General features: G+C 35.4%; 103 protein-coding genes, 4 tRNA genes and 3 riboswitches. Of the genes, 29 read left to right on the top strand and 78 right to left on the bottom strand.

Annotation, left to right across the window (positions count from 1 at the left end; genetic code table 11):
- Window positions 1-319: 319 nt before the first annotated feature.
- The 39 genes from GXX20_01455 to GXX20_01265 form a co-directional block, all read right to left on the bottom strand.
- Window positions 320-760: an ATP-binding protein gene (locus tag GXX20_01455; protein ID HHW30332.1), complete on the bottom strand. Its 441-nt coding sequence runs from the start codon at window positions 758-760 to the stop codon at window positions 320-322.
- 289 nt (window positions 761-1,049) lie between these two features.
- On the bottom strand, window positions 1,050-1,820 hold the full coding sequence (locus GXX20_01450) for a SigB/SigF/SigG family RNA polymerase sigma factor (protein HHW30331.1): 771 nt from the start codon (window positions 1,818-1,820) through the stop codon (window positions 1,050-1,052).
- 2 nt (window positions 1,821-1,822) lie between these two features.
- On the bottom strand, window positions 1,823-2,245 hold the full coding sequence (locus GXX20_01445) for an anti-sigma regulatory factor (GenBank protein ID HHW30330.1): 423 nt from the start codon (window positions 2,243-2,245) through the stop codon (window positions 1,823-1,825).
- A gap of 5 nt (window positions 2,246-2,250) precedes the next feature.
- Window positions 2,251-2,568, bottom strand: coding sequence for an STAS domain-containing protein (locus GXX20_01440; GenBank protein HHW30329.1), 318 nt, complete (start codon window positions 2,566-2,568; stop codon window positions 2,251-2,253).
- A 56-nt stretch (window positions 2,569-2,624) separates the two neighbouring features.
- Window positions 2,625-3,488: a DnaJ domain-containing protein gene (locus tag GXX20_01435; protein HHW30328.1), complete on the bottom strand. Its 864-nt coding sequence runs from the start codon at window positions 3,486-3,488 to the stop codon at window positions 2,625-2,627.
- Window positions 3,489-3,593: 105 nt separating this feature from the next.
- Entirely contained in the window at window positions 3,594-5,090 is a 1,497-nt protein-coding gene (lysS, locus tag GXX20_01430; GenBank protein ID HHW30327.1) for a lysine--tRNA ligase, read from the bottom strand.
- A 232-nt stretch (window positions 5,091-5,322) separates the two neighbouring features.
- A complete protein-coding gene (gene greA / locus GXX20_01425) occupies window positions 5,323-5,799 on the bottom strand; it encodes a transcription elongation factor GreA (GenBank protein ID HHW30326.1) in 477 nt (158 codons plus the stop codon).
- A gap of 294 nt (window positions 5,800-6,093) precedes the next feature.
- Window positions 6,094-7,110, bottom strand: coding sequence for a hypothetical protein (locus GXX20_01420; protein HHW30325.1), 1,017 nt, complete (start codon window positions 7,108-7,110; stop codon window positions 6,094-6,096).
- 279 nt (window positions 7,111-7,389) lie between these two features.
- A complete protein-coding gene (gene guaB / locus GXX20_01415) occupies window positions 7,390-8,847 on the bottom strand; it encodes an IMP dehydrogenase (GenBank protein ID HHW30324.1) in 1,458 nt (485 codons plus the stop codon).
- Window positions 8,848-9,020: 173 nt separating this feature from the next.
- Window positions 9,021-9,377 carry a stage V sporulation protein AE gene (gene spoVAE, locus GXX20_01410; GenBank protein ID HHW30323.1) on the bottom strand — a complete coding sequence of 119 codons (357 nt, stop codon included), beginning with the start codon at window positions 9,375-9,377 and terminating at the stop codon, window positions 9,021-9,023.
- 40 nt (window positions 9,378-9,417) lie between these two features.
- Window positions 9,418-10,437 (bottom strand): stage V sporulation protein AD, encoded by a 1,020-nt coding sequence (spoVAD, locus tag GXX20_01405; protein HHW30322.1) that lies wholly within the window; start codon window positions 10,435-10,437, stop codon window positions 9,418-9,420.
- Window positions 10,438-10,534: 97 nt separating this feature from the next.
- Window positions 10,535-10,981 carry a stage V sporulation protein AC gene (spoVAC, locus tag GXX20_01400; protein HHW30321.1) on the bottom strand — a complete coding sequence of 149 codons (447 nt, stop codon included), beginning with the start codon at window positions 10,979-10,981 and terminating at the stop codon, window positions 10,535-10,537.
- A 391-nt stretch (window positions 10,982-11,372) separates the two neighbouring features.
- Window positions 11,373-12,149 (bottom strand): RNA polymerase sporulation sigma factor SigF, encoded by a 777-nt coding sequence (gene sigF, locus GXX20_01395; protein HHW30320.1) that lies wholly within the window; start codon window positions 12,147-12,149, stop codon window positions 11,373-11,375.
- A 16-nt stretch (window positions 12,150-12,165) separates the two neighbouring features.
- Window positions 12,166-12,618, bottom strand: coding sequence for an anti-sigma F factor (locus GXX20_01390; GenBank protein HHW30319.1), 453 nt, complete (start codon window positions 12,616-12,618; stop codon window positions 12,166-12,168).
- A 30-nt stretch (window positions 12,619-12,648) separates the two neighbouring features.
- Window positions 12,649-12,993 carry an anti-sigma F factor antagonist gene (gene spoIIAA / locus GXX20_01385; GenBank protein ID HHW30318.1) on the bottom strand — a complete coding sequence of 115 codons (345 nt, stop codon included), beginning with the start codon at window positions 12,991-12,993 and terminating at the stop codon, window positions 12,649-12,651.
- A gap of 161 nt (window positions 12,994-13,154) precedes the next feature.
- Window positions 13,155-14,039 carry a DNA-binding protein WhiA gene (gene whiA, locus GXX20_01380; GenBank protein HHW30317.1) on the bottom strand — a complete coding sequence of 295 codons (885 nt, stop codon included), beginning with the start codon at window positions 14,037-14,039 and terminating at the stop codon, window positions 13,155-13,157.
- Window positions 14,040-14,044: 5 nt separating this feature from the next.
- The gene (locus GXX20_01375; GenBank protein HHW30316.1) at window positions 14,045-16,003 is read right to left on the bottom strand and encodes a glycogen debranching protein; all 1,959 of its coding nucleotides are present in this window, start codon (window positions 16,001-16,003) and stop codon (window positions 14,045-14,047) included.
- Window positions 16,004-16,009: 6 nt separating this feature from the next.
- Window positions 16,010-16,882: an RNase adapter RapZ gene (gene rapZ / locus GXX20_01370; GenBank protein ID HHW30315.1), complete on the bottom strand. Its 873-nt coding sequence runs from the start codon at window positions 16,880-16,882 to the stop codon at window positions 16,010-16,012.
- Between the two features lie 11 nt (window positions 16,883-16,893).
- The gene (murB, locus tag GXX20_01365) at window positions 16,894-17,808 is read right to left on the bottom strand and encodes a UDP-N-acetylmuramate dehydrogenase (protein ID HHW30314.1); all 915 of its coding nucleotides are present in this window, start codon (window positions 17,806-17,808) and stop codon (window positions 16,894-16,896) included.
- A gap of 39 nt (window positions 17,809-17,847) precedes the next feature.
- Window positions 17,848-18,570 carry a phosphatase gene (locus GXX20_01360; GenBank protein HHW30313.1) on the bottom strand — a complete coding sequence of 241 codons (723 nt, stop codon included), beginning with the start codon at window positions 18,568-18,570 and terminating at the stop codon, window positions 17,848-17,850.
- Window positions 18,571-18,581: 11 nt separating this feature from the next.
- Window positions 18,582-19,511 carry an HPr(Ser) kinase/phosphatase gene (gene hprK / locus GXX20_01355; protein ID HHW30312.1) on the bottom strand — a complete coding sequence of 310 codons (930 nt, stop codon included), beginning with the start codon at window positions 19,509-19,511 and terminating at the stop codon, window positions 18,582-18,584.
- Between the two features lie 84 nt (window positions 19,512-19,595).
- Window positions 19,596-20,996, bottom strand: a complete 1,401-nt coding sequence (gene gltA / locus GXX20_01350; GenBank protein HHW30311.1) for an NADPH-dependent glutamate synthase — start codon at window positions 20,994-20,996, stop codon at window positions 19,596-19,598.
- A complete protein-coding gene (locus GXX20_01345) occupies window positions 20,989-21,843 on the bottom strand; it encodes a sulfide/dihydroorotate dehydrogenase-like FAD/NAD-binding protein (protein HHW30310.1) in 855 nt (284 codons plus the stop codon). The genes gltA and GXX20_01345 overlap by 8 nt, the downstream gene beginning before the upstream one ends.
- Before the next feature lie 144 nt (window positions 21,844-21,987).
- Window positions 21,988-23,049, bottom strand: coding sequence for a delta-lactam-biosynthetic de-N-acetylase (gene pdaA, locus GXX20_01340; protein ID HHW30309.1), 1,062 nt, complete (start codon window positions 23,047-23,049; stop codon window positions 21,988-21,990).
- 156 nt (window positions 23,050-23,205) lie between these two features.
- Window positions 23,206-24,111, bottom strand: coding sequence for a peptidase M50 (locus tag GXX20_01335; GenBank protein ID HHW30308.1), 906 nt, complete (start codon window positions 24,109-24,111; stop codon window positions 23,206-23,208).
- Complete coding sequence (locus tag GXX20_01330) at window positions 24,084-24,896, bottom strand: M23 family metallopeptidase (protein ID HHW30307.1); 813 nt, start codon at window positions 24,894-24,896, stop codon at window positions 24,084-24,086. Before GXX20_01330 ends, GXX20_01335 begins: the two co-directional genes overlap by 28 nt.
- Before the next feature lie 175 nt (window positions 24,897-25,071).
- Window positions 25,072-25,470, bottom strand: coding sequence for a methylglyoxal synthase (locus tag GXX20_01325; GenBank protein ID HHW30306.1), 399 nt, complete (start codon window positions 25,468-25,470; stop codon window positions 25,072-25,074).
- 35 nt (window positions 25,471-25,505) lie between these two features.
- Window positions 25,506-25,793: a cell division topological specificity factor MinE gene (minE, locus tag GXX20_01320; protein HHW30305.1), complete on the bottom strand. Its 288-nt coding sequence runs from the start codon at window positions 25,791-25,793 to the stop codon at window positions 25,506-25,508.
- Window positions 25,794-25,806: 13 nt separating this feature from the next.
- Window positions 25,807-26,607: a septum site-determining protein MinD gene (gene minD, locus GXX20_01315; protein ID HHW30304.1), complete on the bottom strand. Its 801-nt coding sequence runs from the start codon at window positions 26,605-26,607 to the stop codon at window positions 25,807-25,809.
- 78 nt (window positions 26,608-26,685) lie between these two features.
- Window positions 26,686-27,372, bottom strand: a complete 687-nt coding sequence (minC, locus tag GXX20_01310) for a septum site-determining protein MinC (protein ID HHW30303.1) — start codon at window positions 27,370-27,372, stop codon at window positions 26,686-26,688.
- A gap of 74 nt (window positions 27,373-27,446) precedes the next feature.
- The gene (mrdA, locus tag GXX20_01305) at window positions 27,447-29,567 is read right to left on the bottom strand and encodes a penicillin-binding protein 2 (GenBank protein ID HHW30302.1); all 2,121 of its coding nucleotides are present in this window, start codon (window positions 29,565-29,567) and stop codon (window positions 27,447-27,449) included.
- Window positions 29,568-29,581: 14 nt separating this feature from the next.
- Window positions 29,582-30,118, bottom strand: a complete 537-nt coding sequence (mreD, locus tag GXX20_01300; GenBank protein ID HHW30301.1) for a rod shape-determining protein MreD — start codon at window positions 30,116-30,118, stop codon at window positions 29,582-29,584.
- Complete coding sequence (mreC, locus tag GXX20_01295) at window positions 30,108-30,974, bottom strand: rod shape-determining protein MreC (GenBank protein HHW30300.1); 867 nt, start codon at window positions 30,972-30,974, stop codon at window positions 30,108-30,110. The genes mreD and mreC overlap by 11 nt, the downstream gene beginning before the upstream one ends.
- Window positions 30,975-30,992: 18 nt before the next feature.
- Window positions 30,993-32,015: a rod shape-determining protein gene (locus GXX20_01290; GenBank protein ID HHW30299.1), complete on the bottom strand. Its 1,023-nt coding sequence runs from the start codon at window positions 32,013-32,015 to the stop codon at window positions 30,993-30,995.
- 148 nt (window positions 32,016-32,163) lie between these two features.
- The gene (radC, locus tag GXX20_01285; protein ID HHW30298.1) at window positions 32,164-32,871 is read right to left on the bottom strand and encodes a DNA repair protein RadC; all 708 of its coding nucleotides are present in this window, start codon (window positions 32,869-32,871) and stop codon (window positions 32,164-32,166) included.
- Entirely contained in the window at window positions 32,872-33,444 is a 573-nt protein-coding gene (locus tag GXX20_01280; GenBank protein ID HHW30297.1) for a septum formation inhibitor Maf, read from the bottom strand. It lies immediately after the preceding gene.
- Between the two features lie 128 nt (window positions 33,445-33,572).
- A complete protein-coding gene (locus GXX20_01275; GenBank protein HHW30296.1) occupies window positions 33,573-34,307 on the bottom strand; it encodes a DUF1638 domain-containing protein in 735 nt (244 codons plus the stop codon).
- Window positions 34,297-35,625, bottom strand: a complete 1,329-nt coding sequence (locus tag GXX20_01270) for an MFS transporter (GenBank protein HHW30295.1) — start codon at window positions 35,623-35,625, stop codon at window positions 34,297-34,299. Before GXX20_01270 ends, GXX20_01275 begins: the two co-directional genes overlap by 11 nt.
- A 32-nt stretch (window positions 35,626-35,657) precedes the next feature.
- Window positions 35,658-36,056 carry an Asp23/Gls24 family envelope stress response protein gene (locus tag GXX20_01265; GenBank protein HHW30294.1) on the bottom strand — a complete coding sequence of 133 codons (399 nt, stop codon included), beginning with the start codon at window positions 36,054-36,056 and terminating at the stop codon, window positions 35,658-35,660.
- Between the two features lie 180 nt (window positions 36,057-36,236).
- Here GXX20_01265 and GXX20_01260 point away from each other — a divergent pair, with 180 nt between their 5' ends.
- A complete protein-coding gene (locus GXX20_01260) occupies window positions 36,237-36,824 on the top strand; it encodes a metallophosphoesterase (GenBank protein ID HHW30293.1) in 588 nt (195 codons plus the stop codon).
- Between the two features lie 19 nt (window positions 36,825-36,843).
- Here the strand turns inward: GXX20_01260 and GXX20_01255 are convergent, their stop codons facing one another.
- Complete coding sequence (locus GXX20_01255; protein HHW30292.1) at window positions 36,844-38,802, bottom strand: BMP family ABC transporter substrate-binding protein; 1,959 nt, start codon at window positions 38,800-38,802, stop codon at window positions 36,844-36,846.
- A gap of 197 nt (window positions 38,803-38,999) precedes the next feature.
- On the opposite strand from GXX20_01255, the gene GXX20_01250 reads away from it, so the two are divergent.
- Window positions 39,000-39,965, top strand: coding sequence for a Na/Pi cotransporter family protein (locus GXX20_01250; GenBank protein HHW30291.1), 966 nt, complete (start codon window positions 39,000-39,002; stop codon window positions 39,963-39,965).
- Here the strand turns inward: GXX20_01250 and GXX20_01245 are convergent.
- Window positions 39,922-40,977, bottom strand: a complete 1,056-nt coding sequence (locus GXX20_01245) for an LCP family protein (GenBank protein ID HHW30290.1) — start codon at window positions 40,975-40,977, stop codon at window positions 39,922-39,924. The two genes, GXX20_01250 and GXX20_01245, sit on opposite strands and share 44 nt — an antisense overlap.
- A gap of 336 nt (window positions 40,978-41,313) precedes the next feature.
- Between GXX20_01245 and GXX20_01240 the strand changes: the two genes are divergently transcribed.
- Genes GXX20_01240 through GXX20_01230 form a run of 3 tightly spaced genes read left to right on the top strand, consistent with a single transcriptional unit; the run spans window position 41,314 to window position 42,774 of the window.
- Window positions 41,314-42,012, top strand: coding sequence for a glycosyltransferase family 2 protein (locus GXX20_01240; GenBank protein ID HHW30289.1), 699 nt, complete (start codon window positions 41,314-41,316; stop codon window positions 42,010-42,012).
- A 20-nt stretch (window positions 42,013-42,032) separates the two neighbouring features.
- Entirely contained in the window at window positions 42,033-42,404 is a 372-nt protein-coding gene (locus tag GXX20_01235) for a DUF2304 domain-containing protein (GenBank protein HHW30288.1), read from the top strand.
- The gene (locus tag GXX20_01230) at window positions 42,382-42,774 is read left to right on the top strand and encodes a GtrA family protein (protein HHW30287.1); all 393 of its coding nucleotides are present in this window, start codon (window positions 42,382-42,384) and stop codon (window positions 42,772-42,774) included. The genes GXX20_01235 and GXX20_01230 overlap by 23 nt, the downstream gene beginning before the upstream one ends.
- Window position 42,775: 1 nt before the next feature.
- Here the strand turns inward: GXX20_01230 and GXX20_01225 are convergent, their stop codons facing one another.
- On the bottom strand, window positions 42,776-45,394 hold the full coding sequence (locus GXX20_01225; GenBank protein HHW30286.1) for a calcium-translocating P-type ATPase, PMCA-type: 2,619 nt from the start codon (window positions 45,392-45,394) through the stop codon (window positions 42,776-42,778).
- Between the two features lie 299 nt (window positions 45,395-45,693).
- A tRNA-Tyr gene (locus GXX20_01220) sits at window positions 45,694-45,778 on the bottom strand.
- 306 nt (window positions 45,779-46,084) lie between these two features.
- Here GXX20_01220 and larA point away from each other — a divergent pair.
- The 3 genes from larA to GXX20_01205 all read left to right on the top strand — a co-directional run bounded on the left by larA (window position 46,085) and on the right by GXX20_01205 (window position 47,856).
- On the top strand, window positions 46,085-47,356 hold the full coding sequence (larA, locus tag GXX20_01215) for a nickel-dependent lactate racemase (protein ID HHW30285.1): 1,272 nt from the start codon (window positions 46,085-46,087) through the stop codon (window positions 47,354-47,356).
- Between the two features lie 231 nt (window positions 47,357-47,587).
- Window positions 47,588-47,662: transfer RNA gene (locus GXX20_01210), tRNA-Glu, on the top strand.
- Between the two features lie 118 nt (window positions 47,663-47,780).
- Window positions 47,781-47,856 (top strand) — tRNA-Thr (locus tag GXX20_01205).
- Window positions 47,857-47,958: 102 nt separating this feature from the next.
- Here the strand turns inward: GXX20_01205 and GXX20_01200 are convergent.
- Window positions 47,959-48,591 (bottom strand): cyclase family protein, encoded by a 633-nt coding sequence (locus GXX20_01200; protein ID HHW30284.1) that lies wholly within the window; start codon window positions 48,589-48,591, stop codon window positions 47,959-47,961.
- A 178-nt stretch (window positions 48,592-48,769) separates the two neighbouring features.
- Window positions 48,770-48,939: riboswitch (cobalamin riboswitch) on the top strand.
- Between the two features lie 189 nt (window positions 48,940-49,128).
- Here GXX20_01200 and GXX20_01195 point away from each other — a divergent pair.
- Window positions 49,129-50,157 carry an ABC transporter substrate-binding protein gene (locus GXX20_01195; protein ID HHW30283.1) on the top strand — a complete coding sequence of 343 codons (1,029 nt, stop codon included), beginning with the start codon at window positions 49,129-49,131 and terminating at the stop codon, window positions 50,155-50,157.
- A 54-nt stretch (window positions 50,158-50,211) separates the two neighbouring features.
- The gene (locus GXX20_01190; protein ID HHW30282.1) at window positions 50,212-51,267 is read left to right on the top strand and encodes an iron chelate uptake ABC transporter family permease subunit; all 1,056 of its coding nucleotides are present in this window, start codon (window positions 50,212-50,214) and stop codon (window positions 51,265-51,267) included.
- Here GXX20_01190 and GXX20_01185 read toward each other — a convergent pair.
- The gene (locus GXX20_01185) at window positions 51,264-51,668 is read right to left on the bottom strand and encodes a C_GCAxxG_C_C family protein (GenBank protein HHW30281.1); all 405 of its coding nucleotides are present in this window, start codon (window positions 51,666-51,668) and stop codon (window positions 51,264-51,266) included. The two genes, GXX20_01190 and GXX20_01185, sit on opposite strands and share 4 nt — an antisense overlap.
- 22 nt (window positions 51,669-51,690) lie before the next feature.
- Window positions 51,691-53,430, bottom strand: a complete 1,740-nt coding sequence (locus tag GXX20_01180) for a DUF4153 domain-containing protein (GenBank protein HHW30280.1) — start codon at window positions 53,428-53,430, stop codon at window positions 51,691-51,693.
- Between the two features lie 403 nt (window positions 53,431-53,833).
- Here GXX20_01180 and GXX20_01175 point away from each other — a divergent pair, with 403 nt between their 5' ends.
- From GXX20_01175 to GXX20_01165, 3 genes are all read left to right on the top strand, one after another.
- A complete protein-coding gene (locus GXX20_01175) occupies window positions 53,834-54,100 on the top strand; it encodes a metal-sensing transcriptional repressor (protein HHW30279.1) in 267 nt (88 codons plus the stop codon).
- A 75-nt stretch (window positions 54,101-54,175) separates the two neighbouring features.
- The gene (locus GXX20_01170; protein HHW30278.1) at window positions 54,176-56,623 is read left to right on the top strand and encodes a copper-translocating P-type ATPase; all 2,448 of its coding nucleotides are present in this window, start codon (window positions 54,176-54,178) and stop codon (window positions 56,621-56,623) included.
- A 106-nt stretch (window positions 56,624-56,729) separates the two neighbouring features.
- Window positions 56,730-56,945 (top strand): heavy-metal-associated domain-containing protein, encoded by a 216-nt coding sequence (locus GXX20_01165; protein ID HHW30277.1) that lies wholly within the window; start codon window positions 56,730-56,732, stop codon window positions 56,943-56,945.
- A 318-nt stretch (window positions 56,946-57,263) separates the two neighbouring features.
- On the opposite strand, the gene GXX20_01160 is transcribed toward GXX20_01165, so the two are convergent.
- Both GXX20_01160 and GXX20_01155 read right to left on the bottom strand, forming a co-directional pair.
- Window positions 57,264-58,244, bottom strand: a complete 981-nt coding sequence (locus GXX20_01160; GenBank protein HHW30276.1) for a hypothetical protein — start codon at window positions 58,242-58,244, stop codon at window positions 57,264-57,266.
- A gap of 125 nt (window positions 58,245-58,369) precedes the next feature.
- Entirely contained in the window at window positions 58,370-59,452 is a 1,083-nt protein-coding gene (locus GXX20_01155) for a DUF362 domain-containing protein (protein HHW30275.1), read from the bottom strand.
- Window positions 59,453-59,792: 340 nt separating this feature from the next.
- On the opposite strand from GXX20_01155, the gene GXX20_01150 reads away from it, so the two are divergent.
- From GXX20_01150 to GXX20_01120, 7 genes are all read left to right on the top strand, one after another.
- Complete coding sequence (locus GXX20_01150; GenBank protein ID HHW30274.1) at window positions 59,793-60,038, top strand: iron-only hydrogenase system regulator; 246 nt, start codon at window positions 59,793-59,795, stop codon at window positions 60,036-60,038.
- A 66-nt stretch (window positions 60,039-60,104) separates the two neighbouring features.
- Complete coding sequence (locus GXX20_01145; protein HHW30273.1) at window positions 60,105-61,172, top strand: ABC transporter substrate-binding protein; 1,068 nt, start codon at window positions 60,105-60,107, stop codon at window positions 61,170-61,172.
- Window positions 61,099-61,914 (top strand): ABC transporter permease subunit, encoded by an 816-nt coding sequence (locus GXX20_01140; protein ID HHW30272.1) that lies wholly within the window; start codon window positions 61,099-61,101, stop codon window positions 61,912-61,914. The genes GXX20_01145 and GXX20_01140 overlap by 74 nt, the downstream gene beginning before the upstream one ends.
- The gene (locus GXX20_01135; GenBank protein ID HHW30271.1) at window positions 61,915-62,502 is read left to right on the top strand and encodes an ATP-binding cassette domain-containing protein; all 588 of its coding nucleotides are present in this window, start codon (window positions 61,915-61,917) and stop codon (window positions 62,500-62,502) included.
- Window positions 62,503-62,661: 159 nt separating this feature from the next.
- The gene (locus GXX20_01130; GenBank protein ID HHW30270.1) at window positions 62,662-62,982 is read left to right on the top strand and encodes a hypothetical protein; all 321 of its coding nucleotides are present in this window, start codon (window positions 62,662-62,664) and stop codon (window positions 62,980-62,982) included.
- A 228-nt stretch (window positions 62,983-63,210) separates the two neighbouring features.
- A complete protein-coding gene (locus GXX20_01125) occupies window positions 63,211-64,374 on the top strand; it encodes a glycosyltransferase family 2 protein (protein ID HHW30269.1) in 1,164 nt (387 codons plus the stop codon).
- Between the two features lie 26 nt (window positions 64,375-64,400).
- A complete protein-coding gene (locus GXX20_01120) occupies window positions 64,401-65,105 on the top strand; it encodes a glycerol acyltransferase (GenBank protein ID HHW30268.1) in 705 nt (234 codons plus the stop codon).
- Here GXX20_01120 and GXX20_01115 read toward each other — a convergent pair.
- The 7 genes from GXX20_01115 to GXX20_01085 all read right to left on the bottom strand — a co-directional run bounded on the left by GXX20_01115 (window position 65,095) and on the right by GXX20_01085 (window position 73,833).
- The gene (locus GXX20_01115; GenBank protein ID HHW30267.1) at window positions 65,095-66,366 is read right to left on the bottom strand and encodes a LysM peptidoglycan-binding domain-containing protein; all 1,272 of its coding nucleotides are present in this window, start codon (window positions 66,364-66,366) and stop codon (window positions 65,095-65,097) included. The two genes, GXX20_01120 and GXX20_01115, sit on opposite strands and share 11 nt — an antisense overlap.
- A 182-nt stretch (window positions 66,367-66,548) precedes the next feature.
- A complete protein-coding gene (locus GXX20_01110) occupies window positions 66,549-67,883 on the bottom strand; it encodes a DUF3298 and DUF4163 domain-containing protein (GenBank protein HHW30266.1) in 1,335 nt (444 codons plus the stop codon).
- Window positions 67,884-68,033: 150 nt separating this feature from the next.
- The gene (locus GXX20_01105; protein ID HHW30265.1) at window positions 68,034-68,933 is read right to left on the bottom strand and encodes a tetratricopeptide repeat protein; all 900 of its coding nucleotides are present in this window, start codon (window positions 68,931-68,933) and stop codon (window positions 68,034-68,036) included.
- Window positions 68,934-69,600: 667 nt separating this feature from the next.
- Window positions 69,601-70,695, bottom strand: a complete 1,095-nt coding sequence (locus tag GXX20_01100; protein HHW30264.1) for a threonine-phosphate decarboxylase — start codon at window positions 70,693-70,695, stop codon at window positions 69,601-69,603.
- Window positions 70,696-71,700 (bottom strand): cobalamin biosynthesis protein CobD, encoded by a 1,005-nt coding sequence (gene cobD, locus GXX20_01095; protein ID HHW30263.1) that lies wholly within the window; start codon window positions 71,698-71,700, stop codon window positions 70,696-70,698.
- A gap of 87 nt (window positions 71,701-71,787) precedes the next feature.
- Window positions 71,788-73,308, bottom strand: coding sequence for a cobyric acid synthase (locus GXX20_01090; GenBank protein ID HHW30262.1), 1,521 nt, complete (start codon window positions 73,306-73,308; stop codon window positions 71,788-71,790).
- A gap of 174 nt (window positions 73,309-73,482) precedes the next feature.
- Entirely contained in the window at window positions 73,483-73,833 is a 351-nt protein-coding gene (locus GXX20_01085) for a hypothetical protein (protein ID HHW30261.1), read from the bottom strand.
- 143 nt (window positions 73,834-73,976) lie between these two features.
- Window positions 73,977-74,174: riboswitch (cobalamin riboswitch) on the bottom strand.
- Window positions 74,175-74,725: 551 nt separating this feature from the next.
- Here GXX20_01085 and GXX20_01080 point away from each other — a divergent pair.
- Together GXX20_01080 and GXX20_01075 are read left to right on the top strand one after the other, a co-directional pair.
- Window positions 74,726-76,477 carry an ABC transporter ATP-binding protein gene (locus GXX20_01080; protein HHW30260.1) on the top strand — a complete coding sequence of 584 codons (1,752 nt, stop codon included), beginning with the start codon at window positions 74,726-74,728 and terminating at the stop codon, window positions 76,475-76,477.
- Between the two features lie 48 nt (window positions 76,478-76,525).
- Window positions 76,526-76,636, top strand: a complete 111-nt coding sequence (locus GXX20_01075; protein HHW30259.1) for a hypothetical protein — start codon at window positions 76,526-76,528, stop codon at window positions 76,634-76,636.
- On the opposite strand, the gene GXX20_01070 is transcribed toward GXX20_01075, so the two are convergent.
- The gene (locus GXX20_01070) at window positions 76,628-77,077 is read right to left on the bottom strand and encodes a hypothetical protein (protein ID HHW30258.1); all 450 of its coding nucleotides are present in this window, start codon (window positions 77,075-77,077) and stop codon (window positions 76,628-76,630) included. The two genes, GXX20_01075 and GXX20_01070, sit on opposite strands and share 9 nt — an antisense overlap.
- 93 nt (window positions 77,078-77,170) lie before the next feature.
- Window positions 77,171-77,560: a hypothetical protein gene (locus GXX20_01065; protein ID HHW30257.1), complete on the bottom strand. Its 390-nt coding sequence runs from the start codon at window positions 77,558-77,560 to the stop codon at window positions 77,171-77,173.
- Window positions 77,561-77,906: 346 nt separating this feature from the next.
- On the opposite strand from GXX20_01065, the gene GXX20_01060 reads away from it, so the two are divergent.
- A complete protein-coding gene (locus GXX20_01060) occupies window positions 77,907-79,952 on the top strand; it encodes a thioredoxin domain-containing protein (GenBank protein HHW30256.1) in 2,046 nt (681 codons plus the stop codon).
- A gap of 142 nt (window positions 79,953-80,094) precedes the next feature.
- Here the strand turns inward: GXX20_01060 and GXX20_01055 are convergent, their stop codons facing one another.
- The 10 genes from GXX20_01055 to GXX20_01010 all read right to left on the bottom strand — a co-directional run bounded on the left by GXX20_01055 (window position 80,095) and on the right by GXX20_01010 (window position 89,706).
- Window positions 80,095-80,910, bottom strand: a complete 816-nt coding sequence (locus tag GXX20_01055; protein HHW30255.1) for an ABC transporter ATP-binding protein — start codon at window positions 80,908-80,910, stop codon at window positions 80,095-80,097.
- Window positions 80,894-81,934, bottom strand: coding sequence for an ABC transporter substrate-binding protein (locus GXX20_01050; GenBank protein HHW30254.1), 1,041 nt, complete (start codon window positions 81,932-81,934; stop codon window positions 80,894-80,896). The genes GXX20_01055 and GXX20_01050 overlap by 17 nt, the downstream gene beginning before the upstream one ends.
- Window positions 81,931-82,722, bottom strand: coding sequence for an ABC transporter permease (locus GXX20_01045; GenBank protein HHW30253.1), 792 nt, complete (start codon window positions 82,720-82,722; stop codon window positions 81,931-81,933). Before GXX20_01045 ends, GXX20_01050 begins: the two co-directional genes overlap by 4 nt.
- Window positions 82,694-82,984 (bottom strand): thiamine-binding protein, encoded by a 291-nt coding sequence (locus GXX20_01040; protein HHW30252.1) that lies wholly within the window; start codon window positions 82,982-82,984, stop codon window positions 82,694-82,696. The genes GXX20_01045 and GXX20_01040 overlap by 29 nt, the downstream gene beginning before the upstream one ends.
- A 144-nt stretch (window positions 82,985-83,128) precedes the next feature.
- Window positions 83,129-83,238: riboswitch (TPP riboswitch) on the bottom strand.
- 61 nt (window positions 83,239-83,299) lie between these two features.
- Entirely contained in the window at window positions 83,300-83,716 is a 417-nt protein-coding gene (locus tag GXX20_01035; GenBank protein HHW30251.1) for a YjbQ family protein, read from the bottom strand.
- Window positions 83,717-83,737: 21 nt separating this feature from the next.
- Entirely contained in the window at window positions 83,738-85,027 is a 1,290-nt protein-coding gene (locus tag GXX20_01030) for an Rne/Rng family ribonuclease (protein ID HHW30250.1), read from the bottom strand.
- A 28-nt stretch (window positions 85,028-85,055) separates the two neighbouring features.
- Window positions 85,056-85,817 (bottom strand): DUF2344 domain-containing protein, encoded by a 762-nt coding sequence (locus tag GXX20_01025; protein HHW30249.1) that lies wholly within the window; start codon window positions 85,815-85,817, stop codon window positions 85,056-85,058.
- Complete coding sequence (locus GXX20_01020) at window positions 85,810-87,651, bottom strand: TIGR03960 family B12-binding radical SAM protein (GenBank protein HHW30248.1); 1,842 nt, start codon at window positions 87,649-87,651, stop codon at window positions 85,810-85,812. Before GXX20_01020 ends, GXX20_01025 begins: the two co-directional genes overlap by 8 nt.
- 133 nt (window positions 87,652-87,784) lie before the next feature.
- A complete protein-coding gene (gene pdxA / locus GXX20_01015) occupies window positions 87,785-88,783 on the bottom strand; it encodes a 4-hydroxythreonine-4-phosphate dehydrogenase PdxA (protein HHW30247.1) in 999 nt (332 codons plus the stop codon).
- Window positions 88,784-88,815: 32 nt separating this feature from the next.
- Entirely contained in the window at window positions 88,816-89,706 is an 891-nt protein-coding gene (locus GXX20_01010; protein ID HHW30246.1) for a hypothetical protein, read from the bottom strand.
- Between the two features lie 462 nt (window positions 89,707-90,168).
- Between GXX20_01010 and GXX20_01005 the strand changes: the two genes are divergently transcribed.
- The 4 genes from GXX20_01005 to GXX20_00990 all read left to right on the top strand — a co-directional run bounded on the left by GXX20_01005 (window position 90,169) and on the right by GXX20_00990 (window position 94,301).
- Complete coding sequence (locus GXX20_01005) at window positions 90,169-91,164, top strand: asparaginase (protein HHW30245.1); 996 nt, start codon at window positions 90,169-90,171, stop codon at window positions 91,162-91,164.
- Between the two features lie 50 nt (window positions 91,165-91,214).
- Complete coding sequence (locus GXX20_01000) at window positions 91,215-92,252, top strand: TRAP transporter substrate-binding protein (protein HHW30244.1); 1,038 nt, start codon at window positions 91,215-91,217, stop codon at window positions 92,250-92,252.
- A gap of 277 nt (window positions 92,253-92,529) precedes the next feature.
- Complete coding sequence (locus tag GXX20_00995; protein HHW30243.1) at window positions 92,530-93,036, top strand: TRAP transporter small permease; 507 nt, start codon at window positions 92,530-92,532, stop codon at window positions 93,034-93,036.
- 2 nt (window positions 93,037-93,038) lie between these two features.
- Entirely contained in the window at window positions 93,039-94,301 is a 1,263-nt protein-coding gene (locus tag GXX20_00990) for a TRAP transporter large permease (protein HHW30242.1), read from the top strand.
- A 132-nt stretch (window positions 94,302-94,433) separates the two neighbouring features.
- Here the strand turns inward: GXX20_00990 and GXX20_00985 are convergent, their stop codons facing one another.
- Both GXX20_00985 and GXX20_00980 read right to left on the bottom strand, forming a co-directional pair.
- Window positions 94,434-95,189: a FadR family transcriptional regulator gene (locus GXX20_00985; GenBank protein ID HHW30241.1), complete on the bottom strand. Its 756-nt coding sequence runs from the start codon at window positions 95,187-95,189 to the stop codon at window positions 94,434-94,436.
- 326 nt (window positions 95,190-95,515) lie between these two features.
- Window positions 95,516-95,593, bottom strand: a tRNA-Pro gene (locus GXX20_00980).
- Between the two features lie 308 nt (window positions 95,594-95,901).
- Between GXX20_00980 and GXX20_00975 the strand changes: the two genes are divergently transcribed.
- Window positions 95,902-96,294 carry a hypothetical protein gene (locus GXX20_00975; protein HHW30240.1) on the top strand — a complete coding sequence of 131 codons (393 nt, stop codon included), beginning with the start codon at window positions 95,902-95,904 and terminating at the stop codon, window positions 96,292-96,294.
- Window positions 96,295-96,428: 134 nt separating this feature from the next.
- Here GXX20_00975 and GXX20_00970 read toward each other — a convergent pair whose 3' ends face one another.
- The 6 genes from GXX20_00970 to mtaB form a co-directional block, all read right to left on the bottom strand.
- Window positions 96,429-97,604 (bottom strand): DUF3048 domain-containing protein, encoded by a 1,176-nt coding sequence (locus GXX20_00970; GenBank protein ID HHW30239.1) that lies wholly within the window; start codon window positions 97,602-97,604, stop codon window positions 96,429-96,431.
- A gap of 184 nt (window positions 97,605-97,788) precedes the next feature.
- Window positions 97,789-98,118 carry a DUF1292 domain-containing protein gene (locus tag GXX20_00965; protein HHW30238.1) on the bottom strand — a complete coding sequence of 110 codons (330 nt, stop codon included), beginning with the start codon at window positions 98,116-98,118 and terminating at the stop codon, window positions 97,789-97,791.
- Between the two features lie 234 nt (window positions 98,119-98,352).
- Window positions 98,353-98,778, bottom strand: a complete 426-nt coding sequence (ruvX, locus tag GXX20_00960; protein HHW30237.1) for a Holliday junction resolvase RuvX — start codon at window positions 98,776-98,778, stop codon at window positions 98,353-98,355.
- A 27-nt stretch (window positions 98,779-98,805) separates the two neighbouring features.
- Entirely contained in the window at window positions 98,806-99,753 is a 948-nt protein-coding gene (locus GXX20_00955) for a 4Fe-4S binding protein (GenBank protein HHW30236.1), read from the bottom strand.
- A gap of 27 nt (window positions 99,754-99,780) precedes the next feature.
- A complete protein-coding gene (locus tag GXX20_00950; protein ID HHW30235.1) occupies window positions 99,781-100,038 on the bottom strand; it encodes an IreB family regulatory phosphoprotein in 258 nt (85 codons plus the stop codon).
- A gap of 129 nt (window positions 100,039-100,167) precedes the next feature.
- Window positions 100,168-101,472, bottom strand: a complete 1,305-nt coding sequence (mtaB, locus tag GXX20_00945) for a tRNA (N(6)-L-threonylcarbamoyladenosine(37)-C(2))-methylthiotransferase MtaB (GenBank protein ID HHW30234.1) — start codon at window positions 101,470-101,472, stop codon at window positions 100,168-100,170.
- A 315-nt stretch (window positions 101,473-101,787) separates the two neighbouring features.
- On the opposite strand from mtaB, the gene GXX20_00940 reads away from it, so the two are divergent.
- On the top strand, window positions 101,788-102,021 hold the full coding sequence (locus GXX20_00940) for an HPr family phosphocarrier protein (GenBank protein ID HHW30233.1): 234 nt from the start codon (window positions 101,788-101,790) through the stop codon (window positions 102,019-102,021).
- An 11-nt stretch (window positions 102,022-102,032) separates the two neighbouring features.
- Here the strand turns inward: GXX20_00940 and GXX20_00935 are convergent, their stop codons facing one another.
- The 3 genes from GXX20_00935 to secG form a co-directional block, all read right to left on the bottom strand.
- Window positions 102,033-102,476 carry a DUF523 domain-containing protein gene (locus tag GXX20_00935; GenBank protein HHW30232.1) on the bottom strand — a complete coding sequence of 148 codons (444 nt, stop codon included), beginning with the start codon at window positions 102,474-102,476 and terminating at the stop codon, window positions 102,033-102,035.
- Window positions 102,476-104,785, bottom strand: coding sequence for a ribonuclease R (gene rnr / locus GXX20_00930; GenBank protein HHW30231.1), 2,310 nt, complete (start codon window positions 104,783-104,785; stop codon window positions 102,476-102,478). The genes GXX20_00935 and rnr overlap by 1 nt, the downstream gene beginning before the upstream one ends.
- Before the next feature lie 175 nt (window positions 104,786-104,960).
- Window positions 104,961-105,209 (bottom strand): preprotein translocase subunit SecG, encoded by a 249-nt coding sequence (gene secG / locus GXX20_00925; GenBank protein ID HHW30230.1) that lies wholly within the window; start codon window positions 105,207-105,209, stop codon window positions 104,961-104,963.
- Window positions 105,210-105,454 lie beyond the last annotated feature (245 nt).

Genomic DNA, 105,454 nt, shown 5'->3' with positions numbered 1-105,454 from the left:
TCTATGACAACTCATTTGACGAGTTCCTTCTTCATTACACTGTTCAATTTTCAAAGTCCATCCGCTGCTCCAACAAGCAGCTTTATTATACTACCACGCCGCTTCTTTTTTGTCAACTACATTTTTTCTTTTTCTTGTTGTCACTGATAATGTATCAGCAACGCAGCTTTTTTAATATACCATCAATCATATTGTTAGGGCAACTAATCATAACCATTAATAATCATAATAGTGCTAATTTATTCGCCCTATTCTTCAAAAATCTATTATAATTTATTCTTTATTAGCTTTTTCTACATCTTTGTTGCCAATAAAAAACCTAATCTCCTGTTATCTTCTTCCTTACATATACTGCATTGCCTTTCTCATTATATCTTAAACTGTTACAAAGTTCCCTGACTATTAGGATACCTCTCCCGCATTCCGGAAATTCACATATTTCATTAACATTATAAATCTCACCGGAATCAGCCTTATAACAGTTAAAGTCATAACCCTCCCCTTCATCTTCTACAGAGATTGTAACGTACCCTTTAGCAGAGAACTCTGCACATATCTTTACAGACTTACTTGAATCATATGAATTTCCATGTTTAATTGCGTTAATAATCAGCTCATTTAAAATAACTTTCAACTCAAATAATGTGGATTCATCAATACAACTGCAATTCTGTATATACTGCAAGGTTTCCTTAACTGCAAATTTTACGGCTGATATTTCGCTAGGTATAATTGCCTTATAAACTTTATAGGTATCCAACTTTCTATCTTCTCCCAACATTCTGCCTTGTACTAACAAATTGATTAATTTATACCCTTAAGACACTGTCTTATTTATACCCTTCTGCTACTTGCTGTAAACATTGCCAATAAACAAAATTAACATTTATTTTATCGTGTTTTACGGAAAATATGTGTTGAAATATTACGTAAGAATAATTACATAAAGTATTATTAACATAATAATTATATATTATATCTACATAAATTATATTATTTATTTTACATCATTATGTATATTTTATTCCATTTATATTTATCTTGGACTATTAATACTTATCAAGAATATTTCTGAACTTATCAATGGTTTTCTTTTCCAGTCTTGATACATACATTTGTGAAACACCAAGCATTTCTGCAATTTCTCTTTGGGTTTTATTATTGAAGTATCTTTCTTTTATAAAAAGTTTTTCTGTTTCATTAAACTTGTAGAGGCTTTTCTCAAGAAAATCCCTATTTTCAATCCTCTCAAATGATATTTCTTCAGACCCGATTGTCTCATGTAATTGTATGTCCTCGTCTTCAAACGCGTTCTTATCGAAGGAATTCATATTATATACATTCCAAGATTCCATTATTTCCAGAACAGTTTCCTCACTAATATTCAAATAAGAGGCTATTTCCTGCACCCGGGGAGACCTTTGCAATTCATGGGATAAATGCTCTCTGGCATGGTTAACCTTCTGATATGTTTCATATACCCTCCTCGGAATTCTAATAGTGGAACCTTTGTCACGAAAATATCTCTTTATTTCACCGATAATTGTAGGCATGGCAAAACTTACGAATTTAACACCCTTATCAGGATCAAACCTTTCAACAGCTTTAATCAAAGCTACACAAGCAACTTGATAAATATCCTCGTAGTCCACTCCTCTGTTGAGAAACTTTTTTGATATAACATCAGCAAGATAGAGATATTTATTTACTATTTTATTCCTTATCTCAACATCAGAATTTTCTCTATATCTGTTAAATAATTGTTTTTCATCAGCAGCAATTGTGCTTACTGTTTTATCATTAAGTATTATATCCCCCATATTCAAAATTTCTCCTTGAAGGTTTTTGACATGGATAGTATATAATTGTTGTTGGGACAAAGCTCTACCTTGTCCATGAGAGCTCTTATAATAGATATGCTTAATCCGTCGTCACTCTCATCAAAAATACATTTTATTGATTTGTCCTCACAATCAAATACTATTCTTAGTTCTTCCTCTGAAATGCGGAAAATAATTTTATAATGTTTAGCCGTCACGCTTCCCTTTTCTACTATTTTGCTACATACTTCAGAAACGGTAACCTTTATATCTTCAATACTATCAATATCAAAACCGACCCTGCTGGCAATACCTGAGGCAGTAAGTCTTGATACACTTACAAAATCTGCTTTAAAAGGCATGACCAGTTCAATTACATCACCATATTCCGAGTCACCATGTAACTCCCTGAGCAAGTGGCTCATTTTTCTCACTCCTTAATTATAAAAAGCTTGTCAAGACCAGTAATAACAAATAATTTTTTAATGCTATCTTTTATATTGGTAATGTATACCTCTTTATTATTTTGTTTTACTTTTTTTAATGCGCCTACAAGAATTCCTAATCCCGTGCTATCGATATAACTCAGATCTTTAAAATCAATCACCAGGTCCAGTTTCGTAGAATCAACAATATTGTTTAATTCTTCTTTAAAAGACTTGGATGTATAAATATCAACTTCCCCAGATAAGTATACATTTGTTGAATGTTCAAGCATTTCCTTGCGGATTTTAAGCCCATCTGACATTTTCGTCCCTCCTTTACACATTTTTTCAATATATCTTCAATATATCATTCATTATGTTAATTTAGTAATAATTTTAGAAATTTAACCGATAGGTCGTAGCGTTTGGTACGGGTATAAATAGCGGCAATCTTCTCATCTCCTGTAATTACATTATCAGAAAACAACCGGCTTCCACTGACATCTATTCCATATAAATGTTCTCCTGCCGTTCCTTCGTCCTCTCCTACCTCTACTTTTAATATATAATCCTTGTTTCTTTCTAGATCTATATTCAATTCATCAACTATTTCATCAAGGCTGATAAATGCTCCTTGTTTAGCATATTTTTCAAAATTAGTTTTATCGAGAATAAAAACATCAACATCACCGGCACCAAATAGTACGACCGCCTTCATTTGCATAGCGTAATTCAATTGAGGGTCATTATCCTCAGAAAGTATTGCCCCATCTATCAAAATTTCTTTAACATCTGTCCATTCATTTAATATCATTTCTTTTAAAGGTAAAGTATCTGTATAGCTGTAATCACCTACAAATGCAATACAAAAATCAGGATCTACTCTTGTTATACATCCTTTTACCGTATAACCGACAAATACTATAACTATAATGCTTATAAGTATATGAAATTTATAGTAGTGAAAAAAGTTGGACAATTTCTTCTGATTTATACCCAATTTTCTAAGAATAGGACTTGATTCATTAATCTCTTCTTCTTCAGATTTCTCTGTTGATCCTCCCATTAAAACATTATAAGCCCAGTTTAATTCCTCAATTTTGGTCTCAATATCTGCTTCAGGGTTTTCAGATTTTTCTATTTTATATCTTTTAGATAATATAAAGTACTTTCTTTCGATTTCACTTTCGCTATCTCCCTTTTTTACTCCGAGAATCTCATAAGGATCTTTTTTATGTTCCATTATTATGCACCCCTCTTAAAAAAGCCGAATGGAAAGCAAAACCGTCAATGGTGTAAAGAAGGTTTTGCTTTCCTATTTAATTGCAATATATTTTTATATATTACATTAAATATCTTTTGGTTTCATAGTAGGGAACAGCAGTACATCTCTAATTGAATAGGAATCTGTAAGTAACATTACCAATCTGTCAACTCCTATTCCTAACCCGCCTGTTGGCGGCATACCATATTCTAAAGCAGTTATAAAATCTTCATCCATCATATTAGCCGTTTCATCCCCGGACTCTCTTTTCTTAACCTGATCAATAAATCTTTCTTTTTGATCAATAGGGTCATTTAACTCAGAATATGCATTACCCATCTCCCTGCCCATTATAAATAATTCAAACCTCTCTGTCAGGTCAGGCCTTCCGGGTTTTCTCTTTGTAAGTGGGGAAATCTCTACCGGGTAGTCATATATAAATATTGGCTGAATAAGCTTATCTTCTACTAATTCTTCAAACATAAGACTCAGTACTTCCCCTTTAGTCATTTCATCTTTGACAGGAAGCTCTTTTTGTTTTGCAAAATTTCTGGCTTCCTGGTCATCAGATATATTATCAAAATCAACCCCAGTATACTTTTTAACAGCTTCAATCATGGTCATTCTTTCCCATGGCGGAGTCAAATCCAGTTCCTGGCCCTGATAACTTATTTTCATCGTGCCCAGAACTTCTTTAGCAACAGTTGAAATCAAGCCCTCAGCCAGTTCCATCATTCCTTTATAGTCTGTATAAGCCTGATACATCTCTATCATAGTAAATTCAGGATTATGCTTTATAGAAATACCTTCATTTCTAAACATTCTTCCCATTTCATATACCTTATCCAGTCCACCTACTATTAAACGTTTTAAGTATAACTCTGGAGCTATTCTAAGATAAAGGTCAATGTCAAGAGTATTATGATGTGTTATAAAAGGTCTTGCAGCTGCTCCTCCAGGTATGGTATTTAAAATAGGTGTATCTACTTCAAGGAAACCTCTTTCATCCAAATATTTTCTAATGCTCTTTATAATTTGGCTTCTTTTTATAAATGTATCCCTGACCTCAGGATTGACTATAAGATCAAGATATCTTTGGCGATATCTCAGGTCAATATCTTTAAGTCCATGCCATTTTTCAGGAAGAGGTTGAAGAGATTTAGAAAGCAGGGCCATTTCAGTTACTTTGATAGAGATTTCTCCCTTATGAGTTCTAAATACTTCTCCTTTTACCCCAACAATATCTCCTATATCATATTTTTTAAACTCCTCATAATTCTCGCTTCCTATCTGGTCTACCCTTACATATAACTGTATTCTGCCTTCCCTGTCCTGGATATCACAAAAGCTTGCCTTGCCCATTCCTCTTTTTGACATTATTCTTCCGGCAACGGCTACATTTTTTCCCTCTAATTCATCAAATCTACTAATTATTTGATTAGTGTAGTGAGTGAAATCGAATTTTACTTCATCAAATGGATTTTTATTCTTATCCTGAAGTTCTTTCAGTTTAAATCTTCTGACTTTTAAAATTTCATTTAGATCTTCCATTTCTTGTCTTAAATCTGTATTGTCTGACATTACAACTCCTCCACAGTATATATTTTATTTGTAAATGTAAATAGTTTTTCTTTTATTCAAGGCAACAGTGAAAAATCCTTTTGAGGAAAAACTTAACTCCTGTTATAAAATAACAGCTTACATTACATGTAAACTGTTACTTATTATCATTATATATTAAATTAGTTCTTATTTACAACATAAAACAACTATTACTTATTATCTGACATATAATAAAAACATATTATAAAAATTATTTCGATATCTGTAGAATTTCAAATCTAATTAATCCATCCGGAACATCGATTTCAACAATGTTTCCTTTTTGTTTGCCCATAAGCGCTTTACCAACAGGAGATTCATTTGATATTTTGGATTTCACGGGATCTGCCTCTGTTGAACCAACAATAAAATATTCATATACTTCATCAGAATCTAAATCCCGGATCTTTACCTTAGATCCTACACAAACTTTTTCTGTGTTAATATCATCTTCATCTATTACTATCGCATTCTTCAGCATGGTTTCTAACTGAAGAATCCTGCTTTCAACCTGAGCTTGATCATTCTTGGCTTCATCATATTCAGAGTTCTCTGATATATCACCGAATGAGAGAGCTTGTTTAATTCTTTCAGCTATTTCACGCCGCTTTGTACCTTTCAAAAATTCTAATTCTTCTTCCAATTTTTTTAAGCCCTCATAGGTCAATACAACTTCCTTGTTGAACATACGAAGCCACTCCTTTACAAAAAATATTTGATTGATAATATATGCATTTAAGTATTTATTATTCCATACACATTTGTGATAACTACTGTTTATTTGCGGTAATTACGCGATAATTACTATGTTGTTAATATGAATATATACATATACGTAATATCGTAATATATAAAAATTCATTACTGGTATGGTATAACGGTAACACACCGACTACTAATTTCATTAATTATAGAATACATGTATCCTATTGTCAAGAATTCATATATTTAATAAGTCATATAAACAGACATATATATTTTGTCAATTAAGGTCAACTAAACCATGTCTTCCTATTAACCCCTCTATTTTAAACCCCATTCTTATAAATTCTCTTGCCATGTTATCATATAATTCATTATCGTCCTGAAATGACAAACCGGCTTCATATTTTTGCAGCTTATAATATATTAAAGCTTCAGCTATATGAGAACTTTCATATAGTAAATTCATATTTTTGATATCCTCAGTTTTTCTTTTTATGTTTTCAGTTAAATTTATTTTAATACCATTTATTATAATATTTTTGGAATTACTTTTATTAATATCTTGGCTACCGTAATTTATTATCCATGCATTCTGATTAATTTTGGAATCCAGGTTTTTTCTTTCCATGCTTCCGAGGTTTATTACTATATCCTTGTTTTTTATACCTCTGTTTATATCACTGGTTATACTAATAGCAAGACCACTTTCTGCATATAATTTGTCTATCTCATCTTCAATTTCATTGCTAAATCCCGTAACCAAAGTCAGGTATCTAATATAAGGAGATAAAATCCTTGTAAAGGTAATAAGTTCTCCGGCATTATTTCCATGAACAATGGAAATGTCAGCCTCATTTATCATCATCTCTTTTCTCCTGCATATCTCTTCAATAATTAGTACCAATAGAGATTTAAACAAAATTTTTCCTGAGAAAGCCTGGAATAAATAATTCCCTTCATCTATAAATTTTTCTGCTGAGCCAATGGGAATAATACACTTATCTATTTTATTTGTACTGCAAATTCCACTAATTTTATTTTTAATTGTTTCTGCTTTTTTTTCAAGATCTTTTATTTCAAAGGGTAATAGTACTGATAAAATATTTATATTTTCATCATCAAACAAATCTACTATTTTTATTTCCCTGCTGTTTTTAGTTTTATTGACAATCCTGAATATTTTCTGCATTAATATTCTAAGAAACCATGGTTTAAAATTTCTTGCTTTACTATTATCTGTTTTGTCATTATCTGCTTCTTCTTCCTTAAATACTATAAAAGCAATTCTATCCATAGCAATACTTCCTTATTCTCCATAAACTTCCATTTTTATGCCCTTATATACTTAATCATCATATACTTAATCATACTTAATTAATATGATCAGCTAGATTTTTATTTGTTTCCGGCATATTAATACTATTTTGTTAGTGCTCAGAATATTCCACAAAAATAAAAAGCAGTAACGGTTTTCAGAAACACAGGAGAGCAAGGGGACGGTTCTTCTTCTTCAGTTAAACCTGAAGCAGAAGAACCGTCCCCTTGCTTCTGCAGGTATATTGAAATCAATAGCTTAAGTATCCAGGCTATAATTTGGTGCTTCTTTAGTTATATGTATGCTATGAGGATGACTTTCTCTCAATCCTGCTGGAGTTATTCTGATAAACTTTGAATTTTCAATTAATTCTTTTATAGTTCTTGTTCCGCAATATCCCATACTATGCTTTAGCCCTTCTACCAACTGGAAAACAGTATCCGAAAGGAAACCTTTATACGGTACTCTTCCTTCCACTCCCTCCGGCACAAGTTTATTTACATCTTCCTGGAAATACCTGTCCTTACTTCCTTTTTTCATCGCTCCTAATGAGCCCATTCCTCTGTATACTTTAAACTTTCTACCCTGATATATTTCAGATTCTCCAGGGCTCTCTTCTGTACCGGCAAAAAGGTTTCCCAGCATTACAACATTTGCGCCGGCAGCAATAGCCTTTGCTATATCACCTGAATATTTTATTCCTCCATCTGCAATAATAGGTATTTCATATTTTTTGGCTACTTGATAGCAATCGTTTATTGCAGTAATTTGAGGAACACCTACTCCTGTTACCACTCTTGTGGTACATATTGAACCTGGTCCAATACCAACCTTGACTGCATCTGCACCTGCCTTTATCAAGGCTTCGGCGCCTTCAGCTGTTGCCACATTTCCAGCAATTAATTGCAGATCTGGATAAGCCTTTTTGATCTCTTTAACTGCATTGATTATATTTTTTTGATGTCCATGAGCTGAATCAATAACGATTACGTCAACCTTAGCTTTAATCAAAGCTTCCACCCTGTCCATCATATCTTTTGAAACACCTACTGCAGCCCCGGCTAATAGCCTTCCGTTGGCATCTTTCGCTGAATTTGGATATTGTATTGCTTTTTCAATATCTTTGATAGTTATTAAACCTTTTAGATTACCCTCTTTATCTACTATCGGAAGTTTTTCTATCTTATGTTTCCTCAATATTTCCTGTGCCTGGTCCAATGTAGTTCCTTCCGGTGCAGTTATCAAATTGCCCTTGGTCATTACTTCATCGATCTTTTTACTATAGTCCGTTTCAAAGCGTAAATCTCTGTTGGTTAGTATTCCAACCAGCTTTCCATTTTCAGTTATGGGCACTCCGGAGATTCTGTACTTGGCCATTAGTTCTACAGCATCATATATATGATGTTTGGGCGAAAGATAAAAAGGATCTACAATTACTCCATGTTCAGATCTTTTTACCTTATCTACTTCTGTAGCCTGATCCTCTATTGACATATTTTTATGTATTATCCCTATTCCACCCTCTCTCGCTATTGCAATAGCAAGGCGGGATTCTGTAACTGTATCCATTGCAGCACTCATAATAGGTATATTTAATACAATTGTTTTTGTAAGATTTGTTGTAAGATCTATATCTTTCGGCAGCACATCTGATGCCTGAGGAACAAGCAAGACGTCATCAAACGTAAGCCCAATTTTGGCAAACTTATTTTCCACAAATACTCCTCCCACAAGTCTAAAATATTAGCATTAATTATACTAAAAGGCATATTAAAAAGCAATGTTTTTTACTTTGGAGCAAGGGGACGGTTCTTCTGCTTCCGTCAAATCGGAAGCAGAAGAACCGTCCCCTTGCTCCAAAAACTGTCCCCTTGCTTCCCTTTCTATGTTTATCTTTTTGCCTTTGGTTTGAAAGCAACTGACGCCAGATATCCAAAAAAAATTGCGGCAGCCACGCCTGCGGCAGTAGCTCTTAATCCTCCAGTAAAAGCTCCTAATAATCCATATTTATCTACTTCTTGAAAAGCCCCTTTTGCAAGGCTGTATCCGAAACCGGTCAAGGGTATTGTTGCTCCAGCCCCTCCAATATCTACAATTTTCTGATAAATTCCCATTGCCGTTAATATCACACCGATGCTTACAAATGCCACTAGGATTCTGGCCGGAGTTAACTTGGTTTTATCTATAAGAACCTGTCCTATAGCGCAGATGATTCCACCCACTAAAAAAGCATTAACATATGTCATTAGTGTTTCCTGCATAATAACATCCTCTCTAAAAAATCAATTATTCAAATTCTCTTTCAATACTCACCGCATGTGCAATGCCAGGTATTGATTCTCCTTGTTGAACACTTGTGGTACTATGAAGAGCTCCAGTTGCTACAAAAAGTATTTTGTTCAGGTTTCCTTCCTTTAATTCATGCATAATGTAACTTGCCAAAACAGTAGCAGAACATCCGCAGCCACTTCCACCCGCATGAACATCCTGTTTTTTCAGGTCGAATATCATCAAGCCACAATCCCTATGACGTTCGCCAATATCAAAACCTTTCTCTTTTAGCAAATCCTTACAAATATTACTTCCTACTAAACCAAGATCTCCTGTTATTATTAAGTCATATCTATCCACATCGAATCCTGTATCCTTAAAATGTGTTTGAATTGTATCTATTGCTGCAGGTGCCATAGCTGCTCCCATATTATTAGCATCCTTTATTCCCATGTCTACCATTCTGCCGATAGTGGCATAAGTAATATAAGGCCCTGATCCCATATTTGAAAGCAATAGTCCACCGCTGCCTGTAACAGTCCACTGGGATGTGGGAGGCCTTTGGGTACCTAATTCTAGAGGAAACCTAAATTGTTTTTCAGCAGAGCAAAAATGGCTTGACGTAATACATATAACATTATCCGCAAAACCTCCGTCAACTGCCATAGCTCCCAAAATCAGTGATTCCGCCATGGTAGAACAAGCGCCATATAAGCCGAAAAAGGGGACTTCAGAGTCTCTCAAGCCATAATTCGCTGCAATACATTGATTCAATAAATCTCCGGAAAAAATATAGTTAATTTCCTGCGGTTGTTTATCAGATTTACTAAGCAGCTTTAAATAAGTCTCCCTGATTATTTTACTTTCAGCCTTTTCCCAGCTCTTCTCTCCCCACATTTCGTCATCTATTATGCTGTCAAAAAAACTCCTCAATGGACCCTGCCCTTCTTTAGGTCCCACTATAGATGCCGATGCTACAATGCTTACAGGTGACTGAAATTTTATAGTTTGTTTCCCGTTATTTTTATTTGCCATATCGCACTCCCTTATTTCTGTTAAACACTCATAATTAGTATTGCTTTATTTGTATTGCTTTTACAATATAGATACTTTTTTTAAAAAGCAAAGTTTCTTACGTATGCAACAAATAATATATAATTCCTGCAACTATTGAAGCAGATATACCATATACAAGAACCGGACCCGCAACTATAAACATTTTTGCACCTAATCCCATAACATATCCTTCTGTCTTAAATTCCATGGCAGGTGAAACTATAGAATTTGCAAATCCAGTTATAGGAACAGTAGACCCGGCTCCTCCAAACTTTCCTATCTCATCATAAACATTTAATGCAGTAAGTAAAATTGCTATAAATATCATGGTCATGGAAGTAAGACTGGCTGTTTCTGCCTGGCCAAACCCTCTGGATTTATATACATTAGTAAAAAACTGCCCTATTGAACATATCACCCCTCCAACCAAAAAAGCCCTGGTGATATTTCTCAAAGTATTGGATTTGGGAGACATCTTTTCAGAATATTTTCTATATTCATCTTTTGTCATAATATTTTGCATATTATCCTCCTCAAAAGTTTCTTTGCTTAATCTATACTTGATATTAATTTACGCTTCGCTAAATATATACTAAAAGAATTTACTATACAAAGACCCCTCTTGAAGGTATCTTGTCCAAATTCTGCTTTGATATAATAACCCACACTATATACGCTAAAATTATGATAGCTATAAAAGCTATGACAATACTTTGTTTTCTGGAAATGCTGATCAAATTACGCACCTCTCTTTCTAATACAAATACAAACCATAAATACCATCAAAATAGATATATTCTGGCAATGTGCATATGATAAGCACTCCAATAAGTATTAGATGGTTTGAAAATAAATTTATAAGTTATTTTTTATTATTTATTATTAGAAAATGAAAAGAAAATATTCAGGACAGGCTAATTTGAATTGATTTTATTCTTTATTTCTTGAAGAATCTTCTTTTCGATCCTTGAAACTTGCACCTGAGAAATTTGAAGCATTTTCGCTATCTGAACCTGTGTCTTCTCTTTAAAATATCTTAGAAATATTATCTGCCTTTCTCTTGAATTCAGGGATTCAAGTATTTGCCTGATAGCAATTTTATCAATCAGCTCGGTTTCACTGGAACTGTCATCATTATTAAGCCTGTCAATGAGCATTAATGGGGAATTGTCTCCATCTCCGATGGTGTTATATAATGATTCGGGAGTATAACTTGCTTCTAAAGCCATTACAATATCTTCAGGAGGGATATTCATTCTTTCTGACATTTCACCAATTGTGGGTTCCCTTCCTAATTCTTTGCTCATTAATTCTTTTGTAATTCTTGCTTTATTTGATATTTCTTTTAAAGAACGGCTGACTTTTATCATTCCGTCATCCCGGATGAATCTTTTAATTTCACCTATAATCATAGGCACTGCATATGTAGAAAACTTTACTTCAAAGGAATAATCAAACTTTTTAATTGCTTTTATAAGGCCTATGCATCCGATCTGAAACAGATCTTCTGCTTCATATCCCCTGTTATTAAATCTTCTGACAATACTCCAGACCAATCCCATATTGTTTTCAACAAGGATGGCCTGAGCCTCCTTATCTCCGGCTTTTGCTCTTTTTATTAATTCAATTGTTTCCTTATCTTTATTTATGGCTTTGTTCGTATCCTTTTCAGCTTCTGAATATTCACTCATATTTCTACGAACCTCTCTAAGTATTGTTTTTATTACCCTTGTCTTTTGTACCAAAGGATTTATACATAGTTACAGTTGTTCCTTTTCCAGGCTGGGATATTACTTCTACTTCATCCATAAAACTCTCCATAACTGTAAATCCCATTCCTGATCTTTCTAGTTCAGGTTTAGAAGTATATAAAGGTTGTCTTGCAAGTTCTATATTTTCAATTCCTTTTCCTTCATCAATCACTGATATTATAACACTATCTGGATATAATTTACAAATCATCTTTATTATTCCTGTTGTATTTTCATATCCATGTATTATAGCATTAGTAACTGCTTCAGAAACAGCTGTTTTTATATCAGAAAGCTCTTCAATGGTAGGGTCAAGCTGGGACACAAATGCCGCAGCAACAACCCTGGCAAAAGATTCATTACTTGACTTGCTTATGAATTCCAGTTTCATTTCATTTATTGGCTGCATCATTATTCTCTCCCTCTGGATAATAAATAGTTACTCTATGTTAAATTCTTCTAAAGCCTCTTCATTGGTGTTATAAGCCTTCATAATTTTTAGGATACCTGACATTTCTAGAATACGCCTTATTTGTTTGTTTGGATTTACTATAGCTGCCCTGCCCTTTAGCTGAATAAGGTTTTTGTATCTTCCCATCAACACACCAATACCTGAACTGTCCATAAAATCCAGTTTGGAAAAATCAAATATGATATCCCTGGTAGTTGATTTAACTATCTCAGAATCAATTTTCTGTCTAAAATATTCTGCAGTATGATGGTCCAGTTCACCATATACTTTAACTATCAATACAGCACCTTTACGGGTAAATTTAACTGTCAAGATTACCCTCTCCCTTACCAACTAATGTTAATGCATAATAAAAAAATAAATATATTATATATAGTTCTTCAACAAGAAAAATTTCCCTTCATAGAATTATGTAAGGTTTTGTAGAATATAATTAATTTATCAACATAATCTGACAAAAAGGAAAATAATACTTAGAGATACTTGCCGTTTCTCAAATCTTCTGCAATTTTATCTAGTTTGCGTAGTCTGTGATTGACTCCCGATTTTCCAATAGGGGGAGTTAACATTTCACCAAGTTCTTTAAGGCTGGCCTCACTGTATTCTAATCTTAATTCTGCAATTTCCTTCAGACTAGCAGGAATATTATCCAGTCCAACGGTATCTTTAATATAATTTATATTTTCAATCTGCCTTAATGAGGCATTTATAGTCTTATCTAAATTAGCTGTTTCACAATTCACTATCCGGTTAATACTGTTTCTCATATCTTTCATTATTCTTATATTTTCCATTTTCAGCAGAGCATTGTGAGCACCAATAATATTAAGAAAATCAACTATGTTTTCACCTTCTTTTAAATATGTGACATAGTTGGATTTCCTTTTTATTATCTTCGGGCTTAAACTAAATTTTTCCATAATTTCTTTCACTTCAATGGCAAATTTCTGATTCTTGCAGGTTATTTCCAGGTGATATGTTTTTTCAGGATCACTTACCGATCCTCCGCCCAGAAAAGCTCCTCTAAGAAATGCTCTCATACAGCAATTATTTTGAGACCAATCTTCAACACTTTTCCCTACTATCATAACCAATATATAGGAAATTTTCTTATTTAATTTTTTATTCCGTCTTATTGTGATCTCAGGATGAATGCCAAAAAGCATCTTCACAATTGAATATACCCTGCGGGCAAAAGCTGCATTTTCTGTTACTATTCTAATCTTAAAATTATCATTGCCATATGACTTAACTTCACCGCTAATTTTAACAACTGCAGCCAATTCAGCAGCATAACAGCAGTTTTCCTGGCTTTCAATTCTACACAATTCATTTTTTATTGAAGATGAGAAAGACAATTTTTTTACCTCCCTTCATAGTATACCCTCAATATTTCGGCTACACTCCATGCCTGGGCAATGCATCCTTTTGGCCTATGGGGATGGTCTCCGTCAAAAATTTCTGAAATATTTCCTGCGCATCCATCTCTAAGATGTTCTTCAAAAGGTTTTAATAAATAATGGACAAGTTCCATATAAGTTTCATTTTTTCCATACACTTTCCTGAAAGCACTTATGAGATGGCCAAGAGGCCATGTCCATACTGTTCCCTGATGATAGGCACTATCCCTATTATACTGATCTCCGGTATATATACCCTTATAATTAGAAGACTTGACAGATAAACTTCTAAGACCATATGGAGTATAAAGTTCCCTTAATACTTTGTCTATGATTTTTGCAGCTAGGTCTCCTTGAATTACAGGGTAAGAAAGGCTCACGGCAAATATCTGGTTTGGCCTTATATCGGTGTTTTTGTAATTGCCTGACACATAATCATAAAGGCATTGATCTTCTTCATTCCAGAAAGTCTTAATAAATGAATCTTTTACTTTTTCTGCAAGCTGTCCATAGTATCCTTCAGTAGTTTTTTCAAACTTGTTCTGGAGAAAATCCAATATCCTTAACCCATTGTACCATAAGGCATTTACTTCGACAGTTTTTCCACATCTTGGGGTAATAACCACATCTCCTACCTTAGCATCCATCCAGGTCAGCTGTGTATTCTTGTCACCGGCAGTTATAAGCCCGTCATCGTCCATTTTTATATTATAAAGTGTACCTTTAATATAATGTTCTACTATACTTTTTGCGCTATTGTACAAATATTCTGATACAAATTCATAATCTTCAGTGTAAGACAGATATTTATTTATTGCCTCCAAATACCACAGAGATGCATCCACCGTGTTGTACAAAGGCTCATGGTCTTCATCGGGAAACATATTTGGAATTAGTCCGTCCTTTTCATATTTTGAAAATGTATATAGGATTTCTTTGGCATCATTTATCCTGCCGGTTGGAAGTGTCAAGCCAGGCAATGCAATCATGGCATCTCTTCCCCAGTCAGTGAACCAGGGGTATCCGGCTATTATTGTCTTAGCGTTGGTAGACTTCCTGTATACTATAAATTTATCTGCAGCTTCTGCAAGTTTTAAAGCAAACTCATCTTTATAGCGGCAAATGTTATGTAATCTGCCTATCCTTTTTTCTTCATTACATATAATATCCTGCATATACAGATATGCAGGTTTTATCTCTGTTGTAGCAACTATGGATATTTCTCTTGTTTCCCGGGGTTCTATATCCAGTTCAAAGAATCCCGGGACATAATGGTCTTCAGTACAAGGAAGTCCCCTTTCTTTTTCAATAGGATATTCCATATTAATAAACCAGTTATCCTTTGTATCAATAAACTTACCTGCATTGCAATATATTTGAATATTTATATCATAATTATCAGGCTTTATTAGTACGAAATCACTTTCTGCAAGTGTACTAAAGCTCATATGTGATTTATTGGAATTATGGTGATAATTCCTGAAGTTAACCAAGGGTGCCAACTTTATTTTTATTCTGCTTGATCCATTAACTATACGATATAAGACTCCAGTGGTGTTTTCCCCATAGACCATACAAATAATTTTTTCAATAAATACATCTTCAACATTATAAAAAAAATGAGGAATATTATTAACCTCAACTCTTTGCAGATACTTGTATCCATCCATGATAAAGTCCGGAGTTTTAAATGAATATAAATTATATTTATTATTACCTATCTCAACGCTTTCATCAATTTTCGATAAAATAAGATGTCTTTGTACAGGAGGATTTAATGAGGCAACCAGTAAACCATGATATCTCCTGGTGTTGGCACAGATAATTGTTGAAGATGCAAATCCGCCAATTCCATTAGTAAGCAGCCACTCTTTTTCTATTCCTCTTTCAAAGGTTGTCCAATCAGCCAAGCCATACTTCATTCTTTATTAAAGTGCTCCTTTACTGCTTTTATTAATATCCCTGTGATCAGTAATAACAGTGTACTCTTTTTTAGAGAGAATTGCCTGAAGAGTATCCGCAATTACAACTGATCTGTGTCTTCCTCCGGTACAACCAATTCCAATAACAAGCTGGGATTTTCCTTCTTTTATATAATTCGGTATGAGAAAGTCAAGCATGTCCGATAATTTGTTTAAAAATTCAGTTGTTTCATTAAACTTGAATACATAGTCCTTTACTGCTTCATTTTTCCCTGTTAAGTTTTTCATTGAACTAATATAATAAGGATTTGGTATAAAACGGACATCAAAAACAAGGTCACACTCTATGGGTATACCGTATTTGAAGCCAAAGGAAATAATGTTTATTATCATTCCCTTAAAAACTTTTCCTTCTACAATAATACCGGTAATTTCTTCCTTTAACTGCCTTGGAGTAAGATTTGAAGTATCTATAATATGGTCCGCCTTCTTTTTTATTGGTTCCAGGAGTTTGCGTTCATCATTGATACCCTTAATAAGCCTTCCTTCTGTAGCCAGCGGGTGCATACGCCGGCTCTCTTTATATCTTTTTACCAATACCTTATCAGAGGCTTCCATAAATATAATACTATATGACAGTCCTGCAGCTTTTAATTCATCCAATGCCGGAAACAGGTCATTTAACAATTCACCTCCACGCACATCAATCACCAGGGCGATTTTGTCCATTTTCCCCCTGCTCTGATAGCAGATTTCGGCAAATTTTGGAATAAGTGAAGGTGGAAGATTATCAACGCAGAAGAAACCTAAGTCTTCCAAATATTTCGCGACCAGACTCTTTCCGGCTCCAGAAATCCCAGTAATCACAATAAATTTCACATTCACGTTCCTCACTCTTCTCCAACAATTTTTACTTCAGTTTGAAGTGTAACTCCAAATTTTTCTTTTACCTTTTCCTGAATATACTCTATTAAATTAATTATATCGGCAGAAGAAGCATTATCAGCATTCACTATAAACCCGCAATGTTTACAGGAAACCTCAGCCCCTCCAATCCTATATCCTCTTAAGCCACAATCCTGGATCAATTTCCCTGCAAAGAAACCCTCCGGCCTTTTGAAAATGCTGCCTGCACTTGGCAATTCCAGAGGTTGCTTTTCTCTTCTTTGATTCTTGAATGATTCCATTAATGTTTTTATTTCATCTTTATTCCCTTTTTTTAATAAAATTTCAGACTTTAGGACAATACCTCCGTCCTGTTGTATAAAACTTGTTCTCTTGCCAAATTTATGCTGTTTGCCTTCTATGATATTAATATTGTTCTGGTTGTCAAGGTAGTGGGTCCTGATAACTATATCTGACATTTCACCACCATAAGCACCTGCATTCATGGTAACTGCTCCACCAAGGGTACCTGGTATACCTTCTGCAAATTCCATTCCTGTGAGTTCATTTTCCAGAGCTATTCTGGCTAATTTAGAAACAAAAATACCGGCCTCAGCTTCAATTATGTTATCTTTAACAGTGTATTGGCTAAATTTTTCAGAAAGCTTTACTACCACTCCTCTTATTCCTTTATCCCTTACAATAAGATTTGTCCCATTTCCCATAACAAATATAGGCAAATTCTCTGCGCTGCAAAATTCGATAACTTCACGTAAACTCTCAATACTGCAAGGGGTAAGTAAAAAATCTGCCGGACCTCCACATTTCATGGAAGTATGATTTTTTAAAGGTTCATCCTGCATAACATTTTCATTTCCAACAATATCAGATAAAGCTTTAAAAATTCTGTTTTTATCCAGATAACCAGCTCCCTTTCAGTAAATCTAAATCATCAGATCTTATTTACCAATTCTTTTCTTTCTCTCTAAGAGGTAATTTTCAATTTTATCTGTTGAAGTATTTAAAACAAGTTCTTCAGGCATCTCTGCTTTCTCCAGAATTTTATAAACCTTGTCAAAAATACCTACTTCAAAACTAATATGTGCATCACTTCCACAAACAACACGTACACCATATTCCTTGCATTTTAATGCGAATTTTATACAGTTCTCTTCGCTGCCTCTTCTGGTAATGAAAGATTGGTTGTTTATCTCTAATAGTTTATTATATTCTTTTGCAGCTTTTACAACCTTTTCTATATCAACCTGAAATTTTGGATTTCCAGGATGAGCTACCGCGTCAATCAAGGGATTTTTCAGTACATTTATCAATGCCCTGGTATTCTCATCCATTGAAAAAGGTTCAATTACCACATCATGGAGACTGGCTAAAACAAACTCCATTTTTCTTAGCACGCGATCCGGAATGTCCACATCTCCGTCACTATTAATAATATTTGCTTCTACTCCCTTTATTATCCTTATTCCATATATATATTCAGGTATAACCTTCATATTTGAAAAATGAAAAATTCCTGATGCTCCAGGTAAACTAGGTCCATGATCTGTTATGGCTATCATTTCCATACCATTTTGTTTTGCTCCCGCTGCCATCTCCTGTATTGTGCTGTACGCATGGCCGCTTGATATTGTGTGTGTATGAATGTCGGCTACCAGTCTCAAAATATATCCTCCTAATCTTTGTGCTTGTTCATGTCTCTCATTATTCTTTCATTTAATACCTTTGCAGCATTATAACCCATCTTTTTCTGCCGGTTATTCATGGCAGCTACTTCAACAATAATGGCCAGATTTCTGCCCGGCCTTACAGGTATTATTAATGAAGGGATTTTAATTCCCAGTATCTCAGTATATTCATCATCAATGCCAAGCCTGTCATAATTTTTCTCTCTGTCCCAGTGCTCTAAATGAATTACCAGATTAATTGTTTCCAACATATTCACAGAACCTACTCCGTAAAGGTTCTTTACATCAAGTATACCCACTCCTCTGATCTCAATGAAGTGTCTTATTCTGTCAGGAGCTGCTCCTAAAAGAGTTTTATCAGATACTTTCCTTATTTCCACTACATCATCAGCAATAAGCCTATGACCTCTCTTAACTAATTCAAGAGCAGTTTCGCTTTTACCAACTCCACTTTCTCCAAGAATAAGTATTCCTTCACCATATACTTCCACCAATACACCATGTTTGGTTATTCTTGGGGCAAGGTGAAGATTCAGATACCTAATCAGACCGCTTAAGAACCTTGAGGTAATGTCTGATGTGCCTAGGACAGGTATATCGTATTTTTTTGATATTTCCTCCATCTCCGGAGGGGCTTTCAACCCACGGGCAATTACAACACAGGGAAACCCATGGTTAAAATAGTCATCTAATATCTTGTACCTTTTTTCAGAAGATAATTCATTAAGGTAAGCAATCTCAGCCATCCCCATTATCTGCACTCTGGAAGAATCAAAGTGTTCAAAATAACCAACAAATTCAAGACCTGGCCTGTTAACGTCAGCGGTGGTTACCGAAATTTCGTCAATACGCTTGTTATTCATTAGATTGATAAGCTGAAATTCCCCTATAATATCTTTCAATGGTACTGAAAACACATGATTCACCACCGTTATCAATAAATATATACCTTTGCCAGTAATTATTTTCTATTATCTACAATTATTTACTATAATCCATAGTTACTTACTTTTTAGATATTCATCTATTGCTTTAGCCGCCTTTTTACCAGCCCCCATTGCAAGTATTACCGTTGCCGCTCCTGTTACGGCATCTCCTCCGGCAAATACCCCTGCTTTACTGGTAGCGCCTGTCTCTTCATCTGCAATTATTCCTCCCCATTTATGGGTATCAAGATCAGGTGTAGTTGATTTTATCAAAGGATTGGGAGTTTGTCCGATTGCTATTATAACTGTATCTACCTCAATTATTTTTTCTGAGCCTGGTTTTGGCATAGGACGTCTTCTTCCTGAGCTATCAGGCTCTCCAAGTTCCATTTCTATACATTCAATACCTTCTACAAAACCGTCCTTATTACCCAATATCCTTGTGGGGTTGGTTAAAAGCTTAAACTCAATGCCTTCCTCCTTTGCATGGTGGACTTCTTCAAGTCTTGCCGGCATTTCAGCTTCAGAACGCCTGTATACAATATACACATTTTCTGCTCCAAGCCTTTTTGCACTTCTTGCCGCATCCATGGCTACATTTCCTCCGCCTATAACCGCAACATTCTTTCCGATTTTTACAGGAGTATCATATTCAGGGAACTTATAGGCTTTCATAAGATTAACCCTGGTCAAAAACTCATTGGCTGAATAAACTCCATTTAGATTTTCACCTGGAATATTCATAAATGAAGGGAGTCCTGCTCCTGTACCGATAAAAATTGCTTCATAGCCTTCCTGCATTAATTCATCCAGAGAAAATATTTTTCCTATTACCATATTTGTTTTTATTTCAACCCCAAGATTCTTGACATAATCAATTTCCTTCTGGACAAGTTCTTTAGGCAGCCTGAACTCGGGGATGCCATACATTAAGACTCCTCCGGGAGTATGGAAGGCTTCAAATATAGTAACATCATAACCTAATTTTGCCAGGTCTGCAGCACAAGTAAGCCCAGCAGGACCTGATCCTATAACTGCTACCTTTTTCCCGTTCTTTTCTATATTATCCATTTCAGCTTCATTATTTTTCATATTTTCCATATGCCAGTCTGCGGCAAATCTCTCAAGTCTGCCTATTCCAACAGGCTCTCCTTTTTTTCCTCTGACACACAGAAGCTCACACTGTGTTTCCTGGGGGCAAACTCTTCCACATATGGCAGGTAAGTTATTTGTTTCTTTTATTTTTTGGTAGGCTTGTTCAAAATCACCTTCCGCTATAAACTTAATAAATTCGGGAATCTTTACATTTACAGGGCATCCTGATATACATGGTTTATGCTTGCATTGCAAGCATCTTTGAGCTTCCTCTCTTGCCATATCTTCTGTATATCCCAAAGCCACTTCTGAAAAATTCTTGTTTCTGATTTCAGGTTTCTGTTCTGGCATATTTACTTTTTTCAGCGACATATTAGGCATTAACATCAGCCTCCTTTATCCTGCATCTGTGCATTTCCAGCGACTTAATCTCTTCATTTTTATACATAGCTTGTCTTCTTATGGCTTCATCAAAATCTACCTCATGGCCATCAAAATCGGGGCCATCAACACATGCAAACTTTGTTTTCCCGCCTACAGTAACACGGCATCCTCCACACATTCCGGTACCATCGATCATAACAGGATTCATGCTTACAATTGTCTTAATACCGTAATGTTTTGTAAGGTTGCTTACTGCCTTCATCATTACCAGGGGCCCTATTGCTATTACAAGTTCATATTTGTTTCCTTCTTCAAGAAGTCTTTTTAATACATCGGTAACAAATCCCTTATTACCGTTTGAACCATCATCAGTGGTAACAAATAATCTATTGCTTATTTCCTTCAATTTATCTTCAAGTATTATAAGGTCCTTGTTTCTGAATCCAATTATTACATCAACTTCCGCATTATTATTATATAGTTTCTTGGCCTGGGGATATGCAATGGCAGTACCTAGTCCGCCTCCAATAACAGCTACCTTTTTATTCCTATATTCCTCAACATGAGAGGGTACACCTAAAGGACCGACAAAATCCAAAATACTGTCCCCTTCATTCAATGAACCAAGGAGCTCTGTTGTTTTTCCTACCTCCTGAAAAATTATTGTTACAGTCCCTTTATCCCTATCAAAATCAGCTATGGTTAATGGAATTCTTTCCCCTTTTTCATTCACTCTTATTATGACAAATTGTCCCGGTTCTGCTTTTCTTGCCACAAATGGAGCTTCAATTTCCATAAGCTTTACTGAAGGATTTAAGACCTCTTTTTTTAGAATCTTGTACATTTTCAACACCTCTTGATGTTATTTAGTGGATTATCAATTAATGGAATATTGGCTAAATGAAGTAAATATCATGTTTATTGAGTTAATTTTATATTTAATAACTCATTAAGTCAACCTTTCCCAAATGTTTACCTGCAAAATCCTCTACAGGTCAAAAGGCCTTATTTCATAGCCCTGTGCTCTTATATCCTTAATCAGTCTGTCAAGAACCTCTGCATTATCCTTGGAAACTGCATGTAAAAGAAGCACAGCCCCGTTGTGCAAATTGCTCATAATCTTATTGTAAGCATATTCCTGACCTTTTTGATCATTCACATCATAATCCTTATAGGCAAAGCTCCAGAATACAGTTTTGTAACCTAGCTGTTTTGCAGCTGCAAGGACTCTTTCACTGTACTCTCCCATAGGAGGCCTCATATATTCAAATCTTTCTCCATATAATTCAAAGAATCTTTCTTCAAGACCGGCCAGTTCTTTTTCCAATCTTGAATTATCAACTCCAGGAAGACTAGGATGGTTAACCGTATGATTTCCAACCTTATGACCCTCTTGCAACATTCTTTTAATCAGGTCAGGATTTTTTTCAATATATGAACCTGTCACGAAGAAAATTGACTTCACATCATTTTCTTTTAAGACATCCAAAATTTTTGAAGTATACCCATTTTCATACCCCTCGTCAAAAGTCAGATAAATATGCTTCTGGGTAGTATCTCCAGTAAAAATCCCATCATACTTATCAATTAATTTTCTGGCTACCTCAGGAATACCAGGAGTCACATGTTCGGTATTCTGGTTTATCCACCAGGAATATTTAGTGTTATCCAATTTATCCAATTCTTCAAAATTAAGTATTTCAGATAATTCAGGCTTTTGCTCAACAGGCTGGTTTTCATTATCTTGATCCTGCTGAGATTCATTACTGCTACCAGTATTTGAATTACCGGAATCTTGATGAACATTTTCACTTTTCCCGTATTCTTCCGCTTGCTCTACTTCCTCCTTTTCAATATCATTCTCTTCATCCTCTTGGCCGGCGTAATTTTTTTCCGAATCATATTCATCATCAGGTCTTGTTTCTTTATATGTTTCTTTCTCTTTTTGGAGTCCTGCTCCTTTAATAAGCGGCAACAATGATCCGACAAAAAGAGTAGTAACATACACCAGCACTAGAACTACACTGATTATTGCTATAATCAACTTCATCTTCTGCATGTATTTTCATCCCTTGTATAGTATAAAGTATAAGACAAAATTCACTTATTTCACATTATACTACAATTATCATCAATATATATAGCAAATAAATAAACTTTTTTGTCAACCTGATGAAAAAATTTTCCTAATCAAAATACCTAATACCTACTTAAATGATTCCAGAGCCAATAAATCTCCAAATGTTATATCAGGATTATATTTCAGCATACCATCAATAACTTCCTGCTCTGTTAATATTTTCAGCAACCGCATATTATCATCGAGTATATAAACAAAATGAAACCTGTCATAATCCATTTTCTTCATAGCTTCAATAAGACGTGTAGATCTGACTGCTACCAGTCCCCTTGCAGGATATATACCCTTATTGAGGAATCGTCTTCTTCTAAAAATGATATTTTTTACATTCATTAATGCTGCCTCCGATTTATCAGATATAATTAATAAAAATATATAAATACCAGCGATTAACAAGCTTATATTTTTAGGGTTAAGGATTATTTGCACAATTCCCGCAAAGATAATTAATAATGATATAACAAATGTTTTTTTTCTTATTAAATTCTCAGCAAAAAATACACCCGTTTTGCCGGCAATTAATTCACGCAAGATTCTTCCTCCGTCAAGTGGTATAACCGGAATCATATTAAATACTGCAAGACTTACATTCATCAGCAATAAAAATTTTATATCTTCAACATCGAGCCTGAACATTTGTGCAGACAAAAATAGCCCTAAAAACAAAAGGATATTGACAAAAGGTCCGGATAACAACATTAATATTTTTTCTCTGCTGCTTAATACCCCTTCGTCAATATACGCATTAATGCCAAGAGGCAGTATTTTTATGCCATATACCCTTTTCCCCATAAGTATTGCTGATACTATATGGCCTCCTTCATGTAGCATAATGCTAAAATAGCTTAAAGCATATTCCTCGAAATATTCTAAAAATGAGGCTAATATTAATGTAACAAAAATCAGCAAGTTAATTTCCAGAAAACGCTGTTTATTTTTTGATTCTATTCTAATGGAAAGTCTATGAAACACAAAGGATCTAATGGCTCTCCATCCTTCCATATCTCAAAATGTAAATGAGAACCAATATCCAGCCCTCTATCACCAACCTTCGCTATAACCTGCCCCTGCTTTACTTCCTGTCCTTCATTTACCATAAATTCTGAACAATGAGCATAAATGGTATAAAGTCCATTCCCATGATCGATTTTGATATAATCTCCATATTCCTTTTTAGACCTGGCTTCCACCACAAAACCATCTAAGGCGGCTTTAATATTGCTACCCTGTCCTGCATCAATGTCTACTCCATAGTGGTGCTTCAGTTGCCTTGTAAAAGGGTCTATTCTTTCACCATAGGAGGAACTCAGTATACCTTCGAGAGGAGCGGCAAAGCTATACTGTTTCTTGATATCACTAATTATAGTCTCAATATCCTTTTCAACAATTTCTGAAACCTCATTATCAGCACTGTACTGTTCCTGATAGCCGCTTCCTAAAACTGCTTCTTTAATTGCATCATCTTCCAGCTTTTCAGGGTCTTCATTAAGTTTTTTAAAGAAGTTGCCTACTGAGTCAAATACCTTTTGAAATTCAATGTCTGCTGATAGTATATTGTTTATTTTTGATGTAATAAAATTTGTCACAGGTGTATCAATGCTTTTTATTATGACAACCAGTAGAAGTATAAGTGCTGACAAGGCTACCTGCTTGGCTATTTTTTCCGCAGTGGAATAAGCTGCCTTTGTTGCTCTCCTTTTTCTCCTGTAATAAGTACTATGACGGGGGTATTTATATCTGGCAACAATATCATCCATAAACTCACATCCTTAATATTTTCTTTTGTCAGTTTACTAGATTATATTTAATTAATATTGGATTTATTACAGAAAGGACAAAATTATTGAAAATAGATTAGAAAAGAATAGAAATATAAATATGAAAAAAAGAATAGAAAAATAAGAATAAACAGAAAAGAGAAAACATAGATATTTATTTTTCTATGATTTCTCTCCATGCAAGATCTCCTCTTTCAACTCCCTTTATCAGCAACTCTGCAGTTGCGATATTAGTTGCATAAGGTATGCTATGTATATCACATAAACGAATAAGTGAACCTTCTCTTGTGTCATTATCGTGGATAGCAAGTGCGTCTCTGAACCATATTACAAGGTCCATTTCATTATATGCTACTCTGGCTGCTATCTGCTGTTCGCCGTCTATAGTCCCTGCAGCAACCAAATTAATATGAAGACCTGTTGCCTCCATAATAGCCTGGCCTACATTTCCTGTCGCAAAAAGGTTATGGTTTTGAAGTATTGTTTTGTAAGCTATACAAAAATTCACCAATAATTCCTTTTTTCTTTCATGAGCAAGTAAAGCTATATTCATTAGTCAAACCTCTTCCGCAATCCCTACGGAATTTATTACTTACCGCTTCCTTTAACATTTTTTATAGGGATATTTGCTATTAAAGCCGGCACAACACTACATCCATCATCGCTTTTAGTCCTGGTAATCTGAATATCAAGAGCGCTTTCATCTATATCTATGTAATTGGTAATAACTTTTATAATCTCACTTTTTACCATTTCTAAAAACTGAGGAGACACGTTAGCTCTATCATGTACTAATACAAGCTTTAATCTTTCTTTCGCAACATCCTTGGATGAAGTTTTAACCTTGGTAAGTGATTTCAACAAATCAAGCAGCATAAAATCTCCTCCTTTATGTAGTCTTTATGCCGAATAGTTTCTTCAGCTTAACAAAAAAATTATCCCCATTTTCAAATACACTTATAGGTATTTCCTCACCATTAATTCTTCTTGCAATATTCCTGAAAGCTTGTCCAGCTAAAGATCTCTCGTCTGTAACAGCAGGTTCTCCTCTGTTTGTAGATATAACTATTTTCTCATCATCGGGTACTACTCCTATCAAATCAACAGCTAAAATATCTACTATATCATCAATAGACATCATATCTCCCCGTTTAACCATATCTGGCCTTACTCTATTGACAAGGAGCCTGGGATTTCTTAATTCATGGGCTTCGAGAAGTCCTATAATCCTATCTGCATCTCTTACAGCCGACACTTCAGGTGTAGTAACAACTATGGCTCTTTGTGCACCTGCTATGGCATTTTTAAAGCCTTGCTCAATACCTGCAGGACAATCTACAAGAATATAATCAAATTCATTCTTTAGCTCTTCACAAAGTCTTATCATTTGCCTAGGGTTTATTGCATTCTTATCCCTAGTCTGTGCTGCAGGAAGGAGGAAAAGTCCATCAAAACGCTTATCTTTAATAAGTGCCTGTTTAACTCTGCAAGTACCTTCTATTACATCAACCAAATCATATACTATCCTATTTTCCAAGCCCATTACAACATCCAGATTTCTAAGGCCTATATCTGTATCCACCAATACTACTTTTTTGTTCAGCAAAGACAGGGCGGTGCCGATATTAGCCGTTGTCGTTGTCTTTCCAACTCCGCCTTTTCCTGATGTTATTACGATTACTTCCCCCACTAAAATACCCCCCATTTACCAAGGTCTTTGTAAAAAGAATAACTTTATTTTTTTACTTTGTCAAACAGAATATATATGCTATGGCTTTATACCAGGTAAAAAAGTGTCTATATAAATCAGATTATCTTTTATATAAGCGATCTCAGGTACATACGAAGTAATATTATGGCTTTCGTCCGGTGGCCGCGTGATAACATCGGCAATTCTCAAAAGTGATGGCTGAAGGTTTAATGATACAACGATTGCATCCTTGTTGCCGTCAGCACCTGCATGTACACTTCCACGCAAAGAGCCCATAACCACCACATTACCTGTAGCCACCACTTCACCACCTGGATTAACATCTCCGATTATTACCACGTTTCCTTCAAAAGCTATCAGCTGACCTGAACGCACAGTACCTCTATGAAACTTTGTAATACCTTCATCTATTCCTTTAAAATAAATAGTCCTTATGCTTGAACCCAACTGAAATGTTTCATTGGTATTTTCCTGCAAGTCGGTATTTTGTTCCGGATCTTCTTCAAAGCTGTTTATTTCTGCACATGTTTTTTCTAACATAAGATTATAGATAATTTTTTCCTCTTCAGGTGATAGCTTCTTTCCCCGGTATCTAACATTTATTGAAGCCCCCTTAAAAAATTTACCTGCTGAGTCAAGTTTTCTCTCCAGTTGTTCCAAAACAGACGTAAATTCATCTTCTTCCTTCATTATCAGCAGTAATCCGTTAACAGTTGCCTTAAAAGTAATATTACTTTCACCCATCAGAATTACCCCCGGTATAAAAGTTTGTTTCTTAACATTATAAATAAATACTTATACTAAAATAATTAATATTCTTACCTTATAAATAATGCTTTGCCTGGTTTTATACTATCATCATTTTTATTTGTGTCATTCAATCCAAAATAAGCCTCTATTATATCCCTCGCAATAGGAGCGGTATATGAACCCCATACACCTTTTTCAACAACGACGGCTACGGCTATTTCAGGATCATCTGCAGGAGCATAGCATACAAACAGGGCGTTTGAAGACTGCTTACTCTCATAACCTGTTTCTGCTGTACCAGTTTTACCGGCCACTTCAAAAGGAAAGTCTTTAAAAGCTTCCTTTGCAGTACCATCTATAGATTGAGTAACAGCTATCATACCTTCTTTGATGGCTTTAATGGTTGATTCACTAATAGGAATCTGCTCGTACTCGGGAACAGTTTCCTTTACTATATTACCTTCATGATCCAGGATTTTCTTTATTACATAGGGCTTATACAGTTTGCCTCCATTGGCTACAGCGCTTATATACCTTGCTAACTGAATGGGAGTGAATTCGTTATAAAGCTGGCCTATGGCAGCTTGTGCAGTATCAGCTTTCCACCATTCCTCCTTAAAGGCGTCCTTCTTATATTCCCTGGATGCAAGAGTTCCTTTGTTTTCATCAAGCAAATCAATTCCTGTCTTTCGTCCAAGACCAAAGTAGTCAGCCCATTTTACTATTCCGTCTATTCCTACTCTATAGCCCAATTCGTGGAAATATATATTACAGGATGTTTCCAGCGCCCTCTTAACATTTAATGCCCCATGGGCACCTAATCCCGACCTGTACTCCAGGCAAACAAAATCCATACCTCCAATTGTGGTTCTTCCTCGATCATAAATTATGGTATCCGGAGTAATAACCCCTTCTTCCAGTCCTGCGATAGCAGTTATGGGTTTAAATGTAGATCCGGGAGCATATTTACCCTGTATAGCCCTGTTTAACATAGGATTATTATTATCGTTAAAAAGCCTTATAATTTCTTCCTGAGCTTTCTTGTTGCTGGCACCCTCAAGAAAAACTGCAGGGTCGTAGCCAGGATAACTTGCCATTACAAGCACTTCTCCTGTATGCACGTCTATAGCAACAGCAGCGCCTGCATTTGCATCTCCGAAGTTTTTATTATCATAGGAGCTCTTTGCTCTGTTTCTTATTTCTTCTATGTTTCTTTTAAGAGATTCCATAGCAATTTTCTGCAAATTCATATCTATGGTAAGAACAATATCTTTTCCGGGTATAGCTGGTTCTCCGCTCAACTCTTCTGTCAGCCTTCCGGACATATCAACTTCTACTCTTTTGATTCCATCTTTACCTCTGAGATATTTTTCTGCATAAGCTTCTATACCTGTCTGTCCAATAATATCATTTGGTCCGTATCCATCAGCTTTATATTTTTCTAATTGTTCAGCATTTATAGAACCTACATACCCTATGACATGTGCTGCATCAGCTGCATTAAGATACTTTCTCAATGGCTCTGTTCCTGTTATTATACCTTTAAACTCGTGGTGTCTTTCCTCCACTTCAGCAATAGTGTTTATACTTACATCCTTTGCAAGTGATACAGGATTTCCAATTGTATAAAACCAGTTATTTACCAGAATTTCATATCTTATCGTCATAATCTTGTATGCTTCATCATCTGAATACTTGGGATCTATTATAAATACTTTTTCTCTAAGATAATTAAAAAATTCTTCCGGTGAAGAAATAAAATCTTCACCCTTAATTCCAAATACTCTTTCCTGCCAGTTTTTAATAGTTTCTAATGAATGAGAATTAAAAGTTACCGGATTAAATGTTAAATATTTCCTCAAGGTTTTATTATAATTATCATTATTTTTTTCAAAAATATCAACAAGTCTAAGTACCATATCATTCAATTCGGCGGTATTCAGACCAGCTTTGACAATTTGAATGGTAAATCCCTGACGGTTCACTGCCACTGGGATGCCATTTCTATCCATAATATTACCCCTGGAAGCCAAAATAGTCCTCTCCTTAAGGACTTTACGCTGTGAAGCCTTATCATACTCTTCTCCATGAATAATCTGTATTTTTACTAACTGAAACACAATAGCAATCCCAAAAGCTAAAAAAAACAACGCAACTATTACAAATCTGTCCTTGAAAAACTTTTTCACTATGACCCTCTCTATTAAAACTTCCTTGAATTCTTGATAGCAATTTCTATCTTGTTATCAATTTTCATAGTTAATATATATATCGGAATAGACATTAAGCTGTTATATAAAGTCTCAGTTAAAGTCACATTCATAAGGGGGTTAAGGAGTTCAAAGCTAAAATCTCCGGAAGAAAGTGCCAGGGGCAGTAAAGTATTAAACAAATAAATAAGTAATTCATACACTATCGTGGAAGTAAATGTAAAAAACGTAACAACTAAATAATTGTCACGATAAAGCCGCTTATTCAACATCCCTATTACAACCCCAAAATAAAGCCCAATTAAAGCATAGAACCCTAAAACTTTTCCGAATAAAATGTCCTGTACAAGTCCGGCAAAAAAACCAACTATTCCCCCTTCAATATTCCCCCTGAGCAAAGCTATGGAAATAATAAAAATCAGCAGTAAGTTTGGCTTTACATTATTTATTTTGATATAGTCTACTAATGTAGACTGAATTGATGCAATAATTAAAATACAAACCACATAAACTGGTATTCTAATTTTCATTATCAGTATTACCAGCCTCGTTAACATTCTTATTTATCAGTACAAAAACTTCATCAAGTTTTTTAAAGTCTACTTCCGGCTTTACTATGGCATACCTGCTTAATTCACTGGCAGACTTTTTTACTTCTATGACGCTTCCGATCAGTATCCCTTTTGGGTATATCCCTCCAAGGCCTGAAGTTTCTACGATGTCACCTACCGCAACATCTGCATCTAAAGGTATATAATCCATACGGCAATACCCTTTATCCTTTAAAGTCACATCACCTCTGATAATAACGTGTCCTCCTCCCGGCTTGGCAAGCTTTGCACTTACTACACTGTCCTCGTCAATTATTGATATAACTTTAGAGGAAGTGAAATCAGCACTCATTATTCTTCCTACCAGGCTCTTTCCACTAGTAATTACCGGCATGTCCTCAGTGACATTATCCCTTTTGCCTACATCAATCTTAAAAATATTAAACCAGTTTCCAGGATCCTTTGCTATAATATTTGCACCGATAATATCATAATCATTAAATTGGTCTTTCAGTTTTAAGGCTTCCCTCAATTCATTGACCTTTTCTCTGTATCCTGTAAGCTCTCTATTTTCCAGCTGAAGCTCTGCCACCAATATTTTTAGTTCCTCATTCTCTTTTCTGATTTCTTTCACATCATTAAAAAAGGTAATACCTTCTTCAATTTTCTTCCCCAAAAAAGAAAATGCATTTTGTATAGGCGTAAGAGGAACACTAATAATATTGTTAAGCCAGTTCATACTTTGGATATTATTGTATGAAACAATTATTAAAGCTATCAATATAATGGTTATTATTGTCAGAATGAATATCTTTTTCTTAAAAAAATGTGGCAAAGGATGGGACTCCCTTCTTTACTTCAGCTTTTTAGGAGAAATCAGCACCCTCTTTAATGTTTCAATTTCTTCAAGGACTCTTCCTGTTCCCATTACAACACAATCTAAAGGTTGATCTGCTATGGTTACAGGCATTCCTGTCTCTTCCCTGATCAATCTATCAAGACCGCTTAACAAAGCCCCTCCACCGGTAAGCATTATTCCTTTATCCATAATATCTGCCGCAAGCTCGGGTGGAGTTTTCTCCAATGTAAATTTAATTGCATCCACAATTGCATTGATAGGCTCTTTTAATGCTTCAATTATTTCTGAAGTAGAAATGGTTATATATTTTGGCAACCCTGTTATCAAATCTCTTCCTCTTACTTCTTTTGTCAGATCTTTTGGCCTTGGGTATGCAGCCCCGATAGCAATTTTAATGTTTTCAGCAGTTCTTTCTCCTATCATCAAATTATATTCTTTTTTTACATAATGTACAATAGATTCATCGAATTCGTCACCGGCAATCCTCAGAGATCTACTTGTAACAATACCACCCAGGGATATTACAGCTACCTCGCTTGTTCCTCCTCCTATATCCACCACCATGCTTCCGGATGGCTCCTCTACAGGCAGGCCGGCTCCAATGGCAGCAGCCATCGGTTCTTCAATAAGGTAAGCTTCTTTAGAGCCTGAGGAAATTGCTGCCTCTACCACGGCCCTTTTCTCCACTTCAGTAACACCTGAAGGTACACAAATTATAACCCGAGGTTTTGAAAATAAACCCTTATTTATTGCTGAAGTTATAAAATGGCGCAACATCACCTGAGTAACATTAAAATCAGCTATAACCCCGTCTTTCATCGGCCTGATTGCAACAATGTCTCCCGGAGTTCTTCCAATCATGTTCTTGGCTTCATCGCCTACCGCAAGAATCTTTCCTGTGTTTTTGTGTATAGCAACAACCGAAGGTTCTCTTATAACCACACCTTTTCCTTTAACATGCACCAAAGTGTTTGCAGTACCTAAGTCAATTCCAATATCTTTTGAAAAAAAACTCATTACTTTATCCTCCTATTATTAAGGGAAAACATCATTTGTAGAGTAGAAAACACTCTCTATTCATAAACTTTACTACACTTCAAATGCTACTTCAATAAATAATTTTTAAAAAATTAAATATATCAAAAGGAATTTTTTCCCTAACCGATTATATTTTCCCTCTTTCTTTTAAACTTACATATTCTCCGTTTCCAATAATAATATGATCCAAAACGTTTATTCCTAAAATATTGCCCGCACTTACAAGTCTGTTGGTAGTTTCAATATCTTCTATACTTGGCTCAGGATCCCCGCTGGGATGATTGTGTACAAGAATAACTGCTGAGCAGGCAGCTTTCACTGCTTCATTAAAAACTTCCCTTGGATGTACTATGGTTGCATTTAAACTGCCTACAGAAATATTAACATGTCTGATCACATGGTTCTTTGTGTTTAAGAGTATAACCTTAAAAATCTCTTTTTTTAAATATCTCATCTCTTCCATTAAAAGCATTTTTACGTCTTCAGGTGACTTTATAACGGTTTTTTCAGCAAAACTATTAGTGGAAGATATTCTTTTTGAAAACTCAATCAAAGCCTTTATCTGCAAAGCTTTTACTCTGCCAATACCCTTGATTTTCATTAGTTGCTCCGGACTAAGATTATATAAAAACTTTAAATCATTTTTCCCTTCACCTTGCATTAGTATTCTTTGTGCAAGATCAACAGATGTTTCATTTTTACTTCCGGTTCTTATGATTATTGCCAAAAGTTCGGCATTTGATAATACTTCTGCGCCAAACTTTTCCAGTTTCTCATAAGGTCTTTCACTCGCAGGAAGATCCTTGATTCTTAGTCTGCCTTTTACATCAACCATTTACAACACCCTTATACCCATATTTCCTAACATTGTATTAAGTTTAGCCAAGGGCAGGCCAACTACGTTAAAATAGCAGCCATCGATTTTTTCCACCAGAAGGGCACCCAGGCTTTGAATGCCGTAACCTCCGGCTTTATCGAATGGTTCACCGGTTCTTATGTATGACATTATAGTATCATCTGAAAGGGGCTTCATTTTTACCCTGGTTATTTCATATGAAGTAATAGAATTAAAATTTCGGGTATCTATGAGAGTTATGCCGGTAATAACATCATGCCAGGAATTCTGCAATGCTTTAAGCATGGAAAAGGCTTCCTGTTCATTTGCAGGCTTTCCCATTACCGAATCCTTTACCACAATGGTATCAGCACTAATTATTATTGATTCTCCGGTAACTCTTCTTGCTACATTCATAGCTTTCCTCTTGGATAATTCCATAACAATCTCTTTTGGATCTGAATCCTGATTAATACTTTCGTCTAACTCAGGAGGAATTATCTTAAATTTTAAGCCAATCTGTTTCAAAAGTTCGACTCTTCGAGGAGAAGATGAAGCCAATATAAATTCCATCGTAACCACCCCAAATGCTAAACTCATACAATATTTACCATTATATACTATTATTGGGTATATTTCAACTGATTTTGACAATATTATAGTTATTATAACTCTCTTAATTAAAAGTTATAATTACATTATTATTCAACACAGATTATTTCTTTATGATCATATACGGCAGCAATACTTCTCCCAGGAGGGACCAGCAAGAATTCTTCTTCATCCCACTGGCCATTGATAAGCTTCTTTATTAATCTTGTATCCCCTTCTAATACCTGAACATTTCTACCTTCTTGGGAAGCTTTCTCTTTAAGTTTTTCCAGATATCCCAGACTTTCAAACTCAGGAATTCTTATATATATAAGATCATCTTTTTGGTAATTTTCAGGATGAAGGATATCCCAAATATATCGGGCATTATCTTCCCCATACTGTTCTACCAGTTCTTGATAACTTCTGTCTAATCCCAGAAATTTGCCGGTATCTGTTTCTCTCAGATATTCCGTTGAACGTTCCGCATAACCTGCCGAACTCCAGGAAGCACTCAATCTATCTTTAAAATGTTCAAGAAATCTGTCTTTTGAACCAAGAAATATAGTACAACAGTCATGTGCCCTGGGAATAACAAGCGGTACAGAACCTGCTTTCAGGCGCAGTGCAGCATTTCCACATAGACCATAACCTAGCAGTACAGCATCATAGCCATCTTCTTCACGTATACTGTCGATTTTCTCCTGAATTATATCCCTTAAACTGTCTGGATTTTCGTGAGCGCCAAGTTTGGTAAATTCAGGATCAATTGTATTAGATGTTGTAGCTATTTCCATACAAACTATTCTCATAAATACTTCACAGCAAATTAATTTATATTTCATAAGCGCCCCTTCTGATATCTTTCATCACTCTTAATTTTCCCGGACCACTAAAGGAGAAAAATATAATAGACAAACTAATTGCAAAAGATATGAAATAATTTATCTGGAAACTATTAAATTTCAGCGAAAAAATACTTATTTCAGGTAAAGTCTTAATAAAAAAGTTTCCTATAACCGGTGCCACAAGAGTGCTTATACCATATACTGCTCCAAACCAGGCTTCGTACAAGGTTCTGTTGTCTTCCGGCATTATGTCATACCGGTAAGTAAAAATTGCAATATTAAACCCTCCGTTTCCTATGCCGGACAATATGGCACCTAAGAATATCAACATTGCTGATTCTTTTCTTAAAAAAGCATATACAGCAAACTCAAATATTAGGATATAGGATGATATTTTAAGCACAAATTTCACATCATGCTTGCTTTCAATCTTTCTCCAGTATCTGATGGATATAATCATAAAAACATATACTGAAACATCAAATGCAGAAAGTATGCTGTAGTCAAGATCAAGGTATCTTATAAAATAAACAGTACTGAAAGAACCTGAAATATTCAGGAAACAGTAAAATAAAAAAACAAAAATAAGGAACCCCCGATAAATATGTGACTTCAGTGGTTCAAGGAATATCTCACTGTTTATTTTGGTTTCTTTTTTCACAATATTGGGAGCTTCCTTAATATTAGCCAGAGCAATTAAATCACCTAAAGAAAATATAAGACTGGAGATAAAAACAAACAGAAAACCTTCATAGGATTTATTAAATAAATCCAGTACCTTTCCCATAACCAGTGTAACAATAGTAAAAGAAATTCTTAACCAGAACATTCTCTGGTAGACAAAATTACTCCTGGATTCTTTAGGGACAGAGTTCATAAGCCACACAGAGAAGCCCACTGAATAAATAGCCCAGGTTATATTCCCTATTATTACACAACTAGATACTAATATTAAATTAATTTTATTATTGTTTATAAATAAAGGAAAAAAAACAACCGAACCAAGTAAAAATCTTGAAATACCATGCAGGCACAATAATAGCTTTTTTCTCTTTTCCAAACGCTCATATATTAAAAAAGAGAAAAATGCTACTATAGATGCCCATATTGCTGAATTTTTAACCACTCCTACAAGAAAATCTGAACCTCCCAACAGGATTATATAACCTGAAAGAAAGATTCCTGCAGTCAGGACAGCCGCAGCATTTATAAAAACACCGTCTATTATGAACAGCAATCTTGTTCTGTCGTTCTCCCAGCTGTTTTTTAAGGAAGCAAGAATACTTCTGTAGGTACCCGTATATAACCCTCCCATACAAATATCATCAAATAAATATATGTACCTTATTATTCATTTTCAGTATTGCTTGCCTCCAGCTTTTTTGAATCCTTATCCATGCTTATACCAACTACGTTGACATCAACTTCCGCTACTCTCATGCCTGTCATATCTTCAATAGTTGATCTTACAACATTCTGGACCTCTCTTGCGACAACATGTATCTTACATCCGTATTCAACAATCAATGCTATCTCTATAATTACCTCTTTGTCGTTGCTTTCAACCTTTACGCCCTTCCCAAGGTTTTTTCTGCCCAGTATACCTGCAATTCCGTCCACTAATCCTCCACTAAGTGAAGTAACTCCTTTAACACTGGTTGCAGATACTCCTGCTATGGTTGATAAAACTTCATCTGCTATAATAATTTTGTCCTCATGTATTTCATTTTTAACTATATCGGTCATAAGATTATCGCCTCCCTTTATCATTTTTTTCATAGTAATACTTTATTATAATTACCCCATTTTTTCAAGCGCAAACTGTTAACAGTTAATAGTCATCTTGTTTAAATAATTACTATAAAGTATAATAAGGTTTATACCTGTAAAATAATAAGAATATGTTTTGTCTAATAAAGGAGAATAATGAGAATTTTATTGGTAGCTGATAAGGAAGTATCTTATATATGGGATTATTTTGATAAAGAACGGTTTAATGGAGTGGATCTTATAATATCCTGCGGTGATCTGAAGGCCGAATATCTTTCTTTTCTAGTAACAATGATCAACGCACCTTTGTTCTATGTTCATGGAAATCACGATTCAAGTTACTTAACAAATCCTCCTGGAGGATGTACCTGCATTGACGGAAAATTTGTGATTTTTAATGGTCTGAGAATCATCGGGTTAGGAGGAACCCAATGCTATAATCGTGGCCCTTTTCAGTACACGGAAAAAGCAATGAAAAAAAGAGTTACAAAACTGAAGTATAAAATTATGCGCAATAAAGGTTTTGACATCCTGGTAACACATGCTCCTGCTTTTAGTATAAATGACGGAGACGACATATGCCATCAAGGGTTTAAAGTATTCAAAGATTTAATAATAAAGTACTCTCCCAAATATTTTTTTCACGGGCATCAGCATCTCAACTATGGCCGCCATAACAGGATAGTCCGGTATAATAATACAACCATTGTCAATAGCTATGGCTATTACTTATTAGATATTTAGTTTTCAACTACTTTGATATTTATTCTTCCACTATCGGAACGTAAGTTTCAAGATCAATATTTCTTTTTCCAATCTTTGGCATGGTAGTTTCCACAACATCCACAAACCAGTTCATTGAAAGAATATCATCGTGGCTAGCAATTTCATCATGTTTTATTCTCAACTTGCCATTCTGGTCATAAATAGGCCCGGTAAAGGGATGAAAAGAATTATTCTCTATCATTTTCTTGAAAATCAGCAGTAATTTTTGGGTTTCCCTGGGTACATGCCTTTTGGAATAAAAAACATCCACAATACCTGAATCCATGCCCCACCAGTAATTAATAAGCCGTGAACCGGCTCCAAAAGCATCTGCGGTACTTTTCCATGTGTCATTTAATATTCCAGAAATTATTCTTTCATAAAACACACCCCAGTTCCACAAGTGTGTAGCAAGGTTCCTGGTTATGAGACTGTTTTCATCTTCTCCTTTGCAGATTGCCGAAAATACACCATATTCTTTTTTCCCAAGGGCATTATGATGGCTTATTATGTCCGCGCCCTTATTGACCAGTCTGCAGCTGGCCTCCCTGGATTTTTCAGGAGAATCCCATTCATTGGTCCATTCTACTATAACTTTCACTCTGGGATTTACCATTCTTGCTCCGAGAGCAAAAGCATTAATGCCGCTGATTACCTCACAGATGGGGTGAGTCCCCACATATCCGATTATATCTTTCCGCGTGACCGCACCGGCAACCAATCCTGTCAGAAATCTAGGTTCATATATCCTTCCAAAGTAGGTTTGGACATGCTTATATGATTTTGTCTGGGTACAATTAAAAAATCTGATATCTGGATATTCAAGGGCAGCTTTCAATGTGGCATTTATAAACGTAGGGCTGGTTGCGAATATAATGTCATTTCCTTCTTCGGCAAGCATTTTTATAGAATTGTAAGCCGATAATCCTTCCGGCACATTTTCGATATATGAAGTTGAAATAGAATCTTTCATGATATTTTCTACATGACGCCTTCCCCATTCATGAGAATTAGTCCAGTTGGAATCCTCTATGGTTTTTGCATAGGCAAAAGCAATTCTTAAGACCTTTTTGGGCTTTATCAATGTAGCTATGGCAGAAAAAATGGAAGGTTCATGTTCCTCCGGAGGAGTTGTAAGCACGTTGATTTCTTCAAAACCGGCCATATGCTCAAGTTCAATCAATAAATTTCTAAGTGTTTGTTTAAGTTCCTGCTCTGTTATATTAACAGGCAATCCATATAGTTTTACGTATTCTAAAAAAGCATCTCCTGTGGTAATTGGCAGTCTTCCGCCACCTACCTCATGATAAGCTTTCCTGAATGGAAGATAGACCGAATTTGTAAAATACCTGTACTTGTTTCCTGAAATAATTATTTTATCTTTCGGGTCAAATTCTTCAATATATTTGAGAAGGCTGGCAAAGCTTCCTTTTTTTGAGAACCAGATAGTGTTAATACCTGTTTTTTTATAGAAATCCATAAACTCATAGTAGATTACTATATCAGTATTATTTTCATCCCTCTTTGGGACCAAGCGTGTTATCTTTGCCGGGAAAGAGTGAACACCAAAATATTTCAAAATGCTGACTCTTTTGTTCCCTTCAACAACATAAAACCAGTTCAGATATTCATAAACTATTATAGGGTCTCTTAGCCCTTCTTTTTCGTGAATAGCGCACAAGTTCATCCATTTCTGGGCAAACTCAGTATTATCATTCATTAAAGGCATAAAGTTGGGAGCAAAGGAAACACTTCTGGTATAAGTATAGGTACCAATGACTTTTCTGAGAGGTATATCCACTATTCCAAGATCTACTTCCGAAACTATATCAGTATTTTTCAGCAGGCCTTCCAAAAAAGGCAGATAACCTGATTTACCTCTGGATATGCTGGCATTATATGCTTTTGCAGCCATCCTTTTTGCGTTCAGGTAATGTCTCAGATGGTTTTCCCCCATTTATCACACCCAACCTTTCCCAGTGTCAGCATTTCTAAATATTAATAATGTATATATTATAGCCTAGATAAAATTCCCAGGCAACAAAGGGAAATCAGATATTTTAACGTTCTTTTAATATAAATTGGTTCTATTCTGACAAGCCTCGCAATTATTATTTATGTAGATGCAATTATCCAACTAATTGCGAGGTGTAGATGAAAACCCTGTTTATTATATTATATAATTTTTTTGCAGGAACAATTTGCCTGATATTCGGATTGAATCAAATAACTTGCGGCCTAGAAAGAGCTAATACCGGCTTATTGAAAAAAATACTGGAGAAATATACCGGAAACATCATTACTTCCTTCATTGCCGGTACAATAATCACGGCCTTGGTTCAAAGCAGCGCTGCAGTCACCGTTATTACAGTAAGTCTTGTAAATGCAGGCTTAATGAGCCTCTATCAGGCAATGGGAATAATTTACGGCGCTAATATCGGAACCACAATAACTGCACAACTTATGTCCATTAATCTAACAAAGTATGCACTGCCTGTATTAATTACAGGATTGGTTATCAGAGCTATATCAAGGAAAAAGAATATAAGAAATATCGGCATAACTATCACCGGTCTTGGCTTGCTTTTTCTTGGAATAAACATACTGCATTCAGGCGTGCCTATATTGAAAAAAAATCCTGTAATTTTTAACATTTTCAGTAAATATGGATGTAATCCGTATATAGGTTTAATAGTCGGTATGATTGCTACTATGCTTGTTCAAAGTAGCAGTGCTACTGTAGGTTTAACCATAGTGCTATTCAATGGAGGCATAATAGGACTCGAAGGAGCTATTGGGCTTACCCTGGGAGATAATATTGGTACCTGCATAAGCGCACAAATTGCGAGTATAGGCACCAGTCTTCCTGCCAGGCAGACTGCATGGGCTCACACAATTTATAATATAATCGGTTCTATCATTGCACTTATTTTTATTTCACCTTTCACCAGGCTAGTTGAGTACATTACCAATTTTATCGGTCAGGACAGTACTCACCTGGTAGCCAATGCCCATACAATATTTAATATTTTAAGTGCACTTTTGTTTTTCCCTTTTACCAGATATTTTGTATATTTTATTGAATGGATTGTACATGTTCCAGATAAAAATTCTCATTAATAAGTTGTTGAGTTTTTTCTTTATCATATATAAAGTACCATAACTTGTTTTGGAACACAGAATCACCAGGAAGGGTGTAGGAGCTTATTTTTTCATAGTCAAAGTTTTTAATACCCTTAAGATAATATCTAACATCGGATAGTTCAATATTAGTTTTCATATATTCTTTTAAGATTGTAAAGATTTCATCAGCTTTGGATATATATTTGAACTTAAGTTTTTGTTTTATAAGAGCTTTTACAAATTCCTGCTGTACTTTTATTCTTCCTATATCCCCATCTTCATATCCTGAAGTTCCATTATTTCCCTTTCTGAACCTGACCAGACCCTCAGCCTGTTTTCCATTCAACAATTGTCTTCCTTTGTTTAAGTGAATATGGAGATTCTGGACCGGGTCATCATAGTGCATATTAATTGGAACATCAAACTCCACACCCCCTAAAGTATCTATTATCTTTCTAAAACCCTTAAAGTTTAATTTTATATAATAGTCTGCAGATAATCCTGTAATCTTCCTTATCGTCGCGCTAATTAAAGGAACTCCTCCAAAAGCATATAAAGCATTAATCTTTTCAGCTTTTCCTTTTATATATACTTTGGTATCTCTGGGAATGGACAAAATATTTAATTTTCCCTCATTCATATTATAGTTCAGGAATAGTATTACATCTGTTCTGGTTTCTTCTTCATCTAAACCTAAAATTAGCAAATTAACAATTTTACTTTCTGAGTATCTGGCAAATTCTTCATTCTCAGACTCTAAACTATCTTCATCCGATACCTTTTCGGTCTCTGTCTCTTTTTGATTACCTGATTCTCCTTGATTGGGCAAATTAAGGCCAGGATCTCCATAGCGTTTATTTTCCTGATGCCGGATTAAGCTATAGTTTCCATTATCTGAAAGAAGATTAGCCTTGTTATTTCCAATAGTGCTTAGTATGCTAAGCCCATCTGCAAATAATAACGCTGATATAATAATACAAGTAACAAATATTAGCATCCGAAATTTCATATTTTATCATTGCTGTCCTTTACCTGCATTTAAAATACATACTGAAATCATTATTTAGTATGTGTCCTATATGTTTTTTGATTCCTGGAAACAAATTTCATAATTTACATAATTGATTTCGGGTATATGAACATTGGCAATCCACTCTGAATTTTTATGAACTTTTTATGTGTCTGATGAAAACTTTCGGTTTATACAACGATAATATTTCACAGACTAATATTATATAAATAAATGTGGAAAAATATGATATAATGTCCCTGAAATATCCTAAATTTGGATATGATACATACTTTCATCAAAATAAATTTATGAGAAATGCAGGAGGTACAGTGTTTGAACATACTGGTAATTGTGCCGGCATATAATGAAGAGCGATCCATTACTGAGGTTATTAAAAGTGTGAAAAAAAACATACCTCAATCAACAGTGCTTGTAATAAACGACGGTTCAAAAGATAATACCCTTAATGCTGCCATCCATGCCGGTGCTAAAGTAATAGACCTTCCCTTTAACCTTGGTATAGGCGGCGCAATGCAAACAGGATTCTTATATGCCCTGCGAAACAATTATGATATTGCTGTTCAGGTGGACGCTGACGGACAGCATGACCCGGGATATATAACAAAACTTATAGAACCTGTGGCAAATGGCCTTGCAGATATGTGCATCGGCTCCAGATATATATGCAAGACCTCCTACAAGTCATCAGTTCTGAGAAGAGTGGGTATGATATTTTTTTCAAATTTAATTTATCTGCTTACCGGCAACAAAATAAAAGACCCTACATCAGGATACAGGGCGGTAAACAGAAAAGTCATATGCTATTTTTCAAAAAACTATCCTATTGACTATCCTGAAGTAGATGTCCTGGTAAAACTTTTCAGGAAAAAATACAAAATAATGGAGATCCCTGTTGAAATGAAAGTAAGAAACACAGGCAAGTCATCTATCACTCCTATAAGGTCGGTTTATTACATGATTAAAGTCAGCCTGTCCCTTCTGATAGGAGCAGTAAGATCAGCTGAAAAGTAAAGTAAGGAGGAGTACCTTGAATGTTAATAAATGTCTACTCATTATCAATTTTTTTCAGTATTGCGTTTCTAATTATAGTTGTCGAATTGGTAAGAAAAAACAAGTTGCAGGAACGGTATTCTTTATTATGGATTTTCATGAGTATTATCGTGCTGGTTTTGTCAATATCCCCTGTTTTTATTGAAATACTTGCCAAATGGCTTGATATAAAAAATCCACCGTCCCTCCTATTCCTTTTTGGTTTGATTTACTTACTAATATACAACCTACATATAACCACAGTTATTTCAAAACAATCGGAAAAAATTACAAGACTGGCTCAGCACTTGGCTTTACTGGAAGAAAAATTTAATAATACTGATGGTGAGTATGAAAAACTTAATGAAAAGTGAACCAATAAACCAGCTAGTCAGATATTTAATAACCGGTCTTGCATCTTTTTCCATGGAATATATTCTTTTCATAGTGCTATATAAAGTTATTGGTTTATGGTATATTATCTCCCATATATCAGTTTACTTTATAGTATTCTGGTTTAATTTCCTGGTAAACAGGTTCTGGTCTTTTAAATCAAAAAATGATATACGGGTACAGCTTTTTAGGTATGGCTTACTGTTCGTATTCAACCTTTTTGCCGCTACTGCGATTATGTTTATACTTTCAGAAGTATTAAATATATCTCCACTTATTTCAAAAGTATTAGTAATGGGAATGATAGTATTATGGAATTTTATTTTATATAGAAAAATAATTTTTCGATAATTTATCTATTTTTATGCCTTGTTCTTCCAGCAAGCTTGAATAGCTCCATAATAAGCAGTGGAACAAGCGACAACCCTAAGCCAACAAGATATAAGACATATGGTAAAGCTACAAGCTCAAATGCTAAAGAAAGTGGGGTAAACAGTACTAAAGCTATAAGTACAGTTGAAATCAGGGCTGCTTTATTTAGATTTCGGTTGCTGAAAAAGCCAATTTTAAATAATGAATGTTCTGAACGCATATTAAATGCCTGAACAACCTGTGAAAAAGAAAGAATTAGAAATGCCATGGTTTGACCCCCTGAAAGATTTCCAGCTGCATTCATTCCAATACGGAAACCTATCAGCGTGATTATGGCAAACATAAATCCCTGTAGTACAACACGGAACCCAAGGCCACCAGCAAATATGCCTTCGTTTTTTGGCTTGGGTTTCTGGTCCATAATGTCATCTTCCACATCTTCCATACCTAGTGCAATAGCAGGCATGCTATCAGTAACAAGATTAACCCATAACAGTTGTATTGAAATAAGAGGAGTTTTCTTCCAAAGAACCATAGCCAGAAATACAGTCAATAATTCACCAATATTAGTTCCTAGTAAAAAACCTATTACTTTCTTTATGTTTGCATATATTCCCCGTCCTTCTCTTACCGCATCTACTATGGTTGCGAAATTATCGTCGGTCAGAGTCATGTCTGCCGCACCCTTTGCCACATCGGTCCCGGTAATGCCCATGGCACATCCTATATCAGCAGCTTTAAGAGCAGGTGCATCGTTGACCCCGTCACCGGTCATGGAAACAACCTCACCCTTTTTCTGCCATGCACGGACAATCCTTATTTTGTTTTCCGGTGAAACACGGGCATATACAGATATATTCCTAATTCGCCTTTCAAGTTCTTCATCTGTCATGGCATCAAGTTCCACACCGGTTATTGCTTCATCCCCTTTAAGCAGAATACCCAAATCCTTTGCAATTGCCGATGCAGTAATAACATGGTCACCCGTTATCATAACAGGCTTAATCCCTGCCCTGCGGCACACTTTGACGGCTTCCCTTGCCTCCGGACGGGGTGGGTCGATCATACCTACAAGGCCGGCAAATATAAGATCATTTTCTATAACTTCAGGATTTAAATTATCGGGTACATTCTCTATCTCCTTATAACCAATTGCCAAAACTCTAAGAGCATTTCTGCTCATTTCTTCATTTACCTTTTCAGCAGTTTTAATATCACCGCCAATACATTTAGATGACAGTACATCGAAGGCTCCTTTTACTATTACAATATTTTTCCCATCAATTTTATTAATGGTTGTCATTAGTTTACGGTCGGAATCAAAAGGTATTTCTCCTATACGGGGATAATGTTTAATCAGGTCATCTTTTTTCATTCCATTTTTATAGGCTGCCATTATTATTGAAGTTTCCGTAGGATCACCTATATGCTGTTCCTTACCATTCTCAATAATAACCGAACCATCACAGCATAAAGTTCCATACATAAGAAGTTTCTTAACACCAGGCGTATTATTCTCATTTATATCTTCAGGGCCCTCAGATCCGTCCACATAAGCTTTTACTAATGTCATGCGGTTCTGTGTTAAAGTTCCTGTTTTATCAGAGCAAATTACAGTAGCGCTTCCTAATGTTTCAACTGCCGGAAGCCGGCGTATAATTGCATTTTTCTTTACCATACGCTGTACGCCAATTGACAATACAATGGTAACAATGGCTGGAAGACCTTCAGGTATGGCAGAGACAGCTAAAGATACAGATGTCATAAATATTTCAATAACAGGTATACCTCCTGCCAGGCCAACAGCAAATACTATGGCACAAGCTGCGAGTGCCACCATGCCAAGGTATTTCCCAAGGGCTGCTAGTTTTTTCTGGAGAGGGGTCTGATCATCCTCTTCACTTTCAAGAAGATTTGCGATCTTGCCCATTTCAGTATTCATACCTGTTGCAGTTACAACAGCAACTGCCGTTCCGTATGTAATACTGCAACCTGAGAAAACCATGTTTGTCCTGTCTCCTATTGGAACATTTTCTTCAATTATAGCACTGGCATCTTTTTCCGACGGAACCGATTCCCCGGTAAGCGCTGATTCTTCGGATTTCAGATTTACTGAATGGATAAGTCGGGCATCGGCAGGTACAAAATCTCCTGCTTCAAGACGTATTATATCCCCTGGGACCAGTTCTGCAGCATCAATTATTTGTTCTTTGCCTTCCCTTATAACTCTTGCATGAGGAGCCGACAGATTTTTAAGTGCCTCCAATGCTTTTTCAGCCTTGCTTTCCTGGAGCACTCCCATAATTGCATTTAACACTACAATTAATAAGATAAGGACAGGTTCTAAAAATTCACTTGGATTTCCTTCTACAATTGCAATGACAAAAGATACAACAGCAGCAATTAATAATATGATAATCATCACATCATTAAACTGTTCAAAGAAACGCTGTAAATTAGTCTTTTTCTTTCTTTCCCGGAGTTTGTTTTCCCCGTATTTTTCTTTTTTCTCAATAACTTGTTGATTACTTAAACCATTTTTTATATCTGTGCCAAGCTCTTTTACTAAATTATCCAAATTCGTGCTATGCGTTATCAGAACTGTTCCTCCTGTTAAAATTGTCTTTCATGTAAATTATATTAATTATATTATAATGCAATGATAGGGAATTTATATAACTCTAGAAGATTTTTTAACCAGGCATCAAGAAATCTCTCGCTTCTATAAGCGGGAGCTGAATTGATGCAAATTATAATAACAACCTTGTTCAGTGGGGGATTGCAAGACCCCTACTGAATCCCCGGGCGAAGCAAGTTTGCTACGATGAATTTGAATGAATTTTCAAAAACTGAAAAGTATTAAAGACCCTTTAGTATCAAGGGTCTTTATATAAGGTTTGGTGGAGGGGGGTGGATTTGAACCACCGAAGTCGATGACAACAGATTTACAGTCTGCCCCCTTTGGCCACTCGGGAACCCCTCCATATTCGTTTTCCAAATCGCAATACCTATATTACAATGAAACCATCCCTTTTGTCAACTATTATTTTTAAATCTCTTAATACTTTTTCTTTCCAAATTAAACTTCAAGACAAGGAAAATACCTTCTAATCCTCTTCTATACCTGAATAAAAATAAATAATAATCCTAAAAGTAACATAAAGAATTCCACTTTATAATAAAAATAATATTTGTTATAATCGTAAGTAATATTATAATTCTGACTTGAATATTGAAAAAATAAAAATACGGGAAATAGTACTAATCTATTTGATAAGGAGAACTGAATATGATCACCCTGAAAATTCCTTATTCCAAAAGTTATATAGAAACCAGCATAGATGAAAGATTCCTGAAAGGCATACTTGAATCTGACCTTCATAAACAATCACCAGACTGCTCCCAAGAAGAAATTGTTGAAAAAGCACTTGAAAATCCTATTAATTCTCCCAAGCTGGAAGAAATGGCCGGAAAAGCTAATAAAATACTCATAATAACCAGTGACCATACCCGTCCTGTTCCTAGTGCTATAACTCTTCCAATCTTATTGAAACACATAAGAAAAGGTAATCCTCAAGCTGAAATTAAAATTCTCATAGCAACAGGCTGTCACAGGGCTTCAACTTATGAAGAGATGGTGCAGAAATACGGGAAAGATCTGGTTGAAACAGAGGATTTTATTAACCATGACAGCAGAGATGACGACAATATGGTGTTCAAAGGAATTCTTCCTTCAGGAGGAGAACTCTGGCTGAATTCCCTTATAGATTGGTGCGATCTGCTAATATCTGAAGGTTTTATTGAACCTCACTTTTTTGCAGGGTTTTCAGGGGGAAGGAAAAGCATACTTCCGGGTATTGCCTCTGAAAAAACAGTATGGGCAAATCATTGCTCCAAATTCATCTCTGATCCCAAAGCCAGAGCCGGAATAATTGACAATAATCCAATCCATAAAGATATGATTTATGCTGCTGAAACAGCAGGACTGGCATTTATCCTGAATGTTGTAATAAACGATAAAAAGGAAATAATCGCAGCTTTCGCAGGTCATCCGGAAGATGCCCATAAAAAAGGCTGCCAATTTGTAACAAATCATGCAAAAATACCTCCTCTCGATGCGGACATCGTTATAACTTCCAACGGTGGATATCCTCTTGATCAAAATATATATCAGGCTGTAAAAGGCATGACTGCTGCAGAAGCCCATGTAAAACCCGGCGGTGTAATAATTATGGTTTCGGCTTGTGAAGATGGCCATGGAGGAGAATCCTTCTATAAATGGCTTGCAGAATCCTCCGGTCCTCATGAAGTATACGAGAAAATAATGAATATTTCTCAAGCAGAAACCATCCCCGATCAGTGGGAGGCTCAGGTCCTGGCAAGAGTGCTTATGAAAGCTACAGTAATTATGGTCACCGATAAGTGCGATCCAAAACTCATAACAGACATGCATATGCTCCACGCTTACACCCTGGAGCAAGCTTTGCAAAAAGCCAGACAGATTGCCGGTGAAAATGCTTCAATATTGGTAATACCTGACGGGGTTAGTGTTATACCTTGATATATTAGTTAAGTTATACCTTTTTAAGGATCTTGGCTATAAAAACACTTTATAGGTATAATAAACCCAAACACAGTATTGCTATATATATAGCAAAATCATTGGGAAAAGTTTGGAGTTCAAGTATATTATTCATTAATGCTAATAAAATGCTAATAAATAACTTTAAAATTATACTTGACTTTTATCATAACTGCAGTTAAAATAATCTCTGTCGGTTTGGAGAAATGTGGCCCATTGGTCAAGCGGTTAAGACATCGCCCTTTCACGGCGGTAACAGGGGTTCGAGTCCCCTATGGGTCACCAAATTTCCATAAATTTATAATAGTACAATTTAAATAAATTTTAATTAAACAGTTGACAATTTATTATATACCGTGCTATTATAATGAAGCAGTTGAGAAACAAGACACATTAATTAAATGCTGGTGTAGCTCAGCAGGTAGAGCAGCTGACTTGTAATCAGCAGGTCGGGGGTTCAAATCCGTCCACCAGCTCCAGGCAAAAACCCGTTAGTTCCAATAGCTAACGGGTTTTTGTATTATCTCTCGGATTTTTTATTTCTAATAGATAAAGTAAGTATTTATTGGTAAAGATATATTTTAGTAGTGCGCCAATACTGCTCTTACCGGAGATGCTTCCCCGCCAACTATTTTTAACGGCATACAGCAATACAGGTATTGCCCTGGTTCCACATCTTTCAGTATCAAACCTTCAATAATAGCTATATTGTTTGAAAGAAATATTTTATGCACCGGAAAATCTTTTGTTTCATATTTCTCAATTGATAAATAATCTATTCCAACTGTCCTTATTTTTTTATCCACTAAAAATTTTGCAGCATTTTCATCCATGTATACATAATCGGTACGAAAAGGTTCATCTTCTGGAATGTTACTATTGCTGGTTTTGAAAAAAACCGCATCTCCTTCACTTATAAATAAACCTCTGACATCATCTTCAGTAATGCAGCTCACAGATAATAATTCAAAAATCTTTACAGTTCCAATAAAATGAGAAAGATCCATTGAACTTACATCTCTATCCCCTTCAAAAAAATGAAGAGGTGCATCAATATGCGTACCTGTATGAAGCGACATGGTAATATTGGATGTATTACATATATCACCTTTCCTTACTGAGAGACCTCTCACCAGGTTAACTTTTGTATCTCCAGGCCATAGGATTGTATCCTGATTTATGCTCCTGCTTATATCAATAATATTCCTGTACATTATAAATCTCCTCAAATACAGTATAAGAAATTTACGAAACCACATTTTTAATTCTACTATGTTGAAATGCAATTGGGAAGTATAAGTATGTATATCGCAAAGAAAAAGTTTCCTCGCAGGAAATTTAATTATTGAAAAATAAAATGTACTATGATAGACTTAGTGCTAAACAGAAAGCAGAAAGAATATGAATACAGGTTCAGGGAAACAGGTGAAATTCCTGTGCGGTCCCGCCGCTGTAATAGAGGAGTCCTTTCAAAAAGCCACTGTCCTGGTTAATCAGGATGGGAAGGGTGAAAGGATAATGATACTAAAGCCAGAAGACCTACCTGTATTTAGCACCAAGAACTCTACGAGTGATAGGGGAGGTGTATGTTATGCTTTATAAAATAATTTATATTGCTAATAACACCTCTTGATAGGTTTTCAAGAGGTGTTTATTTTAGGTCTATATTACTATAATATTATTTTATTTGAAAATATTATAAATTTTACATTTATTTGGTTAACAAACTTGTTTGGTAAAGGAGAATTCTAATGAAAAGGATCATCGCATTATTGGTTCTTATTTTAATGATTTTTGCCTCATTTACAGGATGTATAAGTAAAAAAAATAATTCAGATTCTGATAAAACTAATATATATACTCAAAAAGAGGATGTTTCTTCTCAGGATAATAACTCTTCTGGGAAAAACATCGAAAAAGATATATATCCTTTGACTGTTAAAGATGCAAAAGGTTTTGAGATGGTTATAGAAAAAAAGCCCGAAAGAATAATATCACTTACATTGTGTACCGATGAACTGCTGGTATCACTTGTTGATAAAAGCAGGATAGCAGGAATAACCTATCTTTCGGAAGACCCTGGGCTATCAAATATTGTTGACTTTGCAAAAGATTTTCCTAATAAAGTAAGTACAAAACTGGAATCTTTATTGGCTTTGGAACCTGATTTCATCTTCGTTGCAGACTGGACAGATGAAAAACTTGTCAGTCAGTTAAGAGAAGCAAATATATTGGTATATGCTTATATTACACCTAACAGCATTGATGAACAAAAAAATATGATAGAAGAAATTGCTACTATAGTAGGCGAAATAGAAAAAGGAAAAGAACTTATCAAATGGATGGATGATAAACTTAATTCTGTGAATGAAAAACTTAAAAATCTTAAAGAGGAAGATAAGCTGGTAGCTTTATCACTAGATTCCTTTTTTGATACTTACGGAAATAATACTCCTTTTCATGATGTAGCCACCAGGGCGGGACTGATAAATGGAGCAGCTAAATCTGGAGAAACAGGCTGGTATCAGATGACAAAAGAAAAGGTCATTGAAATTAATCCTGATATTATATTTCTTCCCTCCTGGTCTTATGAAGGCTTTGATGCAGATAAATTTGCAGAAGATTTTATTAATGATAAAAGTCTGCAGGGAACAAATGCAATTAAAAACGGCAAAGTGTATAAGATGAATGAAGCTTTGGTTACATCAGTATCACAAAACATGGTATTAGGAGTGGAATATTTAGCAAAACTAGCTTACCCTGAATTATTTGAGCAATGATATTATGAATAAGCTGTTAATTTCAAAATAATTCTGAAAGGACTGAAATCTGGTATGAAATTGAAAAAATCAAGAGCCGGTCTCCCTCATATCAAGACACCTTTTATAATGTATGGTTTAATAGTTGTCCTGTTGTTTTCGCTAATACTAGCCTCTGCTCTCGGAGAAGTAAACATACCTTTTATACAGACCATCAGAATTATTTTGAAAAACTGGGGTTTATTGGGTGAAATTGAGTTCCCCTCAAATTGGGAAGCTATTATCTTTCATGTGCGCCTGCCAAGAGTTATAACAGCTGCAATTGTAGGAGCCGGGCTTGCAGCTTCAGGAACCGTAATGCAGGGTATGTTCAGAAATCCAATGGCTGATCCTGGTATACTAGGTGTTTCCAGTGGAGCAAGCCTTGGCGCGGTAATTGCTATAGCCCTGGGGTTTGCTTCAAAAAGCATCTTCCTGTTACAACTTTTTGCATCCTTCGGGGCACTTTTGGCTTCTTTTTGCATATATTTGTTGGCTTCAAAAAAAGGGAAAACTCCTCTGGTAAATTTAATACTCTCTGGTTTGGCAGTAAGTATGTTCTTGAACTCTGTTAATACAATTATTCTGACCTATATTCATGGTAACCAGGTAAAACAGTTTTTGTTCTGGACAGCCGGAAGTTTAAATGCCACTATGTGGGAAGATGTAAGAATTTCAGCCGGTCCGGTTATTATAGGTATAATAGTGTTATTTTATTTTTCCAGAGATATGAATGTTCTTTTAATGGGTGAAGATGAAGCACAATCTGTAGGGATGAATACATCAAGAACACGTAAAATTCTTCTTCTGGTTTCATCCATAATTACTGCTACAGCGGTATGTGTAAGCGGAACCATAAGTTTTGTAGGCCTTTTGGTTCCGCATATTACCAGACTTGTAGTAGGACCCGATCACAGAAAACTTTTTCCCTGCAGTATTCTTGGAGGTTCTATATTTCTTGTTATATGCGACCTTATTGGAAGAACAGTTGTATCCAGGGAAATTGGAGTAGGTGTGGTTACATCACTGCTGGGTGCCCCTTATTTTCTATTCTTGTTAAATAAAGCAAGAAAAGAAGGAGACATATTCTAATTTTTTTCTTCTTCTATTAACCTGTCTAGTATTTCAGCAGCCTTTACGATTATGACTTTACAGCCGTATTTTTCCGACCTGTAGTTTTTCTTAAGAGGGGCACAGTCAATTGAACTCATTTCTTTATTGAACTCCGCGAATAACTTTCTTGTAAGTCTCTTTATCCTGTCACTCTCATGAGCGCGGTCTGACACAAACATTTTCCCTAAAACCATTATTGCAGCAGTAAGAGCTCCGCATTTATCCTCAATTCCCATTCCCCCTCCAAAACCGGAAGCAAGCTTGAGAGATTCCTTGTCCAATCCCAAACTGTAAACTATATTAGCTCCCTGCAATATTTTCTCTGCGCAGTTTAAATCTTCTTTTTTTCCGAAATCCTGAATTATTAAATCTTTAAGCATGTTCAGACTCCCTTCAAAAATTTCATTTTTCTTTAACAAGTATATAAAAGTCTGCCCCCTGGACTCTGGTACCCTTTCCTGGCTGAATCTCTGTCCCTCCAATGTAACTGAATATAAATTTAATTTTTACATGCTGATTTTCGTCAGTATAAATCATATCTTCCTCATCTACAGCACCACTTTCAGGATATTTTTTGCGAAGCTCGTCCAGAAAGCGGGACAGCTCAATTGTATATATCATTTCATCATCCCTGAATATCTTTAATACTGCAGTTTCATAATTATACTGGACTTTCAGTCTGTCTAACTCTGTCTGCTCTTTTACCATCCTAAAGTCGAAGAAATAATCAAACCCAGAAATATCTATTGCTCCGGTTAATTTATCTGAACTGTATGAAATATATTTCCCAATTTCAGGTATTTCAGGTTTCTGATATGGAAATCCAAATACTTTTTCCATATCGCTCAGCTTAAAATTTTTATCTAAATATTTTACATCACTTAAACTGTGATTTTGCTCAAAATACCTGAGTATCTCACTGATCTCACTCTTATCATACTCAGAAATATTACTTTTCGCAATTATTTTACCATCCTTTAGCATTTCATTTCTAACCATTATCTCTGTCAGCCTGTTGTTCTGACTATATTTTGAAACGGCAAAACTGCTTAACGGTCCGAATACCGATAATATTGATACTATTGAGAGAGATGTTAATATAATAATATTCCTTCTTTTTCTTTTAAAGCTGATAAAAAGCATCATTGCTGAAACCCATATCCCCAGTACAATTACATAATATCTGTTTTCTGTTATTCCGTATGCATTTATTCTAATACCCATTGAAATAAACATCATGACCAGTACTGGCAATATAAGTTTGGGAAACCAGGCAATAAAAATATTTACCCATTTGTTGTCTTTAATTTTTGAAATAAGAAATATCAGGGCAACACATAGTGCAGAATACCAGATAACCAAGTGTGAAACCAGACCTACAGGCCACTTCCATGTTATTATTATCTTGGCAAAATAAATATATAAAATAACAAGATATACTACCACCAGCGGTATCACAATGTATAAAAGAAGTATTCTTAAATAATTGGGATAGGGATAGTCTTCAATATTTTCATTATATTCAGGTATTCCTGCTAGAAAAAAAGTAGAAGAAAATATACCTACAGTCAAAAGCCAGGTATAATAGTATATACTGCTTCTTACAGTAATCCCTAAAAGTTTGTCTATTGTAAACAAAATGGCGGCAAGGCCAAGAAATAAAACTGCAGAATAAATACAGGTAATGAAAAATCTTGTGAATATTTTAATTACATATAATTCAATAGAATCCCTTTTATTGAGAAACGGTATAAAAAGAAAGCAAATATAAAGAGAAAAGCTTAGTCCAATATATCTCGACATACTTGCATTATTTATTACATTTAGCAGGTACGAGTAATAAAATCCAAGAAAACCCGATGCAATAATGCAAATAAGCATTTTTGCAATAATCGAAATCCTGGTGTACTTCTCAAATAATAACTTAATTGAAAGTGAAATTGGTATTCCAAGAGCCATAACAAGAGCAATTCTATTTAGTATTTCAACTGCAGGATGATTATAACCTAAATTCAATCTGGCTTCAGATGATGATATTAATACAATTGCTATAGAAAGTGAAAGAAGTAGTGTTACAGGAAATCTCTTAATACTTTTGTAAAAGCCTGCGAAGCTTTTCATGACAGGCATCATAATTATCATATGTATTCCTCCCCATGTAAGATAATAATATAACACATTTATGTTTTTGTCATGCTTATAATATAGTTTGTCCTTCAAATAACAAATTAAGTTTCACATAATGATAATTTAATTCTTCAGACTTAATAAATTAGGCGATTGAAATTCCATAAAATTACACTCTAATTATATGATAACATTTATAGAAATAAATACTTTTTGTGCTTATTTCCGATTATTTAATATCTTATAAAATATCAAGTTTTATTAATTTTTCAGCATAACCACACATGTTTGTTAAGTACAGCGGAAAAAAAGTTTATTAGAAATCACCCTTTATACTTGATATACTTGACAAATTATACTATTAGATGTATTATTTTAATACCCCCACTGGAGGGGGGGATATATAGGAGGTGTATATGTGAATACAGAAAAGAAAAAAGCACTTCAGGCATTAAAAACCTCAAAAGGTCAGATTGAAGCGATAATTAAAATGATTGAAGAAGGACGATATTGTGTTGATGTGTCCAATCAAATTATGGCTGCACAGTCACTGCTGAAAAAGGCTAATTTGCTCATTTTGAAGCAGCATATGAACCATTGTGTTAAGGAAGCTTTTTTAAGTGGCAACGGAAATGAAAAGGTGGATGAAATAATAGATATACTGTCAAAAATAATGAACAAATGATTTATGGAAATATTTGAGGGTAACATATTATAGACAGTTCTAATTCATGTATTATAAATATGAGGAGTAATTATTATGACCAATAAAACATTAAAAATAGAAGGAATGACCTGTGCCGCCTGCGCGAAAGCAGTAGAAAGGGCAGCTAAAAAACTTGATGGCGTTGCAGAGGCCAGTGTAAATCTTGCTACTGAAAAATTAAGTGTAAAATATGATGAATCAAAGGTTTCTGTTGAAGATATTCAAAATGCTATATCCAAAGCAGGGTATAACGCTAAAACCGAAATCATAACTAAGACTTTAAAAATAGAAGGAATGACCTGTGCCGCTTGCGCGAAATCAGTAGAAAGGGCAGCTAAAAAACTTGATGGTGTTACAGAGGCCAGTGTAAATCTTGCTACTGAAAAACTAAATATAAATTATGAGCCAACAATGGTAAGAATTTCAGATATAAAACGTGCAATAGAGAAAGCCGGTTATAAAGCCCTGGAGGAAGAAACTGCAAAAGATTTGGATAAGGAGAAAAAAGAAAGAGAAATAAAATTGTTGTTTAATAGATTTATTATATCCGCCATATTCACCATACCACTTCTTTATATAGCCATGGGACATATGATAGGGCTTCCCCTCCCCCATCTTATTGATCCAATGGCAAATCCTACAGCTTTCGCATTATTACAGCTACTATTGACTCTACCTGTTATAATTACAGGCAACAAATACTATACTGTTGGTTTCAGGACACTGCTTAAAGGAAGCCCTAATATGGATTCACTTATAGCAATAGGAACCTCCGCAGCATTTGTTTATAGTGTTTTTGCTACAATTAAGGTTCTGAATGGAAACAGTGAATACTCTTTGAGTATGTATTATGAGTCCGCAGCTGTAATTATTACTTTAATAACTCTGGGTAAATATCTTGAAGCTGTTTCTAAAGGAAAAACCTCTGAAGCTATTAAGAAACTTATGGGCCTTACTCCTAAAACTGCAATTATATTAAGAGATGAAATTGAAGTAGAAATCAGTATCGATGAGGTAGAACCGGGAGATATAATAGTTGTCAGACCTGGCGAGAGAATGCCCGTTGACGGAATAGTGGTGGAAGGTACTACATCAGTAGATGAATCAATGCTAACAGGTGAAAGCATACCGGTTGAAAAAAAACCGGGGGATAATATAACCGGTGCAAGCATAAATAAAAACGGTACTATTAAGTATAGAGCAACCAAAGTCGGCAAGGATACCGTCTTAGCGCAAATTATTAAGCTGGTGGAAGAAGCTCAGGGGTCTAAAGCTCCCATTGCAAAGCTGGCCGATGTGATTTCAGGCTACTTTGTTCCGATAGTAATTGTACTTGCAGTCTTATCCGGCCTATTATGGTACTTCGTGGGTAATGAATCGGCAGTATTCTCATTAACAATATTTATTTCGGTTTTAGTAATTGCCTGCCCTTGTGCCCTTGGTCTTGCAACACCAACGGCAATTATGGTTGGTACAGGCAAAGGTGCAGAATACGGTGTATTAATAAAAAGCGGAACTGCTCTGGAAGCCGCTCATAAGGTACAAACAGTAGTGTTGGATAAAACAGGTACTATTACCGTAGGCAAACCTGAAGTTACAGACATAATTATTTCCAATAATATGATATCCCAGGATGATTTATTACTTCTTGCAGCCTCTGCAGAAAAAGGCTCTGAACATCCTCTGGGAGAAGCCATCGTAAAAAGTGCTGAAGAAAAAGGGCTGGAATTGGTAAAACTTGACTTCTTTAATGCAATTCCAGGCCATGGGATAGAAGCCAAAATAAATGGCAAAAGTCTACTGTTGGGAAATAAAAAACTTATGACTCAAAACAATATATTTACAGAGGACTATGAGGAAACATCAGACAGGCTGGCAAGAGAAGGGAAAACTCCTATGTATATTGCCATAGACAAAAAACTTGCAGGTATAATTGCCGTTGCCGATACAGTTAAAGAAAGCAGCAAAAAAGCGATAGAAAGGCTTCACAAAATGGGAATAGAAGTGGTTATGATTACTGGAGATAACCGTAGAACCGCAGAAGCAATTGCCAAGCAAGTAGGAATAGACAGGGTTCTTTCTGAAGTATTACCTCAGGATAAGGCAAATGAGGTAAAAAAATTACAGGCTGAAGGTAAAAAGGTGGCAATGGTCGGTGACGGCATAAATGATGCTCCTGCCTTGGCTCAGGCAGATATTGGCATAGCAATAGGATCAGGTACCGATGTAGCCATTGAATCAGCAGATATTGTTCTTATGAAAAGTGATTTGATGGATGTTTCTACGGCTATACAATTAAGCAAAAGTACAATTAAAAATATCAAAGAGAATCTGTTTTGGGCCTTTGGCTATAATACTCTGGGAATACCAATTGCCATGGGTGTACTCCATATTTTTGGCGGACCTCTTTTGAATCCTATGATTGCAGCTGCCGCAATGAGCTTAAGTTCTGTATCGGTTGTTACAAATGCGTTAAGATTAAAGAGGTTCAAACCAATATAAAAACCGGCTTATATAAAGTATTTTGGAAGTAAATGTAAGATAATTGATTAGAAATAATTAAATAAATAAAAATAATGAGAAAATATAACTGAAAGGTTGTGTATTTATGAGAAAAAAGATATTGATTGAAGGTATGAGCTGCAGCCATTGTGTTAAACATGTTGAAGAAGCTTTAAGAGAAATTGGCGGAGTTACTTCAGTGAAAGTCGATCTTAAAAGCAAAAATGCCATTGTTGATCTTGCCCATGAAATTGAAGATGAAAAATTCAGGACAGTGATAGATGATGCAGGATATGAAGTAACCGGAATAGAAATTTTATAGACTACAAACCGTAAGGTGCATATATTAGATATGCACCTTTTTTTGTTTTTTGACACCAAAAGTGCAAGGCGCTATAATCGACAATTCAGCCTTTGAAAGTTGAAAAAATTAAATGCAAAAGCAGACTTGCTTCGAATGGAAATTCAGTGGGGGTCTTACAATCCCCCACTGAACAAGGTTGTTATTATAATTTGCATCAATTCAGCTCCCGATTATAGAAGCGAAAGACTTCATGATGCCTGGTTAATTTATTTCGAGTTATATAAATTTGAGTTCCGAGTTCAAATAATTCTTCAATAACAAATATTTATTAATAATTTACTCAAGTGCAAATTCTATTTCCGTTGTTAATTGATCTTCCTCTATCTTTTCGTCGCCTTCTTCAAATATAACCATAACTGTTATTTTTGCCTTATATTTCCCCGGAGCAACTTTCTCCCCTTCCTTATTGGTCATATCCCATTCATCCTGCCATTGTAATGATTCACCAGGATTAATGTCTTTAAAAAGGAGAGCCATAGTGAAAAATTTATCATCTGAATATCTGTATACTTCTTCCCTATTTTCATCAGTTATACTTATTTCAAATTGCTGGCCAGAACCAAATTTAATCTGCTTTGATTCTGTATAATGATTTATCAGTTCAAAATCAAATACAACTTTATCATCTTTTATTTCATAATTTCCCCTGGTTTCAAATTTACCTTCGGAAATATTTTGCTTTTCAGAATCTATTTCATTTTTTATGGCTCTATCAGTATTACTAATTAAGGCAGCCAGCTCTCCATAAGTAACATTAGCTTTGGGATCAAAAATTCCTGAACCTTTGCCAATAGCAATTTTTTTCATATATGCCAGAGTTACACTGTGGTTGTATCTTGAATCAATTTCATGGGTATCTGAGTAAATAAGCATTTGTATAACAGCAATATCATTTAAATCTATACCTGTCTTTTCAGCCCATATTTTTACTAACTCATGAACAACCGCTTCCCTGGATAATGAATCTGGTGCACTGTCATAGTCTTCATCCAAGACAAGTTTAACAAGATAATCAAAATCCTCAAGTTCAATAGCAGCTTCAAGATCTTTGTCCTCAAAAACCGATCCGGCATTATATTCTTTTGATAATTGGTCTATGTATTTTTCAGACCAATGATTTAATTTGTAACTGATGGGTATTAATTTGTCTTCTTCTGATAAAGGCTGCATATTTTCCGCCTTTGCCAGAACAGGAATCGTCAGAACTGTACATAAAGCTCCTGCGATAATAGCATTTCTTAATTGATGTTTTTTCATAAAGTGATACCTCCGTTTACTTGTTGCACTTTTTGTTTGTATCTTATTAGTCGAAAATAAAAACAATTTGTTCCTCATTTCTGTTATATTAAATATAAATTTTGTGTAACAAAATCACAGTGCAATCATTGAATCACTTTTAATATATCACCGGCACTGGGAGGACATCCTTTCACATAAATATCTCCGCCTTTTGCACAATTCCCTATTCCTATTCCCTTAAAAGTTTTTCCTTTATAACCCTGTCCGATATATAGTTTATCTTTTAACAGGCTTAATCCGCCTTGTTCATCCAGCCTTGCCAAAGCATGAATAAGGCTTCCATAGCATGCTGAACAGGCACTGTCTTCATTAATATATTTAGCCAGCTTTTGGATCTTCCGGGCAGAAGAAATCCTTTCAGTAACAGAATCTTTATTTATTTCAATAATTTCGGCTTTCGCAAGATCAGCACTCCCTACGCCCAAAGCCTCAGCTAATTTTATATATGGAATATCATCAATATTAATACCAATGAGATCGGCTGCATAGGAATCAACCAAAACCGGGTCCTTTGCTACAATAATACGGTTCATTTGAACAGGATTTCCACCCTCTTCAAAGCTTAAATCCCCCATAATACCATCAACAATAATCAGATCCTGCTTCAGAATTTTATTCAAACAGGCAATTGGCTTATGCAGCCCCATTGAATGAAATCTCCTTTTTTCACTGTCAGGTATACATCCTTTTAAATTTTTAAGTGCACATGTCAAATATGTCTGGCAGTGTCCTTTTAAAACAGGAACATTGATCAGGTAATCCAGTTCCATGGCTTTATCACATATATTTATACATATACCATCTATTTTATATTGCCTGTAACTATCTCGCTGCAGGTCAATTAATGGGACATTATAGTGCTTTGACAAATCTACATACCCACACTCTTTAAAAGCCCGGCTTGTTCTATCTCCTACCCATGAGCCTTCAAGAATAGTCAAATTATAAAATCCTTTACAATTCAGATATTCTATAATTCCTGCCACAATTTCAGGTGAAGTTGTTGCTCCTGAAGTAGATGGTTTGGATACTACTAAATTAGGTTTAATTCCAATAAGTGAATTTTTGCTTTTTATATTATCCTCGATATTTAAGTAATTTAAAATTTCCAGTACCATCTTCTTAGGAGTATTGCCATAAATAACAGCAAGTGCATTCTTATTCATTTTCCCCTCCATAAATGTGCTTTAATGAATCAGCTTTGATAAATTCTATCATAGCATAATTAGCTAAAAAATGTATTTTATATAAGAAAAAAGAAGTAATTTCCCAATATATTAATTGTTTAAAATTTGACAAACTTCTTTGGGTTTAATATAATGAATATGCAGTTAAAACTTAATACTATTCGTTCTGACTTTTTGGGTACGTCCCGAATAGAAAGGCGAGTGAACAGTTTGTTAATATTTGTTACTAAATACAATAGATGTTACATATGTTCCCACGCCTTAAGGCGTGGGTTTTTTTTAGAAGTTTTAAATATTGCCGAAAGGAGGTAATTATTTTTTGGATAACAGGATTTCGATTATCAGCATAATAGTAGAAGATACTTCAGTTTCAAATGAAATAAATGAACTTCTTCATCAATTTGGTGATTATATTATTGGGCGAATGGGTATTCCTTATAGAAACAGAGGTATATCAATAATATGCGTTGTTCTTGAGGCTCCCAATGATGTAACCAGCTCCCTTTCAGGAAAGTTGGGGATGATAAAAGGAGTAAGTGTAAAAACTGTTACTTCAAAGAAGTAAATTAATATGGAAACAGATAAATCAAAAAATATATTAATAAATTTATTTATAAAAGGAAGGATTGTTATGAAAAGAAGAATTAGTTTAATTTTAATATTTGTATTAGTATTTGTTATACTGGCAGGTTGCCAGGGAAACTCAAACAACAATGGAGAGTCAACCGGAAATAATTCAACAGCAGAATCAACTGTAGATACAACAGAAGAATCAACGGCTGAAAAGTCAGAGGATACAAATGTAGATAAATTAGAAATCCGCATTGCAGGTCTCAAAGGCCCAACCTCAATAGGTATGGTTCAGTTAATGGAAGCAGCTGAACAAAAAAATACTTCCAACAATTATACATTTTCCATCTTCGGTTCAGCAGATGAAGTAACTCCCAAGTTGATACAGGGAGACCTGGATATTGCTGCAGTTCCTTCAAACCTGGCCTCAGTATTATATAACAACACCCAGGGAGCTATTCAACTCCTGGCTGTAAATACTTTAGGTGTGCTTTACATTGTTGAAACCGGAAATACAATTACATCTTTCAATGATTTAAAAGGTAAAACCATCTATTGCACCGGCAAAGGTTCATCTCCCGAGTACGGACTGCGCTATTTGTTAAATGAAAACGGAATTGATCCGGATAAGGACATTACACTGGAATGGAAATCTGAACCTACAGAAGTTGTATCTTTGCTTTCACAAGCAGGCGGTGGTATAGCAATGTTGCCACAGCCGTATGTTACCGTTGCTCAATCTAAACTGGAAAATTTACGTATTGCCATTGACATGAATAAAGAATGGGAAAATCTTGATAATGATAGTCTTATGATTACTGGTGTGCTTGTTGTAAGAAGCGAATTTGCTAAGAATTATCCCCAGCAGGTTGAAGTATTCCTGAATGAATATAAACAATCCACCGAATATGTAAACAATAATGTGTCAGAAGCAGCTAAACTTGTTGAGAAATTTAATATAGTAAACGCTGCGGTAGCTGAAAAAGCCATTCCTTACTGTAATATTACTTATATAGATGGATCCGAAATGAAAACTGCAATGGAGGGGTATTTAAATGTCCTTTTTGAACAGAACCCTAAATCAATCGGAGGAAAGATGCCCGGAGAAGACTTCTATTATTCAAAATAACAAGAAACTTGAAAAACTGGCGGCTGTAATAGCCGCCCTTGCTATTTGGCAGATATGTGCATCTGCTATTGGAAACTCACTGCTTCTGGCAGCTCCTCTGGTTGTGGCTCAAAATCTGCTGCAATTATGTATAAGCCTGGAGTTCTGGAGCACTATTTTATTTACGTTAGCCAGGATTGTTACAGGATTTTTAATGGCGCTGGCTGTGGGTATTATTTTTGCTGTTGCCGCAGGCCGCTTTCGCATTGTTGAAATTTTATTACAACCATATATAATTGCTATTAAATCAACCCCTGTAGCCTCATTTATTGTACTGTTCCTTATTTGGATTAGTTCAAAAAGTCTGTCTGTTTTTATTTCTTTTCTCATGGTCTTGCCCATTGTTTATACCAACGTCTTACAAGGTATTAAAAGTACAGACGGAAAGCTTCTTGAGATGGCAGACCTGTTCAGGGTAAAATGGTGGAGAAGACTGCATTATATTTATGTTCCGCAGCTTAGGCCATATTTAATTTCTGCATGCAGCCTGTCTATCGGAATGTCGTGGAAAGCAGGCGTAGCTGCTGAGTTAATCGGAATACCGGAAGGCTCCATAGGAGAAAAACTATATGAGGCTAAAATCTACTTAAGCTCAAGTGACCTCTTTGCCTGGACAGTTGCAATTATAGTTATCAGTATTCTCTTTGAAAAGCTATTTATTTATTTACTGAAAGCCTTTTTTAGATTGTGGGTGAAATCTTAAATGGATATTTCTATCAACAATATTTCTAAGAGTTTTGGCGATAAATTAGTTTTGCAGAATTTTTCAACAATAATATATGAACACCAATATAATTTTATTATGGGTCCCTCTGGATGCGGAAAAACCACGCTGCTAAATATACTAATGGGATTTCTTTGTCCGGACAGCGGCACCATCACAGGTGTTCCGGATAAAAAAAGCGCAGTATTTCAGGAAGACCGGCTTTGTGATTCCTTTAATGCAGTTTCAAATGTACGTATGGTATGCACAAGTGACATTGACACACAAACCATTAAGGAACATTTAGCAAGTGTAGGAATAAAAGAAAACAGCATTCATCTGCCGGTATGCGAATTAAGTGGTGGAATGCGGCGCAGGGTTGCAATAGTACGTTCTATTCTTGCTGAAAGCGAAGTAATCTTTATGGATGAACCTTTTAAAGGACTGGACACTAATACAAAGCAGGTGGTGATACAGTATGTTAAAGAAAATACTCAAGGTAAAACAGTTATATTGGTTACACATGATCCTGATGAAGTAAAAGAATTTGACGGTAATTTGGTCTCCATGGATATTATTGAAAAATAATTAACTCTACCATTTTTACCTTAATACCTTATGTTCCCTCCTTAGTATTCTAAAAATCACAAATAATATATTTTTTATTCATTGGAATAATAAAAATATGAACCTGACAACTTCGCAATAATATTTGACAACTTCAATATTAAAAGAGGAGGGATTTTCATGCCAAATGGAGGAGATTCGCAAAACTATTATTTTGGCCTTTCTGGATTTCTTTTTGGTGCAGTTGACAGTAGTGATATATTTGATGGTTCAAAGATTTCTCATGATTCCTATAAAGTATATGTAAATAATGATTATGTTGGCGACAAGATTTTGTTTGGGCAAAATGAAAAGATAGAAGACCTGGAAAAATATCTGAAAAATCAGGGATTTGAAAATTTTTCCACCGAGCTTATAGGAAATCAATATTTTATTAAACCAGCTGAAGATGAATATTACGATATGAAGAATACACTGAATGTTTATCTTCACACGAAATAAGCATTAATACAAAATTTTTGCGGCATATGCGGCAATATGATGCATATGCCGCTTCTTTTTACATAATTTTCTTCATTTTGAACTTTTTATTATATATCATAAATATGATAAAATAAAATTAAGTATAATATAATATCCATATATAGGACAAGAAGGATTATGCACAATATATCATGATTACTCAAAAATCATGATGTATAATTAAATTATAGAAAGGCTGAAATTCAATTGGTTGATTATCCTGAACCAAACAACAGAATAAATCTGCCAAGTATAAACAGCGCAGTTGTTATACCAGCCTTAAATCCTGGCCATAACTTGATCAACTTGGTAAATGAACTTCTAAATTATGGCATACCTCAAATTATTGTCGTAAATGATGGTAGTGAATCTACATATAATAGTGTATTTCAGGCCTTAGAACAGATAAAAAACTGCACTGTCCTTACTCATAAGGTGAATTGTGGCAAGGGAAGAGCTTTAAAAACAGCCTTCTTGTATTTTATAGATCATTACCCAAATTTAGATGGCGTAGTTACTGCTGATGCTGACGGACAACATGCAGCAGAAGATATATGCAATATTGCCGAAAAATTATCTATTTACAAGAATTCTATTATTTTAGGCGTAAGAAATTTTCAGGAAGATAATGTCCCAGAACGAAGTTATATTGGTAATACAGTAACCAGCAGAGTTTTCTGGTTCCTTTATGGCTATTACTTAAGCGATACCCAAACAGGTCTAAGAGGAATACCGACCAGTGAACTTAGCTGGATTACAGAACTTAAAGGTGAACGTTACGATTATGAAATAAACATGCTCATTTACTCAAGATTCCGCAATATCCCCTTGCATTTGGTACCAATTAAAACACTTTATATTGATAACAATTCCGGTTCTCACTATAAAGCAATAAGAGATTCATTCCGAATCTTTCGCTGCCTTGTTTACGGGATCTTAAAACAAATGCTGGCAGCCATATTTTGTGGTATCCTTGACCTGTTTGTATTTTTTGTGTTATATAGTACAGTTTTTGCTGGTTTTCAGGCCCTTGCAAGAATTTTTGCATGTGCAGCTATTGCCAGGTTACTGTCTGCTGCCTGTAAATATATTATAAGTAGAAGTACCTTTATTGCTGGCATAGGCAAATTGAAATATACTTTATTTCGCTACTATATTTTATTGTTAGTAATGACAGTGTTTTCTTGCGGATTGATTTACCTGGCCAGCTTGTTCAGCCATATTAATATTGTTATAATAAAATTAATAGTTGATTTTATCTTAGGATTCATAAGCTATCATATTCATTTGCGCTGGATTTCAAATAAAAAGTACAGCTCAGGCCCGCTTGCTTCTAAGAGCGAGAATAATGGATTTAATTCATCTGTATAAAATTGCCAGAAGGAAAATGAAAACAAATGAATGAAATAATAAGAAAAAACATTTTTAACTTTTGCCGTTTTTTACTCCGATGTTTTACCCGCCATTACAGGGTTTGTTATACAACAAAAGATATAGATGAACCTGCAGTTTATCTTATTCACCATCAAAACCTGAAAGGACCGCTTATAAGCATGGCTTGGTTTGACAGGACTGTCCGTCCATGGGTTTTAAGCGTATTTTGTAACCATTCTGCATGTTTTAGGCATTATTATGAATATACCTTTACGAAACGATTTGGTATTCCCAAAATTATAGCTGCGATTATTATTTATCCTTTATCATTTTGTGTAGCAGCCTTAATGAGAGTTGCACAAGCCATCCCTGTATACCGCGGTTCAAAGGATATTTTAAAAACTTTTAAACAAAGCATATATGCCTTGACCAGTGGTCAAAATATTTTGATATCCCCCGATATTGATTATACAGACAAAAGCACAAATATTGGAGAATTGTACAAAGGTTTCTTAAACCTCGAAAAATTATATTTTGAGAAAACAGGCAAGCATCTCGCCTTTGTCCCTTTGCACATAAAAAAAAGAGAAAGATATATCCTGGTAGGGAAACCTGTTTATTTTATTGCACAAGATAATTTTAAAAAGGAAAAAGAAAAGGCCTATGCCCGGCTGAAACAAGAATTTTTAACTCTGGAAAACATCAGTTATGGCAGTTTCAAATTATAGGTGCTAGCAGCATTATTTCTTCATTTTCTCTATAAATAGTATCAAACTGGGTAATTGATATAGGATTTCTTCCTAAGCCTACTTCAATTGTATATCCCGGTCTCCTGAATTCTTCAATAAACCAATCTTTATATCCTGCATATGCAGCCTCTAAAGGTGTGAATGCAAGTTCATATCCGCTGGCTCTGGCAAAAACCTGGCCGATTTCCTGGGCACGAGGAACAAATATATTCTTATAGAGCCAGTAAATAACCCTTCCTTGAGTATGGTAAGCAATTACCAATTTAAAATTATGCTGTCTTGTAAAATTAACCATAGTCTGTGTTTCTGGTTCTGAAAGTGGTGAAGGACCTCCATACCTGGTCGGGCCGGGGCCCGTTATGCCTAAAGAAAATTCTTGTGCTTTAGCCTCTTCCCAGCTTGCAGGGTAATTCCGGTTTAAATCCACACCTCTTATATTAGCTTGCCACACCTGTGAGAAAGGAAGGCCTGTTCTGTTCCATGCAAGAAGTTGTTGATAGTATGGATTATCCGGTTTTAATCCTTCAAGTACTAAACTCACTCCATCAGGATTTACCATAGGTATTATATAAATACTGCTTCTGTTCCATATATCCCGTATATTATATCCTCTAATGCTTGAATTGGTTGAATATGCCCGGCAAAAGTTCTCTATGAACTTCATTAAAAGTGGTGTGGTAATCCATTCAAGTCCATGGTGAGCCCCGTTATAATGCACTTCTGTTGCTCCGGTGCCAAGTCTTATATAATACAGGTTTCTGCCAAGGACACTTTGACCTGCTACACCCACTTCAATAAACGGATATCTTGCCTTAAGCCCTTGTATATCTCTTTCCATAATACTATAAGTATAGTCTATGTCTGTAAAAACTACGTCTATTCCATAAGGCACAATAATTCTTTGCCCCACTCTCAGGGATAAGGGATCAATACCTGGATTAGCTGTCAGTATAGCGTTCACGGTAGTATAATATCTTAGCGCTATAGTGTATAAAGTATCACCCGGGCGGATTATGTAAGTATCATAACCAATTAAAAATCTCTCAAATATTCCCCATGTTGCAGGTCCTACTATTCCATCGGGAACAAGTCCATTATCTCTTTGGAATTCTAATACAGCCTGGCGGGTCCGTGAACCAAATATACCATCAACCGGTCCCGGATTATACCCTATTCTGGCCAATAGGCTTTGTATTAGCTTTACATTCGGCCCTGTTGAACCAAAAGTCAAAGTTTCCATTATTTCACCATACAAATTTTATTCTTCCTATATATAATATTATGTAAGAATAAAATGTTTCCTTTATTACTAAGTTATTATCATATATAATAAGAAAACAAGGAGTATGGTGCTAGCCAACCTCCTTGATTTTAACCTCCTTAAATTATATCTGGCTAAAAATTTAATGTCTGGCAAATAATTTAACTAAACATTTTTTCTAATAACCATAAGCCGTTTTCCTTTAGCATTTTTACTTTTATTATCTTGTCTTTCTTTCCTGCAGGTGAATCATCAACTGTATAGATGGTAATAGTTGCACTGTTTTTGCTTATATCACTTACTTCGTAGCGGTATTCATTCCAATTAACATAATACCCCACACCTGCATCCTGGTTTATATCCCCATGCAGCTTACCATCTTTGTCAGTATACCGTACGCTACTTAACAGCGTATCAGCTTCACTTTTCACATATATGCCTCTTATATAATTTTCAAGATCAGAGAAAGTTCTAAACCTGACATCTTTTACAGGAAACAGGGACTGTCCTTCAGGAATATTTTCAGGTATTTCCAATGGAAGCATGGAGAGACCGTATATATTGCAGAAGACATCTATATTGTCTTCAATTAACCTTCCTGCCTTAATAATAATATCTCTTTCATCCTCTGTCAATTTAACAGGTAAAATTTTAATGGCAAGATCTCCTGCCTTTTCGTATGGGAGTTTAAATGATGGTATACCTGCAGCGTATGGACCAATAGCATAAGTTTGATAATAGAATATTATTCCATCAGAATCCAGGAAAAAATCATTTTCAGAATAGTATTCTTTTACACCTTTCTCATAGTCCTCAAAATAGTACATTTCTGCCTCTTTGTCATTTTTTATTTGATTAAGTACAACATCATAAACCTTTTCAAGACTTTTTTCTTTGCTCAATCCAAAAATATCTGTCAAAGCAAGCTTTTTACCGGTTTTTACATCAAAAGTCTCAGAAGCCCAGTAGTTGGTGGGATGTGCTCCTCCGGTATTATCATAGCCTATATGCAAAACTGACATCAGGTTGTTTCCATTGTAAGAAACACTAGCCTCCCTCACATAAGCAAAGGGGAAAAAATCCAATCCGGCTTCCTGCATGTTCTTCTTCCCTTCCAAAGCAACCTCTTTTCCCTCTGCTACAACAGTATTGATAAAATTGTTAACATATGTTTCATAATAATCATTAATGGCTGCAATACCCTTGCCGTTTTCCGGATTATCGATATAAGGAAAAGAGAGTCTAAAATACACCAGATCAGTACCATCATCTTTAATAACATTTCTGTATACTTTGTAAGATATTTTTAATGGTTGTGGTTCTGTATCAACTGTTGAAGTGTTACCAGAAGGGGTGGTATTACCGGAGTTTGAATTGCCAGAGACTGTTGGATTAGTTTCCAGATTAGATTGTTTTGACCTTCCGCAACCAGAAAATAAGTTAATAAAAAGCGATATTACAATAAACAACACCAATATTCGTACAGACCCTTTCATTTTATCCCCCTATTCTACATATTCTTAATTTAATTAGATTGTAATATTTCCGCTAGACAATTTCAATAAAATTGAAATTACTCCATATTATTACATGTAAAGGATGTTATCCCTATGTATTGTTTTATACAAACTCTTTCTAATATTGTTCTATGTACTTTTATTATCAATATTTCCCCACCGGCTTCTATAACCTTCAAGTTGTCTTACCGGGTCCAGCTCTTTATCTTTTTTCATGTATTCAACCAGTTCCGGGTCAAGATCTGTAGCTGTAATCAAGTCTTCAAGGGCTTTATTTACATGATTTAGCTGAGCATAAATGCATGCCCTGTTATAATATAAATAGGCCTCCCTGTTATTGAAATTAATTCCACGGCTAATAACATCAATGGCCTTTTGAAAATCACCATTTTCTTTATACAACTCACCCAGATTTAGATAACTATATGGATAATAGGGATTCTTTTGTATAGACTGGTGGTAATATTCCTCAGCCTTTTTGTAATAACCTAGCTTTCCAAAAGCTACTCCCATGTTAAACAAAGCTTTAAAATGTCCCGGATTAATTTGCAAGGATTTCCTGAACATTTCAATTGCAAGATTGTCATTACCTGTTTCTTCATATATTGCGCCTAAGTTATTATAAGCCCAAAAGTCATCAGGCACAAGCTCAATCACCTTTCTATAATATTCTATGGCTTTTTCTTTATCTCCTGTCTCATCGTAAATATTTGCAAGGAAAAAATAAGCCCGGTCATAATATGGATTAACATTTATAGCTTTTTCGTAATACTCAATTGCTTTGTCATATTTTTTTAAGTTATCATACAATACAGCTATTCCATATAATGCTCCTGCCACATTAGGATTGATAGACAGTATCTCCCGGTATTTTTTTTCGGCAGAATCATAGTCTCCTAAGCGGTCATAGACAAGACCCATATTCATTAGCAGGTCAATATCAGGAGTCCCTTTAAAGGTTAAATAGGCTTTGTTATATAATTTGATAGCTGCCCTTGGCCATCTTTCCTTTAACAAATTGCCTATCATTTCATATAATTTAGTCATATATCTAATACCTTCCGTTATTTTTCTTAAACCTTTTGCCTCAAATATTAAAAAAATAAAGTATTAATTGTTGTTTGGTATTTGGGTTATATTAATAATCACTTTATCCTTCAATATAAATTATATACAAGTTTTATAAAGATACGAAAAAACACTATAATATAATCATTTACAAATATGAAAAAATGGTCTATGTCTTTTTATAGTGTATATAATTGCTTTCTTTTTAATTGGCTATTCCAACTGCCACTGTTAAAAATACTTCAACTCAACCGGTATTGTGAATATCATGGAAAAGGCTGTAAGTTTTAATCCACAGGTTTACGTGGGAGGTTATCATCTTTTTAATCCACTAACTAAGAAAACAGTTGATAAATGCTTATTAGATGAAATAGTAGAAAATTTGAAAAAGTATCCACAGGTACAATTTTATACTTGTCATTATCCTTGAAAAAAAGCATATAACTATTTGGCTTCAAAACTACCGAATATGCATAATCTGTCTTGTGGTAATACAATTTAGTAATGACCTAAACAACCATTAACAGATTCCCACATGCGACACTTTAAAAAATTGCCCGCTGACATCGATGCATCTATTTAACAAACAAAAGGAAGCCTACACTATTAAACTGAATATATGTCCCTTTTAGCTTCTAGATGCATATTCCAGAGCCTCCTTCAGCAGTGACTGGAATTTGACATTACTTTTTCTGTCTTTTATCGCAATCCTAAAGAATTTGTCATTCAAGAATTTGAAGTTGCTTGCATCTCTTATCAATACTCCTTTTTTGCCCATATATTCTTTAAGTGTCCTCACATCCAGTGAAGGCAAAGTTATTTTTATCAGAATAAAATTTGTTTGCGGTTCAAAGACCTTTATGCCATGGATACTGCTTAGTTCTTTGTAAAACCATTCTTTTTCCTCTGCTAGCCATAGGGCAGTCTTCTCAAGATACTGGCTGCAATTACTTAAAACCCTGGCTGCGCTGCATGCCAGCGAATTTATAGACCATGGCATTTTCCTTTTCCACATTGCATTTATAATATCAGTACTCCCAAGGCCATATCCCAGTCTGAGTCCGGGTATTGCAAAAAGTTTTGTAAAGGCTCGAATTATAAAAAGGTTGTTGAATTTACCCAGAGTATCCGTCATGGAATTTCCATTTCCCCCTACTGTGAGTTCAATAAAAGCCTCGTCAATTATTAAATAAATTCCCCTGGCTGAGGTAAACTGTAATATTCTATAGAGCTCTTTCCTCGATAGCAATGTTGATGTAGGATTATTGGGATTACAAAGCAGTAGGGCATCATATCCGGATTTGACTTCGTCTAGAAGTTCATCGATATTCAATTTAAAATTGCTTTTTTCTTTAAGTTCAAAAAAAACCGTTTCGGTACCTGAGACTTGCGCAGCCTGAATATACTCATTAAAAGAAGGAGCAGGAATCATAATTTTTTTTAGTTTCAGCACCTCAAACAATAGATAAATTATTTCCGAAGCACCATTACCAGGTATTATGCATTCCTCATCCACCTTCAAATATCCTGATATCTCTTTTTTCAGCTCTGTATATTCAGGATCGGGATAATTAATCAGATTATCAATGCCTGTTATCAATAATTCTTTAAGCCCTTCAGGCAAGCCTAAAGGATTAATGTTGGCACTGTAGTCCATAATGTCCTCCATCCTTATACCAAAGGTTTGTGAAGCCCTGTATATATTTCCTCCATGTATGTGCATTTAAATCCTCCCAGCCAATATAATTATTGTTATCAAACCTTCAAAAAGCACTGTCAAAAAAGTTGCTGCATACATAAGTCTGATAGTATCCCGTATATCTTTCCTTTCCAGATCTTTTACAGCATCCCCGATAGTGGGTTTCTCCACAGTCTGACCGAAATAAATGTTGGTACCGCCAATTTTAATACCAAGAGCACCTGCTACAGCAGCCTCCGGATACGCGCAATTAGGGCTCTTATGGTTATGCCTGTCCCGCAGCATTATTCTAAAACTTCCTTTCATATTTTTGCCGCATAACAGGGCAGCAAGGGGAATTATAAATCCTGCCAGTCTTGCAGGAATATAGTTGGCTACATCATCGGTTTTTGCCGAAGTTCTTCCCATATTGATATATTTGTCATTCATATATCCTACCATTGAATCCAATGTACTTATAGCTTTAAAAGCATAAACAAGAGGAGCGCTTATACCGAAAAATGATCCTATAAAGGTATAGATTAGCGGAGAAAGAATACCATCCACAGTATTTTCTGCCGTTGTTTCCACTACTCCACGGATTATTTCCTTTTCACTCAAGCCTTCTGTCTGTCTGCCTACCAGCATGGCAAGTTGCTTTCTGCTCTCTACGATATCGTCTTCCATCAGCTTTTTATATACCTTCATTGCCTCTTCTGCCATGCACTTTGCCGCAAGAGAAGAATATATGAAATAGATGTTCAAAATATGAAATAATACAGGACTAATCAGCAATGCAATTTTTAATATCAGATGCACCAGCAGGAAGGTTACCGATACTACAAACACCATAAGAAAAGTCCCTGCAATCCTTTCATGTTTTCCTCTGGTCTGCATGTCACCAGGTCTAAGTTTATCAATTATCTTTCTGAGAAATTTCTCCGTTTTCTTAATAGCCCATCCGATAATTCTCACGGGATGAGGAAGCCAGTAAGGATCTCCTAAAATCAGATCAAGAGTAAATGCTATAAATACATCAAACAGCAACATTGCAAGCAAGCTTTTCCCCCTCAGATTAAACATGTCTTCCAGGCGCAGAAATATGAATATATGTCCAATATCCTCATTCAGGAATAGTCAAAAGCCATTTACTATGTCATATATTTTCTTCATATCCAGGTTATCTCTAAGCAGTTGAGAAAGCTTATTGTACTGTTCTTCTTTATATTCCTTAAAACTTAGAGTAATAATATTTTCTCTATTAAGCCCTTTTCTTTTCCTCAGGTTGTTTATAATCCCTGAGGTAAATTCCATATTATCAAATATCCCATGGATATAGGTACCCAGCACATCTCCGTTTCTTACACCATCTATTTTGACATTGTGATGTCCCAGAACAGAACTGACGGTTAAGTATGGGATGCAGCCTTCCAGGTATTCAGTGGTTCCCATATGTATTTCATAGCCTTCTACCGTTATACCGTCAAGCCCTTCCAATATTCCATCATTACCTGTTATTGTTGCCTTTACCTGTGTTGTAACTTTCTTCTGCTGAAATACCGTTTTTATATTTAAAAGGCCTATACCTGCTATCTTTTCCTGATTCGATTCTACATGATAAGGATCTGCTATCTCCATTCCCAGCATTTGATACCCACCGCATATACCATAAATAACTGTACCGGACCGATAAAGTTTGTTAATCTCTGTTTCTAGGCCTGATTTCCTAATAAACAAAAGATCTTCAATAGTGTTTTTCGTGCCTGGAAGAATAATCATATCAGGCTTTTTAAGGTTTGTCACCATGTCCACATATCTGAGCCTGACTCCATTTATATTTTCCAGTGCGTTAAAATCAGTGAAATTTGATATATGTGGCAGCTTAATGACAGCTATGTCTATTTCTCTGACTTCAGAATCTTCCTTTTGATTAAATCTCTCAGCCAGACTGTCTTCATCTTCTATATTAATTTTTGTATACGGAATGTCACCCAATACGGGAACCTTGATTATATCTTCCAGCATTTTTAAGCCCGGTTCCAATATCTTGATGTCCCCTCTGAATTTATTAATAATGGCACCCTTGACCCTGGCCCTTTCTGCTTCTGTCAATAGCATCATGGTCCCGGCCAGTGAGGCAAAAACCCCTCCCTTGTCAATATCACCTACAAGAATCACAGGAGCATCGGCAATCTCTGCCATACCCATGTTTACAATATCCTTGTCTCTAAGGTTTATTTCAGCAGGGCTTCCGGCTCCCTCTATGACTATAATGTCATTTTTTTCAGCAAGGCCGTTATATATGTTTTGAACCATATTTGCAAGTTGCGGCTTGAACTCATGATACTCCACAGCTGACATATTACCATAGACACTTCCGTTGATTATCACCTGTGTCTTCTTATCGGTAGTAGGCTTCAACAGAATCGGATTCATTTCAACCGAAGGCTCAACACCAGCTGCTTCAGCCTGTACTACCTGAGCCCTGCCCATTTCTTTCCCTTCTTTTGTGATATATGAGTTTAAAGCCATATTCTGAGATTTGAACGGCGCCACTTTATATCCATCCTGCCGGAATATCCTGCACAAACCGGTTGCAATCAGGCTTTTACCGACAGATGATGCCGTCCCCTGTATCATGATACATTTTGCTTTCATAGGCAAAACCACCTCTTATCCCTTGTTTCCATACTGTTGCTGTGCTGTTTTTTCTGCTTTTCCTGATACTGAAACAGGCAGGAATATTCTCCTTCATTTCTATTGTTGAATAATGAAATTCATGTCCCCTGATTTTCTCGCCTTTTGCTGCTAGAACATTATCATCAACAATGTCTATTTCACATATCCGAACCTTTGCAATGTCTTAGTCATTATACTTACACCAGGTATTATACCGACCATGTTAAATTTCTCTCCGGCACTGTTTATTATGGCTTCCGACATGTACATAAGCCCGCCGCATTCAGCATACGCCGGCAAACCGCTTTCAAGCTTGCTTTTGATATTCACCCTGATATCTGTATTTTCCTCAAGCTGTTTAGCAAAAACTTCAGGATAACCACCACCCAGATAAAGTCCGTTGATTTCATCCGGAAGCTGGCTGTCACTAAGAGGGCTGAAGTATACTAATTCTGCTCCCAGCATTTCCAGCAAATCAAGATTTATATCTTTGTTAAATTCCATAAACCCTTTTATAAGTGGCACTATGCTTAACGACATGCCTTATAAAATTAAAACCTCTCAACTTAGAATCGTTAAGAGGTTATATTTATCCGGAAATACACAATATATACATATATACAACACCCCCTATCGCTCGTAGAGTTCATTGGTGATAAAGAACAGGCAGGTCTTCTGGCTTAAGTATCATCATCCTTACTGCCTTCCCAGTTTCCCAGTGGCATTTATGTAAGAACTCCTCAATTACAGCGGCGGGACCGCGTGGGATTCTAACCCACTTCCCTTTTCACCGGCTATAACTTGTATATATAATTATAGCCGACACCTGTTCCAGCAATATTAAGTTCTATAAACAGACTAATTTATTTTTGGATTGTTGTCAATTTAGTTTTGTATTTTTTATATGATTTTTTTACATTCAGAATCTTGTAATCCGCGAAAAACAGACATCTGTTATCATTGGATATGGCCATACTGGTATTGTAAATATCATGGAAAAACAATTGATAAACGTTTATTAGATAAAATAGCAGAAAACTTGAAGAAGTATCCACAGGTACAATTTTATACTTGTCATTATACTGGAAAAAAGCATATGCCTATTTGGCTTCATAACTACCGAATATGCATTATCTGTTTTGTGGTAATACAATATAATAAAGCTATCTTTTCAAGCTTTTTGGTGTCAAGTTTGACCAAGCAACCGCTCAGGTGCATGACAAGTCCTTTGTGTTCCAGGTATATCGAAGTTTTCCTGTATAATCCGACGGACTTTTCATCGAAATTAGATATTATCCCAGGCTGATGTTTCTTTTGTTCAGTTGAATCATTGTTTGTGCTATAATACTGTCATAATGCAAACGATGGATATGTGGAAAGAACAGGTTGTGTTTATATGGAGAAATTAAAGAGGTTTCTTTTGTACTACCGCCCTTATAAAGGCATGTTTTTCATGGATATGTTCTGTGCGCTTATTTTGTCGGGTATTGACCTTTTATTTCCATCGCTTGTCAAGTATCTGATGGATGAAGTGTATAGCAAACACTTTACCGACTTGCTGGAAATAATGTTCTTGTCTTCAGCAGGGCTTTTGATACTTTATATTATACGTTATTTCTGCCAGTATTATATTACATCATGGGGCCATATAATGGGAGCACGTATGGAAGCAGATATGCGCAGGGATCTTTTTAATCACCTCCAGAAACTGTCATTTTCATTCTATGACAACGCAAATACAGGCAAACTTATGTCACGTATAACAAATGACTTATTTGACATTACAGAATTAGCACATCATGGTCCGGAGGACGTTTTCATTTCGTTTGTCAAAATTATGGGTGCGGTCATTATTATGCTCACTATGGATGTAAAGCTCACTCTGATCCTTTTGGCCCTAACGGTCTTTATTGTTGTATTCACAGGTTACTACAACCTTAAGATGCGCGCTGTATTCAGGGAAAACAGGCAAAAGATTGCCATTGTAAATGCCAAGGCCCAGGACAGCCTGGCAGGGATACGGGTTGTTAAGTCTTTTGCAAATGAAGATATCGAGTTCTGCAAGTTTAATGAGGGAAACAGGCAATTCCTTGAGACGAAGGAAAGCAGCTATACCATCATGGGCAAGTTTCATTCAGGCAACCAGTTCCTCCAGGGAATACTGTATTTATCCGTTCTCGTATTTGGAGGCATATTTTTAGTCCAGGGCAAAATTTCCGTATCCGATTTGGTTGCATACATCCTGTTTATTAATGTTTTTCTGAATCCGATAGAACGGCTTGTCAATTTCACTGAAACCTTCCAGCGGGGCATGTCTGGTTTTGACAGGTTACTGGAAATACTGGATACCAAGCCTGAAATAGTTGATAGTGAAGATGCGGAAGAATTAACGGATGTTAAGGGAGAGATTGTTTTTAATAATGTATCTTTCAGTTACAATGACAAAACTGTTGTGCTGGAAAACATAAACCTCACTATAAAAAAAGGGCAGACCGTTGCCTTAGTTGGCCCTTCGGGGGTGGGTAAAACAACGTTCTGCAACCTTATCCCAAGGTTCTATGAAGTTAATGAAGGTTCCATAACTATAGACGGAAAGGATATTCGCAAACTTACCCTCAGCTCCTTAAGGAAAAACATAGGAATGGTTCAGCAGGACGTTTACATGTTCTCAGGTACAATAGCGGAAAATATCCTTTACGGCAGGCCGGACGCTTCAATGAAAGAAGTGATTGAAGCTGCAAAGCTTGCAAATGCTCATGATTTTATTTTGGAATTGGAAAACGGTTATGATACCTTTGTGGGAGAACGGGGGGTAAAACTATCGGGAGGCCAGAAACAGCGGATATCAATTGCCAGGGCTTTTCTAAAAAATCCTCCCATATTGATACTGGATGAAGCGACTTCTGCACTGGACAATGAAAGTGAAAGACTTGTACAGGAATCCTTAAACAAACTTGCGCATGGGAGGACCACACTGATTATAGCCCACAGGCTTACAACAATCAAAAATGCCGACAATATAGTGGTGCTTTCCGCCAGAGGCATTGAGGAGCAGGGAACTCATGCCGAATTAATGGAAAAAGGCGGTATGTATGCATCACTGTATAAGGAGGGGTTTTCATATGAGGGAATTGATAAGGCAAAATAAGTGAATAGCATGCAATATTAAACTTTTAATTACAGAAAGGGGTTAACCATGAAGGATTTAATTAATAAACGGGATTCATTCAATAAAATAGGATTTATAGGTACCGGAGTTATGGGCTCAAGTATGGCCCTCAACTTAATGAAGGGTATGTTACGGTAGACCATTAGTTATTGTATGTGATATTGACAACAACATATTTCTTCCCAATTTAACATTTCTATCCTCATTGTTTTCTAATCCCCATAGAATATCACTTAAGCCCTTTTTTATACAAACTATTTTTATCATTAGTTCTTTATTCTCTAAAACATCAGCACCATATCCCCTGAAAAATGCATCCTTCCCATTGGGGCAGTCAGGAAAATATCTTTCAAAAAGTATTGCAAAATTATCTACATCAATACCCCAAAGCATATTTTCAAAATCTATCATACCTGTAAAATTTTCATCTTCGTCAACTAACCAGTTACCTGGAGTAGAGTCCCAACTTATTGGAACAGGAATACTATCTTTGAATACCTCAACATTTTCTAGTGCCCATTCAGCTAATCTAATCTCATCAGCATTATAGTAATTTAAATCTAACCCTTTATTGTACATCTCTATTATTGAGTTTTTAACATAGTAGACTGGGTCAATATGATAATAAATCTCTATAGGATTTCCATTTTTATCTGGTCTTCCAAACCAATCTCATTTAAATCTTGAATGAAGTAATCTTGTTAGTTCACCAGCCTTAAAGTATGCTTTTTCCATTTGAACAATACTCAAATTAGCTTCTCTCATGATAATGCCTGGTAACGTAGAAATTAAAATGCCTTGCCAGTTCTCTTCCTCAAAAACTTCAATCAACTCTGGAGCATATGGAGCTAAAGCTAGAATCCAGTTTTGGTAAGCATAGACTTCAGGATGCCATCTGCTTTTCCTTGAGAAAGTTTTTACAAAATAAAATTTCTGCTTGGATTTGATTTTCCATACTCCTGTCCTATTGCTTCTTGGTCTGTAATTGTTAATTATTTCATACTCTCCTAATAGCTTAGATAGTTTGTAATGCAACTTCTCTGGAGTCACTTGATTACTCATTCCCATCATCTCCCTTAAAATAGTTCAAAAAGCATATAAACCCGTTGAATGCTACTGGTAATCAATATACTCCACCAGTATTCTACCACTCTTTTGTAACATTTACTAAGTAAATGAAAAAAGTGTGTCTCTTATAATGTTTTCCTTTATTTGCCTGTTACTATCCTTAAATAATCACATATCTTGAACATGTTTGGTACTGGTAAGTAGTCCGGTGTTTTCACAACTTTTCAAGCTGAATATATAATCCCTTTCTTTCAAATAATAGTTTGGTGGTAAATATAAATAATATTTTACTTTAAAAATCCAACAAACTATAAAATTATGAAAGGAAGGTGATGCCCACATGTCAACTAACAAATATGTTAATAGACTAATCCACGAAAAATCTCCCTACCTTCTGCAGCATGCCCATAACCCTGTGGATTGGTATCCCTGGGGTGAAGAGGCCTTCGCTAAAGCTAAAGCAGAAGATAAACCTATCTTCCTTTCCATCGGCTATTCCACCTGCCATTGGTGTCATGTTATGGAGAGGGAGTCTTTTGAGAACGAAGAAGTAGCACAGCTGCTGAATCGGCATTTTATATCCATAAAAGTAGACCGGGAGGAACGTCCCGACATTGACAGCATATATATGACTGTATGCCAGGTTCTTACCGGAAGCGGAGGCTGGCCCTTGACTGTCTTTATGACTCCTGATAAAAAACCTTTCTTTGCAGGGACGTACTTCCCTAAAGATGACAGGTATGGTATGTATGGCCTTATAAGTCTATTAAGAAGGATAAACAAATTATGGACCGAAGACAGAGATTCAATTATTAGTTCAGGAAACAACATAACGGATGCAATAAAAAAATATAATGAATACGAAGAAGGCCTTCCCTCAGAAGAAGCTATAACCACAACATTCAGAAGCCTGGAGCAAAGTTATGACGAAGAATATGGAGGTTTCGGAGTTGCCCCAAAATTTCCCACACCCCATAATCTGCTGTTTCTATTAAGGTACTACTACAAAACAGGTAATGCAAAAGCACTGGAAATGGTGAAAAAAACTCTTAACTGCATGTATAAAGGAGGCATCTATGATCATATAGGATATGGTTTTAGCCGCTATTCTACTGACAGGATGTGGCTTGTGCCTCACTTTGAAAAAATGCTGCATGATAATGCACTTTTAGCCATTGCATATTTGGAAACATTCCATGTTACCGGACAACCGCTGTATGAAAAAATAGCCCGCCAGATTTTTACGTATATTCAAAGGGATATGACTTCACCGGAAGGAGGTTTTTATTCAGCTGAAGATGCAGATTCCGAAGGTGTTGAAGGGAAATTCTATACCTGGAGTAAAAAAGAGATAATGGATATTCTTGGAGAAGAAGAAGGCAGAAAGTTTTGTGAAATGTACGATATAACAGAAGCCGGTAATTTTGAAGGAGTAAATATACCTAATCTTATAAAAAGTATAAAATTTGACAAGGAACTTTATGATTTTAATGATGAAAAAAGCAGAACCGTTCCTCTCTTCATTCATAGAGAAAAAAGGATTCATCCACATAAGGACGATAAGATTCTTACTTCCTGGAACGGTCTTATGATTGCAGCTTTCGCTATCGGTGGCAGAATTCTTGGGAACGAGAGTTATACGCAGGCTGCAGAGAAAGCAGCGTCCTTTATTTTTTCAAAGTTAATACGTGAAGATGGGCGCCTTATGGCCAGGTACCGGAATGGAGATACTGCACATCTAGCATATGTAGATGACTATGCATTTTTAGTATGGGCTCTCATAGAATTATATGAAACAACCTATAATCCTTTTTATTTAAAGAAAGCTCTTGAATTAAACGACAACATGCTTTCCCTCTTTTGGGATGATGATGGTGGAGGTCTGTTTTTATATGGAAGCGACGGAGAAGAATTGATTGTTAGGCCAAAAGAAATCTACGATGGTGCAACTCCTTCAGGTAATTCAGTTGCTACGTTTAACTTTTTGAGACTTGCAAGGTTAACCGGCAGACCGGATTTAGAAGAAAAAGCTCAAAGACAGTTCAGGACTTTTGCATCCTATATCAACAGCGCCGGATCAGGACATGCTTTTATGCTCATTGCACTTCTGTTTTCTCTTGCCGGATCAAAAGAAGTAATAATTGTCGATGGTAAAAACTCATCTGAATCTGACAAAAAAGCAATTTTTGATGTTATACAGCAAAAATTCATGCCTTTTACCACTACAATTTTCTATAGTCAGGATAATAAGGATATTACAGATATAATGCCTTATTTAAAGAACTATTTTCCTCTGGAAAATAAAACAACAGTTTATGTATGCGAAAACTTTTCCTGCAAGAAACCGGTAACAAGTGCAGATGAGTTTTCCGGACTAATGCACTAAAATCACAAGTACCGCAGGCGCTGGTCTTGAGCTGCAGACAGCGAAAGACCTGCACCTGCCTTTAAATAATTTACCCATAAAAGTATTCTGAATGCAGGAAATGTTGTTCCTCCTGCTTGAATACGCTTCCTCGATAAGGCTCCTAAATCAAAGTCCCTTCTTCTTTTAGAATATCAAGTATAAGCCTTTTAATCGAATTAAACTTCTCAGAAGTAATTATATCCTTGTTTCTTGGTTTAGGAAGTTCAACTTTCAGTTCGTATTTCACTTTTGCCGGCCTGTCGGTAAGGATATATATCCGATCTGACAGGAAAATTGCTTCTTCAATATCATGGGTAATAAAAAGGACAGAAGTGTTTAATTTTTGTAATATTTCAATTAGCCAGGAATGCATCCTGGATTTTGTTATTGTATCCAGCCCTCCGAAAGGCTCATCCAACAACATTATTTCCCTGGACAATACATATGTCCTCATAAGAGCGGCTCTTTGCTTCATGCCTCCTGAAAGCTGGAAAGGATATTTATATTCAAAACCTTCCAATCCAAATATTTTAAAATATTCAGCTACTTTCTCCCTTGCTTTTTTAGGCCTCTCCCCTTTTATAACCAAGGGAAGAGACACATTATCTATTATTTTTCTCCAGGGAAGAAGCAGATCTTTCTGATACATATAACTAACCTTCCCTGTTTTACCTGTGTAATTCTCACCATCGATCAGAATTTCTCCCTTATCAGGCAAGATAATCCCTGAGATAATGTTAAAAATTGTCGTCTTGCCGCTTCCGCTTAAACCCAGAATAGATACTAATTCATTTTCCTTCAAGGCCAGGGAAACATCCTCAATTACAAGAACATCTCCAAAAGACTTTCTTATATTACTTACTAGAAGTTTTGTAGTATTATTTGTATGATTTTTATTACCTAAATTGTCATATTCAATATTATGGGAGAAATTCATTAGTAAAAGCTCCTTTTACATCAAGTTTGCTCTCCAACAGTCCATTTTCAAACATCCAGTTTCCATATGTCTCCCAAATTTCTTCTTTCATTACGCCCCATTTTTCTGCATCTGAAATATATTCATTGGCCAGATACTTTTGACTTGCTACAGCAATGTCCTTATCAATTTCTGGAGCTGCCTTAAGCAGTGAATTTACTGCGTCTTCAGGATTATTTATTGCATATTCATATCCTTTGGAGGTAGCCTTTAGAAATTTACTTGCAATCTCAGGATTTTTCTCCAGGAAATTTTCACTTGAAATAATAACCGGAGTATAGAAATCCAATTCAGGTACAACATCCTGCAATTTTATAAAATTAATGGGAATATTTTTTATTTCTGATGCAACTCCATCCCAGCCATAGTATATCCATGCAAAATCTACATCTCTTTGTGTTGCTGCAAAGAAATCAGCTTCGCCTATATTAACCATGCTTATTTTGCTGAAATCTCCTCCAACTTTTTGCATAAGTCCTTTCAGCATTGCTTCTTCTGTTGGAGAACCCCATCCTCCGTATCTCTTTCCTTCAAAATCTTTAGGACTTTGTATGCCTTTTGATACCGGTGAAGCAAATCCGGAAGTATTATGCTGAATGATTGCGGCAACTGCCTTTATTGGTAATGGATCTTTTGCAGTTCTTGCGTATGTAACTTCTTCCTGATAGCTTATTCCGAAATGAGCTTGTCCTGCTGCCACCAAAGCTGCGCTTCCTCCTTCGGAGGGTTGAAGAATATTTACATTTAAGCCTTCTTCCTCATAATACCCTTTATCTTTTGCTACATATAAACCTGTATGATTTGTATTTGGAACCCAGTCAAGAACAATCGTGATATTTTCAAGCTCTGCTTTATTCTCTTCCTGGTTACTATTATTTTGATTGTTTTGAGTATCCTTCTGACCTTTAGAGGTACATCCTGTTATCAGTATTATTGCAAAGATTATTATTATAGAAAAAGTAAATATTTTATTCTTTATTTTCATAAATTCTTACCTCCCGAATTATTATCTTTAAATAGCTTATACCATGGCATTGTTACATTCTCCAACAGTGAGATTGCTTTGAACAATCCCAGGCTTAAAATTACTATAAGTAATACAGCTGCAAACATCTTATCCAGAGCATATGAATGTTTGACTCTTAGCATATATATTCCTATTCCCTTTTCTCCGCCAAGCCACTCAGCTATTACAGCCCCCATAATACTATAGGTAGCTGCAATTCTCAGACCGGAAAAAAAGTTCACCATTGACGCAGGCAGCTTTAAATATCTGAAAATCTGTACTTTCTTTGCACCCATCGTTTTAAATAAGTTCAGCAGGTCTGTATCTACTGAATCCAAACCATCTACCAGGCTCACAACTATAGGAAAGAAGCAAACAAGAAAGACTACTATTACTTTAGGAAGAAGCCCTAAACCAAACCATACCGCAAACAATGGCGCAAGAGCAATAGTTGGTATAGTCTGCGACACTACCAGCAAAGGATAAACTGCTTTTCTGATAATGATTACATTATCCATCAGCAGGGCTATTATTAATGAGAAAATAACAGCCGCTCCAAATCCTAAAAAAGCTTCCTTGAGCGTTATCGCAAGATGCTCCAGTACATCGGGGAACATATCCGCAAGTACAATAACAATATCTATAGGAGATGGAAGTATGAATCTTTCCACCATACCATTTTCAACAACCACTGTCCACAGTACCACAAGGATAGCTGTAAAAGCAAGAGGTATAATCTTATTTTCTATATTTCCTGATTTTTTCATCAATACTCACGCCTTCAGGCTTGTATTCTATTTTTACAACTGATATTACCCCTGTTGCTCCATGTTTTATACAAATATGCTGAGCTTCCTTTACTATTTCCATCAGGTGGTCCAGCTCGCCTTCCATTGTTGTTTCCATTGGTCCAACCTCATACTTTACTCCGCTTGCCTGAATATATTCAATAACTTTGTCAACAACATAATAAAGTTTTTCATCTGGAACTTTCGGAAGTACCTGTAAACTTACGTTTGCTATCGACATATCCTTCTCCTCGCTTTTTTTAGTCGTTTGTATATTGTTCCTTAAATAATCCAGATTATTTAAGCTAATACAATAATTTAGAAAACAAATAAATAACCCTTTACTCCCGAACCGGAAATAAAGGGTAAAATATTGTCCAATTATTTATTTCGATAATATCTTCCCTCCGCCGGCATTATCCGGTTCAGGTAATATGGGTCGGAACCATACAGTTCCCTCTCAGCCGAATTAATTCAGCTCCCCAAGTATATTATTTATTTTATAACAATATTAGTACAACTATTAAATAATGTCAAGCCTTTGAAAAATGCTTACTCATTCTCCTATAATTTTAACAAGGACTCTTTTCCTTCTCTTTCCGTCAAATTCTCCATAAAAAATTTGCTCCCAGGGTCCGAAGTCCAGCTTTCCTCCTGTAATTGCGACAACTACCTCCCTGCCCATTATAGTTCTCTTTAAATGGGCATCAGCATTGTCTTCGAATCCGTTATGATAATACTGATCATAAGGTTTTTCAGGGGCGAGCTTCTCCAAAAAAATTTCAAAATCTTTATGGAGTCCGCTTTCATCATCGTTAATAAATACACTTGAAGTAATATGCATGGCATTACATAAGAGCAATCCTTCTTTTATTCCGCTTTCTCTGAGACAGTTTTCAATGATTGGAGTTATATTTATAAACTCTCTCCTTTTTTTTGTTTCAAACCATAATTCCTTTCTGTAGCTTTTCATAAAAACCTCCCATTAATTGGATTATCTATATAATGTATTTTTTTCAACTGGTTCAGATAAAAGAGTTTTACCAGTACCATTACAATAAGGGCAGTCTACATTTAACATTGTCTGCAGCTCCTGCCTTACTTTTTTTCTGGTCATCTCTATAAGCCCCAGGCCTGTCATTCCCACAACGGTGGTTTTGGTTCTGTCCTTCTTCAATGACTGTTTTAATTCATCCAAAACCATTTGCTGATGACTTTCCTCATGCATATCAATAAAGTCAATTATAATAATGCCGCCTATATCCCTGAGCCTGAGCTGCTTTGCGATCTCCTTTGCAGCTTCCAGATTGGTTTTTAGAACTGTATCCTCCAGACTGTTTTTGCCGGTATACTTCCCTGTATTTACATCTATAACGGTAAGAGCCTCAGTTCTGTCAATGACAAGATATCCCCCGCACTTGAGCCATACTTTCCTTGAGAGAGCTTTCATGATCTTTGATTCAACCTGGTAAAAATCAAATAAATTATATCCATTATTAAAATATTCAACACGGTATTTAAGACCAGGTGAAATCATTTCTACGTATTCAAGAACTTTTTTATATTCCTGACGGTCATTTATTATAAACCTGGTAATATCTTTAGTGAATAAATCCCTTACTGCCCTGTATACAAGGTTAAAATCCCTATGTAAGCAGCGGGGTGCAGAAGAGACTCTCTCCCTTTGCTTTATTGATTCCCAAAGTTTGCAAAGAAAGTTTAGATCCTGTTTAAAATCTTCAGCCACCATACCTTCTGAAACAGTCCTGACTATTAGTCCCATTCCATCAGGCTTAATTTCTTCAGCAATTTTTTTTAGTTTATTCCTTTCTTCTTCGTTTTCTATCCTTCTTGAAATACCAATATAATTAGCATTAGGAAGTAAAACCAAATACCTTCCCGGAAGTGTTATATACGTTGTAACTCTAGGGCCTTTATTTCCAATAGGTTCCTTGATCACCTGAACAGTGATTTCCTGACCTGGTACCAGTATATCTTCAATATGAAACTCTCCGCCCTCCTCAAAAAGCTCTTCTTCCTCTTCTGCATAATTCGTTCTAGCGGATGCGTCTCCCACATATAAAAAAGCATTTTTTTCATATCCAATATCTATAAAGGCTGCCTGCATTCCCGGAAGAATACTTGAAACTTTTCCCCTGTAAATATTGCCTACGAGTCTTTCAGAGCTAGTTCTTTCAATATAAAATTCAACTAATTCTCTATTTTCGATAAGTGCGACCCTTGTTTCATCAATTCCTACATCAACGAGTATTTCGTTTGACATTCAACCACCTCAAAACAGTATATACCATTTAACATACTATCATAGGGTCAGAGGCTTTTCCATTTATATCAACAAATAATTCAGTTCTATGGATTTTTTTAATGATTAGTTTCTGGCCTGATACACTGTTAAAAGCCTCTATTAAGAGCTCCGGCTTTAAGTTTGCCTTACTGCCTGCGCTAAGGGTAAGTTTTAATTCATACATGGTTTTCTTATTGCTGCAGTTTTCTGAAGTCATATTTTCTAATGTCATATTATATGAAGTCTTATTTTTGGTTAAATCCAAGGGAAGAACCTGCATGAAAAATATCATCTTTCTGATATCAGTATCCTTCACCTTGCTCTTTGTTTCCTTTTTTACAATTATTTCTTGTTTATTCATAAATTGTTCTATACCTTTATTAATTTCTTCAAGGCTTGTATCCTTTTCAGAAATCACTCTTATACTATAGGATGCTCTGCAAATCTCCGCCATGATATTGCCTTTTGTTTTTTTCTCCCTAGCATCAATAATTTTTAATCCTGAAGGGAGTTGCGAATTTAGCCTTTCCATAAACTCCCTGGTTTCAATTATCTCTTCCAGCTCAAAATCAGCATATTCTGCTTCACTGGTCACTCCTACAGACAGGGGTAAACCGAAAACCATTTTCGGGTGAGGATTAAAACCCTGGGAATAAGAAATTGGTAATCCGGAACGTCTTAGAGCTCTTTCAAATGCCTTCATCATATCCAGGTGTGAAATATACTTAACTTCATCACCGCGTGTAAACTTTACCCTAATACTACTCAATACATATACCTCCCCCAAATATGGCTGCTCCACATCCCGAACAATTTACCCTGCAATTTTCCGTTAATTTCCCCTGATAGGCTTTTTTATTTTCTCTAATTAAATGCTGTTTGGTCACGCCTATATCTATGTGTTCCCATGGAAAAATCTCATCATACTCTCTTTTTCTGTTTGCATAGAAGGTTGGATCTATACCACATTCATTAAAGGCTTCCATCCATTTATTAAATTTAAAGTTTTCATCCCAGCTGTCAAATTTGCATCCTTTTTCCCATGCTTTAATAAGAACTTCACCTGTCCTTCTGTCTCCTCTCGCATAAACAGCTTCTAAAAAACTGAGTTCAGGATCATTCCAGGTAAAAATTATAGCTCTGTTCTTAATCTTATTTTTTAGTATTTTCTGTTTTTCTCTCAAAACTTCCATGGTATCCTGAGCTTCCCACTGAAAAGGGGTGAATGGCTTTGGAACGAAATAAGAAGTGCTCACAGTAACTTCCAGTTTTTTTCCTCTTTTCTCTTTTGGTGTCTCCCTGTAAATTTTTACAACCTTCTCCGCAAGATCTCCAATGCCTTCTATATCTTCAGCGGTTTCTGTAGGAAGACCCAGCATGAAATATAGCTTGACACTGCCCCAACCGCCTAAAAAAGCGGTAGAAACAGAATTCATCAGATCTTCTTCTGTTACACCTTTATTAATGACATCTCTCAATCTTTGAGTCCCTGCTTCAGGTGCAAAAGTTAGTCCTCCCTTTCTTACTTTCTGAGCTTTTTCCATCAAATTCAGGGAAAAAGAATCTATTCTCAGCGATGGGAGTGAAAGGCTTACTTTCTTTGGCTCCATGTCATCAATAAGATTCTGGGTCAGTTCTTCAAGAGAGGTATAGTCGCTGGTACTTAAAGATGTTAAAGATATTTCATCATAGCCGGTACTTTCTACCAATTTTTTTGCGGTTTCTGTAAGTTTCCCTGAAGATTTCTCCCTTACTGGCCTGTAAACATAACCAGCCTGGCAAAATCTGCAACCTCTTATACACCCTCTGAAAACCTCCAGCATTATTCTGTCATGAACAATTCCTGTAAAAGGAACTATGGGCTTTTCAGGGTAATATACATCATCAAGGTTTATTATTATCCGTTTTCTTATTTTGGCCGGATACCTGTCACTTTTGGGTATTATTTCTTTAATTGTGCCGTCGGAATTATAATTTATATCATAAAAAGACGGGACATATACCCCTTCTATGGCAGCTACCATTTCTAAGAAGTTTTTCCTTGGCAGCTTTTTACCTTTCCAGGATATATATGTGTCAATAATCTCATTAATTGCATCTTCTCCTTCTCCTATAAGGAAAAAGTCAATTACCTCTGCAAGAGGCTCCGGATTATAGGCACAAGGTCCTCCTGCACAGACGAATGGATGATTTTCTCCTCTTTGGGATGCTCTGATTGGTATACCTGCAAGGTCAAGCATATTGACAATATTTGTATAACTCATTTCATATTGCAAGGTAAATCCCAACATGTCAAAATCTTTTACCGGATCATGAGATTCCAGTGCAAAGAGAGGGATATTCTCACTCCTCATTATTCTTTCCATATCCACCCAGGGTGCGAATACTCTTTCACACCAGGTATCCGGTCTTTCATTCAGCAAATGATATAATATTTTCATACCAAGATGGGACATGCCTATCTCATATATATCAGGGAAACAAAAAGCGAATCTGACTTTTATTTCTCCGGTGTTTTTATGAACACTATTCCATTCATTGCCAATGTATCTTGAAGGTTTTTCTACACTCTGAAGTATTTCATCTGTTAGTCTTACTGTCATCCTGTCCTCCCGCTTCACTTTATACAAATAACAAGTCCACGCGTTAAAAAATTGTTGTTTAATACTATTATTTAATATTACCCAATTATACAATTTTTAGCAAGGTATGCAATTATTTAATAGTCGCTTCTAATCAAATTCCATAGTTCTTTCCGTATAAGGCCGCCAATCTAATGGCTTCCTCCATACTTACAGAGCTGGCTATTCCTTTTCCCGCTATATCGAAAGCAGTTCCATGATCCACTGAAGTTCTCAAAAAAGGCATGCCGATGGTCAAAGAAATGGTTCTCTCAAAATCAACGGTTTTTGTTGCTATGTGACCCTGATCATGATAAAGAGACAGAACTGCATCATATTTACCCTTTAAAGCCTGAGCAAAAACAGAATCTGCAGGAACAGGTCCTACTGCATCGATCCCTTTCTCTCTTGCCTCATTTACAGCAGGTATAATATGATTTACTTCCTCATCTCCAAATAGTCCATTCTCACCATTATGGGGATTGAGCCCTGCAACAGCAATAACTTTCTTCTTAAGTCCAAGCTGCGTTAAAGCCTGGTTGCATCGTACCAGATAATCTACAATCCGGTCTTTTGTTACCATATTGCAGGCTTCTCTTAGGGAGACGTGCCTTGAAAGGAAAAACACCCTCATGTTCCTTACTTCAAACATGGTTAAGGGATCATTGGTATTTGTAAGAGCGGCATACATTTCAGTATGTCCTATGAATTTAATACCGGCATTCTTTATAGCCTCCTTATTTATAGGAGCTGTAGCAATTGCCCTTATTTCGCCGGATGAGGCCAATCTTGCCGACTCAACAATATAATCATATGCGGCTTTACCAGCCATAGCCAGTACTTTGCCGTATTTAAGTTTTGACAATTCCACGTTGTCTAAAGATAATACGTCAGCAGTTCCAGGGCTGTAAATACCCTGATCCGGATGAGATACTGAATTCAATACAAGTCCTGAACCTATGACAGTATCAATATGCTTTAAAACTCTTATATCTCCAATTATCAATGGCTTACAAATACCGTATAATTCTTTGTTTCTAAGTGCCTTTAATACTATTTCCGGGCCTATACCAGCCGGATCACCCATAGGTATACCTATTATTGGTCTGTTCATTTCCATCCTCCAAGTATAAGAGATTATCAGTATTAGAATTTGACTGCCATTGTATTATAAAAAGGTTGCGTCCATGCCATGGCTCCGTCCTCCCTGATCATTTCCACACGCACATATGGCTCATTATCTTTACATATATAATGAGCTTCAGTTCCAAATTGCTCTTTTAAAATTACGGGCCCTTTTCCAATAAATCTAAAAATTACAGGTAATGAGGTTTTTATATAAATTGCTTTCTCTGCAACCTCTATAGAATCTATTATAATCCCGGTAGATGCATAAAATCTATCATTAATAATGCCATCCATTATACAGTACCGGCTTCTTTCTGCAGCCAAAACCATATTAAAGGCTCCACCTGTCCTGTTAAATATATGCATGTCATCGTTTGCAAAACCTGCAATCTTTTTCCCTTTACTCAGCAAGTAATCCCATACATCTGTGGCTAAGGCACGCCCGGCATTATTCATCTTTACATTGTTGTTGAAAATCTCTATTCCCTTGTAACCCGATAATTTATTCAACATTTCTACAGGCCAGTAATCATCCCATAACATATGCGGGTGGCAAATAATACTAATACCTCCTTGTGAATTTACCTCCTGAATAATCTCCTGTGTATTGGCTTCATTATCTTCGAGAGTATCATAGTATTTAGAAATATTAATGCCCAGGGTTTGAAACTTTTTTCTCTTGTACTCAACTCCCTGGAATAATATTATTTTTTTATCATCAAAATAATCTGCAAGCTCTGTCAGATTACAATGGTCTGTAATGGCAAGAAAATCATATTCTATTTCGCAAGAGGTGTAAAGCTCTATTACTTTTTCAACTGAATAATGGCCACATTTACTGTTGGAGGTATGTGTATGAAGATTTCCTTTATACCATTCTCCTTGAATATTGTACGGATTTATTAGCATAGTAAATTTTCTCCTTATATTGTTAATGTGTTATTTATTTATTTTTCAGATGTAATTTACACCTTAATAAAATGAAGCTCAGAAAATATCCTAATACACCAGGAATTTTAATTAACATAACACTATGATATCCATATTATTTTTTAAAGTAAAGATTGTTTATTTCTAATGAATGATAACTATTTTAAGATTATTACATCCATATTTTATCCTCATTTATTTAACAGAAAAATTTATCACAAACTTTAAAATGAGTATTGTAAACATAATCATAATATGATAACATGATTATGCAACCTAATATCCATCTGTCTATGACAAGTTAGTTAAATAAAAGCATTTAGTTAAGTAAAAGCATAGTAATTATATTCTTTTACTTGCAGGTCAGCTTTCATTTTAACATAATTTTATTCACATCTTGATATAACTAATAAAATTCCTATTACTTGGCAGGTGGGCGATATGAAAAAAATAGCATTGATTAGTACAGGTGGTACTATCGCAAGCAAAGTTGATGAAAAAACAGGGAAACTTATGGCCGGTGAACAAACCGGTGAAGAGCTTTTATCCAAATGCAACCTTAATAGTAAAGGTTTATGCAATAGAGTACAAGTTGTTGTCAGGTCACTCTATCAAATTCCAAGTAATCAAATGTCTTTTGAAAAAAATATAAATTTATTTAAAGTAATGAAGCAAATGGCGGCAGAAGAGAATTGTGATGGTTTCGTTGTGACACATGGAACCGATACTCTTGAAGAGTCTGCTTATTTTCTTTCCTTGTTATGGGACTTGGACATACCGCTGGTTATTACAGGTTCACAATACAGCCCCACAGAAAATAATACAGATGCATTCCATAATATAACCAACGCATTAATTGTCGCTTCTTCTGACGATAGCCGTGGGTTAGGCGTATTAGTATCCTTTAATGACAGGATATTTACAGCCAGATATGTTACAAAAATACATGCATCAAATATTAATGGATTCGGGGCTCCTCGTAATGGCCCAATAGGTATAGTTGATGAAGGACATGTTCATTATTTTAGCCGTCCATTTTTAAATAAAACCTACCGTATAGGGGATAAATTGCCAAACGTTGAAATTATCAAAGAATATATGGATATGGATAATTCAATTATTGATTACTATGTGTCCAGAGGAGCATCAGGATTGATTGTTGAAGCATTTGGGCGCGGCAATACAACTTTAGGGACTGCGGAAAGAATTAAATCTGCAATAGAGAAAGGAGTGATAGTTGTTATCACAACTTCTTGTCCAGATGGGGAGGTTGCACCAGTTTATGGATACAAGGGGGGATTAAATGATCTATTGATGATGGGAGCTATAAGTGGTCACGATTATACATCGAAAAAGGCACGGATAAAATTAATGGTCCTATTGGCTAGTGGTATTACAAATAAGAATGATATTCAAATTGAATTTGACAAGAATTAAATAAGTTTTTGTGTGGTATCTACTAAACATTACCATTTGAGGTGATTTATATGAAAAAATTATTAATATTTTTATTAATCACATCTATGGCACTATCTATGGCGGCTTGCGGTGGCAAATCCGGATCAACCTCAAATACAACACCAACCTCTTCTGGAGATAATGCAGCCAGTTCGGGTAAAGTATACGAATTTAAGCTGGGACATACTGGCGCTCCAAATCATCATTATCAGTACATGCTGGAGAAATTTGCAGAAGATGTAAAAACGAAAACAAATGGCCAGATAATTATTTCTGTATTTCCTTCAGACCAACTGGGTAACCAGATGGAGTCCACCGAAGGAACAATGCTTGGAACACATGATATGGTGTTAACCTCTGACATGGTTTTATCAAACTGGGTTCCTGAAATGGGTATTCTGAATTTACCATTCCTGTTTAAAGATAATACTCATCTCAGAAAAGTATTGGATGGTGAAATTGGCCAAAAATTTGCTGACCTTATTACACCAACAGGAGCATTTTGCCTTGCCTTCTGGGATAATGGATTCAGACACATTACCAATTCCAAGCGTCCGATTAATTCACCGGAAGATGTAAAAGGCTTAAAGATCAGAGTTCCTGAAGGTGAAGTGTACCTGGATACTTTCACTGCGCTAGGTGCCATCCCAACAGTTATTTCATTTGGTGAATTATATTCTGCGTTACAATTGAATACAGTTGATGGACAGGAAAATCCGCCGGCTCATATTATTACACAGAAATTCTATGAAGTTCAAAAGTATGTCGCACGAACAGGTCATATTCATTCATGTTCACCTTTATTAATAAACAAGAAAAAGTTTGATGCGTTGCCTTCCGACCTTCAAAAAATTCTGGTTGACTCGGCAAAAGAGTATGCAATCAAACATACACAGTATGTTGAAGAGCTGGAAGCTGAGCAATGGAAAGAAATTGAAGCAAATGGAATGGAAATTACAGATCCGGATAAGGCTCCATTTGAAGAAGCAGTTCAACCAGTCATTGAAAAGGCCAGGAAAAAATTTGGATCTGAACTCATTGATGCAATTCTTGAACTAAAAGAATAATACAATAAAGCTATTAAATAGCCTTCTCCAGGTTCGTTGTAAGCGTAAGCCGTGCAGTAATATACTATTCACCAGATGTATATATGTATGAAAATACTCTTATATGGAGATATAATTGTAATAGAATTAATGGGTAACATTTACCTGAGTAAGGTCATATAATTTATATTCTTTTCAAGTGTTTATACATACCAGCATAAGCATGGAGAAATGTTACCCATTACTGTACGGTAGATAGACGGAAGTTTATTTTGTGTTAGAATGGGGGCTCTCTTACATGAAAGTCATTGAAAAGATTAATGGATTTTTACGAGTAATATGTACGGTTTTACTTATTTTAATGACCTCTTTAGTCATTTTCCAGGTGTTATCAAGAAAATTTTTAAATATTTCAATAGCCCAGGTGGAAGAAATCTCTAGGTATTGTATGATCTGGGTGGGTTTGCTGGGTGCCGCGCTTGGAATTAGTACAAAGTCCCATGTGGCAGTAGAATTATTCCGGGACAAACTACCACCCAAACTTCAAAAGGCTGCCATACTTTTTTCTATTCTGGTTATGGCTTTGTTTTTTTTGATACTGTTATTTTTCGGTACCCAATTATCTATTCAGGCAATGACTCAGAGGTCTCCATCAATGCCAGCTCTAAAAATAGGCTTTATAATGTTTGTAGTACCTATTACAGGTGCTGTTGCATTAATGAATCTAGCTGCCTTGTTTGTTCAGGAGGTAAGTTCTTCGTCTAAGTCTTCTATGGCGGGTCATTCTGTCAAAGAAAGGAGTTAAAAATGGTAACAGTATTATTTATCTCTTTTATTATACTATTATTATTGGGTGTACCTATCGCCTTTACTCTTGGCATAGGGTCAGCAATATCAATGGCATATTCAGGTGAAGTGCCATTAATGATTATTGCCCAGAAAGTATATAGTGGTTTGAATAATTTTAACTATATGGCAATCCCCCTTTTCCTGATTGCCGGAAATATCATGGCAGAAGCCCAAATTTCCAATAAATTGGTTGCTCTTGCAGATTTATTTGTTGGCCGTATGCGTGGAGGCTTGGCCAGCGTTAGTACCGGTGCGTCGGCTTTTTTTGGTGCCATATCAGGTTCTGCCCCAGCAACCACCGCCGCAATTGGTTCAATTATGATTCCTTCAATGAGTGAACATGGCTATAAGCGGGACTATTCAGCAGCTGTTGTTGCGGCATCAGGCTGTCTGGGATTAATTATTCCTCCAAGTTTGACCATGGTTGTTTATGGTGTTACTGCGGGTGTCTCAATCGGACGGTTATTTGCTAGTGGTTTTGTCCCAGGAATATTAATCGCCATAGCTTTAATGATTTTAAATTATTTCATTGCAAAGAGAGATAATATTCCTGTCAGAAAGACTAAGTACAGCAAGTCAGAAATCATAAAAATCGTAAAAGATAGTATAATAGCCCTAATGATGCCTCTAATTATTTTGGGGGGTATTTACTCAGGAATTTTTACCGCTACAGAATCAGCTGCTGTCGCATGTTTGTATGGTGTTATCGTAGGTTTGTTTGTATATCGTACCCTTAGTCTCAAACAAATATTTAACATTTTTATGAAGTCTATTGAAAATATTGCTATGATCCTAATGTTAATGGCAACTGCATCAATATTTGGTTATATCATAGCACGTGAAGAGGTGCCACAAAGGATAGCAGCTTCCGTACTTGGAGTAACTTCAAATCAGTATGTCATTATGTTCATAGTATTAGTACTTTTACTGATTATAGGCTGTTTTATGGATAATGTGGGTGCACTGGTATTGATTACTCCAACACTTGTGGAAATTGCGCGGGCTGCCAATATAGATTTGATTTATTTTGGAGTATTTATGATTATTGCACTGGCAGTAGGCCAGATTACTCCACCTGTAGGACTAAATCTGTTTGTTGCCACTAACGTCAGTAAATCAAAATTTGAAGATGTTGTGCGTTATGTTGTTCCATATATCGGAGTATATGTTCTGCTTCTTATAGTATTTATATTCGTGCCACAGCTGCTGATGACATTCTAAAGAAAACATAATTGACATTTGATTTTTGGCATATAGAGGCAATATTTTGGGGCGGATGATTATAAGATCGTCCGCCATTTTTGATTATTTGGGTTCGTCCCCATTGGATTTATTTGAGTTCAACCTCATTGCCTACTCATTCACATCGTTTTCTTCATTGTTTTCATTGTCTATTTCATTGTTTAATTCATCAAAATAAAACTTTTTAGCATTTATAAGATGTTCGGACATACATGATTCTGCAAGGTCTGCATCCTGTTTTTCAATGGCTTCTATAATTTTGGCATGCTCGACAATTGAGGCTTTACGTCCCACATGGGTTCTACTTGTTTTCTTAATTCCAGTAATCAAAATACTGTATATTGTTTCAAATATTTTTGAAAAATAAAAATTATGGGACGCCTCAATCAATGCACAATGAAAACCTTCGTCAGCAGAAGTATACTGTTCTTTTGATATTTTTGAAAAAGAATGAAAATATTTTTGCATTTGTTCCTGGTAATATTTAAGTTTATTTAAATCATCGGATGTACGATATAATGCAGCCGAACGTGCAGCTCCACATTCCACCGCTCTTCTTGCATCATATAATTGATCCATATTTTGGGGATTAAGAATCATCATGGGCAGAAGAGGTCTCATATAAAAATCAGGAGAGATTGTTTTTACAAAAGTCCCATCACCTTGCCTAATATCAACAAGTCCCATAAGACTCAAATTTTTAAATGCTTCACGTATTGTAACTCTGCTAACTCCAAAATTCTTAGCCAATGCATCTTCTACGGGAAGACGGTCACCTGGTTTCAGTTTGCCTTCCAGGATCATATCAATTATCTGGGAAACAACCTGATCACTTTTACTTTGTATTTTTATTGGTGACATTGACAAATTTATCACATCCATTTTTATATTAATTATAAAAACATATTTCTTAATCAAATAAAATACAAAATTGCCGTAAAGAGGCTTATTCAGTATATTACTATTAAATATCAGCTATCGAGTTTATATTATATTGGGATTGCTACGGTATTTCTAATTAATATACGAATATCTGACGATATTTTACCTTAATCTATCCTTATTTTCAAGATTTTGATGAATAGATTGATTGATTTGATTCACATAGCACCCTGTAACATAACACAAGTAAAAAAATAAGTCTAAAACATAAGAAAAGAAGGGCATTAACACTGTAGCCCTTCATTTTGTATTGGTCGGAGTGACAGGATTTGAACCTGCGGCCTCTTGGTCCCGAACCAAGCGCTCTAGCCAAACTGAGCCACACCCCGATACATAAGATTATAATATTATATATTTATTTCGCAATCAACATTATAGATTATAAACCAAATATGAATAAATCACAAGTACTTCTTAAAACCAATTCTTTTGACTATTTTTTGTAATAGCTTTATAATACTGACGTATGCAATATATGATAAACTTTATTTATACTGTCATATTTTGTACTTTATGCAAATAGAAGTTTAATAATGACTATATTACAAGAATATAAATTTTCAAGATATTATTTGATTAATATAGCATAATTTAGTTTTATGTTAAATAATTTGATTTCTTAGTGGGAGTGAAATAAATGAACTGGTTAAGGAATTTTATGACAGGCAGGTACGGAGGCGACCATCTTTCAATAGCTCTCCTTATACTTTCAATATTATTGACTTTTTTTGGTCAAATATTAAGGTTTCCTTTCTTAATGATACTGAGCTATATACCTATGGGTATATGCGTTTTTAGAACATTTTCAAAAAATATTAATAAACGCAGAATGGAAAATTATAAGTTCATGATGCTTATGAGCCCAGTCTATGCATGGTTTAATAAATTGCAAAAGCGCATCATAGATTCAAAAACCCATAAATATTTTAAGTGCCCCAAATGTAAAGCAACTTTACGTCTTCCGAAGGGTAAAGGAAAAATCCTTATTATTTGTCCTAAATGCAGAAATGAGTTTACAAGAAAAACTTAAACAGAGGAAGCATGGACGGTTCTTCGGGAAGCACAGGGACGGGGAAGCATGGGGACGGTTCTTCTGCTTCCGTCAAAACGTAAAGCAGAAGAACCGTCCCTGTGCTCTTGACCCGTCCCCGTGCTTCCTTCCAGCTATTCTATTGTAACTGCACCTTCAATAGGAACAATTTGTATCCAGGTCTGGCCGGGATTAAGAGTGATTGGATTTCCGTTTTTATCAGTGTATTTTGTCTGTGCATTTCGGGAATCTTTGGACCAGTTTATTTCTATTGCTTTACCGCCTGTTATATACCAGCCGCTTCCCTTTGAAACAGTTACTACTTCCTGTCTTCCTTCCGGATCGCCAGGAATAGGATAGTTTTTTACTTTCTGGATTATTATATTCTTTGCAGTAAGCTGTTCGTTAGTGTTTCTTTCCATATGAGGTTTTTCTTTTCTCAACCTGTTATATAATCCTGTTTCGCTGTCATACTCAAAACCGCAGGTATAGCCTGATGAATATCTCATGGTTATTTTTTCAGCTCTCTCACCATTCTCCAGTTCTTTATCCGTATCATTATACTCAAAAAGCAGCTTCTTTTCGGTACTTGTCCTATATTTGGCTTTTTCTGTGAACTTTTTAATATTTTCCATTGAAGTATAAGAATCCTGCCAATTATTCGGGTCCTTGGTTAATTCCCAGAAAATTTCTCCTCCATAACCAACTCCGTTAATATTGTTTATCTTAAAAGCTGATATGTCTCTCTGAGCCATTGGGCTCCATCCGTAATGAACATATATGGCATCATGCTCCATAGCATAATCAAGAAAATAATGTCTGGAACTCCTTACCGGCCCGATCAACTCAGGACTTGAATCCCAAAACACAGGCATTAGCCTTGTTTCTCCGCCTTCCACAATTATCTCATAAATTAACTGGGCTTTATATAATCCTCCCTGAGGAAGAGATCTTGTCCCCTCATTGTCTATCATTACCGCATAAGGTCTTATACCTTCTTTAGGTAAGATAAATTCCTCCTTTGGATTAATGTCCTTATTATCCTCTGAATCATCCGCTGTATCAGATCCATTTTCATCACTATTCAAATTATCTTCAGGTACTATATCTGTTTCATCTTCGGTATTTGCAACCGGCTGTAGGCTGTCTCCACTATTGTTTGCAATTATAATTGCCGCAAAAATTATAATTACGGCAATTAACAGCCCGGAAATCAACAGAATTTTATTATTTTTTGTAAGCTGGAAACCATTCTTTTTAATTACAATTTTTCTATCTTTTTCATTTGTGCTTTTCTTAAACTTTATCATACTGTTCTCCCCCAAAGAATAGAAAATGGATAATTAAATTTTATACTAAAAAATTAAAATAATCTTTTATATTATATAAAGAAAACATAAAAAATTCCATAAAAAAAGGAGTTTTTTGACTCCTTTTAGTTCTTTCATTTAAATTCATGCACTTTTAAAATTTTATTTAACTCAAATAATCGTATTATTCCTCCTCTTCTTCATCCTCTTTTTCTTCCTCTTCATATTCATCGTCATCAAAGAAATCATATTCATTATCCATTCTCATCTTGAATTCTTCAAATACCTCATCCAATTCTTCTTCATCTTCTACACTTACAAGAATATCTTCACCTTTTTCATCCTGTTCAACCTTAAGAATAATGACTTCTTCCTCATCGGCTTCAACTTCCTCGGCGGGTACTAATACCACATATTCATTTCCGTTCATCTCTATTGTGTCAATATGTTGAAACTCAATTTCCTGGCCATTTTCGTCTACAAGTACTACTACATCATCTCTTTCATCATACATGGCAAAAACCTCCTCTAATTTATGATTATTATATTATATAGTGAACTTGAAGAAATTCATTATATAATATAATTATGCAAGTAAGTTTTTACTCCGGCAAAAATGCCTCCCAATATCTATAAAATCCCGCCGGAGGAAATATTACCCTGGTTTCAAAAATTATAAAGATATTATATCATATAAAATTCTTATTTCCACTTTTTTCACAATATATTCTTAAAATTCATTAATCTTTTAAATTATTTTATTATTTATACTATCAAGATATCCTTGTAATATATAGGCAGCAGCTATCTGATCAACAACCTTTTTTTTCCTCGAAAGCTTAACTTCCATTTCATGCATGGCTTTGTTAGCAGCAACTGTACTTAATCTTTCATCCCATTTTATAATTTCTACATTTACCTTGCTTTCCAGCATCTTTATAAATTCAAGGGTTTTCTCACCTCTAAATCCTATTGAACCATCCATATTTTTAGGTAATCCGACAACTATTTTCCCTATGGAATACTCATCAACCAATTGTTTTATTCTTTCCAGAGGCTTATTAAGAGAGTCCTTCCATTGAATGGTTTCAATCCCTTGAGCGGTCCAGCCTAACAGGTCACTAACAGCCACACCTATTCTAGCATCTCCATAATCAATTCCCATTATTCTCATGTATAATTCTCCCTCTAAAAACAAAAGTCAAAAAATCTTTATGGCAAATTGAGGACACACACTGCTGCAGTAACCGCACAGGACACATTTCTCCTTATTTACCACAGCCTTGCCTTCTTCAACTTTAAGAGCGCCCAAATTACATCTTTGGACACATCTCCCGCATCCTTCGCACCAATAATCTATATGAAGTTTTCTCTTTTTTTTCTTAAGAAAATTTGCAATTTCCTCTGGAACAGGTTCTCCATTAAAAAAAGCTATATTCATAATAACTTCTTCTACAGACTGCATACCTAAGGCAATTGAATGAACAAATGGCAGATTGAGAACAAAGTTTAGACTTTCTTCATAATCATTAAGCAGATTTCCGCCCCCTAAAGGCTTCATGCTGTATATGCCCTTTCCGGCATCATATGCCTTTTTTACGGCTGACAGCATTTCATCTATTGTTCCGTCCCCAATCCCTAATCCCTTTTTATTTATTATTGGATGAATTACATCAATTTCAGGCATATCTGCACAGGCTTCAACTACTTCTACATTATGTGTTGATACTCCTACAGCTTTTACCAATCCCTTTGCCTTTGCAGATATATAGTACTCAAGAGCCTCTCGGTGACCTTTCAGGGTTAAGCGGCTTTCCTGCTCATGAAGCATAAAAATATCAATAACATCAATATCAAGGGCTTGTCTGGCTTTTTCTAAGCTTTCTCTTGCCCCTTCTTGTGTGTAAGCATAAGATTTACTTGATATAACGGGTAATTTTTTCGTTTTCTTGATTGCTTCTCTAATATGCGGATAAGTACCATAAAGTTCTGCGGTATCTATGAAATTGACTCCAGACTCAAGAGCCGCTGCTATGACTTCTGCACCCTGCCGGACATCCTGATTTGCCTGAAGAGGGCCAATTATCAAACCTCCAAAACATAACCGGGATACTATAATACCGGTGTTTCCCAAACTTACATATTTCATTCTTTCCTCCGGATCCTGGTGTCAGGACTAATCTTTTCTTCCTTCAAGATAAAACCGAAGAATCTCCTCTAATAACTCATCTCTCTCCAGTCTCCTCACAATACTCCTGGCATTTTTATGATTAGTAATATAGGTAGGATCTCCTGAAAGAATATACCCCACTATCTGATTTATTGGATTATAGCCTTTTTCTTTCAATGCCTGATAAATAGTCATTAAAATCTGACGTGCTTCAACAGCCTTGTCCTTTTCCACTTTAAACATCATGGTTTCATTATCTAACATTTCTTATCACTCTCCTGCCTACCAATACTAATATATTAATACATGCTCCCAGTTTATGCAATATCGCTTCCCGTTATAAAGTCCAGATTCATAGGAAAATTTTTAATTGCAGAAAAATCTCTTACATCTTTAGTGTATTATTTCACCTATTACGTGATCCTCGTAAGCCGTCTGAAGCCGGACATTATAAATTTTTTCAATCATATCAGGGTTTCCCCGGCATATAACTCTTATATAATTCGGAGTTAATCCTTCGATATAGCCTTCCATATTTTTTACTTCCTGTTCAAACAGTACGGGAAATACTCTATTTAAATGTTTTTTATTAAATTCAAGTTTTTTCTCCTTTGAAAGTCCTATAAGCATATTGCTTCTTTCTTCCTTGACATCAGGTGGTATTTGATTCTTAAATCTGGCAGCAGGTGTCCCTTTCCTTGGGGAATATTTAAATACATGCATATGTGCAAAAGAAATTTCCTTAACAAATTCATATGATTTCATAAACTCTTCCTGGCTTTCTCCCGGGAAACCAACCATTATATCAGTAGTTATCGCAACATCTGGTATATTGGATCTCAAATCTTCAACTACGTTTCTAAACTGCCCGGTAGTATATTTCCTGTTCATTCTCTTTAAAGTCTCATCACAGCCGCTTTGAAGCGATATATGGTAATGTGGGCACAGTTTTTCCAACTCCTTTGCCTGGTCAATAAATTCTTTTGTTACAAACCCGGGTTCAATTGAACCTAATCTTATTCTGACAACCTCGGGAATGTCGTGTACTTTTTTAATAATATCCACAAGATCTATATTCCCCAGATCCTTACCATAGGAAGCAATATGGATGCCTGTTAGGACAAATTCTTTTATTCCGTCCTCTGCAAGCCTTCTGATTTCCTCTAATAAATCTTCAGGTTTTCTGCTTCTTACAGGTCCTCTGGCATAGGGTATTATACAATATGAACAAAACTGATTGCATCCTTCCTGTATTTTTATAAATGCCCTTGTCCGTTCTCTGTATTCCTCTACATGAAGCTCTTCAAAATCTCTTGTATGCATAATGTCGGAAACAACTTTCAGTCTTCCCTTTTCTTCCTCTATTTCTCTTAAAAATTCAATTATTTTATTCCTGTCTTTGGTACCCATTATAAGATTTACTTCAGGAATCTTTTCCACTTCTTCAGGTGATGTTTGGGAATAACATCCCATTACCACTATAATTGAATTCTCATTATTGCTTTTTGCACGCCTGATCATCTGTCTGGATTTTCGGTCACTAAGTCCCGTAACGGTACAGGTATTTATTACATATACATCAGCTTTCTCATTAAAATCCACTATCTCATATCCTTCTTTTTTGAAAATATCGCTTACCGCCTGGGTATCATATTGGTTAACCTTGCATCCTAATGTGTAAAAAGCAACTTTTTTCATTCTCTTCTCCTTTAAAAGATTAATGTACTATTATTATATACTAGAAAAAATTCTTACTTCAGAAATTTCTCATTACCTCTGGTTACTGCATTGATAATTATTTTAATTTCTTCCTATAAATTATTACCCGTAGAATAAGATTTTAGCACAAAAATTTAGTATATGCATAATCAATTAAAAATAATAATATTTTAAATATTTTAACAATAATGAAACCTTTATGTAACATTAAGAGGGTAATATATAAAATGAATAACATGGGTTTATATCCAATTGTTAGGCAGTTAATAATTTATGTAAAGGAGAATAAATATTATGGCGTATATTGATATATTACTAAGATCTATTAACGATGTGAAAGACTTTGTAAATATCGCAAATAAATATGATTTTGATATTGATCTGGTATCAGGCCGGTATATTGTTGATGCTAAATCCATCATGGGTATTTTTAGCCTGGATCTTAGTAAACCAATCAGGGTAGAGGCCCATACTAATGATTGTGAAGCTTTTTTCAATGAACTTAAAGAAAAGGGATTCACAGTTTGAAGGTTTAATCATTATTTTTCGTTTTCAAGCATTATACCGTTTCTTAACAATAATTCAGCAGTTACACCATTACCCTCTTTGACCTTACCGGAAAAGCTTCCGTCATATATCTGGCCATAACCGCAGGAAGGGCTTCTTGATTTTAGTATCGCCCTTTTTATTCCTGCCATTTTAGCAATTTTTAAAGTTTCTTCGGCACCATTTATAAAATAGTAAGTTACATCTTCTCCATTTCTATTTATGACTTTACATTTTCCGTCAAGGACATCTGCCCCTGTACCACCTTGAATCTCCGCAGGTGGCCGGGGTGTCGGACAACCCCCTAATTGTTCTGGACAAACCAATATTGCTTTACCCTGGGATACAATTCCCTGGATATCTTTTCTTAAGTTGTTTCCGCCATTATATTTACAGTTTACTCCAGCCAAACATGCACTTACCAATACATTCTCCATTATTTTTTCTTCCTTTTTCTTTTTCCGGTAACATTATCTAATACTTTTTTATCTACATCTTTTTTAGATTTGCGGGTTTTTTTACTTTTACCATTACCACTATCGCTTCTTATATTTTCCTTTCCAGCAAAATCATATATATCGTATAATTCTGTATCTTCGTCTTCTAAGTCATCATCCACAATCATAAAATCAATCTGTTTTGTTAAAAGATCTGCTCTTACAAGCTGTACTACCACCTCGTCACCTATGCGGTATGTCTTTCTCGTTCTCTCTCCAATCAAAGAGTATAGTTTTTCGTTATATATATAATAGTCATCGTCCAAATCACTCAATCTAACAAGACCTTCAACTGTGTTATCCAATACAACAAAAATACCAAAAGATGTTACTCCCGAAATTATCCCTTTGAAGACTCTTCCTTCAAACTGTTTCATGAATTCAACTTTCTTCAATAATTCAATTTCTCTTTCAGCATCCTCTGCCTCTCTTTCCCTTTGAGAACAAACCTGTGCAATTTCCGGCAAACTGCTGTTTAACTCTTTCTCCCTGGTTTCATCAAGTAGCCCCTTTAGATGCTCCTTAATAATTCTATGAATCATCAAATCAGGATATCTTCTTATAGGAGAAGTAAAATGGCAATAAAATTTAGTGGCAAGACCGAAATGTTTGTCACTTTCGCTGCTGTATCTGGCCTTTGCCAGAGATCTCAGCATAACTGAACTGATTAACTTTTCTTCCTTCGTACCCTTTGCATCCTCAAGTAAATCCTGTAAAACCCTCGGATGAATTTTATTTACTGATTTCAGCCTATAACCCAACGTAGCCACAAACTCTGCAAATGCTGAAATCTTTTCGCTGTCAGGATCTTCATGAATTCTGTAAATGAAAGGTACATCAGCCCAATAAAAGTGCTCTGCTATTGTTTCATTACATACAAGCATAAATTCTTCTATTATCTGATTGGCAATTGTTATTTCATACTTTTGAATGTCAATAGGCCTTCCATTTTCATCAACAATGATTTTTGCCTCATCAAAATCAAAATTTATAGCTCCTCTTGCCATCCTTTTTTGATTAAGTATTAGAGCAAGTTCTTTCATTGTCTTAAAGTCTTCAACAAGGTCTTTATACCTTTCCATTAATTCTTTGTCTTCCAGTTCCAATATTTTATATACATCAGTATAGGTCATTCTCTCTGAGACATTGATTACACTTTCAAAGATTTCATGGTTGATAACCTTACCTGTAGAATCAATATCCATAATTACCGAAAAGGCCAAACGGTCAGTTTTAGCATTCAGACTGCAAATACCGTTGGATAATTCCCTTGGCAGCATTGGTATGACTCTGTCAACCAGATACACGCTGGTCCCTCTTCTTAAAGCCTCTTTATCCAAAGGAGAATTTTCCTTAACATAATAACTTACATCTGCTATATGAACTCCAAGCTTGTAGATTCCGTTTGAAAGTTTTTCAATAGAAACGGCATCGTCCAGGTCTTTTGCATCTTCACCGTCTATAGTGACCATTCTGAGATTCCTTAAATCTCTTCTATCTTTTATCATATCTTCAGTTACTTCCTGCGGAATTGAAGATGCTTGCTGTACCACATCAAAAGGAAACTCTTCTTTTAAGTTATATGTTTTTATTATTGATAGAACATCTACTCCTGTGTCCTTACTGCTACCTAATACTTCTATAATCCGGCCTTCTGCATTTCTTCTCGCTTCAGGCCATTTTACTATCTCAGCCACTACCTTATCACCAGGTTTGGCATTACCAAACTCATCTTTTGGAATAAAAATATCACCGGAAATTTTCGTATTGTCAGGAATTACAAAGCCAAAATACCTACTGCACTCGAATGTTCCTACAATTGTATTATTCGCTCTGCTGATAATCCTGATTATTTCACCTTCGGCTCTCCTGTCGCTATAACCTTTTTTATTAATCCTTGCAACCACTCTGTCATTATGCATGGCACCGCCTGTATTATCAACAGAAATAAATATATCTTTAATATTCTGGTCATCGGGTATTACAAAACCATACCCTCTTTCACTTCCCTGGAACCGGCCTACAATCAGATTCATTTTTTCCGGTGTCCCATATCTGTTCTTCTTTGTTCTAAATATAAGGCCATCTGATTCCAGGCTTTCCAATACCATTCTTAATTGATCCAAGTCCTCATGAGGAACATCCAGCACTACTGAAAGTTCAGTGAAAGATAACGGTTTATATGCCTTTTCTCTCATAAAAGCTAATATTCTTTCTCTTCTCTCAGCAAGTTTTCCGCTTAATTCCATCTCATTTATCCTCTCTGTTTTATTTTTTTAATACTATCTCTATAATCCTATATTTTTTCCATAAAACTAATTTCTATTAAGTCAAAAATAGCCGCGCATATACATGCCCGGCTGGAATTCATTATTATTAATTCAATCTTTATAACTAAATAAACATTAAAATAAAAAATAAACATTATATTCCTTTAAGCAACATAAACAATACTAAAGAAACTACTAAAAAAGCTATTGCAACAAATGAGGTATACTTACTGAGAAGCGCATCTATAGTTTTACCTTTGTTTTTCCCGAAAAAAGTCTCTGCTCCACCTGCTATTGTCCCAGATAATCCTGTTGATTTTGCTGACTGGAATAAAACCATAACTATTATGGCTATCGACAATATAATATAAATAACATTAACAATTATCTGCCCTGCTGACACAAATTCACCTCCAATAGCTTAAACAATTATACAAAAAAGAAAAATAGCTTTTTCCATTTAAACAGTAAGTTACATTTTAACATAGGCTCGCAGAAAAAACAAGTCCTTTTATAATACTGATGTGTTTATTTTATGATAATGTCACCTTGTTAATTATTTTGATAAAATGTCACTATGAAGGGCAAGGTGTATTATCTAATGTCACAAGAGCAGCTTAAAAGGTATACTGTCATTGAGAAAACACT

The organism is Clostridiaceae bacterium, assembly GCA_012840395.1.
Taxonomy (GTDB): domain Bacteria; phylum Bacillota; class Clostridia; order Acetivibrionales; family DULL01; genus DULL01.
The sequence above is the reverse complement of the archived record's forward strand: the minus strand, read 5'-3'. Positions and strand labels throughout refer to the sequence as shown.

Coding starts and splice junctions, on each gene's coding strand:
- GXX20_01450 (HHW30331.1), bottom strand. CDS start 1,820: ATGGGGGATATAATACTTAATGATAAAACAGTAAGCACAATTGCTGCT.
- GXX20_01445 (HHW30330.1), bottom strand. CDS start 2,245: ATGAGCCACTTGCTCAGGGAGTTACATGGTGACTCGGAATATGGTGAT.
- GXX20_01440 (HHW30329.1), bottom strand. CDS start 2,568: ATGTCAGATGGGCTTAAAATCCGCAAGGAAATGCTTGAACATTCAACA.
- GXX20_01435 (HHW30328.1), bottom strand. CDS start 3,488: ATGGAACATAAAAAAGATCCTTATGAGATTCTCGGAGTAAAAAAGGGA.
- lysS (HHW30327.1), bottom strand. CDS start 5,090: ATGTCAGACAATACAGATTTAAGACAAGAAATGGAAGATCTAAATGAA.
- greA (HHW30326.1), bottom strand. CDS start 5,799: ATGTTCAACAAGGAAGTTGTATTGACCTATGAGGGCTTAAAAAAATTG.
- GXX20_01420 (HHW30325.1), bottom strand. CDS start 7,110: ATGGATAGAATTGCTTTTATAGTATTTAAGGAAGAAGAAGCAGATAAT.
- spoVAE (HHW30323.1), bottom strand. CDS start 9,377: ATGACATATGTTAATGCTTTTTTAGTGGGTGGAATCATCTGCGCTATA.
- spoVAD (HHW30322.1), bottom strand. CDS start 10,437: ATGGCAAATAAAAATAACGGGAAACAAACTATAAAATTTCAGTCACCT.
- spoVAC (HHW30321.1), bottom strand. CDS start 10,981: ATGCAAAATATTATGACAAAAGATGAATATAGAAAATATTCTGAAAAG.
- sigF (HHW30320.1), bottom strand. CDS start 12,149: ATGAGTGAATATTCAGAAGCTGAAAAGGATACGAACAAAGCCATAAAT.
- GXX20_01390 (HHW30319.1), bottom strand. CDS start 12,618: ATGCAGCCAATAAATGAAATGAAACTGGAATTCATAAGCAAGTCAAGT.
- GXX20_01375 (HHW30316.1), bottom strand. CDS start 16,003: ATGAAGTATGGCTTGGCTGATTGGACAACCTTTGAAAGAGGAATAGAA.
- gltA (HHW30311.1), bottom strand. CDS start 20,996: ATGCCTAATATGTCGCTGAAAAAAGTAAATATGCCAGAACAGAAACCT.
- GXX20_01345 (HHW30310.1), bottom strand. CDS start 21,843: ATGTACAAGATTCTAAAAAAAGAGGTCTTAAATCCTTCAGTAAAGCTT.
- pdaA (HHW30309.1), bottom strand. CDS start 23,049: ATGAAGTTGATTATAGCAATAATCAGTGTAGTTCTAGTGCTGGTGTAT.
- GXX20_01330 (HHW30307.1), bottom strand. CDS start 24,896: ATGGATGATATTGTTGCCAGATATAAATACCCCCGTCATAGTACTTAT.
- GXX20_01325 (HHW30306.1), bottom strand. CDS start 25,470: ATGAATATAGCTTTACTTGCTCATGAAAGAAAAAAGGAATTATTGGTG.
- minE (HHW30305.1), bottom strand. CDS start 25,793: ATGCTGCTTGATTTGTTGAAATCACTTACCAAGGTTAAAACTTCATCC.
- minC (HHW30303.1), bottom strand. CDS start 27,372: ATGGGTGAAAGTAATATTACTTTTAAGGCAACTGTTAACGGATTACTG.
- mreD (HHW30301.1), bottom strand. CDS start 30,118: ATGAAAATTAGAATACCAGTTTATGTGGTTTGTATTTTAATTATTGCA.
- GXX20_01290 (HHW30299.1), bottom strand. CDS start 32,015: ATGAGTTTTTTTTCAAAAGATATTGGAATTGACTTAGGTACTGCAAAC.
- radC (HHW30298.1), bottom strand. CDS start 32,871: ATGGTTGATGTAAAAGGCAGACTAAGAATCAAGGATCTTCCTGCGAGT.
- GXX20_01280 (HHW30297.1), bottom strand. CDS start 33,444: ATGGAATTTATATTGGCTTCATCTTCTCCTCGAAGAGTCGAACTTTTG.
- GXX20_01275 (HHW30296.1), bottom strand. CDS start 34,307: ATGAAATATAAATTAATTTGCTGTGAAGTATTTATGAGAATAGTTTGT.
- GXX20_01270 (HHW30295.1), bottom strand. CDS start 35,625: ATGGGAGGGTTATATACGGGTACCTACAGAAGTATTCTTGCTTCCTTA.
- GXX20_01265 (HHW30294.1), bottom strand. CDS start 36,056: ATGACCGATATAGTTAAAAATGAAATACATGAGGACAAAATTATTATA.
- GXX20_01260 (HHW30293.1), top strand. CDS start 36,237: ATGAGAATTTTATTGGTAGCTGATAAGGAAGTATCTTATATATGGGAT.
- GXX20_01255 (HHW30292.1), bottom strand. CDS start 38,802: ATGGGGGAAAACCATCTGAGACATTACCTGAACGCAAAAAGGATGGCT.
- GXX20_01250 (HHW30291.1), top strand. CDS start 39,000: ATGAAAACCCTGTTTATTATATTATATAATTTTTTTGCAGGAACAATT.
- GXX20_01245 (HHW30290.1), bottom strand. CDS start 40,977: ATGAAATTTCGGATGCTAATATTTGTTACTTGTATTATTATATCAGCG.
- GXX20_01235 (HHW30288.1), top strand. CDS start 42,033: ATGTTAATAAATGTCTACTCATTATCAATTTTTTTCAGTATTGCGTTT.
- GXX20_01230 (HHW30287.1), top strand. CDS start 42,382: ATGAAAAACTTAATGAAAAGTGAACCAATAAACCAGCTAGTCAGATAT.
- larA (HHW30285.1), top strand. CDS start 46,085: ATGATCACCCTGAAAATTCCTTATTCCAAAAGTTATATAGAAACCAGC.
- GXX20_01200 (HHW30284.1), bottom strand. CDS start 48,591: ATGTACAGGAATATTATTGATATAAGCAGGAGCATAAATCAGGATACA.
- GXX20_01195 (HHW30283.1), top strand. CDS start 49,129: ATGAAAAGGATCATCGCATTATTGGTTCTTATTTTAATGATTTTTGCC.
- GXX20_01190 (HHW30282.1), top strand. CDS start 50,212: ATGAAATTGAAAAAATCAAGAGCCGGTCTCCCTCATATCAAGACACCT.
- GXX20_01185 (HHW30281.1), bottom strand. CDS start 51,668: ATGCTTAAAGATTTAATAATTCAGGATTTCGGAAAAAAAGAAGATTTA.
- GXX20_01180 (HHW30280.1), bottom strand. CDS start 53,430: ATGATAATTATGATGCCTGTCATGAAAAGCTTCGCAGGCTTTTACAAA.
- GXX20_01170 (HHW30278.1), top strand. CDS start 54,176: ATGACCAATAAAACATTAAAAATAGAAGGAATGACCTGTGCCGCCTGC.
- GXX20_01165 (HHW30277.1), top strand. CDS start 56,730: ATGAGAAAAAAGATATTGATTGAAGGTATGAGCTGCAGCCATTGTGTT.
- GXX20_01160 (HHW30276.1), bottom strand. CDS start 58,244: ATGAAAAAACATCAATTAAGAAATGCTATTATCGCAGGAGCTTTATGT.
- GXX20_01155 (HHW30275.1), bottom strand. CDS start 59,452: ATGAATAAGAATGCACTTGCTGTTATTTATGGCAATACTCCTAAGAAG.
- GXX20_01145 (HHW30273.1), top strand. CDS start 60,105: ATGAAAAGAAGAATTAGTTTAATTTTAATATTTGTATTAGTATTTGTT.
- GXX20_01140 (HHW30272.1), top strand. CDS start 61,099: ATGTCCTTTTTGAACAGAACCCTAAATCAATCGGAGGAAAGATGCCCG.
- GXX20_01135 (HHW30271.1), top strand. CDS start 61,915: ATGGATATTTCTATCAACAATATTTCTAAGAGTTTTGGCGATAAATTA.
- GXX20_01130 (HHW30270.1), top strand. CDS start 62,662: ATGCCAAATGGAGGAGATTCGCAAAACTATTATTTTGGCCTTTCTGGA.
- GXX20_01120 (HHW30268.1), top strand. CDS start 64,401: ATGAATGAAATAATAAGAAAAAACATTTTTAACTTTTGCCGTTTTTTA.
- GXX20_01115 (HHW30267.1), bottom strand. CDS start 66,366: ATGGAAACTTTGACTTTTGGTTCAACAGGGCCGAATGTAAAGCTAATA.
- GXX20_01110 (HHW30266.1), bottom strand. CDS start 67,883: ATGAAAGGGTCTGTACGAATATTGGTGTTGTTTATTGTAATATCGCTT.
- GXX20_01105 (HHW30265.1), bottom strand. CDS start 68,933: ATGATAGGCAATTTGTTAAAGGAAAGATGGCCAAGGGCAGCTATCAAA.
- GXX20_01100 (HHW30264.1), bottom strand. CDS start 70,695: ATGCACATACATGGAGGAAATATATACAGGGCTTCACAAACCTTTGGT.
- cobD (HHW30263.1), bottom strand. CDS start 71,700: ATGTTGCTGTTTGATGTATTTATAGCATTTACTCTTGATCTGATTTTA.
- GXX20_01090 (HHW30262.1), bottom strand. CDS start 73,308: ATGAAAGCAAAATGTATCATGATACAGGGGACGGCATCATCTGTCGGT.
- GXX20_01085 (HHW30261.1), bottom strand. CDS start 73,833: ATGGAATTTAACAAAGATATAAATCTTGATTTGCTGGAAATGCTGGGA.
- GXX20_01080 (HHW30260.1), top strand. CDS start 74,726: ATGGAGAAATTAAAGAGGTTTCTTTTGTACTACCGCCCTTATAAAGGC.
- GXX20_01075 (HHW30259.1), top strand. CDS start 76,526: ATGAAGGATTTAATTAATAAACGGGATTCATTCAATAAAATAGGATTT.
- GXX20_01070 (HHW30258.1), bottom strand. CDS start 77,077: ATGTACAATAAAGGGTTAGATTTAAATTACTATAATGCTGATGAGATT.
- GXX20_01065 (HHW30257.1), bottom strand. CDS start 77,560: ATGAGTAATCAAGTGACTCCAGAGAAGTTGCATTACAAACTATCTAAG.
- GXX20_01060 (HHW30256.1), top strand. CDS start 77,907: ATGTCAACTAACAAATATGTTAATAGACTAATCCACGAAAAATCTCCC.
- GXX20_01055 (HHW30255.1), bottom strand. CDS start 80,910: ATGAATTTCTCCCATAATATTGAATATGACAATTTAGGTAATAAAAAT.
- GXX20_01050 (HHW30254.1), bottom strand. CDS start 81,934: ATGAAAATAAAGAATAAAATATTTACTTTTTCTATAATAATAATCTTT.
- GXX20_01045 (HHW30253.1), bottom strand. CDS start 82,722: ATGAAAAAATCAGGAAATATAGAAAATAAGATTATACCTCTTGCTTTT.
- GXX20_01040 (HHW30252.1), bottom strand. CDS start 82,984: ATGTCGATAGCAAACGTAAGTTTACAGGTACTTCCGAAAGTTCCAGAT.
- GXX20_01035 (HHW30251.1), bottom strand. CDS start 83,716: ATGAAAAGCTACAGAAAGGAATTATGGTTTGAAACAAAAAAAAGGAGA.
- GXX20_01030 (HHW30250.1), bottom strand. CDS start 85,027: ATGTCAAACGAAATACTCGTTGATGTAGGAATTGATGAAACAAGGGTC.
- GXX20_01020 (HHW30248.1), bottom strand. CDS start 87,651: ATGACAGTAAGACTAACAGATGAAATACTTCAGAGTGTAGAAAAACCT.
- pdxA (HHW30247.1), bottom strand. CDS start 88,783: ATGAACAGACCAATAATAGGTATACCTATGGGTGATCCGGCTGGTATA.
- GXX20_01010 (HHW30246.1), bottom strand. CDS start 89,706: ATGCTAATAAATCCGTACAATATTCAAGGAGAATGGTATAAAGGAAAT.
- GXX20_01005 (HHW30245.1), top strand. CDS start 90,169: ATGAAAAAAATAGCATTGATTAGTACAGGTGGTACTATCGCAAGCAAA.
- GXX20_01000 (HHW30244.1), top strand. CDS start 91,215: ATGAAAAAATTATTAATATTTTTATTAATCACATCTATGGCACTATCT.
- GXX20_00995 (HHW30243.1), top strand. CDS start 92,530: ATGAAAGTCATTGAAAAGATTAATGGATTTTTACGAGTAATATGTACG.
- GXX20_00990 (HHW30242.1), top strand. CDS start 93,039: ATGGTAACAGTATTATTTATCTCTTTTATTATACTATTATTATTGGGT.
- GXX20_00975 (HHW30240.1), top strand. CDS start 95,902: ATGAACTGGTTAAGGAATTTTATGACAGGCAGGTACGGAGGCGACCAT.
- GXX20_00970 (HHW30239.1), bottom strand. CDS start 97,604: ATGATAAAGTTTAAGAAAAGCACAAATGAAAAAGATAGAAAAATTGTA.
- GXX20_00965 (HHW30238.1), bottom strand. CDS start 98,118: ATGTATGATGAAAGAGATGATGTAGTAGTACTTGTAGACGAAAATGGC.
- ruvX (HHW30237.1), bottom strand. CDS start 98,778: ATGAGAATAATGGGAATTGATTATGGAGATGCTAGAATAGGTGTGGCT.
- GXX20_00955 (HHW30236.1), bottom strand. CDS start 99,753: ATGAAATATGTAAGTTTGGGAAACACCGGTATTATAGTATCCCGGTTA.
- GXX20_00950 (HHW30235.1), bottom strand. CDS start 100,038: ATGTTAGATAATGAAACCATGATGTTTAAAGTGGAAAAGGACAAGGCT.
- mtaB (HHW30234.1), bottom strand. CDS start 101,472: ATGAAAAAAGTTGCTTTTTACACATTAGGATGCAAGGTTAACCAATAT.
- GXX20_00940 (HHW30233.1), top strand. CDS start 101,788: ATGGCGTATATTGATATATTACTAAGATCTATTAACGATGTGAAAGAC.
- GXX20_00935 (HHW30232.1), bottom strand. CDS start 102,476: ATGGAGAATGTATTGGTAAGTGCATGTTTGGCTGGAGTAAACTGTAAA.
- rnr (HHW30231.1), bottom strand. CDS start 104,785: ATGGAATTAAGCGGAAAACTTGCTGAGAGAAGAGAAAGAATATTAGCT.